82 protein-coding genes are annotated in these 105,485 nt (G+C 75.2%); 21 read left to right on the forward strand and 61 right to left on the reverse strand.

The window, feature by feature from the left end; all coding sequences use genetic code 11:
- The first annotated feature begins 267 nt into the window (after positions 1–267).
- Positions 268–1,401 (forward strand): heme A synthase, encoded by a 1,134-nt coding sequence (locus ACIRPH_RS27520; RefSeq protein WP_402919415.1) that lies wholly within the window; start codon positions 268–270, stop codon positions 1,399–1,401.
- On the opposite strand, the gene ACIRPH_RS27525 is transcribed toward ACIRPH_RS27520, so the two are convergent.
- Positions 1,328–2,623 carry a PrsW family intramembrane metalloprotease gene (locus ACIRPH_RS27525; protein ID WP_402919417.1) on the reverse strand — a complete coding sequence of 432 codons (1,296 nt, stop codon included), beginning with the start codon at positions 2,621–2,623 and terminating at the stop codon, positions 1,328–1,330. The genes ACIRPH_RS27520 and ACIRPH_RS27525 overlap by 74 nt on opposite strands.
- Before the next feature lie 228 nt (positions 2,624–2,851).
- Between ACIRPH_RS27525 and ACIRPH_RS27530 the strand changes: the two genes are divergently transcribed.
- On the forward strand, positions 2,852–3,253 hold the full coding sequence (locus ACIRPH_RS27530) for a hypothetical protein (RefSeq protein ID WP_402919419.1): 402 nt from the start codon (positions 2,852–2,854) through the stop codon (positions 3,251–3,253).
- A gap of 272 nt (positions 3,254–3,525) precedes the next feature.
- Here ACIRPH_RS27530 and ACIRPH_RS27535 read toward each other — a convergent pair whose 3' ends face one another.
- From ACIRPH_RS27535 to ACIRPH_RS27560, 6 genes are all read right to left on the reverse strand, one after another.
- Positions 3,526–5,478 (reverse strand): hypothetical protein, encoded by a 1,953-nt coding sequence (locus ACIRPH_RS27535; RefSeq protein ID WP_402919421.1) that lies wholly within the window; start codon positions 5,476–5,478, stop codon positions 3,526–3,528.
- Between the two features lie 280 nt (positions 5,479–5,758).
- Positions 5,759–9,631, reverse strand: a complete 3,873-nt coding sequence (locus tag ACIRPH_RS27540) for a DUF5682 family protein (RefSeq protein ID WP_402919422.1) — start codon at positions 9,629–9,631, stop codon at positions 5,759–5,761.
- Between the two features lie 5 nt (positions 9,632–9,636).
- Positions 9,637–10,779 (reverse strand): AAA family ATPase, encoded by a 1,143-nt coding sequence (locus ACIRPH_RS27545; protein ID WP_402919424.1) that lies wholly within the window; start codon positions 10,777–10,779, stop codon positions 9,637–9,639.
- 178 nt (positions 10,780–10,957) lie between these two features.
- Positions 10,958–15,814 carry a hypothetical protein gene (locus tag ACIRPH_RS27550; protein ID WP_402919426.1) on the reverse strand — a complete coding sequence of 1,619 codons (4,857 nt, stop codon included), beginning with the start codon at positions 15,812–15,814 and terminating at the stop codon, positions 10,958–10,960.
- The gene (locus ACIRPH_RS27555) at positions 15,811–16,704 is read right to left on the reverse strand and encodes a DUF4132 domain-containing protein (RefSeq protein ID WP_402919428.1); all 894 of its coding nucleotides are present in this window, start codon (positions 16,702–16,704) and stop codon (positions 15,811–15,813) included. The genes ACIRPH_RS27550 and ACIRPH_RS27555 overlap by 4 nt, the downstream gene beginning before the upstream one ends.
- Positions 16,705–17,043: 339 nt before the next feature.
- Positions 17,044–18,009, reverse strand: coding sequence for a heme o synthase (locus ACIRPH_RS27560; protein ID WP_402919430.1), 966 nt, complete (start codon positions 18,007–18,009; stop codon positions 17,044–17,046).
- 670 nt (positions 18,010–18,679) lie between these two features.
- Here ACIRPH_RS27560 and tkt point away from each other — a divergent pair.
- The 5 genes from tkt (at position 18,680) to pgl (ending at position 25,368) form a co-directional block, all read left to right on the forward strand.
- Positions 18,680–20,773 carry a transketolase gene (tkt, locus tag ACIRPH_RS27565; protein ID WP_402919432.1) on the forward strand — a complete coding sequence of 698 codons (2,094 nt, stop codon included), beginning with the start codon at positions 18,680–18,682 and terminating at the stop codon, positions 20,771–20,773.
- An 84-nt stretch (positions 20,774–20,857) separates the two neighbouring features.
- The gene (gene tal / locus ACIRPH_RS27570) at positions 20,858–21,964 is read left to right on the forward strand and encodes a transaldolase (RefSeq protein ID WP_402919434.1); all 1,107 of its coding nucleotides are present in this window, start codon (positions 20,858–20,860) and stop codon (positions 21,962–21,964) included.
- A 143-nt stretch (positions 21,965–22,107) separates the two neighbouring features.
- The gene (gene zwf, locus ACIRPH_RS27575) at positions 22,108–23,670 is read left to right on the forward strand and encodes a glucose-6-phosphate dehydrogenase (protein ID WP_402919575.1); all 1,563 of its coding nucleotides are present in this window, start codon (positions 22,108–22,110) and stop codon (positions 23,668–23,670) included.
- 28 nt (positions 23,671–23,698) lie between these two features.
- The gene (locus ACIRPH_RS27580; RefSeq protein WP_355013468.1) at positions 23,699–24,625 is read left to right on the forward strand and encodes a glucose-6-phosphate dehydrogenase assembly protein OpcA; all 927 of its coding nucleotides are present in this window, start codon (positions 23,699–23,701) and stop codon (positions 24,623–24,625) included.
- On the forward strand, positions 24,622–25,368 hold the full coding sequence (gene pgl / locus ACIRPH_RS27585; protein WP_402919436.1) for a 6-phosphogluconolactonase: 747 nt from the start codon (positions 24,622–24,624) through the stop codon (positions 25,366–25,368). Before ACIRPH_RS27580 ends, pgl begins: the two co-directional genes overlap by 4 nt.
- Before the next feature lie 133 nt (positions 25,369–25,501).
- Here pgl and ACIRPH_RS27590 read toward each other — a convergent pair whose 3' ends face one another.
- The 6 genes from ACIRPH_RS27590 to ACIRPH_RS27615 all read right to left on the reverse strand — a co-directional run bounded on the left by ACIRPH_RS27590 (position 25,502) and on the right by ACIRPH_RS27615 (position 35,109).
- Entirely contained in the window at positions 25,502–26,362 is an 861-nt protein-coding gene (locus ACIRPH_RS27590) for a MerR family transcriptional regulator (RefSeq protein WP_402919438.1), read from the reverse strand.
- 204 nt (positions 26,363–26,566) lie between these two features.
- Complete coding sequence (locus ACIRPH_RS27595) at positions 26,567–28,561, reverse strand: multicopper oxidase family protein (RefSeq protein ID WP_402919440.1); 1,995 nt, start codon at positions 28,559–28,561, stop codon at positions 26,567–26,569.
- Between the two features lie 213 nt (positions 28,562–28,774).
- Complete coding sequence (locus tag ACIRPH_RS27600; protein WP_402919442.1) at positions 28,775–30,385, reverse strand: alpha/beta hydrolase; 1,611 nt, start codon at positions 30,383–30,385, stop codon at positions 28,775–28,777.
- A 142-nt stretch (positions 30,386–30,527) separates the two neighbouring features.
- Positions 30,528–32,102: an alpha/beta hydrolase gene (locus ACIRPH_RS27605; protein ID WP_402919577.1), complete on the reverse strand. Its 1,575-nt coding sequence runs from the start codon at positions 32,100–32,102 to the stop codon at positions 30,528–30,530.
- Between the two features lie 306 nt (positions 32,103–32,408).
- Positions 32,409–34,568: a CRISPR-associated protein gene (locus ACIRPH_RS27610; protein WP_402919444.1), complete on the reverse strand. Its 2,160-nt coding sequence runs from the start codon at positions 34,566–34,568 to the stop codon at positions 32,409–32,411.
- A 166-nt stretch (positions 34,569–34,734) separates the two neighbouring features.
- Positions 34,735–35,109, reverse strand: a complete 375-nt coding sequence (locus ACIRPH_RS27615; RefSeq protein ID WP_402919445.1) for a hypothetical protein — start codon at positions 35,107–35,109, stop codon at positions 34,735–34,737.
- Positions 35,110–35,483: 374 nt separating this feature from the next.
- Between ACIRPH_RS27615 and ACIRPH_RS27620 the strand changes: the two genes are divergently transcribed.
- Positions 35,484–36,635: a hypothetical protein gene (locus ACIRPH_RS27620; RefSeq protein WP_402919447.1), complete on the forward strand. Its 1,152-nt coding sequence runs from the start codon at positions 35,484–35,486 to the stop codon at positions 36,633–36,635.
- 152 nt (positions 36,636–36,787) lie between these two features.
- Here the strand turns inward: ACIRPH_RS27620 and ACIRPH_RS27625 are convergent, their stop codons facing one another.
- The 6 genes from ACIRPH_RS27625 to ACIRPH_RS27650 form a co-directional block, all read right to left on the reverse strand.
- Complete coding sequence (locus ACIRPH_RS27625) at positions 36,788–39,061, reverse strand: TIGR03986 family CRISPR-associated RAMP protein (RefSeq protein ID WP_402919449.1); 2,274 nt, start codon at positions 39,059–39,061, stop codon at positions 36,788–36,790.
- Positions 39,055–39,816: a hypothetical protein gene (locus ACIRPH_RS27630; RefSeq protein WP_402919451.1), complete on the reverse strand. Its 762-nt coding sequence runs from the start codon at positions 39,814–39,816 to the stop codon at positions 39,055–39,057. Before ACIRPH_RS27630 ends, ACIRPH_RS27625 begins: the two co-directional genes overlap by 7 nt.
- A 58-nt stretch (positions 39,817–39,874) precedes the next feature.
- On the reverse strand, positions 39,875–41,527 hold the full coding sequence (locus tag ACIRPH_RS27635) for an RAMP superfamily CRISPR-associated protein (protein ID WP_402919453.1): 1,653 nt from the start codon (positions 41,525–41,527) through the stop codon (positions 39,875–39,877).
- Entirely contained in the window at positions 41,524–43,446 is a 1,923-nt protein-coding gene (locus ACIRPH_RS27640; protein ID WP_402919455.1) for a hypothetical protein, read from the reverse strand. The genes ACIRPH_RS27635 and ACIRPH_RS27640 overlap by 4 nt, the downstream gene beginning before the upstream one ends.
- 82 nt (positions 43,447–43,528) lie before the next feature.
- Positions 43,529–44,212, reverse strand: a complete 684-nt coding sequence (locus ACIRPH_RS27645) for a hypothetical protein (RefSeq protein ID WP_402919457.1) — start codon at positions 44,210–44,212, stop codon at positions 43,529–43,531.
- Positions 44,209–46,089 carry a hypothetical protein gene (locus tag ACIRPH_RS27650; RefSeq protein ID WP_402919459.1) on the reverse strand — a complete coding sequence of 627 codons (1,881 nt, stop codon included), beginning with the start codon at positions 46,087–46,089 and terminating at the stop codon, positions 44,209–44,211. The genes ACIRPH_RS27645 and ACIRPH_RS27650 overlap by 4 nt, the downstream gene beginning before the upstream one ends.
- Positions 46,090–46,376: 287 nt before the next feature.
- Between ACIRPH_RS27650 and ACIRPH_RS27655 the strand changes: the two genes are divergently transcribed.
- Positions 46,377–46,556: a hypothetical protein gene (locus tag ACIRPH_RS27655; RefSeq protein WP_402919461.1), complete on the forward strand. Its 180-nt coding sequence runs from the start codon at positions 46,377–46,379 to the stop codon at positions 46,554–46,556.
- A 303-nt stretch (positions 46,557–46,859) separates the two neighbouring features.
- Here the strand turns inward: ACIRPH_RS27655 and ACIRPH_RS27660 are convergent, their stop codons facing one another.
- Positions 46,860–47,819 carry a hypothetical protein gene (locus tag ACIRPH_RS27660; RefSeq protein ID WP_402919463.1) on the reverse strand — a complete coding sequence of 320 codons (960 nt, stop codon included), beginning with the start codon at positions 47,817–47,819 and terminating at the stop codon, positions 46,860–46,862.
- Positions 47,779–48,438 carry a DUF1697 domain-containing protein gene (locus ACIRPH_RS27665; RefSeq protein WP_402919465.1) on the reverse strand — a complete coding sequence of 220 codons (660 nt, stop codon included), beginning with the start codon at positions 48,436–48,438 and terminating at the stop codon, positions 47,779–47,781. The genes ACIRPH_RS27660 and ACIRPH_RS27665 overlap by 41 nt, the downstream gene beginning before the upstream one ends.
- Positions 48,439–48,633: 195 nt before the next feature.
- Here ACIRPH_RS27665 and ACIRPH_RS27670 point away from each other — a divergent pair, with 195 nt between their 5' ends.
- The gene (locus ACIRPH_RS27670) at positions 48,634–49,659 is read left to right on the forward strand and encodes a hypothetical protein (RefSeq protein WP_402919467.1); all 1,026 of its coding nucleotides are present in this window, start codon (positions 48,634–48,636) and stop codon (positions 49,657–49,659) included.
- Positions 49,660–49,671: 12 nt separating this feature from the next.
- Here ACIRPH_RS27670 and ACIRPH_RS27675 read toward each other — a convergent pair whose 3' ends face one another.
- Together ACIRPH_RS27675 and ACIRPH_RS27680 are read right to left on the reverse strand one after the other, a co-directional pair.
- Positions 49,672–51,471, reverse strand: a complete 1,800-nt coding sequence (locus tag ACIRPH_RS27675) for a cation acetate symporter (RefSeq protein ID WP_402919468.1) — start codon at positions 51,469–51,471, stop codon at positions 49,672–49,674.
- Positions 51,471–51,902 (reverse strand): DUF485 domain-containing protein, encoded by a 432-nt coding sequence (locus ACIRPH_RS27680; RefSeq protein WP_402919470.1) that lies wholly within the window; start codon positions 51,900–51,902, stop codon positions 51,471–51,473. Before ACIRPH_RS27680 ends, ACIRPH_RS27675 begins: the two co-directional genes overlap by 1 nt.
- Before the next feature lie 528 nt (positions 51,903–52,430).
- Here ACIRPH_RS27680 and ACIRPH_RS27685 point away from each other — a divergent pair.
- The gene (locus ACIRPH_RS27685) at positions 52,431–52,706 is read left to right on the forward strand and encodes a hypothetical protein (RefSeq protein WP_402919472.1); all 276 of its coding nucleotides are present in this window, start codon (positions 52,431–52,433) and stop codon (positions 52,704–52,706) included.
- A 221-nt stretch (positions 52,707–52,927) separates the two neighbouring features.
- On the opposite strand, the gene ACIRPH_RS27690 is transcribed toward ACIRPH_RS27685, so the two are convergent.
- The 7 genes from ACIRPH_RS27690 to ACIRPH_RS27720 all read right to left on the reverse strand — a co-directional run bounded on the left by ACIRPH_RS27690 (position 52,928) and on the right by ACIRPH_RS27720 (position 62,255).
- Positions 52,928–54,025 carry a GNAT family N-acetyltransferase gene (locus ACIRPH_RS27690; RefSeq protein WP_402919474.1) on the reverse strand — a complete coding sequence of 366 codons (1,098 nt, stop codon included), beginning with the start codon at positions 54,023–54,025 and terminating at the stop codon, positions 52,928–52,930.
- A gap of 190 nt (positions 54,026–54,215) precedes the next feature.
- Complete coding sequence (gene hutI / locus ACIRPH_RS27695; RefSeq protein WP_402919476.1) at positions 54,216–55,421, reverse strand: imidazolonepropionase; 1,206 nt, start codon at positions 55,419–55,421, stop codon at positions 54,216–54,218.
- Positions 55,421–56,758, reverse strand: a complete 1,338-nt coding sequence (locus ACIRPH_RS27700) for a formimidoylglutamate deiminase (protein ID WP_402919478.1) — start codon at positions 56,756–56,758, stop codon at positions 55,421–55,423. Before ACIRPH_RS27700 ends, hutI begins: the two co-directional genes overlap by 1 nt.
- 110 nt (positions 56,759–56,868) lie before the next feature.
- Positions 56,869–58,110: an allantoate amidohydrolase gene (locus ACIRPH_RS27705; RefSeq protein WP_402919480.1), complete on the reverse strand. Its 1,242-nt coding sequence runs from the start codon at positions 58,108–58,110 to the stop codon at positions 56,869–56,871.
- A complete protein-coding gene (hutU, locus tag ACIRPH_RS27710) occupies positions 58,107–59,765 on the reverse strand; it encodes a urocanate hydratase (protein WP_402919482.1) in 1,659 nt (552 codons plus the stop codon). Before hutU ends, ACIRPH_RS27705 begins: the two co-directional genes overlap by 4 nt.
- A gap of 55 nt (positions 59,766–59,820) precedes the next feature.
- The gene (gene hutH, locus ACIRPH_RS27715; RefSeq protein WP_402919484.1) at positions 59,821–61,368 is read right to left on the reverse strand and encodes a histidine ammonia-lyase; all 1,548 of its coding nucleotides are present in this window, start codon (positions 61,366–61,368) and stop codon (positions 59,821–59,823) included.
- 131 nt (positions 61,369–61,499) lie between these two features.
- Positions 61,500–62,255, reverse strand: coding sequence for a MerR family DNA-binding transcriptional regulator (locus ACIRPH_RS27720; protein WP_402919486.1), 756 nt, complete (start codon positions 62,253–62,255; stop codon positions 61,500–61,502).
- Between the two features lie 305 nt (positions 62,256–62,560).
- On the opposite strand from ACIRPH_RS27720, the gene ACIRPH_RS27725 reads away from it, so the two are divergent.
- Positions 62,561–63,322: an IclR family transcriptional regulator gene (locus ACIRPH_RS27725; protein WP_402919488.1), complete on the forward strand. Its 762-nt coding sequence runs from the start codon at positions 62,561–62,563 to the stop codon at positions 63,320–63,322.
- Here the strand turns inward: ACIRPH_RS27725 and ACIRPH_RS27730 are convergent.
- Complete coding sequence (locus tag ACIRPH_RS27730) at positions 63,314–63,994, reverse strand: hypothetical protein (RefSeq protein ID WP_402919490.1); 681 nt, start codon at positions 63,992–63,994, stop codon at positions 63,314–63,316. The genes ACIRPH_RS27725 and ACIRPH_RS27730 overlap by 9 nt on opposite strands.
- Before the next feature lie 133 nt (positions 63,995–64,127).
- Between ACIRPH_RS27730 and ACIRPH_RS27735 the strand changes: the two genes are divergently transcribed.
- Complete coding sequence (locus ACIRPH_RS27735) at positions 64,128–64,385, forward strand: hypothetical protein (protein ID WP_330157184.1); 258 nt, start codon at positions 64,128–64,130, stop codon at positions 64,383–64,385.
- Between the two features lie 372 nt (positions 64,386–64,757).
- On the opposite strand, the gene ACIRPH_RS27740 is transcribed toward ACIRPH_RS27735, so the two are convergent.
- The 10 genes from ACIRPH_RS27740 to uvrC form a co-directional block, all read right to left on the reverse strand.
- Positions 64,758–65,132, reverse strand: a complete 375-nt coding sequence (locus ACIRPH_RS27740) for an RNA polymerase-binding protein RbpA (protein WP_267948989.1) — start codon at positions 65,130–65,132, stop codon at positions 64,758–64,760.
- Positions 65,133–65,213: 81 nt separating this feature from the next.
- Positions 65,214–65,450 carry a preprotein translocase subunit SecG gene (secG, locus tag ACIRPH_RS27745; RefSeq protein WP_267948988.1) on the reverse strand — a complete coding sequence of 79 codons (237 nt, stop codon included), beginning with the start codon at positions 65,448–65,450 and terminating at the stop codon, positions 65,214–65,216.
- A 279-nt stretch (positions 65,451–65,729) separates the two neighbouring features.
- A complete protein-coding gene (tpiA, locus tag ACIRPH_RS27750; protein ID WP_402919494.1) occupies positions 65,730–66,506 on the reverse strand; it encodes a triose-phosphate isomerase in 777 nt (258 codons plus the stop codon).
- A gap of 73 nt (positions 66,507–66,579) precedes the next feature.
- Positions 66,580–67,764 carry a phosphoglycerate kinase gene (locus ACIRPH_RS27755; RefSeq protein WP_402919496.1) on the reverse strand — a complete coding sequence of 395 codons (1,185 nt, stop codon included), beginning with the start codon at positions 67,762–67,764 and terminating at the stop codon, positions 66,580–66,582.
- Positions 67,765–67,900: 136 nt separating this feature from the next.
- On the reverse strand, positions 67,901–68,905 hold the full coding sequence (gene gap, locus ACIRPH_RS27760) for a type I glyceraldehyde-3-phosphate dehydrogenase (RefSeq protein WP_402919498.1): 1,005 nt from the start codon (positions 68,903–68,905) through the stop codon (positions 67,901–67,903).
- Positions 68,906–69,236: 331 nt separating this feature from the next.
- Positions 69,237–70,217: a DNA-binding protein WhiA gene (gene whiA / locus ACIRPH_RS27765; protein WP_267948984.1), complete on the reverse strand. Its 981-nt coding sequence runs from the start codon at positions 70,215–70,217 to the stop codon at positions 69,237–69,239.
- A 202-nt stretch (positions 70,218–70,419) separates the two neighbouring features.
- The gene (locus ACIRPH_RS27770) at positions 70,420–70,812 is read right to left on the reverse strand and encodes a DUF488 domain-containing protein (protein WP_402919500.1); all 393 of its coding nucleotides are present in this window, start codon (positions 70,810–70,812) and stop codon (positions 70,420–70,422) included.
- A gap of 38 nt (positions 70,813–70,850) precedes the next feature.
- A complete protein-coding gene (gene yvcK / locus ACIRPH_RS27775) occupies positions 70,851–71,828 on the reverse strand; it encodes a uridine diphosphate-N-acetylglucosamine-binding protein YvcK (RefSeq protein ID WP_402919502.1) in 978 nt (325 codons plus the stop codon).
- A 276-nt stretch (positions 71,829–72,104) separates the two neighbouring features.
- The gene (rapZ, locus tag ACIRPH_RS27780; protein WP_402919504.1) at positions 72,105–72,989 is read right to left on the reverse strand and encodes an RNase adapter RapZ; all 885 of its coding nucleotides are present in this window, start codon (positions 72,987–72,989) and stop codon (positions 72,105–72,107) included.
- A complete protein-coding gene (uvrC, locus tag ACIRPH_RS27785; RefSeq protein WP_402919506.1) occupies positions 72,986–75,013 on the reverse strand; it encodes an excinuclease ABC subunit UvrC in 2,028 nt (675 codons plus the stop codon). The genes rapZ and uvrC overlap by 4 nt, the downstream gene beginning before the upstream one ends.
- A 242-nt stretch (positions 75,014–75,255) precedes the next feature.
- On the opposite strand from uvrC, the gene ACIRPH_RS27790 reads away from it, so the two are divergent.
- On the forward strand, positions 75,256–76,389 hold the full coding sequence (locus tag ACIRPH_RS27790) for a mechanosensitive ion channel family protein (RefSeq protein WP_402919508.1): 1,134 nt from the start codon (positions 75,256–75,258) through the stop codon (positions 76,387–76,389).
- A 105-nt stretch (positions 76,390–76,494) separates the two neighbouring features.
- Here ACIRPH_RS27790 and ACIRPH_RS27795 read toward each other — a convergent pair whose 3' ends face one another.
- A complete protein-coding gene (locus tag ACIRPH_RS27795; RefSeq protein ID WP_402919579.1) occupies positions 76,495–76,881 on the reverse strand; it encodes a Rieske (2Fe-2S) protein in 387 nt (128 codons plus the stop codon).
- 223 nt (positions 76,882–77,104) lie between these two features.
- On the opposite strand from ACIRPH_RS27795, the gene ACIRPH_RS27800 reads away from it, so the two are divergent.
- Entirely contained in the window at positions 77,105–77,716 is a 612-nt protein-coding gene (locus ACIRPH_RS27800) for a tyrosine-type recombinase/integrase (RefSeq protein WP_402919510.1), read from the forward strand.
- On the opposite strand, the gene ACIRPH_RS27805 is transcribed toward ACIRPH_RS27800, so the two are convergent.
- A complete protein-coding gene (locus ACIRPH_RS27805) occupies positions 77,685–78,125 on the reverse strand; it encodes an ATP-binding protein (RefSeq protein WP_402919512.1) in 441 nt (146 codons plus the stop codon). The two genes, ACIRPH_RS27800 and ACIRPH_RS27805, sit on opposite strands and share 32 nt — an antisense overlap.
- 172 nt (positions 78,126–78,297) lie before the next feature.
- On the opposite strand from ACIRPH_RS27805, the gene ACIRPH_RS27810 reads away from it, so the two are divergent.
- Entirely contained in the window at positions 78,298–78,633 is a 336-nt protein-coding gene (locus ACIRPH_RS27810; protein WP_402919514.1) for a helix-turn-helix domain-containing protein, read from the forward strand.
- 370 nt (positions 78,634–79,003) lie between these two features.
- On the opposite strand, the gene ACIRPH_RS27815 is transcribed toward ACIRPH_RS27810, so the two are convergent.
- The 14 genes from ACIRPH_RS27815 to ACIRPH_RS27880 form a co-directional block, all read right to left on the reverse strand.
- Positions 79,004–79,537 carry a hypothetical protein gene (locus tag ACIRPH_RS27815; RefSeq protein ID WP_402919516.1) on the reverse strand — a complete coding sequence of 178 codons (534 nt, stop codon included), beginning with the start codon at positions 79,535–79,537 and terminating at the stop codon, positions 79,004–79,006.
- Between the two features lie 327 nt (positions 79,538–79,864).
- Positions 79,865–80,566, reverse strand: coding sequence for an RDD family protein (locus tag ACIRPH_RS27820; RefSeq protein WP_402919518.1), 702 nt, complete (start codon positions 80,564–80,566; stop codon positions 79,865–79,867).
- A gap of 209 nt (positions 80,567–80,775) precedes the next feature.
- On the reverse strand, positions 80,776–83,610 hold the full coding sequence (uvrA, locus tag ACIRPH_RS27825; protein ID WP_402919519.1) for an excinuclease ABC subunit UvrA: 2,835 nt from the start codon (positions 83,608–83,610) through the stop codon (positions 80,776–80,778).
- Between the two features lie 333 nt (positions 83,611–83,943).
- Complete coding sequence (locus ACIRPH_RS27830) at positions 83,944–84,963, reverse strand: TerC family protein (RefSeq protein WP_402919521.1); 1,020 nt, start codon at positions 84,961–84,963, stop codon at positions 83,944–83,946.
- Positions 84,964–85,340: 377 nt separating this feature from the next.
- Entirely contained in the window at positions 85,341–86,423 is a 1,083-nt protein-coding gene (locus ACIRPH_RS27835; RefSeq protein ID WP_402919523.1) for a glycosyltransferase family 4 protein, read from the reverse strand.
- Entirely contained in the window at positions 86,420–88,042 is a 1,623-nt protein-coding gene (gene murJ, locus ACIRPH_RS27840; RefSeq protein WP_402919581.1) for a murein biosynthesis integral membrane protein MurJ, read from the reverse strand. Before murJ ends, ACIRPH_RS27835 begins: the two co-directional genes overlap by 4 nt.
- Positions 88,043–88,052: 10 nt before the next feature.
- Positions 88,053–89,081: a hypothetical protein gene (locus ACIRPH_RS27845; protein ID WP_402919583.1), complete on the reverse strand. Its 1,029-nt coding sequence runs from the start codon at positions 89,079–89,081 to the stop codon at positions 88,053–88,055.
- A gap of 38 nt (positions 89,082–89,119) precedes the next feature.
- A complete protein-coding gene (locus tag ACIRPH_RS27850; protein ID WP_402919525.1) occupies positions 89,120–90,217 on the reverse strand; it encodes a copper transporter in 1,098 nt (365 codons plus the stop codon).
- Positions 90,214–91,386, reverse strand: a complete 1,173-nt coding sequence (gene steA, locus ACIRPH_RS27855; protein ID WP_402919585.1) for a putative cytokinetic ring protein SteA — start codon at positions 91,384–91,386, stop codon at positions 90,214–90,216. Before steA ends, ACIRPH_RS27850 begins: the two co-directional genes overlap by 4 nt.
- Positions 91,387–91,593: 207 nt before the next feature.
- Positions 91,594–93,303 (reverse strand): DNA repair protein RecN, encoded by a 1,710-nt coding sequence (gene recN, locus ACIRPH_RS27860; protein WP_402919527.1) that lies wholly within the window; start codon positions 93,301–93,303, stop codon positions 91,594–91,596.
- A gap of 75 nt (positions 93,304–93,378) precedes the next feature.
- A complete protein-coding gene (locus tag ACIRPH_RS27865) occupies positions 93,379–94,305 on the reverse strand; it encodes an NAD kinase (RefSeq protein ID WP_402919529.1) in 927 nt (308 codons plus the stop codon).
- A 112-nt stretch (positions 94,306–94,417) separates the two neighbouring features.
- Positions 94,418–95,218 carry a TlyA family RNA methyltransferase gene (locus tag ACIRPH_RS27870; protein ID WP_402919531.1) on the reverse strand — a complete coding sequence of 267 codons (801 nt, stop codon included), beginning with the start codon at positions 95,216–95,218 and terminating at the stop codon, positions 94,418–94,420.
- Between the two features lie 21 nt (positions 95,219–95,239).
- Complete coding sequence (locus ACIRPH_RS27875) at positions 95,240–95,419, reverse strand: hypothetical protein (protein ID WP_402919533.1); 180 nt, start codon at positions 95,417–95,419, stop codon at positions 95,240–95,242.
- Between the two features lie 31 nt (positions 95,420–95,450).
- A complete protein-coding gene (locus ACIRPH_RS27880; protein ID WP_402919535.1) occupies positions 95,451–96,179 on the reverse strand; it encodes a membrane fusogenic activity family protein in 729 nt (242 codons plus the stop codon).
- 195 nt (positions 96,180–96,374) lie between these two features.
- Between ACIRPH_RS27880 and ACIRPH_RS27885 the strand changes: the two genes are divergently transcribed.
- Both ACIRPH_RS27885 and ACIRPH_RS27890 read left to right on the forward strand, forming a co-directional pair.
- Positions 96,375–96,725, forward strand: coding sequence for an SCP2 sterol-binding domain-containing protein (locus ACIRPH_RS27885; protein ID WP_402919537.1), 351 nt, complete (start codon positions 96,375–96,377; stop codon positions 96,723–96,725).
- 52 nt (positions 96,726–96,777) lie between these two features.
- On the forward strand, positions 96,778–98,067 hold the full coding sequence (locus tag ACIRPH_RS27890; protein WP_402919539.1) for a DUF1015 domain-containing protein: 1,290 nt from the start codon (positions 96,778–96,780) through the stop codon (positions 98,065–98,067).
- Here the strand turns inward: ACIRPH_RS27890 and ACIRPH_RS27895 are convergent.
- A complete protein-coding gene (locus ACIRPH_RS27895) occupies positions 98,048–99,547 on the reverse strand; it encodes a serine hydrolase domain-containing protein (RefSeq protein ID WP_402919541.1) in 1,500 nt (499 codons plus the stop codon). The two genes, ACIRPH_RS27890 and ACIRPH_RS27895, sit on opposite strands and share 20 nt — an antisense overlap.
- A gap of 342 nt (positions 99,548–99,889) precedes the next feature.
- On the opposite strand from ACIRPH_RS27895, the gene ACIRPH_RS27900 reads away from it, so the two are divergent.
- Complete coding sequence (locus tag ACIRPH_RS27900; RefSeq protein WP_402919543.1) at positions 99,890–100,897, forward strand: HAD-IIA family hydrolase; 1,008 nt, start codon at positions 99,890–99,892, stop codon at positions 100,895–100,897.
- A 17-nt stretch (positions 100,898–100,914) separates the two neighbouring features.
- On the opposite strand, the gene ACIRPH_RS27905 is transcribed toward ACIRPH_RS27900, so the two are convergent.
- Positions 100,915–101,433: a single-stranded DNA-binding protein gene (locus ACIRPH_RS27905; RefSeq protein WP_402919545.1), complete on the reverse strand. Its 519-nt coding sequence runs from the start codon at positions 101,431–101,433 to the stop codon at positions 100,915–100,917.
- A 340-nt stretch (positions 101,434–101,773) separates the two neighbouring features.
- Here ACIRPH_RS27905 and ACIRPH_RS27910 point away from each other — a divergent pair, with 340 nt between their 5' ends.
- Positions 101,774–102,772, forward strand: a complete 999-nt coding sequence (locus tag ACIRPH_RS27910; protein WP_402919587.1) for an MBL fold metallo-hydrolase — start codon at positions 101,774–101,776, stop codon at positions 102,770–102,772.
- 340 nt (positions 102,773–103,112) lie between these two features.
- Here ACIRPH_RS27910 and ACIRPH_RS27915 read toward each other — a convergent pair whose 3' ends face one another.
- Both ACIRPH_RS27915 and ACIRPH_RS27920 read right to left on the reverse strand, forming a co-directional pair.
- Positions 103,113–103,541, reverse strand: a complete 429-nt coding sequence (locus ACIRPH_RS27915) for an NUDIX domain-containing protein (RefSeq protein WP_402919547.1) — start codon at positions 103,539–103,541, stop codon at positions 103,113–103,115.
- Between the two features lie 65 nt (positions 103,542–103,606).
- On the reverse strand, positions 103,607–104,335 hold the full coding sequence (locus ACIRPH_RS27920) for a tetratricopeptide repeat protein (protein ID WP_402919549.1): 729 nt from the start codon (positions 104,333–104,335) through the stop codon (positions 103,607–103,609).
- Between the two features lie 15 nt (positions 104,336–104,350).
- Between ACIRPH_RS27920 and ACIRPH_RS27925 the strand changes: the two genes are divergently transcribed.
- Positions 104,351–105,217 (forward strand): hypothetical protein, encoded by an 867-nt coding sequence (locus tag ACIRPH_RS27925; RefSeq protein WP_402919551.1) that lies wholly within the window; start codon positions 104,351–104,353, stop codon positions 105,215–105,217.
- The last annotated feature ends 268 nt before the right edge of the window (positions 105,218–105,485 follow it).

The raw sequence follows: 105,485 nt of genomic DNA on the forward strand, positions 1-105,485 counted from the left end.
GGCCGGCGCGGCCCGCCCGCGTCGGCCCGCCCCCGGGCGGTGCGCCGGAGGCGGGGGGGGGGGGGGGGGGGGGCGGGCCGCCCCCCCCCCCCCCCCCCCCCCCCCCCCCCCCCCCACGGCCGTGATCGGGGCCGCCGCAGCGGCGCCCGCCGGACGGCCCCCGGGCGGAACGCGACCACAGCCTCCCCCCATGACCCCCGTCACCTCGCATTTCACTGGAGGCACCCCGGTGCCACAGTGGTCGAAGGAAGTACTACGCTCTGTCGTATGTCTGATCTCCCGGCCGCCGCGACGCTGGCCCCGAACACGCTCCCCCCGCTCGCGGCGGAGGACATCATCCTTCTCGGCGCCCCCCTGTGGGCCTGGCAGGTCGCCGTGGCCGTCGCCGGGGTGCTCGCCCTGGTCCTCCTGGCCCGGACCATCTGGAACCCGACCCCGAGGTCCCTGCGCGCCTGGACCCTCGGCAACATCGCGGTCAACGCCGGGATCGCCGTGACGGGCGCCACCGTCCGCGTCACCGAGTCCGGGCTCGGCTGCTCGGAGTGGCCCAAGTGCACCCCCGAGAGCTTCGTGCCCATCGACACGGGACACGCCGCCTTCAACGCCGCCGTCGAGTTCGGCAACCGGACGCTCACCTTCGTCGTGCTGGCCGTGGCCGTCATCACATTCATCGCCGTCATGCGGATGTCGCCGCGCCGCCTCGACCTGGTCCGGATGGCCGCCATCATCCCGTTCGGCGTCCTCGGCCAGGGCGTCGTCGGCGGCATCACCGTGTGGACCGACCTGCACCCCGCCTCGGTCGCCACGCACTTCCTGCTGTCCATGGTGATGACCTTCATCACGGTCGCCCTGTACGTGCGCTGCCGGGAGCCCGAGGGCAAGCCGCAGGTCTCCGTCGGCCCCATGCTGCACGCCATCAGCGTCGGCCTGGTCGTGATCGGCTTCCTCCTGCTGGTCGCCGGCACGGTCGTGACCGGCTCCGGCCCCCACGGCGGCGACGCGGCGGCCCCGCGCTTCGGGTTCGACATCCCGGTCGTCACGCGCATCCACTCGGCGCTGGCCTGGCTCACCCTGGTCGGGGCCCTGGCCGCCACCGTCATCGCCTTCCGGAGCGGCGCCCGCCGCCCCGTCCGGATCAGCAGCGCCGCCCTCGTGGCGATCGTGCTCCTCCAGGGGGTCCTGGGCTACACCCAGTACGCCCTCGGGCTCCCCGAGGCGCTGGTCGTCCTGCACGTGCTCGGCTCCGCCCTGACCTGGGTGGCCGTCTCCCGGCTGTACTTCTCCACCAGCCGCCTGGTGCCCGTGGGGGAGGTCGTCGACGACGGCCTCAACCGAGGCCCGGAGGGGCCTGCTGGCCGTGACGGGGGACGTACTCCTGCTGGCTCCTCGCCTGCGCTATGACGTGGGCGAAGTCGGCCCGGCGCAGGAACCCCGAGTCGGTCGGCTTCTCCGCCCAGCCCGGGGTGACCGGCTGGGGCACCCGCCCCAGGAAGGTGTCCCGGGCCACGTGCATCAGCGCCAGGAAGGAGTCCCTGCGGACCTTCCAGTCCTGGCGGGCCGACCCGGCGTCCAGCCTCTGGTGCAGCAGCGCCAGCTCGGTCGCGGCCAGCTGGTACTCCTTCATCGCCGTCCGCCCCCGCCGGCCGGCGTTGCGCCCCGCCCACTCACGGGCCCGGCGGCGCCCCTGCATGGAGCTGAGCATGGTGATGTCCGCCGGTGTGACCAGCCCGGTGGAGATGTAGGGCGGCAGGTACCGGTCGATGGCGCCGATCTGCCCCCGCCGGTCGCGCGCCGCCAGCGCCAGGACGCCCATCAGCACCGCGAACAGCACGACGTAGGCGACGGCCAGGCCGGTCCAGCCGAAACGGGTGGACGCGTTCCACATGCCGTGCAGCAGGACGGCCAGCGCCCAGCCCCCGACCGGCGCCAGCAGGCGCAGGCGGCCGGTGCGCATGGCCGCGTAGGCGACGCCGATGCCGATCATGGCGGTGTAGACCGGGTGGCCGAAGGGGGCGATGACCCCGCGGATGGCGAAGGTCGCGACGAGGGTCCCGTCGAAGAACGCGCTGAGGAAGTACAGGATGTTCTCGGTGAAGGCGAAGCCGGTGGCGACCATCCCCGCGTAGACCACACCGTCGGTGAACGTGTCGATCTCGTGCCGTCTGCGCCACAGCAGGATCAGCAGCACCACGCCCTTGGCGCTCTCCTCCACCAGGGGCGCCACCACGGACGTCCCCAGGAAGCCGCCCAGCTCCTGCCCGAACAGCGGCACGGTGACGTGGGCCAGCCCCCAGCCGTTGAGCAGCAGCGACGCCACCACCGCCACGCCCGCACCCCAGGCGAAGGCGAAGAACAGCACCCAGCCGGGCTCGGGCTCGATCCGGTCGAGCATGAGGATGAGCGGCACGAGGATGCCGACCGGGATGACGGCGGCGACCAGGCTGACCCCGAACCCCACGGCGCCGTCGATGCCCGCCGCGGCCCCGCCCGCCATGGCGAGCAGCCACAGGTAGACGAGCATGCCCACCATGCACACCACGCTGACGGTGATGCCCAGGATGAGGGTGGTCGAGTAACGGGAGCGTCGGCCCTGGAGGATGGCCTTGCTGTCGAGTCGGGGCATGGGCACCGATCGTAGCGGGAACCGCGGCGACCACGTGTTTCGCCCCCGGCGGGAGGGGCGCGGCCCCGGGCGGGCTGCGCGAGACTGCGCGCGCTCCCGGGCGGCGCGGCCCCGGGCGGGCAAGGGGGGCGACACGCTCCGGCGGCGGCGCGCGGGGACGGAACGCCCCGTATGGGGCAGGATCGGAGTCCGCGAGTCGCGAGCGCACGAGAACGGAAGGGCCCCGCCATGGAACCGACCACCATGCCGTCCACCACCGCACCACCGCTCCTGTGGGCGATACGGGTGACGGCGCTCCTCCAGCTGGCCGCCGTCCTCTGGGAGGGCGCGACCGCCGGGCAGCTGGTGACGTTCAACACCGCCGCCCTGCCCCTGCACTACTACGGCGCGTTCGGGGTGCACGTGGCGGCGGGCCTGCTCGTGGTCGCGGCGGGCCTGTACTGGTACCGCTCCGGGGGCGGCCCCGGCCGCCCCCGCGCGATCCTCCTGACCGGCCTGGCGGCGTTCCTGCTCGGCTTCCCGCAGGCCGCGCTGGGGACCTACGGGCCGCTCCAGGCGCACGTCCCGCTCGCCCTGGTCCTGACCGGGGCCGCGGTGTGGGCGGCCGTGCTGGCCTGGCGCAGGCCCTGATCCGCGCGGGGCGGGCGCGTCACCGCCGCTTTCGTCGGGGCGCCCTCCCGGGAACGCGGGGCCCCCCCCCCCCGGGGGGGGGCCCCCCGGGCCGGGGGGGGCCCGGCCCGGGCCCGGGCCCCCCGGGCCCCGGGGGGGCCCCCGCCCGGGGGGGGCCGCCCCCCGCCGGGGGGGGGGGGCCCCCCCCCGGCCCCGCGGCCCCCCCCCCCGGGGGGGGGGGCCCCCGCGTTCCCGGGAGGGCCCGGACCGGGCACGGGCCCGCCGGGCCCCGGTCAGGCCGCCGGCCGGGGCGGACCGCCGACCCGTTCGGCCCACGCCAGGACACGCAGGTGCCGGTGTGCGGCCCCCAGGTAGGTCGTCGCGGCCAGCCACGCGCGGGCCAGGCGGTCCGGCGGGGGGACCACCGACTCGCCCGTGGCGGTGCGCCGACGCTCACGGGCCGCCCCGACCACCTCGCCGAGGACGTCGGCGGCGGTGGGCAGGTGGTGGCCCCGCAGCCGGGCGGGCAGCGCCGAGCCGTCCGGGGCGGCCTCCCGTCCCGCCTCGGCGATCCGGGCGAGGACCCTGGTCAGGGCGCCCAGGCCGGGGTCCGCTCCGGGCGGCTCCGTCGGCCGGGAGCGGGTCGGGTCCGCCGATCCGGCCGAGGGCAGGGTGTCCAGGGACAGGTTGACCCGCCCCTTCCAGGCGGCGGGCAGGGGCAGCCCCGGAGCGTGCACCGCCACCGGCACGAGGAACCCGGGCCGCTCGGGGACCGGCCGCGCCACCGCGCGCAGCGCGAGTCCGGGTTCGGCGGCCAGCCGGAGGAGGTTGCGCGCCCGGAGGAGGTCCTGGGCGCCGTCGGGCCCCAGGACCAGGGGGGCGCCGGTGGCCGCCTCCACGACCGCGGTCCCGCCCTCCGCCTCACCCGTGACGGTGAGGTCGGCGAAGACCAGGTCGTCGCCGGTGCGGTGGACGGGGGCCGCCTGCGCGGCGACGGCCGCGGCGACCTGATCGGCGAGGGGCCGCCCCCACAGCACCGCCAGGGGCTCCTCGTCCCAGGCGCATCCGGCGGAGACCGCCGCCGTCGTCGCGGACCCCCCGCTCAGACGGCCGTCGGCGCTGGCCGCGACCCGCTGGGCGACCATGCCCGAGCGGCCGAGGTCGCGGTGGCTCAGCGCGGACCCTCCGAAGGCGATCCCCGCGCCGTAGACGGCGGCGGCCCTGTCGGGGCCGCCGGGGGCGACGTCGCCGATCCTCCACAGGCGCGTCCCGCCGGCGAGGGACACGGCGTGGGTGACGACGCCCGCGTACCCGGACGCGGTGACGACGCGTTCGCAGCCCAGCCCGTACAGCCGCAGGGAGCCGACCTCGGTGTAGGAGCGGCGGCCGATGCCCACGTCCGCGAGGGTCGGCTCGGGACGGGGGCCCTCCGGTCCGCCGCCGAGCCGCCAGGACGTGTCGAGGAGCCCGGCGAGGGCCGCGGTGTACTCGGCCAGGGCGAAGGCCGGCGTGGCGTGGTCGCGCGGACCGGCGGCCACGGCGGTGCAGGCGGCGGCCAGGCGGGGCAGGCGGGCGGCGCGGGCCGTGGCCGCGGCCCGCAGGAGTTCGGAGCGCTGGGAGGAACCCGCCGCGCGGACCCCCGCCGCCAGGGTCCGGGCCCCGGCCGCCCAGGCGAGCGCGGCCGCGGCGCGGGCGTCGCCGTCCACGCCGGCCGGGGCCGTGAGGGGATCCGCGACGGGGTCCCCGGAGGCGCGGGCGGTCTCCGCGGCGCCGCTCCGGCCCGCGGACGCGGGGACGGCCGCACCGTCCGTCCCCTCCGGCCGCCCGCCCCGGCCGGACGGCGCGGGCGGCCCCGGTTCCCCGCCCTGCGGGGGGACGGCTCCGGCGGTCCGGTCCCCGGCGGGTTCCCCGGGCGGCACGGGGCGATGCGGCTCCGCGCCGGGCCCCGGTCCGTCCTCGCCGTCCTCGCCCGTGGGCGCCAGCAGGCCGACGACCGAGAGCAGGTGCAGGCAGCGGGGGCTGAGCAGGCAGGTGCAGACCGCCTGGGAGGACTCGGTGATCCTCGGGCCGGTCAGGGTCACGGTCTCGTTCCCCGCCCCGACCGTCCACACGGGGCCGTCCAGGCTCCAGTCCCACCCCTCGGCCGCGCGGGGGGCGGCGTCCAGCTTGCGGCGGACCCGGCCGGGGGCGGCCTCGAGCAGCTCGGCGAGCAGGCCCGGTTCGATGCGGGGGCGTTCGGCGGTCACCTGGGGTCCTCCTCGGACTGCGTGTGCGTACGGGACCGGACGGCCCGGCGGCCCCCGGTGGTCGGTCGGGCACGGTGGTCACGGCACGGCGGTCGGGGTCCGCCGGCGGGCCGGGGCGTGCGGGGTCCCCTCCGCGGCCCCGCCCGGCCGCGGGGCGCGGCGCCCCGGGGGCTCCCCTCCGGCACAGGTCCGGCGGGCGCGTCCCGCGGAGGGGTCCGGGGGGCGCCCGGCCCGCGCGGCACCGTCGTCGGGGCCCCGGCGGCGTGCCCGTCCCGGGCGCTCACCCCCGCACCTTCTCACCGATCCACGACGCCAGCTCCTGCGGGCTCAGCGACGCGACCGGCATGCCCGCGGCGACGAACTGCGCGGCGAGCGCCTGGTTGCAGACCGGCGCCCCCGTGTCGTCGAGGGCGGCGAGCCCGAGCAGGTGGGCCCCGGAGGCGGCGAGCGCGCGCACCTCGGCCAGGGTGCGGGACAGGTTCCCGCCCTCCTCGAAGTCGGTGACGAGAGCGACGATGGTCCTGCTGGGGACCCTGACCTTCGCCCGGGTGTGCGCCAGCCCCGCGCCGATGTCGGTGCCCCCGCCCACGGACACCTCCAACAGGAGGGACAGCGGGTCCGGCACCCGGTCGGTGAGGTCCACGACCTCCGTGGAGAAGGTCGTGAACGACACGCTCAGCGCGGGCAGGCCGTGCAGGACCGCCGCGACCAGGGCCGCGTAGACCGTGGAGCGCTCCATCGACCCCGACACGTCCACGACGATGTGGACGTGCCAGTCCGCGCTCCGCCGCGCCCTGGTCCGGAAGACCGGCTCCTCGGGGATCAGCAGCGGACCGTCCGGGCCGGGGCGGACCGTGCGCAGGTTGGCGCGGACGGTGCGGCCGAGGTCGAGCGGTCCGCCGCGCCGGCTGGTGGGGCGCGGCACGGACAGGCCCGACAGGGCGGGGCTCATGCGGCGCGCGAGCCGGCGCACCAGCTGCTCCGTGATCGCCGCGACGAGGGGGCGCAGCTTGGCCAGGCGCGCCTCGGGCAGCGCCCCGGCCAGCGAGAGCACCTGTTCGAGCAGGTCGACGGAGGCCGTGACCCGGCCGGGGTCGAGGTGGTCGAGGGCGTCGGCCCGGCCGCGCGCGGCGGCCCGGCCCAGCACCTCCTCGCGGACGGTGCCGCCGAAGAGGTCCTGGAGTTCCTCGTCCCACCGGCGCGCGGCGGGTTCCGGGCTCCCGTCGCCGCCCCTCGCACCGGGGCGGTTGGCGGTCTCCTGGGAGCCCTCACCGTGGCCGCGGCCGTACAGCTCGTCGAGTGCCGCCGACGCCCTGCGGGCCAGGGTCCCGCCGCCCCGGGGCCTGCGCCCGAGGACGAGCCGCCACCGGTCCGCGGCCCCGATGGCGTGCGGGGCGCCCCCGTCCGGGGCCGGCCCCGGGGGAAGCTGCCCGGCGGGGTCCGGGACGCCGGGGGGCGCCGCCGCGCGGGCCGTCCCGGGGCGCTCCGCCCCGTCCGCGTGGGGGACCGCTCCTGCGGGGGCGGACGGGCCGGCGCCGTCCCCCGTCCCGGCGGGAAGCGGACCGGAGGGGACGCCGGGTGCGGGCGTGCCCGGGCCGGGGGCGCCCGCGGCCCGGTGGCCGGCGGCCGGAGCGGCCGTCCCCGACCCCGCGGGGGCCGCGTCCGCACCGTGGAGGAGCCCCGGCACCAGGGACTCCAGGGCCGCTCGTGCGGCGGCGTCCGCGCCGGCCAGCGCGAGGGCCAGCGCCGGCGGCACCTCCAGGCGGGCGTCCACCTCGCCGATCCTCTCGGTGACCGCGTCCAGGAAGCGCGAGCGCGCCGCCGCCGACAGCGCCTCGAACCCCTCGCGCAGGGCGGGCAGCCGCGTGAGGAAGCCGGGGTCGGACCAGGCCTCCACACGTGCCGTGAGCGCGTCCAGGACGCCGGCGTCGGCCTCGACCACGGGGGCGGCCACGGTCAGGGCCCCCGCCAGGCGCAGGGCGAGCGGCCCTCCCCCGGCGGCCGCCTCCACCCAGCCGGCCAGGCGTGCGGCCATGTCCCCGGGCGGGAGGGCGCCCAGGACCATCAGCGCGGCGGAGGCGGCTCCCTGGGCGAGCGGCCCGCCGCTCTCGGCGAGCAGCCCCAGGTGCCACAGGAGTCGCTGGGACCCCATCGCACCGGGAAGCGGCGCCTGGTCCTGGACCAGGCGCACGACCCGCAGCAGCGCGGCGGCGTCCGCCGGGTCGGTGCTGCCGGAGACGCCCGGGACGGAGGCGACCGCCGCCTCGGCCAGCCGCACGCGCAGCAGGTGCAGGGGCTCGGGGGCCCGCGGCATGCCCGGCACCTGGCCGGAGACGACGCGTTGGACCCGGTCGTGGAGCTCCACGGCGTCGGACAGGCCCGCCCTCGGCAGCACCTCCTCCCGGACGCGGTCGCCCAGCTCGGCGGCCAGGTCGGTCAGGGCGCACTCGGCGGCCTGGGTGAGGAGGGCGCCGGCGGCCTCCGGCGTCAGGGAGCCCTCCCCGCCGTCCCCGGCGTCGCGGAGGCGTGCGGCGACGCGGCCGCGCGCGGCCTGTTCGAGGGTGGGCCCGTAGCAGGACGCGAGTTCGAGGGTGGCGCCGGTGGCCGGTGTCCAGCGCGCGGTCCACAGGCGGCCCAGGGTCTCCCCGTCGGCGGTGCGGCCGCCCTCCCGGGGTTCGGCGTAGGAGACGCCCGCCGCGTACAGGCGGTGGAGGACGATGTGGCGTTCGCGGTCGCGGCCGCCGCGCAGGGGGTCCAGTCTCATGTCCCGGCCCTCCTCCCCCGGGCCGGGCAGGCCGAGCCGGCGGAGGAGGGAGGCGGCGTCGGCGACCAGGCCGGAGACCGGGGCCCCGGGGGCGGGGGCGCCGCGCCGGGATCCGACCAGCTCGTGCTGGGCGGCACGGGCCAGGGCGCGGGCCCGGCCCAGGGGCTCGCCCTGGGCGAGTGCGCCGGAGAGGCCCTCCACCAGCTCGCGTCGGCCCGGGGCGGGCAGACCGCGCAGGGCCGCGAGGTCGCGGGCCATCCGGTAGGCGGCGGTCGTGTCGGGCACCCCGCACACGTGTCCGTCCGCGCGCAGGCGTCCGCCGATGGCGGCCAGGCGCCGGACGGCCGCGCGTTCGATCCCCTCGGGGTCTCCCCCGGCGGCGTGGACGTCCTGCTGCCACTCGGGGTCCCGGATACCGGCCGGATAGCCCGAACGCGAGTCCAGGAGGGCGAAGGTGTAGGGGATGAGGGCGGTGGAGAGCCCTTCGCCGGGCCGCTCCCCGGGCGCGGGGACGGTGATCCCGCCGGTGGGCGGGAGTCCTTCCGGCTCGGGCCCCCTCAGGAACGCCGCCGCGGCGGTGTCCGGCGCGCCGCCCGGGGCGCCCTCACCCGCCGGCCGGACCACCGCAGGCAGGGCGTGCGGGGGAAGGAGCGCGGCGGCGTGGAACGCGCCCACGACCGCCACCGGCCTTGCCGCGCCGATCTCGCCGACGCGGCGCCGCATCCAGGTCTCGCGGGCGCGGTCCCGGGCTCCGATCCCGCCCGCGCGGAGGGCGGCGGCGCGGTGCGCCCACCCCAGGGCGAGGGCCGCCCTGCGGACCCTCTCGGGGGCGGCGCCGTACGAGCGCGCCTCCACCAGCCGGTCCCACAGCTCCTCCCCGTCCTCGACGCCGGCGGCGCGCAGCAGCGCGCGGTCGGGCGCCGGGCCCTCGGCCGGACCGGCGTGGGCCTCGTCGACGGCCAGGGAGGCGGGCAGGTCCACGGCGTGCACGGGCACGCCCCGGGCACGCGCCCAGCGGACCGCCGCGAGCTCGGGCGAGAAGTCGGCGAAGGGGTAGTAGGAGTGGTCCCCCCTCCCCGCGTCGCCGAGCACGAGGGCGACCGGGGCCACCGTGTCCGGGTGGCCCAGCCACTCCAGCCACGGCCCGGCCTCCAGCGGGAGTTCGACGAGCACGGCGTCGGGGTCCGCCGCGTCCAGGAGCGCGGGGACCGCCGCGGCGAGCACGGGCGAGTGGTGGCGCACCCCGATGAGGAGGGGTTCCGTGCACGCCGCCAGGGCCTCGGGGACGGCTGCGGCGCCCGCCGGCCCGCAGAGGGCCTCTGCGGCGTCCGGCGCCGGGGCCCCGCCTGCGGCGGGCGAGGGACCCCGGTGGTCCGGTTCGTGGGACACGCGGATCACTCCCCCACGACGTGGCGCAGCTCGTACAGGCGCTTCCACAGCCGGGCCCCGTTCTCCGCCCGGTGGCGGATCGCGGAGTCCCAGTAGGCGAGCAGGCGCCCCTGGTCGTCGGGGTCGTCCTTGCGGACCGCTCCCAGCAGGTAGCCCGGGACGAGGGCGAGGGGGTCGGCCGCCCCCAGGTAGGCGGTCTGCAGCCCGAGGGAGGTGGTGACGCCGACGGCCTCGGCGGTGCTCATGACGGTGGTGGGCCGCTCCACGGGCCAGCCCTCGACGGAGGCTCCGGAGCGCAGGTCGCGGAAGGCGGTGACCAGCGCTTCGAGCACGGCGTCGTCCACGGGGAGCTCGTGGCCGTGACGGGCCAGCGCCGTGCCGGCCTGGCGGCGCACGAGGTCCACCTCGGCCTCCAGGTCGGCGATGGGCGGGACCACCTCGAAGTTGAAGCGGCGCTTGAGCGCGGCGCTCATCTCGGACACGCCCCGGTCGCGCAGGTTGGCGGTGGCGATGACGTTGAAGCCGGGCCGCGCCAGGAACTGGCCGTCGTCGGTGAGCTCGGGGACGGCCATCCGCCGGTCGGAGAGCAGCGAGACCAGGGAGTCCTGGACCTCGGGCAGGCAGCGGGTGACCTCCTCGACCCGGACGACGCGGCCCGTCCGCAGCGCCGTGAGCACCGGCGAGGGCGCGAGGGCGTCGACGGTGGGGCCCTTGGCGAGCAGGAGCGCGTAGTTCCAGCCGTAGCGCAGGTGTTCCTCGGTGGTCCCCGCGGTCCCCTGCACGGTGAGCGAGCCGGTTCCGCTGACGGCGGCGGCGAGGAGTTCGGACAGGAGCGACTTGGCGGTGCCCGGTTCGCCGACGAGCAGCAGGCCGCGTTCGCCCGCGAGGGTGACGACGCAGCGCTCGACGAGCCCCCGCTCACCGACGAACTTGGCGGGGATCTCCATGCTCGACGGGAGCCCGTCGACGGGGGCGGGCAGCCGCAGCGCGGCGCCGCCGCTGCCGACGACGAACGTCACGACGGCGCGGGGGGTGAGCCGCCAGCCGGGCGGGCGCGGCCCGGGGTCGTGGGCGGCGAGGAAGGCGAGTTCTCCGGCGTACCGGAGTTCGGCGGGCTCGATCTGGACGTCGGACGCGGTTTCTGGCACCGCTTCTCCTCGGGGTGGGTTCTGGTCGGGTCTGGCGGGGACGGGCGGGGCCGGTCCGCGCGGCACACGGTTCGGGGACGCCCGCGGCGTCCGGAGGGGCGCCCCGGCCTGCGGCGCGGGGGCGGCGGGGGGCGCGGTCCGCGGCCGTGCCCGGGAGGCGCGGCCGCGGACCGGCGGGCTACCGGCCGGGCCGGTCCCCGTCGCGGAAGCGTCCCCACGCCTCGGCGAAGAGGTCCGGCAGGGGGCGGGTGGCGTGGAACCTCACCAGCCGGCCCGAGGGCAGGCGGTTCCTCCCGGCGCCCAGGTCGTACAGCGGCAGCTTCCACGCCTCGTACGGCAGGTTGGGCGCCTTGGCGTCGGTCCAGGGACCGGGGACGAACACCGAGCGCCCCGACCTGGAGCGCTTGGCGGTCAGCACGAGGTCCGTCGCCGCCAGCTCCGCCTGGACCTTCTTGTGGCGTGCGGGGGTCCACCCGTTGACCGCGCGGATCCTGCGGTCGGTGGGTTCGAGCAGGGTCAGCAGCTGGAGGTACAGGCGGGCGGCGTCCGGCGAGAGCCCGAGCTCGGCGCGGGCCTCCTCCAGGACCCCGGGCGCCGAGGCGGCCGGGTCGTGCTCCTTGGCGCCCTCGGGCAGCTCCCCGGAGGAGACCCGCTCGGCCAGGGCGGCGAAGCCCTCGCTCAGCAGGAGCTCCACCTCCGCGAGGACCCCCTGCCCGCCGTAGCCCGAGCCGTCGGCCACCACGCTCCGCAGCACCCGCGAACGGACGTCCTGGCCCAGCCCGGACGGGCGGAACCACACCTGCACCACGCCGCGGCCGACGGACGTCAGCACGGCCACGCCGTTGTCGGCGCTCTCCGCGAACGGGGCGCCGCCCGCGGAGTCCCGGTAGGGTTCGCCCCCCGCCTCCTCCAGGCGCCGCCGGACGTCGGTGACCCACATCGCCCCGGCGCCGAGCAGCAGCCCGGGGGCGCTCAGGCGCTCCCGGACCGCGGCCAGGGTGGCGGGGACGCCCTCGCGCACCGGGTCCCCCGCGGGGAGTTCGGCGCAGGCCCACGGGATGAGGTGGGCGAGGTCGACGAGGACGGCGGACAGCCGCCCCGCCTCCACCGGTGTGTGGAGGAGCTCCGTGGAGTCGTGGTGGCGGCCCCGGGACAGCCGGAGCTCCGAGACGGCGTCGCGGGTCAGGGCCGCCTCCCCCGTGTGGTCGGCGAGGAGGCGCAGCCGCTGGAGGCAGACCCGGTCCAGCCCCGACGCCCCGAACGCCGTCAGGGTGGACTCCGGCAGGGCGGACCGGCGTCCGAAGCGGGCGTTCCACGCCCGGGCGACGCGTTCGGCGACCCCGGACACGCCTCCCGGCCCCCAGAGGGCGGCGATGCCCTCCGGGGTTTCGGGCAGGGCCTCGCTGTACAGGTCGAGCACGTCCTGCGCGGTGACGCCGGCGAACTCCTCCGCGGCGAACCGGGCGCCGACCGCCGACAGCCCCAGCTCGCGGCGGGCCAGGTCGGGGACCGCGCCCGCGCCGACCCTCCACGGGGCGCGCAGCAGCAGTTCCGCGGCCTCCGGGACCAGCCCGGTGTCCTCGGCGAGGGCCTCGGCGGCGCCGGGGTCCCAGGGGACCGGTCCGTGCTCGGCGACGGCGGCGGTGAACGCGGTGAGCTGGGCGGCGTCGCCCCAGGCCAGGTCGGCCCGGCGGCGCTCGTACCCGGCCTCGGGGGACTCCGCGGGCGGGGCCGCGCCCGTGCCCGCCTCCACGAAGGTGTGCAGGGTGCTGTGCTTGCCGAAGCGGGCCTCAGGGCCGGGGACCCTGGAGCGGAACCCCATGTCGGCCCGGCGGACCCCCTCCCCCGCCAGGGTCGTGAACTCCTCCCCGCCGACGACCCTCCCCGTCTCCACGGTCGCGCCGCGGTCGGCGAAGAGGGTCCCCGACCACCTCCGCAGGAAGTCCAGCAGGGCGGCCCGCTCGTCCTCGGCGACGCCGGGCAGGGCGGCCTGCCAGGCCAGGGCGCCGATCCGGCCGAGGAGGACGCTCCAGTCCGCGCTGGTGCGGGGACGGTCCGCGAGTTCCCCCGCGTCGGCCTCGCCCCGCAGGAACCGGGAGGTGGCCTCCAGGTGGGCCCTGGCGTCGTGGTCGCCCCTGCCCAGGTCGGGGAGGAAGCGGTGCAGGCCGCGGGCCAGGGGCTCCGACTCGGGCCTCCTCGGCGCGCGCTCCACGGTCCGGCGGGTCCCGGTGAGGTACTCGCCCAGCTCTGCCCGGATCCCGGCGGCCGAGTGCGCGAGCCCGGTGACGTTCCACACCAGGCTCGTGTCGGGGGCGGCCCCGTCCTCGGAGAGCAGTGCCCCGGCCGACTTCCGCGTGAGCTCGGTGCCCGGCGTCCTGCTCGCGCGCCGCTCCGACTCGGCCGCGTCCAGCAGCGGGCCCAGGTCGGCGGCGGACACGCGGCGCAGGAGGGCGGACGAGCGGGGGTCCCTCGCCGTCATGAAGTGCCAGAACACGGGTTCGGGGAGGTAGGGGACGCCCCACTTGGCGTTGCACTCGCAGGCGGTGCCCGTGTGGCAGCTCCAGATCTGCCCGGAGCCGTCGGCCGCCAGGAGGGTGGCGCCCCCGGCGCCGCTGAGCGCGTGGGTGGCGCCGCCCGGGGCGGTGAACAGGGCGGCCGGGGTGCTGGCGGCGTAGAGGTGGCGTCCCCTCCCGGCCGGGACGCGTACCTCGGCGGAGCGCCCGTCGGGGGCGGTGATCCGGAACGCGGCGCCCCCCGCGCCGCGGCCGAGTCCGACGACCGCGAACCCGGCGACCCCGTCGGCCGCTCCGAGGGGGGAGCCCTCCGTGGGCTCGTCCAGGGGGCCCAGCGTGCAGGCGTGTTCGAGCAGCAGCTCCCCCTCCGCGAGGGGCTGGTCCTCCAGGAAGGCGGGCAGGCTCCTGCGGCCCCGGTCCCCGGTGGCGGGGTCCGCCTCGTGCAGTCGGCCGCGGTCCAGCACCCAGTGGGTGCGGCCGTCGCCGAGCACGTGGCGGTCGGCCTTGCCGGGGTCGTCGCCGGCCCGGACGGCGCGGTGGCCGCCCATGCGGGCGCCGTCCGCGGTGAGCTGGGCGATGCCCGGGCTCCCGCCTCGCGACCCCCAGGAGTGCACGGCGGAGCCGTAGCCGGGGAACGTGAGCACGGTGTCGGGGTCGGTGGTCCAGTAGCCGCGGTTCTCGTAGTCGACCCGGTAGACGACGAGGAGGGCCCCGTCGGCGTACACGGCCCGGACGTCCTTGGCTCCGGCCGGCAGGCGGGGGGTGTGCTCGGCGACCCTGCCGCGCGGCCCGACCGCGATCACCTTGGCGACGGAGGCCAGGGTGAGGACGGGCCAGCTGGCGGTGCCGCTGATCCCGGGCCCCTTGCCGGTACCGGTCGCGCCGAGCTCCCTGGCGGCCTCCTCCAGCGCCTCCCAGGCGTACTCGCCGACGATGCCGGCGCGCAGGGTCGCGGCGAGCGCCGCGGCGACGTCGACGGACTCCAGCTGGGCGAGGCGGTCGGGGAAGGCCCGGAAGGCGTCGCCCCCGACCTCGGACCTGAGCTGCTCCAGGTGGATGCCGAGCTGGGCCAGGGCCGTCCCGCCCATGGCGCCGACCAGCTCTCCGAGCCGCCGGTCCACATAGGGGTGCAGGTACTCGTAGGGCAGCAGCTCGTCCAGGACCCGGCTGTGATGCCGGCCGTACCCGGCGGCGGAGGCGGCGAGCACGGGCTCCCACACGGGGTCGGCCCGCACGTGGGCGAGGTCGCGCCGGGGGGCTCCGCCCCGGTCGACCACCCAGGACTCCAGGTCCAGGGCCGCCTCCTCCGGCGGGAGCACGGGCACGCCCAGTTCGAGGCACATGTCGAGCAGCACCGGGGAGACCTCGCCGCGGAACCGGCTGCCGCGCCCTCCGAGGCCGACCGGGTCGCCGTCGGCGCGGAGGCGGTCGGCGAGGCGCGGCACCAGTTCCAGGAGGCGGCCCGGAACGCTCCGCCGCCAGCCCCGGCAGTGGGAGACCATCCGGGAGAACCAGGCCGCGGCGCCTCCGGGGACCGGCCGGGCCGGGTCGGCGAGGAGGTCGACGGCCCCGGCGTCGTCGAGCATCTCCAGCCACCACTGCTGGAACGCGGACCCGCCGGAGACGAAGAGGCCGAGCAGGGCGCGGGCGGCGTCCCCGTCGGAGCGGCCCAGGGCGACCAGGCCCGGCCGCGCCGCCCTCCAGAAGCCCTCCGGGGCCGAGGACGTGGCGGGCACGGTCAGGAGCTCCCGCAGGACGGCGGACTCCTCCTCGGCCGGGTCGAGTCCAGCGGCCCCGGCGAGGGAGCGGATCTGCTTGGGCAAGCCGGTCCAGGGCGGCAGCCCGCCCAGGGTCCGGCGGACGCTGAGCTCGCGGAACTCCGCGTAGGCGCGGGCGGGCTCGTAGCGCGCGGCGAGTTCGGCGGCGTGCCCGGCCAGGGCCTTGACCGTGAGGGCGCCGGCGAAGGCGAACTCCAGGAAGGCCTCCCGGCGGGTGGCCTCGTCCACGGGCAGGCTGTAGACGCGTTCGGCCTCGCGGGCGCGGCCGAACATGACGGCGGCGGTGCGTGCGTTGCCGGCCGCGACGAACGCGCGGCCCGCCTGCTCCCAGTAGGAGGGCAGGTGGTGCAGGGGCACGCCCTCGGCGATGCGCGCGAACTCGTCGGAGGCCGGTCCGGGACGGTTCGCGGCCAGGCGGGCCGCGCGTTCCATGGGGCGGACCAGGGCGAGCGCCTCGGCGCGGCGCTCCGGGTCGTTGACCAGCGCCCACTCGGGGTAGCCGAGGCCGCGCGGGCGGGCCAGCGCCAGGGGCTCGGAGGCGTCCTCCACGGTGAAGCCGAGGAAGTCCAGGGCCGCGTCCTCGGCGGGGGCGAGGGTGTCGGGGACGAGTCGCACGACGGTGCGGCCGCCCAGCATCGGGTGGGTGTAGGCGCGGGCGCGGACGGCGTCGGTGGCGCCGTCGGCCGTGGCGTCCAGGGGGGCGAGGCCCGCTTCGAGGAGGCCGGTGCCGGGGGTGGTGGTCACGACTGCGTCGTCTCCTCTTCGGTGTTCCTGCGACCCGCGTGGATCAGCTCGGCCATGCGGATGCCCTCGGACCAGGCGATGGGGCCGACGTCGCCGAGCCGGAGGGGGCGCTCGGCGTCGTCGACCCACAGGAGCCGGCCGGTCTCGGTCTCGTAGTCGGGCGCCTCGGAGCCGATCCAGTAGCGGGCCTGGACCTGGCGCCCCCGCTCCGTGACGCGGCAGACGGCGTAGCCCCCGCGGACCGTGAACCCGTACCGCTGGGCGCGCCCGGTGGCGTGGCGCAGCTGGTCGAACTCCCCGCCGGAGTAGTCCTCGACGGCGGTGGCGCCGGCCTCGACGGCGTCGGGCTTGCGGTGGATCGCGCGGGTGAGCTGCGGCAGGCGCTGGGTGATGCCGAGTTCGAGGGCGAACTCGCGGACGTCGTCCAGGTCCTCGAGGAGGACGGGGTGGGCCGGGACGACCCGGTCGGCGTCGAGCCAGACGCTCTCGGCGTCCAGGTCCAGGACGCCGATCCGGCCGCGGTCGTCCACGCCCCGCAGGAAGCCGCCGTCGCCGCCCCCGGCCGGGACGACGAAGAGGTCGGTGAGCAGTTCCCGCCATGCGGGGTCGGCCCACACGCGGGCGATCACGGAGGCGGGCACGGGGAGGGAGCCCAGGAGCCAGGACTCGACGCGTTCGACGCACTCGCGCTCGTGGCGTTCGAGCCGGAGCAGGAGGCCGCGGAGGTGTTCGGCCTCGGCGGACTCGCGCACCTTCTTGGGGACGGTCTTGAGCCTGCGGCCCTTGGCGTTGCGGCACACGAGGGAGGAGCCGTCGAGGGCGAGCGCGTAGCCGTCCGGGCCGTCTGTCCAGACCAGGTCGGCGGCAGGGGGTGGGGAAGTCGTTGCCATGGTGAGGTTATAGCGGTGACCGGTGACAACGCGGGACACAGCACCCGTAGGCGCCCCCTTCGCCACGAAGGGTGGCGTGTCCGTGCACCGTGTGTCATCCCCCGCGCGGCCGGGTCCCCCGGGACCGGCCCCGCCCCCGTGCCCGCCGCCGTGCGCCGGTCCCGCGCGTGCGCGCCGACGGGAAGGGCCGAGGAGGGGGCCGCCCGGGACAGGCGCCGGTCCCGCGCGTGCGCGCCGGCGGGGGCCGGGCGGCCGACGCCCCGCACGGCCGGGGCCGCGGACAGCACGGTGGCGCCGCCCCCGGGGGGGGGGGACGGCGCCACGTGTGCGTCGGCGGGGTCAGCCCAACGCGTTCGCGATCAGCGGGTCGACGGTGACCGCCACGAACAGCAGCGCCAGGTAGGCGTTGGACAGGTGGAAGAAGCCCATCGTCTTGAGCTGGGCGCCGGTGACCCCCGCGCGGGAGCGGCTGAGCAGGCGGTGCGCCTGGAACACCAGCAGCGCGCCGAGGGCGACGGCGACCGCGCCGTAGAACCAGGTGGTGCCCGCCACGGGCCAGAAGACGACCGACACGACGGCGGTGGCCCAGCTGTAGAGCACGCACTCCAGCAGGACCCGGCGGTCGCTGGCGACCACGGGCAGCATCGGCACCTTGGCCTGCGCGTAGTCCTCCCGGTAGCGCATGGCCAGCGTCCACGTGTGCGGCGGCGTCCAGAAGAACACGACCAGGAACAGGACGAACGGCGCCCAGTCGAGGCTGTCGGTGACGGCCGCCCAGCCGATCAGCACGGGCATGCACCCGGCGATCCCGCCCCAGACGACGTTCTGGGCCGTGCGCCGCTTGAGGAGCAGCGTGTAGACGAAGATGTAGAACAGGATCGCGAAGACCGACAGCGCGGCCGACAGCAGGTTCACGAGGAGCGCGAACCCGACCGTGGAGCCGACCGCGAGCACCAGCCCGTAGGTGAGGGCGCCCCGGGGGGTCACCAGGTCCATCGCGCCGGGGCGCTGCCTGGTGCGACGCATCTCACGGTCGATGTCGCGGTCGATGTAGCAGTTCATCGCGTTCGCGCTGGCCGCCGACATCGTGCCGAAGAGGAGGGTGGCGACCGCGGTCCACAGCGGCGGCACGCCTCCGGCGGCGACGAACATCACCGGGATGGTGGTGATGAGGAGGAGTTCGATGACGCGGGGCTTGGAGAGCGCCACGTAGGCCTTGACGTACTCGCCCGTGGTGGCCCTGCGGGGGGCCCCGGGTTCGCGTCCGTCGGGGGTGGTGCCCGGTACGCGGTTCGTGAGCGCCATCAGTGCCGCGTCCTCACGGCCGGACGGCTCGCTCGCGTCCCCACGGGGGGTACCGGCTCGGTTTCAGACACGCGGATACCTCGACAACTCTCGGGATTTCGACACTGCTCGCCACGCGGGGCCGAGCGGACCGACAAAGCGTCAGGAACGGCGAAAACCCCGTCAACGACATACTGTAGTACTTCCTCGCGGGGACCGTGGACCAGCCCCCTCACAACGAAAGGCCCTGGTCCCGGCTGCGCGGATCGCACACGGGCCGCCGGGTGTACAGAAGGGTCGCACACGCCCCGTCGCTCATCCAGCCTGCCACGCGCCGGGACCCCCGGGCACGGGCCTCCCCCGGCGCACGGCCCGCGCACCGCCGGACCAGCGGTGCTACCACTCGGTAATGAGAGGTGTCGGGCAACGACATCCCGGGGCGCGGACGATAGGCTCGAACACGGCCGAACCCGTCGTGGTCTCCCGGCCGCGGCGGCCGTCGCCGGGGGCACCACCGATGACGCGTCCGCGCCTTGACAACCGCAGCGCGGCCCGCCCTCCCGCACCCCTCACGGCCCGTCCCTCCGTCGGGCCCTCCCGGGGTGCCCGGCGCCGCCGACGACCAACGCAACCGACGCACCCAGCCCGCAGACCGGGCGCCAGGGGTGCCCGAGAAGGAGAACGAAAGTCCGTGAACGCCCACACCCCGCAATCCCTGGAGTGGTCGGACCTCGACCTCCGCGCCGTCGACACGGTCAGGGCGCTGGCGATGGACGCGGTAGAGAAGTCGGGTAACGGACACCCCGGCACCGCGATGAGCCTGGCTCCCGCCGCGTACCTGCTGTTCCAGAAGGTCATGCGCCACGACCCCGCCGCGCCCGACTGGGTCGGCCGGGACCGGTTCGTCCTGTCGATCGGCCACTCCAGCCTCACCCTGTACATCCAGCTCTACCTCGCCGGATACGGGCTGGAGCTGGACGACCTCAAGTCCCTGCGCCAGTGGGACAGCCTGACCCCGGGCCACCCCGAGGTCGGCCACACCGCGGGCGTGGAGACCACCACCGGCCCGCTGGGCCAGGGCGTGGGCAACGCCGTCGGCATGGCGATGGCGGCCCGCCGCGAGCGCGGCCTGTTCAACCCGGACGCCGGCCCGGGCGCGAGCCCGTTCGACCACCACGTCTACGCGTTCTGCTCCGACGGCGACGTCCAGGAGGGCGTGAGCCACGAGGCGAGCGCCCTGGCCGCCACCCAGAACCTGGGCAACCTCATCATGATCTGGGACGACAACCAGATCTCCATCGAGGACGACACCCGCATCGCCCACTCCGAGGACGTGGCCGCGCGCTACCGCGCCTACGGGTGGCACGTGGAGGAGGTCGACTGGACCTCCACCGGCTCGTACGTGGAGGACGTCGACGCCCTCTACCAGGCGATCCTGCGCGGCAAGGCCGAGACCGAGCGTCCCACCTTCATCAAGCTGCGCACCGTCATCGGCTGGCCCGCGCCCAACGCGCAGAACACCGGCGCGGTCCACGGCGCCGCCATGGGCGCCGACGAGATCTCCGCCACCAAGCGCATCCTCGGTCTGCCGGACGAGCCGTTCGGGGTCCAGGACGACGTCATCGAGCACACCCGCAAGGCCCTGGAGCGGGGCGGCGAGGCCCGCGCCGAGTGGCAGACCGCCTTCGACGCGTGGCACCAGGGCGCGGGCGAGCGCGCCGAGCTGTTCGACCGCCTCGCCGCGGGCAAGCTCCCCGACGGCTGGGAGGAGGCCCTGCCCACGTACGAGCCCAGCGAGAAGGGCGTCGCCACCCGCAAGGCCAGCGGTGACGTGCTCTCGGCCCTGGCCCCGGTGCTCCCGGAGCTGTGGGGCGGCTCGGCCGACCTGGCCGGGTCCAACAACACCACGCCCAAGGGCGAGCCGTCCTTCCTGCCGTTCGAGCGGGCCAGCAGCAAGTTCCCCGGCAACCCGTACGGGCGCGTGCTGCACTTCGGCATCCGCGAGCACGGCATGGGCTCGATCCTCAACGGCATGGCGCTGCACGGCCCGACCCGCCCCTACGGCGGCACCTTCCTGGTGTTCAGCGACTACATGCGCCCGGCCGTCCGCCTCGCCGCGCTGATGAAGCTGTCGGTCACCTACGTGTGGACGCACGACTCCATCGGCCTGGGCGAGGACGGCCCCACCCACCAGCCGGTCGAGCACCTGTGGGCGCTGCGCGCCATCCCCGGCCTCGACGTGATCCGCCCGGCCGACGCCAACGAGACGGCCGTCGTGTGGCGCGCGGTCATGGAGAACTCCGGCCGCCCGGCCGCGCTCGCCCTGACCCGGCAGAACGTGCCCGTCCTGGACCGGTCCGAGTACGCCCCGGCCGAGGAGGCCGTCAAGGGCGGCTACGTGCTGGCCGAGGCGACCGGCGGCTCCCCGGAGGTCATCCTGCTGGCGACCGGCAGCGAGGTGCAGATCGCCGTGGAGGCCCGCAAGGTCCTGGAGGAGGCCGGAACGCCCACCCGCGTCGTGTCCATGACGTGCGTGGAGTGGTTCGAGGACCAGAGCGAGGAGTACCGCGAGAGCGTGCTGCCGTCGTCGGTGCGCGCCCGCGTGTCCGTCGAGGCCGGCATCGCCATGGGCTGGCGCTCCTACGTCGGCGACGCCGGCGAGTCGGTGAGCCTGGAGCACTTCGGCGCCTCCGCCCCGTACCAGACCCTGTACGAGAAGTTCGGCTTCACCACCGAGGCGGTCGTGGAGGCCGCTCGCAAGAGCGCCGCCAGGGCCGGACGCTGACAGCGCGGGTCCCGCCGCCGCCCGGCGGGACCCGCTCCCCTTGTGCGAGAGGGCGGCAACGCCCGTGAGGAAGGCGCGAACACCATGAGCAACCCACTCCAGGACCTGTCCGAGGCAGGCGTGTCCGTCTGGCTGGACGACATCAGCCGCACGCGGCTGCGGACGGGCAACCTGGCAGAGCTGATGTCGACCCACAAGGTCGTCGGCGTCACGTCCAACCCGAGCATCTTCGACAAGGCGCTGTCCGAGGGCGACGCCTACGACGAGCAGGTGAGCGAGCTCGCCGCGCGCGGCGTCACGGTCGAGGAGGCCGTGCGCCTGCTCACCGCCTACGACATCCGCTGGGCGGCGGACACCCTCCGCCCGGTGTACGACGCCACCGACCGCGTCGACGGCCGGGTCTCCCTGGAGGTGGACCCGCGCATGGCCATGGAGACCGAGCGCACGGTCGCCGAGGCCAAGGCCCTGTGGTGGCTGGTCGACCGCCCCAACCTGATGATCAAGATCCCCGCGACCGCGGAGGGCCTGCCCGCCATCACCCGCGTGCTGGGGATGGGCATCAGCGTCAACGTCACGCTGATCTTCTCCCTGGAGCGCTACCGCCAGGTGATGGACGCGTTCCTGGAGGGCATGGAGCTGGCCCGCGCCAACGGCCACGACCTCTCCCGGATCCAGTCCGTGGCCTCGTTCTTCGTCAGCCGCGTGGACACCGAGGTGGACAAGCGGCTGCGGGCGATCGGCACCGAGGAGGCCACGGCGCTCCTCGGCCGCGCCGCGCTCGCCAACGCCCGCCTGGCCTACCAGGCCTACGAGCAGGTGTTCGACGGCAAGGAGTGGAAGGCCCTGGAAGCGCTCGGCGCCAAGCCCCAGCGCCCGCTGTGGGCCTCCACCGGCGTGAAGGACCCCGCCTACGAGGACACCCTCTACGTCACCGGGCTGGTCGCGCGCGACACCGTCAACACGATGCCGCAGGCCACCCTGGACGCCGCCGGCGACCACGCGGTGGTCACGGGCAACACCGTGCTCGGCAGCTACGCGCAGGCCCACGCCGACTTCGCCGCCCTGGAGGCGGCGGGCGTGAACCTCACCGAGGTGTTCGGCCACCTGGAGACGGACGGCGTCGCCAAGTTCGTCGCCTCGTGGGAGAGCCTGCTCGAGGGCCTCTCCGAGAAGCTGGCCGCCTCGGCCTGAGGCGTCCCCCCGGCCCGCGGCCCGGGCGGGACCGCCCCGGCCCCGTCGCCGCCCGCGCCCGCGCCCCCGAGGCGTGGGCGCGGGCGGCGGGCCACCGCCCACCGGCCGCTCTCAGAAGGAAGAGACCTGTGAAAGAACCGGTGATGCCCGGAGCGGTACCCAACCCGCTCCGCAACGCCCTGGACCGCAGACTGCCCCGCATCGCCGGCCCCAGCGTGCTGGTGCTGTTCGGTGTCACGGGCGACCTGGCCAGGAAGAAGCTCCTGCCCGCGATCTACGACCTCGCCAACCGGGGGATGCTGCCGCCGGGCTTCGGCCTGGTGGGGTTCGCCCGCCGCGACTGGGAGGACCAGGACTTCGCCGAGCAGGCGCACGAGGCCGTGCGCAAGTACGCGCGCACGCCGTTCCGCGAGGACGTGTGGCGCCAGCTCAGCGAGGGCGTCCGGTTCGTGCAGGGCGACCTGGACGACGACGACGCGTTCGACCGCCTGGCGGAGACCGTGCGCGAGCTCGACACGGTGCGCGGCACGGGCGGGAACTACGCGTTCTACCTCTCGCTGCCGCCCAAGCTGTTCCCGACGGTGGTCAAGCAGCTCAAGCGGTCCGGCCTGGCCGAGCCCGGCGAGGACGACGGGCCCGCGGGCGGGGGCCTGAAGGTCACCCCCTGGCGCCGGGTGGTGATCGAGAAGCCGTTCGGCCACGACCTGGAGAGCGCACAGGAGCTCAACGCGGTGGTGGACGACGTGTTCCCGCCGTCGTCGGTGTTCCGCATCGACCACTACCTGGGCAAGGAGACGGTCCAGAACATCCTGGCGCTGCGCTTCGCCAACACCCTGTTCGAGCCCCTGTGGAACCGCAGCTACGTGGACCACGTGCAGATCACCATGGCCGAGGACATCGGCGTGGGCGGGCGCGCGGGCTACTACGACGGGATCGGCGCGGCCCGCGACGTCATCCAGAACCACCTCCTGCAGCTCCTGGCCCTCGTCGCCATGGAGGAGCCGATCTCCTACAGCGCGGACGCGATCCGCGCCGAGAAGGAGAAGGTCCTGGCCTCGGTGTCGCTGCCGGAGGACCTGGGGACCGGGACCGCCCGCGGCCAGTACGCCGCGGGGTGGCAGGGCGGCGCGGCGGTGCGCGGCTACCTGGAGGAGGAGGGCATCCCCTCCGACTCCGTGACCGAGACCTACGCGGCGCTGAAGCTGGCGGTGGACACCCGCCGCTGGTCGGGGGTGCCGTTCTACCTGCGCACCGGCAAGCGGCTGGGCCGGCGGGTGACGGAGGTGGCCCTGGTGTTCCAGGCCGCCCCGCAGCAGATGTTCCCGCGCACCGACGTCAGCGAACTGGGCCAGAACGCCCTGGTGCTGCGCATCCAGCCGGACGAGGGCGTCACGCTGCGGTTCGGCTCCAAGGTGCCGGGCGCGAGCATGGAGGTCCGCGACGTGAGCATGGACTTCACGTACGGGCAGTCCTTCACCGAGGCCAGCCCCGAGGCGTACGAGCGGCTCATCCTGGACGTGCTCATCGGCGACCCGCCCCTCTTCCCGCGGCAGGAGGAGGTCGAGCTCTCCTGGCGCATCCTCGACCCGGTCGAGGAGTACTGGGCCGAGTCGGGCCGGCCCGAGCAGTACGGCTCGGGCACCTGGGGCCCGGAGTCCGCCGAGAACCTGCTCGCCAGGGACGGCCGCCAGTGGCGGCGCCCGTGAGCAGCCACGACCACGCGGGGAGGAACCCATGACGCTCTACCTGCCGCGCACCACGACGTCGCAGATCACCGAGGCGCTCATGTCCGAGCGGCTCAGCGTCGGCGGCGGCGCCATGAACATGGTGCTGACCCTGGTCATCGTCACCGACGAGGCCGACCACTACGACGCCGTGCGCGCCGCCACCGAGGCGGGCCGCGAGCACCCCTCGCGCGTGGTGGCCCTGATCCGGCGCGACCCCGACGCCGAACCGGCCATCGACGCCGAGATCCGCAGACCCGGCACCTCCGGGCCGGGCGAGGCCGTGCTGCTCCGGCTGTACGGTCCGCTCGGCGAGCACGCGGACTCGGTGGTCACCCCGCTGCTGGTCCCCGACGCCCCCGTGGTGGCGTGGTGGCCGGGAGCGGGCCCCCTCAACCCGGCCGCCGACCCCGTGGGCCGTCTGGCCCAGCGCCGCATCACCGACGCGCTGCGCGCCCCCGACCCGTTGCGGGACCTCGTGGAACGGGTGGCCCACTACCGTCCGGGCGACACGGACCTGACCTGGACCCGGCTGACGCCGTGGCGCTCGCTCCTGGCCAGCGCCATGGACCAGCCGTGCGGGTGGGTGAACTCGGCGAGGGTGACGGCCGAGGCGCACTACCCGAGCGCCGAACTGCTGGCGGCGTGGCTGTCGGACCGGCTGGAGGCGCCCGTGGAACGGGCCGTCTCCCACGGCCCCGGGCTGACCGAGGTCAGGCTGACCACCTCGGAGGGGGACATCGCGGTCTCCCGGGTGGACGGCAGGGTGGCCACGCTGTCGCGGTTCGGACAGCCCGACCAGACGGTGGCGCTGGCACGGCGCGGCGCCGCACTGGCGCTCGCCGAGGAGCTGCGCCGCCTGGACGCCGACGAGACCTACGAGAGCGCGGCCCGCCACCTGGGGCCGCTGCTCGCGGAGAGCGGAGCACGAGGATGAGCGAACCGGAGATCGTCCGCCACGCGGACGCCGCAGGACTGGCCGACAGCGTCGCGTTGAAGCTGGTCAACATGATCGTCCAGGCCGAGGCCGACAAGCGTGACTTCCACCTCGTCCTGACCGGGGGCGGGATCGGCATCCGCGCCCTGGAGGCGGTGCGCGACCACGCCAACGAGGCCGGGATCAGCTGGGACCACGTCCACCTGTGGTGGGGGGACGAGCGCTACCTGCCGGACAAGGACCCCGAGCGCAACGAGACCCAGGCGTGCGCGGCCCTGATCGACTCGATCTCCGTCCCGAGCCACCAGGTTCACCCGATCCCCGCCTCCGACGGGCTCGACGGGGGCCAGGTGGAGCACGCGGCGACCCGCTACGGCCGGGAGCTGGCGGTGGCGGCGCGCGGGGAGGGGCCCGTGCCCGCGTTCGACGTGTGCCTGCTGGGGGTCGGCCCCGACGCCCACGTGGCCTCGCTGTTCCCGGGGCTGTCGGGGGTGCGCGAGGACGAGGCGTCCGTCGCCGCGGTGCACGACTCGCCCAAGCCGCCGGCGGAGCGGGTGACGCTGACGCTGCCGTCCATCCGCGCGGCCCGCCAGGTGTGGGTGCTGGCCTCGGGCGAGGGCAAGGCCGAGGCGGTGCGCCTGGGTCTGGCCGGGGGCAGCGTGGACGAGGCCCCGGTGGCCGGCGCCCGCGGCGCGGAGAAGACCGTGTTCTGGGTGGACGAGGCCGCGGCCTCCCAGCTGTAGCGCGCGACGGCGCGTACGGGCGCCCCGGCCGGGACCGGCCGGGGCGCCCGCGTGTCCGGCCCCGGAACGGGGCGCGGGGGCGCGGCCGGGGCCGGGCGGTACGGCCCCCTTCCCCGCGCCCCGGACGCGCGGCTCAGGTGAGGTCGCCGGCCTCGCCGAGCGGGCGCAGGCGCACGGCGGTCTCCGTCCCGTCCCCGTGCAGGATGTGGCGCATGCCGGAGTGGTCGGGGAAGTGCCCCTCCGGGGTGTGCGCCAACAGCCGGAGGTGGGCCATGGCGTACTTGGGCGTCGAGTTCCGGCCCGGGAGGTGGATCGACAGCTCCTCACGGGCCTCGAAGTCCTGCACCTCGACCTCCTCCGCCAGGGCCGCCCGCGCCTCGGCCGCCGCGGTGACCGGGACCTTGGCCACCCAGTGCGGGCCCTCCGGGGTGAGCGCCCTCGCCCTCTGCTCGGCGGTCTCCCCGGCCCACGCGAACCAGGGGGCGCCCGTGACGGCGGCGCCGTGTTCCACGGCCAGGGCGCCGAGCTCCGCCGCCGTGGCCGTGACGGCTCCGGTGACCGCGTCCCAGTCGTACTGGTCGGGTCGGCCCCCTCGCCGCTCCACGGCGACCGGGGGAACGGTCCTCGACAGGACCGCCGTCCCCGGGACCTCCCGGCGCCGGACCCCGGGCGGGGCGGTGAGGAGTGCGCGGGCGGTGGCGATCGCCTCGTCCTCGGCCCCGCGCCGGCGGTGCAGAACCCCGGTGTGCTCCTCGAGCAGTGCGGCCGCGGTGTCGGGGGCATCCAGGGCGCGGCGGACGTCCTTGACGCTCATGCCGGCGCCGCGCAGAGCCGTGACCAGCACGGCGGTCGCGACCTGCTCGATGGAGTAGTAGCGGTACCCGGTTCCCCCGTCGACCTCGGCGGGGACCAGCAGCCCCTCGGAGTGGTAGAAGCGCAGCGTCTGCGGGGACAGTTCGCTCATCTCGCTGAATTCCTTGATGGACAGGCTCATGCCGCCAGTCTCGGGGTTGCGGTAACCGCAAGGTCAAGTCCGCGTCCGCGGGTCCTCCCTCCGCCCGGGCCCCGCACCGTGTGGGGGGCGGTGGCCTCACGCCGGCCGCCGAGGGGCGCTGCCCCGCCGCGCGCCGCGGCGTCCTCGGCGGCCGGACGCGGGACGGTCGCGGCCCCGTCGCCGCGTTCCCGGGGCCGCCCTCCCTCACGCCCCCGGGTGCGCCGCGTCCCGGGCGATCCGGACCGCCGTCGCCGCGGCGCCGTGGCCCATGGTGTGGCCGAACCGGGCGATCTCCGGGGGCGCCACGTTGAACGGGCGCATCATGCCCATGTCCTCGTGTTCGAGCAGGTGGCAGTGGTACATGTACCGGCCCGTCCCTCCCGTGAACCGGCCCATCACGCTCACCATCGTCCCCGGCCCGACCCGGATCACGTCCTTCCACCCCTCCTCGTCCGGGTTGACCACGCCCGCTCCCGCGAAGGCGAGGGGGTGCCGGGTGGTCTCGTCCACCCGGTCGAAGCCCGAGACGTCGTAGGTGTCGCGGCGCAGCGCCTGGAACCTGGTGAGGTGGATGTGCATCGGGTGCATGGGGCCGCCGAGGTTGAGGAAGCTCCACATCTCCCACCCGTCGAGCGGGACCACGAAGTTGATCGTGTCCATGAAGGTCGAGGCGGCCTTGCGGTAAGTGCGCAGGCGTCCCGAGTGGTCGCGGATCCGGATGCGGCCCCCCTCGGGGTGCGCCGCGTGGCCGTCGTCCGCGTGCGCCGTGTGCGGCCCCGCCGCGTGCGGGGAGTGGTCACCGGGCTCCGCCACGTGCTCCAGCTCCAGGAACTTGGGGTGCGCGAACGCGTCCGGCTGCGTGATCAGCACCATCCGGTGGCCGTGGTGGGGGTGGTCCTCGTGCCTCACCCTCACGTACCCGGCCTTGAGCGCGGGGTTGGCCGGAGGCGTGAAGGAGTCCGTGACCCCGGTCGCCGAGACCCGGAACTGCATGACGCCGGGGAAGAGTTCGCCGCGGCTCGGGTTCCCCTGGTCGTCGACCATCACCAGCCGCAGCCGGGACGCCTTCCCCGCCTCCGTCCCGAACTTCTTGAAGTCCACGAGGAGGTCGGCCCGTTCGGCCGGGGAGATGGTCAGCCGCCCCTGGAGGTCGATGGGCCTGCCCAGCCTCCCGCTGTCCGTGCCGACCTGGAGCACCGCCCCGCGGACCTCCTCGGGCGTCGGCGCGGTCAGGCCGCCGCCGTCGTCCTCCTTGAACAGGCGCAGCGTGTAGGTGCGGGCGTTGGCCCCGTTGAGGACCCGGAAGCGGTACCAGCGCCGCTCCACCTCCAGGTACGGCCAGATCCTCCCGTTGACCGTCTGGTAGGGCCCGGTGAAGGGGAGCGTGGACGGCCAGGTGGTGGGATCCTCCGGATCCACGCCGTCGCTGCCCGTACCGGTCGCCGGGCCGTCCGCCAGGGCGACCACCTTGTGCAGGAGCTGCGCGGTGGGCGGGCTCCCCGGCCTGCCGTCCGTGGTCTCCAAGTTGCGGTCGCCGAGAATGAGCGGGACCTCGTGGGCCGTGCCGCCGTCCGCGCCGCTGGTGGGGGTGAGCGCCTCGTCGTCCCCGTCCCGCAGGATGTAGGCCCCGTACAGCCCGGCGAAGACGTTCCACCGGGTGATCCCCATCGCGTGGTCGTGGTACCAGAGCAGGGTGCCCGGCTGGTCGTTGGCGTACTCCGAGAGCTGGGCGCGGCCCGTGTAGACGGCGTCGTCCGTCCACCCGTCGCTCCCCCCGTCGGTGTAGCCGCCGTGCTGGTGGGTGACGCTCCACGGACGGATCGCCTCGACGGCGGTCGCGGTCGCGGCGCCCTCGCTGCCCGGCCGGGAGGGGGTGCCGGGCGGTCTCGGCGGCACCCAGACGTGGCGCACGGGGTACTTCTCGCCGGCCGTGATCGCGTTCTCCCAGATCACACGGATGCGCGTGCCCCTGGCCACGTCGAAGGTCGGCCCGGGGACCGTCCCGTCGTAGGCGAACACCTCGGTGGCGGGTTCGCCCCGCACGTCCAGCTCCGAGTGCAGGCTCACCTTCGTCCGCTTCAGCCTCACCGTCACCTGGGCCACCCCGTCGGGGCCCTTCTCGGACAGGTCGGCCGCGGCCGGGACGGGCAGGGCGTCCTTGAAGGGGGTCAGTCCGAGTTCCTTGGGCAGGTCGGCCATGGTCATCCTCCGTGTGGTCGGAACGGCTCGCGCGGGCGGTCGCCTCCCGCGCCGGCGTCGGGCGCCGGGCCCGGGGCCCGGGGCCCGGCCGCCGGCGGTCCGTCCGGGGACGGGCCGCCGACCGGGTCCCGGTCGCCGGACGAGGTCGGGGGAGGGCGGCGCCGCGGTCCGCCCGGGGCGGGGGCGGGCGGCGAGCGCGGGTGCGGGTGCGGCCTAGGCGAGGACCTGGGGGCAGGTCAGACCGTGTTCGGGCACCTTCCCGCTGATCAGGTACTCGTCCAGGGGCTGGTCCACGCAGGAGCTCTTGCCCCTGCCGTACACGGTGTGGCCGCCGCCCTCGTAGGTGACCAGGACGGAGCTCGTCAGCCGTGCGTGCATGCGCTGCGCCCACAGGTAGGGGGTCGCGGGGTCCCCCACGTTGCCGACGAGCACGATCGGCGGGGCCGCGGACGCCGTGAACTCCTGGGCCCCGGTCTCCGCGAGGGGCCACCGCGCGCACGGGGCCGTCGCCCACACGGGCCCGCCTCCGAACAGCGGGGCGCGCAGCTCGGCCGCCTCCACGGCGTCCCGGTAGGCGCTCAGGTCCTCCGGGTCGTCCCGGTCCGCGCACATGACGGCCGTGTAGGCGTCCGTGCCCCCGTCCGCCTCCTCGCCGAAGGCGCGGTCGTACATGTACTCCAGGTACCGCCGGTAGGTCTCGGACCCGGTGTCCCCCTCGGCCAGGTCCGTGAAGAACCCGGCCAGGTAGTCCCAGGTCCACTCGTCGTAGAGCTGCGCGGCGACCATCTCCGCCAGCATCTCGCCGGTGACGGTCCGCCCCCGCACGGTCGGCCGGTCCCGGTCGAAACGCTCCAGGAGGGCCGGCGCCTCCTTCACCGCGGCCCGGCCCGACGTGAAGGGGCAGCCCTCCACGGTCCGGGCGCAGTGCTCGGCGACCATCTCCCAGGAGTCCTGGAACGCCTCCTGGACCTCCACCGCGAGCCGGGCGTTGGAGGGCGCCGTGTCCACGACCCCGTCCAGGACCAGCGCCCTGGTCCGGTCGGGGAACATGTCGGCGTACAGGGCCCCGATGTGGGTGCCGTACGAGTAGCCGACGTACGTCAGCCCCTCGTCCCCGAGGGCGTCGCGGAGGACGTCGAGGTCGCGCACCACGTTGACGGTGCCCATGCGCGACAGGAACTCCCCGCCGACGGCCTCGGCGCAGCTGCGCCCGTAGGCCTCGGCGGCCTCGCCCAGCCCGCGCAGGTCGGCGGCGGTCTTCTCCGCGGGGTCCCCGGGGGCGACGCGCTCCAGCTCCCGCTCCCACGCCTCCGACCCGTCGCAGTCCAGGCCCCCGCTCCGCCCGACCCCGCGGGGGTCGAACCCCACCAGGTCGAAGGAGGACTGCACCCGCTCCCCCAGGAAGGGGTTGCGCATGCCGTCCACCGTCGAGACCCCCGGCCCTCCGAAGTCGACCACCAGGGACCCCCTGCGCTCGGCCTCCGGGCCGTGCGCGGGCCTCCGGGCCAGCGCGATCGCGACCGTCTCCCCGTCGGGGCTGCCGTAGTCGACCGGGACCGTGAGGGTGCCGCACTCCAGCTGCGCCATCCACTGCGGGGTGCCCCCGCCCGCGTCGGCGTCGACGGCGTCCAGCTCCTCCTGCGTGAAGCACGGGCTCCACGCGATGTCCTGGCCGTAGAACGGGAGGGGCACGTAGGCGTCGGCGGGCGGCCGCGCGGAACCCGTGGTCACCGCGAGCACGACCGCCAGTCCCCCGGCCCCGAGGACGGCGCCCGCTCCGCCGAACCGCCCGAGGGCACCCGTACACCAGCGCCTTGTCCGCACCTTGGCTCCGTTCCCGTCAGCGCCGCCCGGCCGCTGCCGGGGCCTTTCGCACCATTTCAGCGGAGAACAAACCGATCACGGACGGTAACATCCCGTTCGGGAGGTAAACAGTCGGTCTTGTCTGCGGGCGTCCGTCCGCGGGTCAGGCGCGCGGACAGGTGAGACCGGGACGCGGCGCCTCCCCCGTCAGCAGGTAGGCGTCCACGGGACGGTCCACGCAGGGGCTGCGCTCCTTGCCGTACAGGGTGTGCCCCGCCCCCTCGTAGGTGACCAGGACGCCCGTCTCCAGCTGGTCCGCGAGTTCCTCGGCCCACGCGTAGGGGGTGGCGGGGTCCCCGACGGTCCCGATGACGACGATCGGCGGGGCGTCCGGGGCGGTGATCCCCGTGGGCGCCTCCTCGCTCTCCGGCCAGTACGCGCACGGCAGCTGCTCCCACACCAGGCCGGGGCCGAACAGCGGGGACAGCCCGGCCGCGCGGTCGGCCGCGTCCCGGTAGGCCGCCACGTCCTCGGGGTCGGCGCGGTCCGCGCAGTTGACGGCGGTGAACACCGCATTGGCGTCCTGGTGCTCCATGCGGGGGTCGACGTCCTCCGGGTCGACGTCCTCGTACTTGCCGAACGTGTTGTCGTACAGCTCACCGAGGTGGCGCGCGGTCCCCTCCTCGTCGTCCGCGTCGAGGGCGGCGAGGAGGGCCGCCAGGTAGTCCCAGCTCTCCTCGTGGTACAGCTCCGTGCCGATCATCTGGAGCAGGGTCTCGCCGTCGACGGGGATGCCCTCGACCTCGGCGGGTTCGCGGTCGAGCCCCGCGAGGAGCTCCAGCATCCGCGCGTCGGAGCGGCCCCCCTCGGGGGCCGCTCCGGCGAACGGGCACCCGTCGGCCTCCGCCGCGCAGTGGGCGGCGAACATGTCCCAGGTGTTCTGCTGGGCGGCCACCTGGTCCAGGGCGATCCCCGCGTTGGACAGCTCGGTCTCCACGGCGCCGTCCAGGACCAGCGCCCGCGTGTTCGCGGGGAACATCTCGGCGTAGAGGGCGCCGATGTGCGTGCCGTACGAGTAGCCCACGAAGCTCAACCGCTCGTCGCCCAGCGCGTCGCGGACGATGTCCAGGTCGCGGACGACGTTCACCGTGCCCAGGTGGGCGAGGAACTCCTCCCCCACCGCCTCGGTGCACGCCTCGGCGTAGCGGCGGGCGGCGTCCTCCAGCGGCTGGAGCTCCACGTCGGTCAGGTCTTCGGGGTCGGTGTCCGCGACGCGCCGGAACGCGTCGTCCAGGACGTACCGGTCCCCGCACGCGAAGCCCCCGCTCTCCCCCACGCCGCGGGGGTCGAAGGAGACCAGGTCGAAGGCCGCGCGGACCTCGTCGCCGAAGTACGGGAAGTCCAGCATCTCGATGCCCGACACGCCGGGGCCGCCGGGGTTGAGCACCAGGGACCCCAGGCGCTCACCCTCCGGGCCGGTGGCGGGGGCCCTGATCAGCGCGATCTCCAGCACCGTCCCGTCGGGTCGGTCGTGGTCCAGGGGGACGGCCACGGTTCCGCACTCCAGGGTCTCCAGCCAGGCCGCGTCCGCCCCCCACCCGGCGAGTTCGCCGACCTGCCGCTCGTCGTAGCAGGCGCGCCAGTCCACCGTCTGCCCGGCGAAGGGCCCCTCCTCCCCGGGGGGAGCGGACGAGCACCCCGCGAGCAGCAGCACCGCGGCCGCGGCCCCCGCCGGCACCGCCCTCGGGGCCGCCCCCGTCCCCGCCCCTCCCCCGACGACCGCTGCTCCCCTGCCCACGCGCGGCTCCGTTCCTCTCCCCGCGCCCCCGCGCGGCGGCCGTGTCACACCGGGACCGGCTCGTCCCCCACCACGAGAGGGTGCCGTACGGACCCCGGGCGATCCACCCGCCGGTCCGGCGCCGCCCCGGAAAACAGAAGTGGCGCCCCCGGCGGGCGCGCCTCCGGCCGGGGACGCGCCCGCCGGACGGCGGACGGCGGGAGGAGGCGGGGACCGCGTCCCGGCCCCCGGGAGCCCGGCCGGGGCTCAGAGCAGGGTGACGTCGGTGTCGAACAGGTCCGGGAGGTCCTCCGGGGACGCCACCGCCACCAGCGGGCGCAGGGGCTCGCCGAAGCCGATCCGCGCGTGGCGCCCCCGCCCTTCCCCCTCGGTCTGGGCGATCCAGTCGACCAGTTCGACGGCGCGGCTGACGTCCCCGCCGGGCCGGGTCAGGGCGACCACGGTCCCCGCCACGTCACAGCCGGTGTTGAGGAGCAGGGTCGCGGAGAACACGCTCTGCGCCCACGCGCCCCGGCCCACCGGGTGCGTGCCGCCTCCGGGGGTGCGGCGCCGGGACCAGCCGGGCGCGGCCAGCCCCACGGCCCGGTCGCCGAAGGTGAGCACGAGGCTGGGCCGCTCCTGCGCGGACAGGCACTCCACCGGGTGGCCGAGCGAGGCGTCCGCCCACACCCCGACGGGTCCCCCGGCCGCCCGGACCAGGGCGGCGCGTGCCGCGTCGAGCAGGTCGGCGTCGACCTGGTCGCGGGCCTCCTCGCACACCCACCCCGCCAGGGGTCCGGTCAGGGGCGAGTACCCCGGAAGGAGCAGCGGCCAGTCCACGGCGGCGCGCCCCCTCAGGGGCACGGAGCCGTGGGTCATGCAGACCACGGTGCGCCTGCGCCCGAGCTGGTAGGTGACGCAGGCGCCCGACCGGCGCGCGGCCAGGGCCAGGCCGAGGCTCATCGCCTTGGTCCCGGTGGTGATGTCGACGACCACCGGGGCCGCCGCCCCGCCGGACCGCCGCTCGGCGATCCACCGCCGGGCGACCCCGGTGACCGCCTCCGTGTCGGACCCGTCCACCGGCTCCGGGGTGAAGCGCACCCGGTCGCGGTAGCCGCCCTCCTTCAGCTCGGCGGCCTCCGGCCGGGCCGCGCCGGGGTTCTCGGCCGCGTGCAGCGTGCGTGCGGCGGCCTCGCGCACGCCGCTCAGGACGCTCTGCCGGGAGGGCAGGACGAGCGTGTCGGCGGGGCGGTGGGCGTGCACGGCGGTGAGGGTCCCCATGCGGCTGCCGCCCAGGGAGGTGACCAGCAGGGGGCCGTCCTCCGGCCCGGGGTGGCGTTCGGGCGGCCGCGCACCGTCCGGACGCGGCTCCGGCGGCACGGGCGGTCGCGCGTCGCCGCGACGCGGCGGGGCCCCCAGGCCAGGGAAGAACGCCTTGCGGACCTCCTCGAACGAGGTGAGCCGGGCGAGCAGGTCGTCCAGGCTCCACACGTGGACGCTGCGCGCGCTCAGCGCGGGGTTGTACGCGGTGACCCGGTCCCGCAGCCCCGGGACCGCGGGGCCGGAGTGGACGAACAGCACCTGGACCGCTCCGCCGAAGACCCGGCGGGCCTTGGTCACGGTCCATCCGGCGCGGGCCACGACGTCGTCGGGCCGGGACTTGGCCTCGACGCACAGCACGCGGTGGCGGTAGCGGAGGACCGCGTCGAAGTCGGCGACGGCCCCGCCGGGGTGGAGCGGGTCGGCGACCTGCCGGGGGCCGAGCACCTCGGCGTCCCGGTGGCGGCGCGTGTGCCGCAGCAGGTGGGAGAGGACCCGGCCCTCGGCGACGACGCCCCGGCGCACCGCCGGGGACATGTCGGGGAACCGCGCCAGGAGGGCCTGCTTGCCGCCCTGGACGAAGAGGCGGACGGGTTCGGGGTCGCGGTCGTCGAGCCAGCGGGCGCCGTGGATCCCGGCGAGGGTGCGCAGGTCGACGCCGTCGCCGGCCACGGGGCGTCCCGGATGGGAGCCGTCCGCGGTGCGCAGGACGTCGCGCTGGGCGTCGAGGTAGTGGCGCCAGCGGGGGGCCCGGGGGTGTCTGCCCGGGGGCAGCGCCCGTTCGTGGAAGAGGGCGGCAGCCACGCTCATCACCTTGGTCCCGCCGGTGTAGTCGAGGAACCAGGGTTCTCCCCCGTTGTCCCGGTGGAACGCGGCGAGGGTGTCGGTGACCGGCCCGAAGTCGTGCGGGTCGGGTCCCACGCTGGCCACCCGCACCGACGCCCGGCCGGCGAGCCGCTCCACCGCGCGGGCGACCCGGTGCGCGACGGGGAGGGTCCCGTCGCTGGCGACGAGGACCAGGTGGTCGGCGGGGAGGGTGAGCGAGGACAGCAGGGCCGGGGTGGGGTTCTGCCCGACGAGCACGACGGCGGTTCGGGGACTGTCCACATCGTCCTCAGCACAGGGTACGGGGGCGGTTTCGGTACGCACACGCTACTGCCGGAATCCGCCCTTTCTCCAGGGCGTGCGGCGCCGGTTCGCCGCCGGGCGGGGAGGTCCCGGGAAGGGCGGCGCGGAAGCGGCCGCCCCCGCGTCCGGCGGGGAGGCCGGGCGCTCAGGCCCCGACCCTCTCCTCAGCGGCGGCGGTCCTCCCGCGCACCGGCGAACCGCTGATCACGAAGGAGCGGCAGGCGGTCACCACGCCCCTGCCGTCGCGCACGAGGTCGGAGGGGACCAGGAGGTCGCGGCGCTCGGGATGGGCGGAGCCGACGACGGAGGACACGATGAACCACACCCCGTCCTGCGGCTCGGGCAGGTTGGCCCTGGTGCGCTCCTCGGCCATCAGCGGCACCCCGGCCACCTCCAGTCCGACGGGCACGCGCACCGCCTCGACCCTGGCCGGCGCGTCGGACCCCGGCCAGCGGCGGATGACGCGGAAGCTCTCGTCCACGACCGTCACCGCATGCGGCGTCAGGTTGACCACCGGCATCCGGCACCCCCGTTCGTCTCGGTCCGCGGCGGCCGGCCGGCGTGCCGGGTCCGGCCGCGCCGCGCACCGGTCCAAGGCCTTCACCGCAGTCTCTCGGACACACGCACGGGGGCCTTCGGACGTGCGCGGCGGACCGACCCCGGGAAAGAAGTGGGGCCCTTGTTTCGGATGTCCATTTCATCAGCATGAGGGCTGCTTTATGCAACCTGTTCATCCAGCCCAACAATTGACATTTCCCTATGTGTGGGCCTATTTTGCTATACGACCTCCCGTTCACGCGGGGGTGTCACCTGAGGTCTCACGTCTCTTCCACATGTGCTTTCCCGGAGGGCTGGGAAAGCAACCGGCCCCGGAACACCCGGGGAGAAGAGTTCGTGAGCACGCACCACTGCTCCGCCTGGGAGCTGTTCGGCTCCGCCGCCTTCCTTCGCGTCTTCACGCGCGTCCTGGGATGCGGGCCGTGCTCCGCGGACGGAACCGCGCAGGGCTGCTCGGGCCACTCCGAACAGTTCTGCGACTACGTCGACCTGTGCGCCGAGCACTGCCCGTGCCCGGTGCACGGGGCCGATCCCGACGGCGTCGTCGCCGTGCGCATGCGCCGTGCCGCGCCCGGCGCCACGGGGGTGGACCGCACCGCCGCGCACCGGCTGCGGGACGCCCTGGACGACGTGCGCCGGGACCGCTCCTACAAGAACCTGCGCCGCGTCTACCCGCAGAGCGCGCCCGACGGCCGGATCCGCTGCGCGTTCTCCGAGCGCCCGCGCCGCTGGGCGCAGCGCCGCGACGTCGCCCTGGTCGCCACGGACGTGGTCGACCAGGAGGCGCTCGCCATGCTCGTGCTCACCGCGGGCTGGGGCAACCCCGCCGCCGACCTGCCCGAGGACATCCACCCGGGCGAGACGGTCTCCTTCACGGAGGACGGCAGCGCCGTGCCGGTCGCCGACCTGCACGGCCGCGCGCTCACCGCCGTCAAGGAGCCGCCCATGGTCTCGACCGCCACGGGCGACTACCTGCTGCGCAAGCTGGCAGAGCTGGCCGCCGGGCGCGACGCCGACCCGGGCCGCACCCCCGACCAGCGGCGGCGCCTCGTGCTCCGCGGCCTCCTGCCCGGGCTGAACGGCGAGGACGTCGCCCGCCGGCTGACCGGTGTGCTGGGTCGGATGGCCACGACCATGCCCCGCCACTTCGCACTGGTGCAGCAGGCGCGCGGCCGGGCCCGCAGCGCCCCCTACTCCCCCGTTCCCGACCCCGATCCGGCGGACCCCGCGGAGGACCCCTCCCGGCGGCGCGAGGTGCTGAACGAGGCGGAGCGCTCCTGGCTGCGCCGTACCGGCCTCGCGCTGACGACGCGGGCCCAGGAGTCGCGGTCGGCCTTCGACGCCGACCCGCAGGGCGCCCTGGAGTCCCTGCTGTGCCGGCTGCTCGACGAGGGGACCGACGTCCCCGCCCTGTGGGCGGGGGCCCAGGACGACCCCGATCTGCGCGCGGACCTCGTGGAGGCGCTGGCGGAGGCCATCGACAGGTAGGCCCCCGGGGCCCGGCGGGCGCGCCGGCCCGGACCGCCGCCGGTGCCCAGGGGGCTCGCCCGACGGCCCCGGCCCCCGCGGCGGGTCCGGGCGCCGAACCGCGACCCGGGCCGGGGCCCTCCCCCCGGCGCGCCGGAAGGACCCCGTGCCGCTCAGCCCCCCTGTCCCCGTCCGCCGGAGGAGAAGCGCCTGGCCAGCGGGGGCAGGACGGGGAACTCGGCGAACTCGCGCAAGGACATCACCGCCGTCTCCTCCAGGGGCAGGCGTCCACGCCACCGGCCGGCCAGGCACACGTCGCGCGCCTGCTCCACCTCGCGCCACCGCGCCGGGCCGGGCCCGCCGGGCAGCCGCCGCGCCGCCAGCGCGCCGTCGAAGGCGTCGAGGAACCCCCTGACCTGGGCGCCGGTGGCCCGGGCGACCCCGGCGGAGGGGTCCAGGTCCAGGGCGCGGGCGCGCCGGTCCACCAGGTACAGCTCCGGCGCCAGGTGCACGCTCCCCATGCCCAGCGACTTGCCCATCCCGATCTTGTGCGCGTACTCGGGGTCGGCGGGGCCCCCGCCGCCGACCGGGTTGTCGAGCAGCAGGGCCCGCAGCAGGGCGCCGAGTTCTCCGTCGGTGAGGTTGGTGAAGGTGATTCGCGAGTGGAAGGTGAGGCCGTCCCGGAGGGGGACCACGTCGCGCTCGGTGTCCCGGGGCGGCTTCGCCCGGTGGCCGGGGTCCAGCACGGTCAGGTCCAGTTCCTCCTGGGCGCGCGCGTCGTAGCGGAAGGGGCGGGCGCCGCCCCCGGGGTGGCGGTGCAGGTACACCTTGTACCCGCCCAGGCGCACGTGCCCCTCGTGCGACCAGGTGACGATGTCCGGCCGGTCCCCCGCCCCGGCGTCGGGCCCCTGCACCAGGTAGTTGGCGAAGCAGCCGCGCTGGGGCGAGAGCAGGCGCACCCGCAGGGCCGCCCCGTCGGGGTAGTCCGGGTCGGGGTCGAAGGAGAGCGCGCTGCCGAAGGAGACGCGCCCCTTGGACGCCCCGGACTCGCCGGCGAAGGTGTCGGTGTCGCCGAACAGCGCGCGGCACACGTCCACCGGGCGGCCGGCGCGGTCGGCGCGGTCGGGGTCGCCGTGCTGGGGCCCGAGCACGGGTCCGGGGACGGCCCGGCGGACGGGGTTGTCCTCGCTGACCGCGATGCGGTAGCCGCCCGAGCGGCCGAAGGACACCACCGCCCCGGACAGGTCGACGTCGAACCACACGGGTTCGAGGCTGCGGCGCGGCAGTCCGCCGCCGCCGGTCCCGGCCACCGGCTCGCGGGCCGGTTCGGCGCCGCCGGCTCCCAGGCCGTCGGGGAAGGCCGCCCTCTGGTAGCCGGTGACCTGTTCGGCCGACTCGAACAGCTCCACCATGGGCCCGGGCACCCGTAACCGCCCCCCGCGCAGGTCGCGGGGGCGGGGAAAGAGGTAGGCGTTGCGGCGGTCCCCCGCGGCGGCCCCCGTCAGCACGACCAGCGCCTGCACGACCCCTCCCCCGTCGGGCCCTCCCTCTCCGGCGGTCAGGGCCGCGAGGTACTCCCGCGCCTGCCCGGCCGTGGGGGCGACGGCGGCGATCCGCCGCTCCCCCGGCAGGTGGACGGCGTGCACCCACCGGTGCTGGAGGCGTCCGTGCTGCTCGTGGGCGGTGGGCACGTAGGTGTTCCCGCGGGGCGGGTCGGGGAAGTCGTCGACCCCGAAGTCCCAGGTGCGCAGGCTCTCGCGCAGGACCGTGAAGGGCACCTTGAGGGCCTGCCCGGGTTCGGCCGAGACAGCGGTGCCGGGGACCTCCACGACGTACCAGCAGCCGCCCGGCGGGGAGTGGAACAGGAACCCCTGCCTGGTGCGCAGCCCCGCGCGGCGCCTGCGGTAGTCGGCGTGCTGCCGGGCCATGACCTGGCGTGCGCGGGTGGACAGGCCGCTGTCCGCGCTGCCGGGGTCGATGCGCACGGGAGCTCGGAAGAACAGCATCGGCGTGTTGACCGGGCCGGTCTCGCCGCCGGTGAGCATGCGCACGGTGTTGCGGACGAGACCCCGCAGACTCGATCCGGGCAGGGCGGGGAGGAGGCGTTCGCCGTGGGGGAACCGGAGGGAGGAGCCGACCCGGCCGGGTTCGGGGGTCTGGCCGACGAAGGTGGGGGTGAGCGTGGTGACGGCCAGGTCGATCCACCCCGAGCGGGTTCCGTCCACCGTGCGGTCGTGGCTGCGCAGCAGGTCGTCCGTCACGTGCCCGGCGTGCAGGTCGGCCGCGGGCACGGGGGTCTCGGCGAGGGCGACCAGCCCGTAGGGCGCGGTGGCGTGGAACCGCCCGCCCGCGACCGCGTCCGCCGCGGTGTCGGGCTCGGAGGGCGCCCCCGGCGGCGGGGACGGCCCGCCCCCGAAGCGGGAGGCGACGTCGCGGGGGTTCACCATGTGCGCTCCTCCCCGGCTGTCTCGTCCCCGGTGCCCACGTCGAACTCCGGTCCCGTCGGCTTGGCCCCGGACCGCATCCCCGTGAGCCGGTGGAAGGCCACCCCCACCGCCCCCGTCCCGGGGTCGGACGCCCAGTACTCCCGCACGGTCAGCCACGTGCCGGCGCTCTCCAGGGCCGCACCGCGCCCACCCGGACGCGGGCGGGCGCGGCCGGTGAAGTCGGTCCACCCCACCGGCAGGGCGGCCAGGGTGCCGGAGGGCTCCCTCGTCACCGAGAAGGGCACGTCCCCGCCGAGGGTACGGCTGTGCGCCCGGCCGTTCCACCCCTGGAGGAGGAACGAGCGGTCGCGCGGACGCAGCCACTCCGGGAGCGGGGCGGGGTCGTCCGCGCTGATCCACCCGTCCTCCGCCCCCTCCCCGAGCCTGATCTGGGCGCGGGGGCCGAACACCAGGACCTCCAGGACGCGCCACCGGTCGGTCGCGGGGCTCAGCGCGGGGGCCGACAGGTCGGCGGTGGACGGGTGGTCCGATCGGCGCCAGCGCCCTCCCGGGCACGCGCCGGTGATCCGTCCGTCGCCGAGTTCGGCGAGCAGCCACTGCGGGGCCCCCGGCGCTCCGGGGATCCCGTCGGTCCCGGTGTCCAGGAGGCGGCAGCGGGTGCCGCGCGTGAAGACGTCGGCGAGGACGTCCTCCACCTGTCCGCCGTCCAGCCTCCGGACGGCCAGTCCCTCCGGTCTGGGGGGTGTGTGGTCCACCTGTGCTCCCTTCCGTCCCGTCGTCCGTCCCCGCCCCGCGCCCCGGCCCGCGGCGGCCTCACCGCTCCCCGCCGGCCCGCGTCCCCCGTTCCCCCCGCGCCGCCCCGTCCCCCGGCGCGAGCCGGGTCCCCAGGGCGGACACCCACCCGCGTGCGGTGGCCGCCTCCGCGCTGCCGGGGTCGAAGAGCGCCGTGAGCAGGTCCACCCGGTGGGGTGGACCGCCGTCCCCGGACCAGGTGGTGAGGGCGGCGCGGGTCGCGGTCAGGCGCCCGTTCCCGCTCCCCGCCCCCGCGCCGAGGGTGTCGAAGGGGACCGTCGCCAGTTCGCGCACGACGAGCACGAGCAGGCCGCGCACGGCGTCGTCGGGGTCGCGGACGTCCAGGACCGCCTCCCCGCTGCCGCCGCAGTGCAGGTCGCTCGTGAACACCCGCCCGTCCACCGCGTCGCCGAACAGGGAGTCCACGGTCAGGCGGGTGGCGGTCAGGTGCGCCCCGCCCCTGAGAGGGGGGACGGCCCTCAGGCGCACCCGCGAGGGGCGCGGGCGCGCGCTCCCGGGGTCCGTGTCCGCCCCCCACCAGTGGGAGTGCCATTCCTGCCATCGGGCCCCCTCCGCGCCGAGGTGCTCGGCGGCGTCCCGGACCAGCCTGCCGCCGATCCTCTTGAACAGGGCGAACAGGGCGGTGTCCCCGAGCACCGGCGCGAGGCGGACGGAGGCCTTGTCCGCGTCGGACACGACCGGGCGGTGGCGGTGCGCCCGGTCCACGGTCCCGAGCCTCTCGGGAGCGGGCACGTCGCCGACCATGATCAGGCCGGGGCGGGGCCGGCGCGGCGGCGGTCCGGCGGGATCGGGCTGCTCGGCCACGGCCAGCGTCAGGCGGAGTTCGGCGCGGTGGCGCCGGTCGGGTCGGTCGGGGCGGGCCTCCGGGCGGGCGGCCGTCGCCGCCCGCCCGTGGGCGCGCAGCCGCGCGGCCAGCGCGGCGGACAGGTCGGCGGGGGCGTCCGCGAGCGCCGCGGCCCCGCGCTCCCAGCGGTCGGCCCAGGACCGGGCGTGGTAGGCGAACCAGGCGTGCTCGTCGGTGAGGTCGTACCGCTCCGCGGTCCAGTGCGTGGCGCGGACGGCGCCGTGGCCGCGTCCGGTGCGCCCCCCGACGCGGATGCCGGGGCCCTCCCCGGAGAACCCGTCGGCGGCCAGGACCAGCAGGTCGAGCAGGAGCGCCTCGTCGGCCGGGACGGGCACGCGCAGCCGCAGGTGGGCGGTGAACACGGTGCCCGCCGGCAGCACCTCCCACTGCCACATGCGCCCCGGGCGGACGGTGCCGGAGGCCGGGTCCACGCGGGTGCCGACGCGGACGGCGACCGTCGTGCCCTCGGGCAGCTCGGCGGCGGCGTCGTCGACGTCCAGCGCGCTCTCCGCGGGCGCGTCCGGCTCCCCGCCGGGCGGGGGCCCGGACCCCGCCGCCCCGAAGAGCCGGCCCACCTGGCGGGGGTCCCCGGTGCGGGCCGCGAGTTCGTGGCGCAGCAGACCCGCCAGGGTGGTCGCCCGCAGCCGGGGCACGCCCGTGCGGGGGTCGCGGTCCACGCGCAGGTCGACGTCGCCCTCCGCGGCGTGGCGGGGCACCGCCCGGGCCGCGCCGATGTGGGTGTCGGAGAGCAGGCACAGCCGGACGGCGATCTCCCAGAGCGGCCCGGGACGGGCGGGGCGGGTGCTCAACCGCCTCCCCCAGGCTCGTGTCGGCCCTCCTGGACGGCGCGCAGGACCCGTCCGGCCTCGGACAGCCAGGAGGAGGCGAGGAGCAGTGCCAGGCGGGGAGCGGCCCGGCGCTCCCACACGCGGGCGCGGGGGGAGAGGCCGCTGGGGTGGTCGCGGGGCGGCAGGCCGTCGGTGAGGGAGAGGTCGACGGCGGCGATCGCCCGGGAGTAGGCGGGGCTGTGCGGGGGCTCGGGCCTGTTGTCGCGCCACCACGCCGCGGCCGCGCCCCCGTCGGCGAGGGCTCCGAGCCAGGACTGCACGGGGACGGGACCGGGCCGGCCGGGCCGGGTCAGCCGGGCCCCGGCGAGGGCGCGGACGGCGCGGTCGTGCAGGGCCTTGTGCGTGCCCGCCCGGTCGGCCCGGCCGCGCGCACGGCCGGAGACGGTGCGGCCGAGGGCGGACAGCGCGTCCTCGGGCGTGCGGTGGGGGTGGCCCACGACCTCGCGGAGGCGTCCGAGCAGGCTGGGCGTGAGGGGGGCGAGCCCCCGGGCGGAGTCCCGGGCGAGGGAGCGCGCGTGGTCGCGGACCGGCCGCGAGGCGGCGTTCCACAGGAGTTCGTCGTAGAGCTCGTCGAGCCCGCCCTCCCCGCCCGGGACGGTTGGGACCGCAGGGGCCTTCGAGGCCGCCGGGAACGCAGGGACCTCAGGGGCCGTGGGGAACGCAGGGTCCTCAGGGACGGCTCCGGCGGGCGCCGGTCGGGGCGGGACACGCGCGGGGGGCGGGCCCGCGGACGGAGCCGCCGCGAGCGGGACCGCGGTCGGCGCGAGGGGGGCGGGCCCGCCCGGCGGGACCGGGAGGAGCGTGAACTGGCCGTGGCCGTCCACCACCCGTTCGCCCAGAGGGTGGGCCTCCAGGTCGCGGGCCTGGTCGGCGGTCAGCCCCCCGTCGAGTCGCAGGCGCACCACCGCACCCGGCACGGCCGCCCACCGCTGCGCCATCGGCCCCCGGTAGCCCCGGTGGTAGGCGCCGAGCAGCCCGGCCTCCACGTGGTGGGCGAGCACCCTGGCGCCGGAGCCGGGGAGGCGGCGGGCGAGGAGGTCGAGCACGGCGGGCACCAGCGCCCGCGGGCTGGACTGGCCTTCCTCGCCGACCAGCAGGGCCGGGGAGAGCAGCAGGAGGTCGAGGGGGGCGCCGGGGGGCCAGTGGCGCGTGTGGGGGTGGGCGACCCGGTCGGGTGACAGCAGCCGGTCCGGGTCCGCGGGGGTCACACTGACGCCGCCGTGGGCCCGGGTCCCGCCGGAGCCGAGGGTGAGGGTGCCGTCCGCCTCGTCGAGGACCTCGGCGACGCGCTCGGCGAGGTCGCGGAGGGATCCGCCGTCGGCGGCGAGCAGCTGCCAGCGGGCCTCGAAGACCTGTCCGGGGTCGACGGTGACCGCGAAGAAGGGGACCCCCTGGGACCGGTCGCCCGTGCGGGACCGGCCGAGGTACTGCTCGGCGGTGGTGCGCACGGCGGCGCGCAGGGAGCGGTCGAGGGTGACGTGGCCGCGGACGGCGCGGTAGGGGGTGGCGGGGTCGGTGCCCGCGAAGACGTCGACGGTGGTGTCGCCGTCCTTGCCCGGTGTGTAGAGGTGGGCGGGGGCCGGGTAGGCCACGAGCGCCCGCGCCGGCGCGGAGTCCGCGGGCAGGTCGGGGTCGGCCCCCGGTTCGAGGCGCGGGTAGGCGGGGGCGAAGCGGATCCGGTCGCCGCGGGCGACCCAGTCGGAGAGCTCGCGCTCGCGGCCGGCGCGCCGGAGCGCGGCGGCGAGCATGCCGCGCTGGGCGCGCCCGCCGATGGAGTGCTCCGAGTCGATCCGCAGCGGGTCGAGGGAGGTGCGCACCGCCAGGGTGTCGGTGAGCACGTAGCGCAGCGGCAGGTAACCGGTGGCGGGGAGGGGGTTCACGCGTCCACCCCCGCAGGCGGCGCGGCGCCCGCCGCGCGGGCGGGGCGCCGACCGCGGGGTGGGTCCTGGAGGGGGCCGGTGTTCACACGGGTACCCCTTCCCGGCCCGGCCCCTTCCTCACCGGAGCGGCCAGGCGGAGCGTGACCGCGTGCGGGTCGTCCCCGTCCGGCCCGGACAGGCGCACGTCCACCCGGCCCCGGCCGCGCGTGGTCCTCAGCCCGATCCGGGTGGTGGCCAGGCAGGCCCGGGCCAGCAGCCGCCAGTGCGCCTCTCCGGGGGCGGTCGCCCAGGTCAGCGTCGCGGCCAGGGTCGGTCCCGGCAGGAGCACCCGGTTCGTGCGCAGCCTCCCCGGCTCGGGGGCCCCGTCCGGTCCGACGGCGGTCCCCGACTCCAGGGAGGTGTACGCGTCCGTGACCGCCCGGCGCAGGACGGAGCGCAGGGGGTCGTCCCGGCCGGCCAGGGCGCGTGCGACCGCCGAGCGGACGTCCTCGCCCAGGACGGCGTGGCCGACCCGCAGCATCCGGTCCGCGCCGTGGGAGCGCCCCCGGCCGAACACCTCGTCGCACGCGGCGGCCAGCTCCGGGGCCGCCCCCAGCGCGTCGGCCGCCCCCGCGCGCAGCCTGGCCGCGAGGCGGTGGCGGGGCAGGTAGGGCAGGCCGTGCTCGTCGGTGACCACGTCCGTGTCCGCGCCCGTCCCGTCCGCGCTCGCGCCGACGAACAGCGCGGGGGAGGCCAGACGCACGAGGATGCGGTCCGGCGGGCTCACGTCCGCGCACCCCCCGGCGGCGCCGGGGGGCGCGGGCCGCCGGACCCCGCCCGTCCCCGCGGCCGGGGGCGGTGGGGGTCGAGCGCCGACGCCAGGCCGGGGTCCAGGTACAGGTCCATCACCTCGACCGCGTCGAGCAGCTCGCCGGGGGTCCACTCGAGGGGGAGCCCGACGGGGCCGCCGGTCACACGGGCGCGGCGGGCGAGCTCGGGACCGGGGTCGGCGCCCGACTCCAGCAGCGGCACGAGGGACGAGACCAGCCAGCTCCGCCGCCGGGCGTCCCCCTCCGCGAGGAGGCTGCCGGGGGCGGACACCGACAGGTACCGGTCGAGGAAGCGGGCGAACCCGGTCCCGGTCAACGGCAGCCCGGTGCGGGGGACGGGCGCCAGGCGGGCGCCGTCGAGGCGGCGCAGGACCCGGTCGACGCCGTCGAACCGCGTCGTCCAGGCGACGGCGTGCTCGTCCGGCGCCCCGGGGTCGGCCTCGGCGAGCGCGACCCTGTGCTGCTTGGCCCTGCGGCACATCGCCTCGCACAGGTCGTAGCCCAGGGAGAGGGGCGCGCCGACCGGCTGGACCGCGATCCCCGCCCCGACCGTGGGAACGAAGGTGGTGTGCGCGCCCCCGTCGGGCCGGCGCACGGTCCGGCCCGCGCCCGTCGGCCCGCCGTGGGCCCCGGCGAGGGCGCGGTGCAGCGCCACCCGGGGGTCGCGCGGGTCGCCGACCCGCTCCGGGTCGGCGTCGAGCCAGTCGAGCGCGTAGCGGACCAGGCTCAGGGCCAGGCGGGCGTCGCACAGGACGGTGAGGTCGTCCCCGGCGACCACGACGGGGCGCACCGGTATCCGGACGGGGCCGGGCGGGACGTGGTGGAGGGTGACGGGCCGGGCGGCGCCGGCTCCCGGGATGACGGGGGCCCGGCCGGGCTCGGCCCGCACCGTGGCGGCCACCGCGCGAACCAGGACCCGGGCCAGGCCCTCGGTGAGGCCGGCGATGTGCCCGGACAGGAGGCGCTGGGCGATCGCCCCGGAGCCGGGCACGCGGGGGTCCCCCGCGCGCTCGCGGTAGGAGCCCAGGAGGATGCCGAGCCCGTTGACGTCGATGTGGACGACCGCGATCCTGCTGACCTCGCCGTGGTCGCGGCCGAGCCTGTCGACCTCCATCGGGAGCGCGAGCGCGGGCGCACCTGTGGCGGTGGCGGCTCCGGCCAGCCAGTCCGCGCTGTGGGCGCGGTGCCAGCGGCGGCCGATCCCCCGGGCCCTGGCGACGTCGGCGGTCACCCGCTCGTGCACGTCGGGGTGGTCGTCCTGGGCCCGGCTGCTGTCCACCGTCTCGGCCGGGCCGCCGCTGACGGAGCAGACCGCGGTGATGCCGTATCCGTGGGCCGGCGTGTGCAGCGCCGACATGTGCCGCCGGGCCTCCCTCAGCCGCTCCGGGAGGACCGCCAGGGCCGCGTCGACGCCGGCGACCGGCCCGCCGGCCGTCGGCGCACCCGGGCCCTCGGCCTCCGCCGCGCCGTAGGGGACGTGCGCGACCACGGGGGTCAGGTCGCCCGCGCGGTCGCGCAGCCGCCGCGTGTAGCGGGCGGTGAACAGGCGCGCGGCCGCGGCATCCGGGAAGACCGCCGTGAGCGCCCCTCCCGCGTCGCGCAGGACCACGCAGCCGGGGGGCACCAGGTCGGCGATCCCGTGTTCGGCGTCGGAGGTGTCGGTCAGCTCGGCGACGAGCGCCGCGCGCCCCACCGCGTCCAGGATGCGGCGCCCGCTGTACACGTAGGCCTGGATGCCGCGCAGGTCGACGCCGACCACCACACCGCCGGCCGGCGGCCCCCCGGCGTCCGGGGCGGCGCCGGGCGGGCGGTGCGGTGCGGGAACGGGGGTCACCGTGTCGGGTCTCCTCGTCGGCGGGTGCGGGGGGAGGACGCGGGCCGCGCGGGGCCGCCTCCCGGGGACTCCTCTCGGACGGTGCCCGCCTTCCACCGGCCGTGAGAGACCACGGTTACCACCCGGGCCCGGGGGCCGCCCCTCCGGGGGCGGTCGACGCCGAGCCTCGGCCGCGTGGTGGTGCCGGGCCCGGGCCCGCTCCTCCGGGGGCGGTCGGCCCGCCCGGGACCGCGGCTCTGTCCGAGAGAGCTGGGTGCACCGCCCTTCCCCGGCACGGAGGTCTTCCCATGGCACCGCACACGTCCGAGACGATCGCCCTGCGCGGCCGCGACCCGCACGCCCCTCCGGCCGACGCGCCCGAGCTCGTCCCCCGCGAGCTCGTGCCGCACCTGCGGGGGCTGGCCCGTGCGCTCCGGGACCGGGACACCGGGCGGACGGCGCCGGAGGGAGGGGCCCCGCGCACCTGAGGCGGTGCGGGCCGGGCGGCGCCGTGCGACTGCCCGGCCGGGCAGCGGCCCCGGCGCCTCCGGGAGCGCCCTCCGGCGCACCCGGCGGGAGAGGGACACCGCAGGAAAGGCGCCCTCCGGCGCACCCGGCGGGGAGGGGCACGGCGGGAAAGGGACACCACGGGAAGGGCGCCCTCCGGCGCACACGACGGGGAGGGGCACCGGCTCCCACCCCCGTCCACGGGGTGGGAGCCGGTGGGACCGGAGCTGGTGGGGCACCGGTCCCCGCCCGCCGTCCTCGGGCGGGAACCGGCGGTCTGGGGGTCAGTCGAACAGCGTGCCGCCGAACTCCTCGGCCTCGGCGACGGCGCGGACGTGGGTGTCCCCCACCCGCTGGGGAGTGCGCCGGGCCACCCGGTTCGGCATCCTGCGCGCGCGGGGCGCCGACGCCTCCGCGAACGGCCGGCCGCAGGTGACCGTGTCCACGCGCACGGAGCCGAAGCCCTGGGCGGTGTACTTGCCGACGCCGGCGAGTTCGAGGAGTTCGAGGAGGGTGGCGAAGGCGTCGGCGTGGCGCCGGTCGCCGCCGGCCATCTCCAGCCTGAAGCCGCCGTGCCAGCCCAGGACGGTGCGGTTCTCGGCGTGGTGGTGCTCCGCCAGCCGCACCTCCTCCCCCGGCAGGGGCGTGCGGCGCACCTGGGCCATGCCGCCCAGGACGAGTTCGAGCCAGCTCTCGGCGAGGGCGGGCGGCGCGAACCGCGCCACGGCGCCGACGGCCCCGCTGCCCCCGACGATCCCGCCGCCGGAGCGGTGCACGGCTCCGAAGAGCCGTCGCGGGCCGGGCCAGATGTGCGGTATGCGCTCGCCCGTGGCGTCACGGGTGGTCATGACGACGGGCGTGCGGCTGCGCACCTCGGCGGCGCGCACCGCCGACGGGCCCCGCGGCTCGACGAGCATCTGGGCGTAGGTGCGCTCGTGCGTGCGCGTCACCGAGAGGGGCACCAGCAGGTGGTCGCCGATCCGCTGCGGGTCGCCGACCAGGTCCTCCGGGTCCAGGGAGGGCGGGACCTCGTCGTCGAGCCATGTCAGGGTCCAGTGGTGCAGGCGGTCGCCCAGGGGGCGCGGCCACCCGTTCATGGACCACCGCTTGGCCGCCGCGTGCTCCTCCGCGGGCTGAGGCCACCACCGGTTGAGGAGGCCGTGGCAGTCCTCGGGCCGGATCGGCCGCGCCGTGTCCGACAGGTCACGCAGGATCACGGTCCACCGTCTCGGCACGGGCACCACCCCTTCGCGTGGTCGTGGCGGCGTCCGGTGCGCGCCGTCCTCGGTTCACCGAGGACTTCTCTCGGACAGTCACGGGGCGGGCCCGACCCAGGTCCCCGACCATCTCCGCCAGGCGCAGCACGGTCCGCCAGTTGCGGCTCGTGACCGTCCCGTCGACGTGCCGGGCCACGAGGTCCGGCAGTCCGGCGAACCTGATCCCGTCCTCGTGCCAGGTGTAGACCTGGTCGCCCACCAGCGCCATCCGCTCCTTGGGGTGGCGGGAGGGGTCGATCCCGTTCAGCGCGTCCGCGTCCACCGCTCCGGCGCAGAAGAGGACGAGGAACCCGGAGGGGTCGGGGACGTCGAACGGGTTCGCCTCCACCGCGGCGCGCATCTGGGCCGCGGTCCGCACCACCGTGGGGACGTCGTGCCCGAGCACGTCCCTGATGCCGTCGCGCACCGTCCCGGCCACCTCCGCGGGGTCGGCGTCCCCTCCCCCGAAGACGGCGTTCCCGCTCTGCGCGTAGGTGGCGACGCCGGTGTACCCGAGGTCCTCCAGCAGGGCGCGCAGGTCGGCCATGGCGATGCGGCGGTGACCGCCGACGTTGATCCCGCGCAGCAGCGCGACGTACTCGGTCATGGTCTCCAGCCTGCCGCCGCCGGCGCGCCGCCGCAAGCGCGGCCCCGTCCGCCGCCCGGGGCCCGGGGAGGGCGGACCGCGCACCGTCCCGGCGGGCCGACCGGCGCCGCACGGGCCCCGTCGGGCGCTCCGGGTGCGTACGCTTGCAGGCGTACGCGACGCGCCCCGCCGACCGCCCACGACACCGGAGACGCCGTGCCCCGCCTGAGCCACACCTTCGACATCACCGCAGTGGACCGGGAGGTGGTCGGGCGGATCGTCTCCGCCCTGCACGAGGTCGCCCGGGGCTGCCGGTTCGACGGCCGGGGATGGCTGCTCCCCCCCGACCCGGAGTCGTGGGAGCGCCTGGTGGTGCGGGCGGACGAGCTGGGGCTGGTCGACCGGGAGTCGGCCGAGCAGCTGCGCGAGGAGCGGCGCGCCGCCGCCGCACGGCTGCGCGAGGACTCCCCCCGGACGCAGGCGGAGACCGACGAACTCGAGGTGGCCGCCGCGGAGCTCGCCCTCCAGCTGCAGACCGGTCGGCACCTCGCGCCCCGGAGCCACTACCTCGTGGCCGAGCTCTCCCCCGAGGGCGTGCCCGTCGAACCCGCCGACGACGAGGAGAAGGGGTGGAGCGGCACCGGGCTGACCGTCACCGCCTGGGACGAGACGGGCACCTCCTCCGTGGACTTCAGCATGCCCGACGCGGTCGGCGGAACCGAACCGCCGGTCACCTGGGGGACCGTCACCCACGACGGGCCCGCGGGCCTGCTGACCTGGGCCGCCGAGGTGAAGCTGCCGGGGAGGGGCGCCTGGCTGCGGTCCGCGTCGGGAGAGTTCCGGTTCTCCACCGGCGACTGGTACTCGGCCGTCTCCGGCCGGGGCGGCGGCCGTCCGGCCCGCCTGCGCGCCCGCCACGCCATCGCCGAGGTCGACGCCTGGCTGGCGCCGGCCGCCGGGGCGGACGGCCGCTGGTCGGTGGAGGCGGTGCTGGACGTGCGCGGCAAGGGGGTCTTCCGCCCGGTGGTGTCGGCGGCCGTGTGGGCGGCCGTCTCGTCGTTCCGGCGGGCGGAACGGCGCGCCGCCAGGCTGGGGACGGGCGAGCCGACCACCCGGCAGCGGCTCGACCGGACGGCCCTCGCCTGGGACCGGATCGCGCGCAACGCGCCCCGCCTGCCGGAGCTGCTGCACGACCTGGCCGCGGCCCTGGCAGCCGCGGGCCCCCGGGAGGGCTCCCGCTGACACGCGGGCCGCTCAGCCCTGGTCGGCGCCCCAGCCGGTCAGGGAGCGCACCCGGAGTTCGGTGAACCTGGCGGTGTTGCGCTCGGCCGAGAGCAGGCTGCCCGCGATCGCGCACGCGAAGCCGATCGGCACCGCGACCAGGGCCGGGTTCTCCATGGGGAAGACCTGGACGTCGATCCCCGCCGGCAGCACGGAGAGGTTCTCGCCGGTCACCGGGTCGGTCCTGCCGGACATGACCGGGGACAGGAGCATGAGCAGCAGTGTGGCCGACAGTCCGCCGTAGACGCCCCACTCCACGCCCCGGGTGTTAAAGCGCCGCCAGAACAGGGTGAGCACGATGACCGGGAGGTTGGCGGCGGCCGCGATCGCGAAGGCCAGCCCCACCAGGAAGGCCACGTTCTGGGCCTGCGCCTGGACGGCGAGCACGATGGCGACCCCGCCGACCAGGCAGGCGGAGAGGCGCGCCACCCCCACCTCCTGCGTCTCCCGGGGCCTGCCCCACATGAGGACGTGGCCGAACAGGTCGTGCGCGATGGAGGACGAGGAGGCGAGGGTGAGGCTCGCGATGACGGCGAGGATGGTGGCCAGCGCCACGGCGGAGATCAGGGCGAGGAGCACGGCGGCGCCGACGGGGCCCGCGGTGAGCCGCCCCACCTCCTCGGCGAGCATCGGCACGGCGGTGTTGCCGGACGGGTCGAGGGCGAGGATGCGATCGGTGCCCACGAGGGCGGCGGCGCCGAACCCCAGGGCGAGCGTCATCAGGTAGAAGACGCCGACCATGACGATGGTGCGGTGCACGGAGGCCCGGGCGGAGCGGCCGTCGGGGACGGTGTAGAAGCGGATGAGGATGTGCGGCAGCGCGACGGTCCCGAGCACCAGCGCCAGGCCGAGGCTGATCAGGTCGAGTTTGTTGAACAGGGTCCGGACCGGGTCGCCCAGCACCTCCACCCCGAGGCGCAGACCGGGTTCGAGGAACGCCTGCCCGTGCCCGCTGGCCTCGGCCGCCCCGCCGAGCAGGGCTCGCGGGTCGAAGGAGAACAGGGCGAGCACGAGGACGGTGAGCAGGCCGGTGGCGCCCAGCAGCGCGACCGCCTTGATGATCTGGAGCCAGGTGGCGGCCTTCATCCCCCCGTACATGACGTAGGCGATCATGAGCACCCCGACGAGCACGATCGACCCGGTGCGCGCCTGGCCCGCGTCCATCCCCAGGAAGGTGCCGCCGTCGTGCAGCCCGAGCAGGACGGCGACGAGCGCCCCCGCGCCGACCATCTGGGCGACGAGGTAGAACACGCACACGGTGACGGTGGAGACGGCGCAGGCCAGGCGCACCCGCATCCGGCGCATGCGGAAGGCGGGCAGGTCGGCCATGGTGAAGCGGCCGGTGTTGCGCATCAGCTGGGCCATGGGCAGCACCAGGAGCCAGGCCACCAGGAAGCCGATGGAGTACAGGAACCCGTCGTAGCCCTGGAGGGCGATCATCCCGGCGATGCCCAGGAAGGACGCGGCCGACAGGTAGTCGCCGGTCAGGGCCAGCCCGTTCTGCGTACTGGAGAACCCGCGCCCGCCCGCGTAGAAGTCGACCGCGCCCCGGGTGGTCCGCCTGGTGCGGACGGCGACGGCGAGGGTGACCAGGACGAAGAGGGCGCACAGGGCGATCGTCCACGCGTGGGCGATGCCGAACTGGCCCTCCAGCACGCCCCCCGGCACGGCCGGGGCTCCGGCGCCGTCGGCGAGGGCCTGTGCGCGGACGGCGCCGTCCCCCGTGGCGGCGCCGTCCGCGGCCCCCGCGGAGGGGGCGGTCGCGGCGGGCATCAGCGCACCGCCGCGGCGTCGGCGCGGGCCCGGTCGCGGATCTCCCGCGCCAGCGGGTCGAGGGAGCGGTCGGAGAAACGGCTGAACGCCCAGGCGAGCACGAACGTGAGAAGGAACTGTCCGATTCCCATGACCAGCGCCACGTTGACCGAATCCACGATCTCGATGCTCATGAAATCGCGCGCGTACGCGGACAGGAGCAGATAGGACAGGTAACCGAGAAGGAATGACGACACCAGCAGGACCGACTGGAGTGTGAATCCCCTTCGGAGTTTCACGAACCCCGGATCGGCCGACATGCGCTCGCACGCGTGCGCCGCCTCCGCGCGCGCACGGCGCCGGTCCGCCTCCGACCTGCCCTCACGTCCGCCGAAGACCTCCCCCGGGCCTCCGACACGCCCCCGGTACGCGCCCTCCATGTACTCGACCACGACGCTCCCCCCGTTCCTCGACCGCGCCCGCTCCCCGCGGGACCCGCCATTCACCGGTGCGCACCCCGCGTGCTCCCCCCACCGGTTTTCCGGGACGGCTCCGCCCGCTGGGCGGCCCGCTCCGGATCTGCAACACACTAGCCACGCGCACCACTCCGCGTTCACCGAATTCGCACATCCACTTCCGGAATTCCGGCGCGCCGACACGAGAAATCGGACGAAGAAGAGAGAAGTCGATCACCCGGCCCCATATCGCCCCGGCGCCATTTCCCGGCTCGCGGCGGCGGCACCCGAACCGCCCCCGGCGCCGCGCGACGGGGATCACAGCCCCTCCCGTACCGCGCGGACACGCTGGTCACCGAGGGCACTCGCGCCACACGTTGGCGCATATGTCGCCGGTCTTCGCTAGGCTTCGGGGCGACCCCGAACCCATGACGGAATCCCGGCGTTCAGCCGGATTCCGCGTTCGTACATGTGTATGATTAAGGGGTCCGCACATTCACGCGATACCGAAGGGAAATCCCCGCCGTGGTCACCGAGGTCTTCACGCGCAAGTACTGCGATCCCCACGCCGTCCGCGAGGAGAAGGTCGAGGCGAGTGAGGTCATCCAGTTCGCCTGGGACGGCGCCGTCCGCGAGGTCGACGCCTGCGGCGAGTGCTTCAAGGAGCACGAAGCCCGCCTGGAGCCCCTCGTCGACTACTCGCGTCCGGTGAAGAAGCGCCGCGTCACCAAGAAGTCCTCCCCCGCCTCCGCCGAGGACGCCGGGAACGGCGACGACGCCGCGGACAGCGACAGCGAGTAGCAGCAGGAGACCTCCGGGGAACGGTCCTCCCGTGCCCCAGGAGACACCTCATCGCGTCAACCGCGAGCGGGGGCGGCGACACCCCCGGTGGTCGCCGCCCCCGCGTCCTCGCGGCCCCGCCGCCGACACGCGTCACGGACGGGCGGCGGCCGGGTCTTCGGACCCGTCCCGCGGACGGGCGTCCCGCCGCCGGACCGCGCGGCCGGCGCCCGCCCGAGACCTCAGCCCTGTCCCATCAGCCGGGCGATCCTGCCCCCGTGCCGCGCGGCCCCGCCGGATCCCGCCTGCAGCGCCTCGGCGACCGGGACCCGGGCCTGCACGTACGGGCCGCCCTCCCCCTGGGACCGCACGGAGGCGCCCAGGCGCCGCATGATCCGCATCATCCCCGCGTTGGCCAGCGCGGTCTCCGCCCGCACCTCGGCCAGGCCCCAGTCCGCGGCGATCACGGTCAGCTCGCGGGCCAGGGCGGTGCCCACCCCGCGCCCCTGCCAGGCGTCCTCCACCAGGAAGGCGATCTCGCCGACCCCCGGGTCGAGGGTGTACATCAGGTGGCCCAGGGCCACCGGGTCCTCCGCTCCCCGGGGGCGCACCGCCAGGGTGAGCCCGCGCCCGGGGTCGCAGAACACCCTCAGCATGTACGGGCTCAGCTCCGCCATCCCCGCGAAGTAGCGGCTGCGCACGGTCTCCGCCGAGCAGCGCCGGTGGAGGTCGCTCAGCGCGGGCGCGTCGGCCTCGCGCACCTGGCGCAGGGACAGCTCCTCGCCCCCGGCGGTGCGGACGGCCCGGTCGGCGGGCACCGGCCCGGTCGAGGGCATCACCGAGCGCACGAGCGCTTCGGCCCGGCTCGACTCCGTCCAGGTGAAGGGGTGCGACCGCCGCCGGACGAGGACGCCGCGCAGCGGTCCGACGGGCACCAGCATGGCGGTGCCCTCCGGATCGGCGGCCTCCTCGACACGGGTCAGGTTGGTCCAGTGGGCCCCGTCCGCCGACAGGAGTTCGACCAGGGCGTCGGGAAGCCGGTTGGGGTGCGACCGCAGCCTCGCGGTGAGCAGCAGCGCCCGGGTGACGTCGTCCCCGACCTCGCGCCTCTGGGCGGGGACGGCCGTGACCGTTCCGGTGGGGCAGTGCTCGCCGAGCGCCCGGACGGCGCGGCCGTGGTCGCCGGGGATCTCGACGACGAACTCGTCGACCACCCCGGACACGTCCGTGTGGATGGAGAGTCCGACGATGTCGCCGCCGCATCGCGCGAGGGCGCCGACGACCCCGGCGAGCCCGCCCGGCCGGTCCTCGACAGCCGTCCTGATCCGCCAAAGGCTCACTGCGGCCCTCCCTGGGAGAAGGTGCACCCGCCGCCCCGGAACGACGCTGTTCCGCGGCGGCGGGACGCGCACCGACGTGGAACCAGGGTGGACGGCGCAGGTTTCGCGGACGTTAGCCGCCCGTTGAGTTCGGACGGCGTTTCGCGGGCGCCGGACCTCCGCGCGTCATACTCCGCCGGGCGGCCCCGGGTCAGGGCCGTCCGGCGACCAGCTCCCCGTCCTTCCAGACCGCCGCGACCTGCGGGACCCCGGGGCGGTAGGCCAGGTGGACGTGGTCGGGCGCGTCGAGCAGGGTGAGGTCGGCGCGCGCACCCGGGGCGAGGTGGCCGACGTCGGTGCGGCGCAGGGCCCGCGCGCCGCCCGCCGTCGCGGCCCACACCGCCTCGTCCGGGGTCATGCCCATGTCGCGGACCGCGACGGCGATGCAGAAGGCCAGGCTGGAGGTGAAGCAGGAGCCGGGGTTGCAGTCGCTGGCCAGGGCGACGACCGCACCGGCGTCGATGAGGGCGCGCGCGTCCGGGTAGGGCTGGCGGGTGGAGAAGTCCACGCCCGGGAGCAGGGTGGCGACCGTGGGCTCGGGGCGTCCGCCGGCCTCGGCCAGGGCCTCCACGTCGGCGGCGGACAGGTGGGTGCAGTGGTCCACGGAGGCGGCGCCGAGTTCGACGGCCAGGCGCACGCCCGGCCCCTCGCCCAACTGGTTGCCGTGCACCCGGGGCAGCAGGCCGCGCTCCGCGCCGGCGGTGAGGACGCGCCGGGACGCGTCCTCGTCGAAGGCGCCGCGCTCGCAGAAGACGTCGACCCACCTCGCGTGGGGCGCGCAGGCGTCCATCATGGGGCCGGTGACCAGGTCCAGGTAGCCCTCGGGGTCGTCGGCGTACTCGGGGGCGACCACGTGCGCGCCGAGGAAGGTCACCTCGTCGGTGACCCGGGCGGCGACGGCCAGGCAGCGCTCCTCGTCGTGCGTGGTGAGCCCGTAGCCGGACTTGACCTCCAGGGTGGTCGTGCCCTGGGCGCGGGCCTCCGCCACGAGGCGCCGCGCCCCCGCGAGCAGGTCGGCGTCGGAGGCCTCGCGGGTGGCGGCGACGGTGGTGCGGATGCCGCCCGCCGAGTACGGCTGCCCGCTCATGCGCGCGGCGAACTCGCGGCTGCGGTTCCCCGCGAACACGATGTGGGAGTGGCTGTCCACGAACCCCGGGAGGACGCAGCGCCCCGCGGCGTCGACCCGCGCGTCGGCGGCCGGCGCCTGGGAGCGCGGGCCCGCCCAGGCCACCCTGCCGCCCTGCACCACCAGGGCGGCGTCCCGGATCTCGCCCACGGCGCCGCGGCCCCGGGAGGGGTCGTTGGTGACCAGGGTGGCGATGTCGTCGATGAGGATGCTCTCGGGCACGTCGGCCATCAGTGGATCTCCTTGATCACCGTGTCGAGTTCGTGCGCGGTGTCGGGCACGAGCGTGTGGACGCCGTCGCGGACGGTCCAGCGGCCGTCGGCCATCACGTGGCGCACGTCGGCCGCGCAGGCCGCGAAGACGACGGCGTCGGCGGCGCGCGCGGGGTCGGCCCCGGCCAGCCGGACGCCGTCCAGGGGGATGTTGACCAGGTCGGCGCGGGCCCCGGCCCGCAGCGCGCCCGCGTCCTCCCAGCCGAGGGAGGCGTGCCCGTGGGCGGTGGCGGCGCGCAGGAGCGCGCCGGTTCCCAGGGTGCCTCGCCTGTGGGTGCGCAGGCGCTCGTGGAGCTCGACCGCCCGGGCCTCCTCGAACAGGTCGAGCTGGGCGTGCTGGTCCGTGCCCAGGGTGATCGGGGCGGGCAGCAGGTCGCCGGTGCGGGGCAGGCCGTCGGCCAGGTCCCGCTCGGTGGTGGGGCACAGGCACACGGTGGCGCCGGAGAGCCGGACGGCGCCGACGTCGTCGTCGGTGAGGTGGGTGGCGTGCACGAGGCTGGTGCGCGGCGTGAGCGCCCCGGCGTCGTCGAGCACCCGTGTCGGGGTGCGGCCGTAGGCGGCCAGGCAGGCCGCGTTCTCGGCCGGCTGCTCGGAGAGGTGGGCGTGCAGGGGCGTGTCGCGGTCGGCGGCGTAGGCGACGACGTCGGGCAGCTGCGCGGCGGGGACGGCCCGTACCGAGTGGACGGCGGCGCCCGCCAGCGCGTGGTCCCCGCCGGGGGCGAACCCGGCCGCCCGGTCGGCCCACCGCGCGGCGTCGCCGTCGCCGAAGCGCCGCTGGGCCCCCTCCAGCGGCCGGTGCGCCCCTCCGGGGGCCGGTCCGCCGGACAGGTAGCACACGTCCAGCAGGGTGATGCGGAGCCCGGCCTCGGCCGCCGCCCGGACCAGGGCCGCGCCCATGGCGTTGGGGTCGGCGTAGCGGGCCCCGCCGGGGGCGTGGTGGAGGTAGTGGAACTCGCCCACGCAGGTGACGCCCGCCAGGGCCATCTCCGCGTAGGCGGCCCTGGCCAGCCGCAGGTAGGTGTCCGGGTCGAGCCGGTCCGCGACGCGGTACATGGCCTCGCGCCAGGTCCAGAACGACCCGCCGCCCGTGTGGGTGCGTCCGCGCAGGGCCCGGTGGAAGGCGTGCGAGTGCGCGTTGGCCAGGCCGGGCAGGGTGAGGCCGGTGAGGGTCTCGGCGTCGGCGGGCGGGGCGGTTCGCGGGCTCACGGCGGTGATGCGGCCCCCGGCGGTCTCGACGAGCACGCCGTGCTCGGGGCTCCCGTCCTCGGCCCCGGTCCAGGCCCACTCGCACCACACGCGGCGCGGCGCGGGCCCGCCCCCGGGGGCGCGGGTCCCCCCGGTCCGTGCCCCCGGGGCTCCGGGAGCGGTTCCGGCGGCCCCCGCCCGCGGCGCCCCGGGAGCGCCGGTCACCGGGCGCCGTCCCGGCGCACGGGGCGGGCGAGGAGGTCCTGGAGGACGTCGGCGAGGGCGAGCACCCCGGCGTGGCAGTCCTCGGGGCGGGCGTACTCCTGCGGGGAGTGGGACACCCCGGTCGGGTTGCGCACGTACAGCATGGCGGTGGGCACGTGGGCGGCGAGCACGCCCGCGTCGTGTCCGGCGCCCGTGGGCAGCAGCGGAACGCGCGGGTCCGGGGCCCCCGCCCCGACCACGGCGGCCAGGCGGTCGCGGAGGCCGTGCGAGAACTCCACCAGGGGCGTGAGGGACTCGGCGGCCATCGCGTAGCCCACGCCGTGGTCGCTCGCGGCGCCCGCCGCGGCCTCGCGGACGCCGTCGACGACCGCCTCCAGGGACGCGGCGTCGGCGGCGCGGGCGTCCAGCCAGGCGCTGACCCGGGACGGGATGGCGTTGGTGCCGTTGGGGGCGATCAGGGCCCTGGCGACCGTGGCGCGGGCGCCGTGCCGCTCCGCCTGGGCCCGTGCGGCCAGGATCGCGTGCGCGAAGGGCAGCATGGGGTCGCTGCGGTCGTCGAGCCGAGTGGTCCCGGCGTGGTCGGCGCGTCCGGTGAAGTCCATCCGCCAGCGCCCGTGGGGCCAGATCGCGCCGGCCACGCCCACCGGGTGCACGGTGTCCTCCAGTGCGCGGCCCTGCTCCACGTGCAGCTCCACGAACACGTCCAGGTCGGCGAGCGCCCCTGTGTCGGCGCCCATCGCCGCCGGGTCGTGCCCGGCGGCCTCCATCGCCTGCCCCCAGGTGACCCCGGAGGCGTCGGTGAGTCCGCGCGCGCGTTCGGGGGAGACCTCTCCCGCGCTCAGCCTGCTGCCCAGGCACGGGACGCCGAACCGTCCGCCCTCCTCCTCCGCGAACACCGTGACGGCGAGCGGGCGGGCGGGTTCGACCCCGCGCCCGCGCAGCTCGTCCACGGCGGCCAGGGCGGCGGCGACGCCGAGCGGACCGTCGAAGGCCCCTCCGTCGGGCACCGAGTCCAGGTGGGATCCGGTGGCCACCGCCCCCGGACCGGGGGCGCCCCACCAGGCCCACAGGTTGCCGTTGCGGTCGGTGCGCACGTCGAGCCCGCGCGCGGTCGCGGCCTCCGTGAACCAGGCGCGGGCGTCGGTGTCGGCGCCCGCCCAGGTGTGTCGGCGGTAGCCGCCGCTCCCGGCGTGGCGCCCCACGGGCTCCAGGTCGGCCCACAGGCGGTCGAAGCTCACTCGCCCTCCTTCATGGGGACGCGGACGCCGTGCGCCTCGGCGACGCGCTCGGCCTCGGGGTACCCGGCGTCCACGTGGCGGATGACGCCCGTGGCGGGGTCGTTGGTGAGCACCCGCTCCAGCTTGGCGGCGGCCAGGTCCGTGCCGTCCGCGACGCTGACCTGCCCGGCGTGGAGGGAGCGGCCCATGCCCACGCCGCCGCCGTGGTGGACGGACACCCAGGACGCACCGGAGGAGGTGTTGACGAGCGCGTTGAGCAGCGGCCAGTCGGCGATGGCGTCGGAGCCGTCCCTCATGCCCTCGGTCTCGCGGTAGGGGGAGGCCACGGAGCCCGTGTCCAGGTGGTCGCGGCCGATGGCCAGGGGCGCGGAGATCTCGCCGGAGGCGACCAGCTCGTTGAACCTCAGCCCGGCCGCGGCGCGCTCGCCCTGGCCCAGCCAGCAGATGCGGGCGGGGAGCCCCTGGAACGCCACCCGCTCCCCCGCCAGGCGGATCCACCGGGCCAGGTGCTCGTTCTCGGGGAACAGGTCGAGGACGGCGCGGTCGGTGCGCGCGATGTCGGCGGGGTCCCCGGACAGCGCGGCCCAGCGGAACGGCCCGCGGCCCTCGCAGAAGAGCGGGCGGATGTAGGCGGGCACGAACCCGGGGAAGTCGAACGCCCGGGTGAACCCGCCCTCGCGCGCCTCGTCGCGGATGGAGTTGCCGTAGTCGAACACCTCGGCGCCCGCGTCGAGGAAGCCGACCATGGCCTCCACGTGCGCCGCCATGGACTCGCGCGCCCGGAGGGTGAACTCCTCGGGCTCGGCCCGGGCCAGGTCCTTCCAGTCCTCGACGGCGACGCCCGCGGGCAGGTAGGCGAGCGGGTCGTGGGCCGAGGTCTGGTCGGTGACGACGTCGACCGGGGCCCCGCGGCGCAGGAGTTCGGGGAACACCTCGGCGGCGTTGCCGAGGACGCCGATCGACAGGGGGCGCCGCTCGTCCCGCGCCTTCACGGCGAGGTCGAGGGCGTGGTCGAGGCCGTCGGCGCGCACGTCGAGGTAGCGGTGCTCGATGCGGCGGTCGATGCGGCTGCCGTCGCACTCGACCACGACGGCCACGCCGTCGTTCATGGTGACGGCGAGCGGCTGCGCTCCCCCCATGCCGCCGAGGCCCGCGGTGAGGGTGATCGTCCCGGCGAGGGTTCCGCCGAACCTCTTGGCGGCGACGGCGGCGAAGGTCTCGTAGGTGCCCTGGAGGATGCCCTGGGTGCCGATGTAGATCCACGACCCGGCGGTCATCTGCCCGTACATGGTGAGGCCCCGGGCCTCCAGGCGGCGGAACTCGGGCCAGTTCGCCCAGTCCCCCACGAGGTTGCTGTTGGCGATCAGCACGCGCGGAGCCCACTCGTGGGTGCGCATGATGCCGACCGGCCGGCCCGACTGGACGAGCAGCGTCTCGTCCCCCTCCAGGTCGCGCAGGGAGGCGGTGATGCGGTCGAAGCTGCGCCAGTCCCGCGCCGCCTTGCCGGTGCCGCCGTAGACCACCAGCTCCTCGGGGTGCTCGGCGACCTCGGGGTCGAGGTTGTTGTGGAACATGCGCAGGGCGGCCTCCTGCGGCCAGCCCTTGGCGGACAGGGCGGTGCCGCGCGCGGCTCGGACGGTACGCGGGGTGCTCATGCGGGCTCCTCGTTCGTGGTGGGCCGGCGCGGCCCGGTGCCGGGCCGCGCCGGGGTCAGGCGAGCGCGGTGACGGTCTCGGCCGCCCCGACCACGGAGCCGTCGGCGACCATGGCCGCGACGGCGGCGATCTCGGGGGCCAGGTGGCGGTCGGGGCCGGGACCGTCGACCCTCTCCCGGACGGCGCGCAGGACGGCGCCGGTGGCCGGGCCGGGCCGCAGCGGCGAACGCAGGTCCAGGGCCCGGGCGGCGGTGAGCAGTTCCACCGCGAGCACGCTGGTCAGGCCGTCCACGGCGCGGCGCAGCTTGCGGGCGGCCGACCAGCCCATGGACACGTGGTCCTCCTGCATGGCCGAGCTGGGGATGGAGTCGACGCTGGCGGGGACGGCGAGGCGCTTCAGTTCGGAGACGATGGCGGCCTGCGTGTACTGGGCGATCATGTGCCCGGAGTCCACGCCGGGGTCGTCGGCGAGGAAGGCGGGCAGTCCGTGGGAGCGGGACACGTCGAGCATGCGGTCGGTGCGGCGCTCCGCGATGGACGCGGTGTCGGCGACCGCGATGGCGAGGAAGTCGAGGACGTAGGCGACGGGCGCCCCGTGGAAGTTGCCGTTGGACTCGATCCGCCCGTCGTCGAGCACGACCGGGTTGTCGATGACGCTGTCGAGTTCGCGCCCGGCCACGAGGAGGGCGTGGGCGAGGGTGTCGCGCGCCGCCCCCGCGACCTGGGGGGCGCAGCGCAGGGAGTAGGCGTCCTGGACGCGGTTGCAGTCGGGGCCGCGGTGGGAGGCGACGATCGGGGAGTCGGCCAGCAGGGCGCGCAGGTTGGCGGCGGAGGCGGCCTGCCCCGGGTGCGGGCGCAGCCGCTGGAGCTCGTCGGCGAACACCCTGTCGGTGCCCAGGAGCGCCTCGACGCTCATCGCGGCGGTGATGTCGGCGACCTTGAGCAGCCGCTCCAGGTCCGCACAGGCCAGCACGAGCATGCCGAGCATGCCGTCGGTGCCGTTGATGAGGGCCAGCCCCTCCTTGGCGCCCAGTTCCACCGGGCGGATCCCCGCCTCGTGCAGGGCGGTGGAGGCGGGCTTGGCCTCACCGGCCGCGTCGCGTACGTCGCCCTCGCCCATCAGTGCGAGCGCCACGTGCGACAGCGGCGCCAGATCGCCGGAGCAGCCGAGGCTGCCGTACTCGTGGACGACCGGCGTGATCCCGGCGTTGAGCAGGGCGGCGAGGGTCTCGACGGTGGCGGCCTCGACGCCGGTGCTGCCGGAGGCCAGGGTGCGCAGGCGCAGGAGCATGAGGGCGCGGGTGACCTCGCGCTCGACCTCGGGCCCCGTGCCCGCCGCGTGCGAGCGGATGAGCGAGCGCTGGAGTCGGGCGCGCAGGTCGGGGGCGATGTGGCGGGTGGCGAGCGCGCCGAAGCCCGTGCTGACCCCGTAGGCGGGGACCTCGCCCCGGGCGAGGGCCTCGACCCGTTCCCGGCCGTGGCGGACGGCCTTGCGGGACTCCTCGGAGAGGGTGACGCGGGCGCCGTGGCGCGCGACGTCGAGGACCTGGGCCGGGGTGAGCGGGGCACCGCCGACGACGACGGGAGGAACTGCTGTGGACATGACCCCATTGGACCGCCCGGACGGCCCCCGGTGAAGCGCTGACACGGCGGTTCCGTCTGACATCTCAGACACGGGGGCGCGGGGCCCTCACCGCCGACCGCGGACGGGCGCGGTTCCCGCGCGTCCGCTCCTCAGCCGGGCGGCGCCCCCGCGGTCCGGCCCGCCCCGGCACGGCCCCGCGCGGCCGGGGGCCGCACGTCCACGACCCGGCTGAGCAGGGCGGCCGCGTGGAGCATGGCCGCGCCCCTCGCGGTCAGCCCGCCCTGCCAGTCCTCCAGGGCGCCGGCCAGTGCGTCGGCGCCCCCGGCCGCGCGGATCCGCCCGACCACCGCGGCGATGTGCCCCAGGGGGTGGCCCCCGCGCCTGAGGAGGTGGGCCAGCTCGGCGTCGCGGACGTCGTGCGGTCCGAACACGCGGTACCCGGTGGAGGGGTCCCTCCCGGGGGCGAGGATGCCGGCGGCCTCCCAGTTGCGCAGGGTCGCCGGGGTGACGCCCAGGCGGCGCGCGAGCGCGCCGACGGTGCGGGTCCCGGCGTCCGCCGGCCGCTCCGGGCCGGCATCGGCCCGCCCCGTGAGGCGGCCGAGCGCCTCCCGCACCGCGGCGAGGGTCTCCCGGTCCCGGAGCAGCTGGAGGTGGCCCCGGTCGATGACCTCCAGGGCGTCCTCGGTCCGGCCGTCGTGGAGCGCCCGCATGATCCTGCCCGCGGACGTGTACCCGTGGGCCGGGACCAGGGCGAGGTAGGCGCGGAGGGCCGCCGCGTGCGCCTCGGTGTAGACCCGGTAGCCGCTGGGGGTCCGCTCGGCCGGCGGCAGGAACCCGTCCCGCTCGTAGTTGCGTACCGCCTGGGTGGAGATACCGTGCTCGTGCGCGAGGTCGGATGGTCGCATCGTGGTCCCTGGTTCGGGGCTTCGCCGGATGTCCGTCCGGCGAGGACGACCGGGGTCTCAACAGTTTTCCAAGGATAGGGCGCAGGCCCCGGGGCCGGGCGCAGGGGGTTCCCGCCCGTGTCCCGCACCGCCGCGGGGGCCCCGGACGGCCGGCACGCCCCCGCGTCGGCCGACCGTCCGCGCCCGCCGCCCGGCGGCGCCGGGGTCCGCGGCGCCCGGGGCCCGGGAGGCGGGACGGGGCCCGGGAGGCGGGACGGGGCCGTTCGGCCCCTGCCGGGACCGGCGGGGCGTGGGACAATCGGCGCATGAGCCTCGTCCCGGCCGCGACACGGGCCCTGCGACTGCTCCGGTTCCTGGCGGCGCGCCCCGGGCCGGTGTCCGCCTCGGCCGTCGCCGCCGGGCTCGGCCTCCCGCGCTCCAGCGTCTACCAGCTGCTGGAGGCCATGGCGGAGGAGGGGTTCGTGACCCACCTCCCGGAGGAGCGCCGCTGGGGCCTCGGCGTGGCGGCGTTCGAGATCGGCTCCGCCTATCTGCGCCACGACGGCGTGGAACGGCTGGCCCGCCCCCTGCTGCACCAGCTCACCGAGAGCACCGGCGCGACCGCCCACCTGGGCGTGCTGCACGGGGCCGACACCCTGTACCTGCTCAAGGAGCAGCCGCCGCACGCCGCTCCGCTGATCACCGGGGTGGGGGTGCGCCTGCCCGCGCACCTGACCGCGTCGGGGCGGGCGATGCTGGCGCGCCTGCCCCGCGCCCAGGTGCGCGCCCTGTACCCCGACGCGGCGGCGTTCACCGACCGCACCGGGCGCGGGCCGGCCACCCCCGGGGAACTGCGGCGGCTCCTGGAGGAGGAGCGGCGTCAGGGCTGGTCCATCGAGGACGGCCAGGTCACCGAGGGGTTCGTGTCGGTGGCGGCGGCGGCCTCGGACCACAACGGCCACCCCGCCGCGGCGATCAGCCTGACGGTCCCGAGCGCGCGGCCGGTGACCCCGCGGGCGCTCGCTGGGAGGGCGCGCGACGCCGCCGCGGAGCTGACCCGGCGGCTGGACGGGCGCGCCTCACCGTAGCGGCGGGGTCCGCTCCACGACCGAGGGCAGCGGCGCGGTGCGCTCCACCATCCTCAGGATCCTCTCCTTGTGCTCCTTGGGCACCTGCACGTAGAACTGCGTGGGCGCGTCCACCGGATCCAGCCCGAGGCTCTCGGCGGTCTCCGCCCAGCTCGGCAGTTCGGTCCCGGTGCGGTGGGTGTCGAGCACGAACTCGATGAAGTACGTCAGCCGGCGCCCGCCCGTGTGCACCTCGCGGACGCGGCGGATCTCGGGCCACGCGATGAACGTCCCCTCGCCCGGGAACCACCACTTGCGCTCCTGGAGGACCGTGACGCCGTCGCTGTCGGCGCTGATGCCCTGGCGGGTGATGCGCTGGGGCAGGCCCCGCACCAGGAGGAGGTTGCTCCCCGGGCCGATGAAGAGCATGGTCAGGCCCGCCACCGCCCACAGCGAGACCGAGCCGACGGTGGACTCCTCGCCCAGCACGTGCCAGACCATGGAACCCAGGACGACCAGGAAGCCCAGGGTGAGGGCTCCGGAGAAGTACGCGGCGGTCATCCACATCCGCGTGTTGGGGCCGCGCAGACTGACGTACCGGCGCAGGTGCGAGACACCGCCGGGGGGCTGGGTCAGGTCCGAGGGGACGCCCCGCACCACAGGGGGCACGTCCGCGTTTTCGGGGGAGGCCATACCCCCATTCTTCCAACTCTTCCGGGTGCTCCGTGCGGTGGAACCCCCGTGGAGCGGGCCCGGCGGTGGCCGCGCCCGGCCAATCCCGCCAAAGTCCGGGCGGCCGGGGCGGCGGCCCACTAGAGTCCGGTCCATGAGGCCCAACGCGAACGAGTACGAGACCGAGCTGCGGCTCAACGGCGAGGTCATCGTCCTCGACGGCATGCCCTACCAGGGTCGCACCGTGCTCCCGGAGGGGCCGGAGCAGTTCGCTCCCCTGGAGCGCTGGGCCAAGGGGGTGGCCGAGACGCTGGGAGAGCCGGTGACCTGGCGTGCCATGGAGAAGGGCGAGCTCGCCGGACGCGGAACCGTGCAGCCCGGCCCCGGGGCTCAGAACCGCCGGGCGCTCTGAGCTCCGCACTTGGCGCACTGGAACTTGCGGTCGTCGCCGAGAATCCAGTCGTGGTCCCCACCGGTAGGACACGCTGACATCGACACCATCTCCTCAAGGGGATTCGGGGGTGTGCGTGGCGATCACCCTATGCCTCACCAGCCACACCAGTCCCGAGAATGAGAGAGTTGTTCCCTTCTTCATGTCTAAGGAGGGTTTTCGGTCGACCCGACCTGGATTTCGCCACTCTCCGACATGATGTACACACGCTACGTGATCGCGAGGACTTCCGGGCGGACGGGGCCGAAGCGGGCGCCGCGACGGCCGCGAACGCGGGAAGGGGCCCGTCGCGACGGCGACGGACCCCTTCCGCGAGGTCTGCGGGACCCCGGCCTAGTTCTGCGCGGCGGCCCTCATGTGGGCCTCGACCGCGGCCCGGTCGGCGCGCAGCTTGGCGAGGGCCTCGTTCAGGATGAGCTTGCCCTCCTCCTCGCTGCGGCGCTCCTTCACGTACGCCAGGTGGGTCTTGTAGGGCTCGGTGCGCGGCGGTGAGGGGGGGTTCGCCTTGTCCTTGCCCGCGGGGAAGCCGCAGCGCGGGCAGTCCCACTCGTCGGGGACCAGAGCTTCGCTCGCGAAACTGGGCACGACCTCGTGCAGGTTCGCGCAGTAGAACGGAACCCGCACGCGCGGGGCTGCCTCGCCCCGCTCCGCCTCGCCCATCGGGCCGGCTCCGACACGGCTGCCACGGATGGCACTGCCACTACCCACGAAAAACTCCTTCAGCGAACTGGCCCACCGGATGATCGGGCGAGCTTGACTGTGGACTGGGGGCGCCCCGCGGCTCGCGGGTCACATGCCCCGGTTGATCAGCAGGCCGAGAACGACGATCGAGAGGATCCACGCCACCGCGATGACGATGGTCATCCGGTCCAGGTTGCGTTCGACCACCGAGGATCCGCCGAGCGAGGACGTGACGCCACCGCCGAACATGTCGGAGAGGCCGCCGCCCTTGCCCTTGTGCATGAGCACCAGGAGGACCAACAGCACGCTGAGAAGCATCACGAAGATGGACAGACCGAGGATCACACGCTCACCCGTAGCTCGACCCCGCAGCGGGGGGATGGAAACCTCGATCCCCTATTTCCCGCCCGTACCGGCGGCGGCGCCGCGGCACCGGGCCTGCACGGAGAAGGGGAAGGAGGAGACCGGGGACAATTTCGGATTTTACCGTGCCTTGCCGGCACGGGTGGGGAAACCGCGAGGCACGGAGAACCCCACAGCGAAGTCTAGCCCGACCGCGGACCTGTCGGGCACTCCGCCCGTCACCGTTCGACATCGAAGGGTGACGGGCGGGACGGCCGGGGACTACTTCTCGCCGAAGCGGATCACCTTGACGAACTCGTCCGCCTTGAGGCACGCGCCGCCGACCAGGGCGCCGTCGACGTCGTCCTCGGCCATGATGCCGGGGGCGTTGTCGCCCTTGACCGAGCCGCCGTAGAGCACGCGCACCGCGCCCGCGACCTCGGGCGAGTAGAGCTCGGCCAGGCGGGCGCGGATCGCCGCGCACACCTCCTGGGCGTCCCCGGGGGTGGCGACCTCTCCGGTGCCGATGGCCCACACGGGCTCGTAGGCGACCACGATCCGCTCGGCCTGCTCGGCCGTGACCTCCTTGAGGGCGCCGTCCAGCTGGGCCAGGACGTGCTCGACCTGCTGTCCGGCCTTGCGGACCTCCAGCCCCTCCCCGACGCACAGGATCGGCACGATGCCGTGCCGGTAGGCCGCCTTCACCTTGGCGTTGACCAGGGCGTCGTCCTCGTTGTGGTACTCGCGGCGCTCGGAGTGGCCCACCAGCACGTAGGAGCAGTCGAGCTTGGCGAGCATGGAGCCGGAGATCTCACCGGTGTAGGCGCCCTTGTCCTGCGCGGAGATGTCCTGTGCGCCGTAGCCGATCTTGAGCTTGTCGCCGTCGACCAGCGTCTGCACGCTGCGCAGGTCGGTGAACGGCGGCAGGACGACGACCTCGGCGTTGTCGTAGTCCTTGTCGTTCAGCCCGAACGCCAGCTTCTGGACGAGCGCGATGGCCTCCAGGTGGTTGTTGTTCATCTTCCAGTTGCCCGCGATGAGCGGCAGGCGCTTGGCCATGTTCGTACTTCCTGTCTGGGAGGGATCGGGTCGGTGGCCGACCTGGTGCGTCGGCCTTCCGGGGGGCGCGGGACTACCGGAGGGCGTCGATGCCCGGCAGGTCCTTGCCCTCCAGGTACTCCAGGCTGGCGCCCCCGCCGGTGGAGATGTGGCCGAAGGCCGCCTCGTCGAATCCCAGCGCGCGCACGGCCGCGGCGGAGTCCCCGCCGCCGACCACGGTGAACGCGTCCGAGTCGACCAGGGCCCGGGCCAGGGCGCGGGTGCCGCCCGCGTACGGCTCCATCTCGAAGACGCCCATCGGGCCGTTCCAGAACACGGTCCTGGCGTCGGCCAGCTTCCCGGCGAAGAGCTCCTGGCTCCTCGGGCCGATGTCCAGGCCCATCCGGTCGGCCGGGATGGCCTCGACGTCGACCGGGGCGTGCGGTGCGTCGGCGGCGAACTTCTCGGCCGCGACGACGTCGACGGGCAGGACGATCTCCACGCCCTCGCGCTCGGCGCGCTCCAGGTAGCCGCGCACGGTGTCGAGCTGGTCGGCCTCCAGCAGGCTGGAGCCGACCTCGTAGCCCTTGGCCTTGAGGAACGTGAACACCATGCCGCCGCCGATGAGGATGCGGTCGGCGGTGCCGAGCAGGTTGTCGATGACGCCGAGCTTGTCGGAGACCTTGGAGCCGCCCAGGACCACCGCGTAGGGGCGCCGGGGGTCGGCGGTGAGCTTGCGCAGGACCTCGACCTCGGTCAGGACGAGCCCGCCGACGGCGTGCGGGAGCTTGCCGGGGAGGTCGTAGACGCTGGCGTGCTTGCGGTGCACGGCGCCGAAGGCGTCGCCGACGTACAGCTCGGCGAGCTCGGCGAAGCGGTCGGCGAGCTCTCCCCGCTCGGCGTCGTCCTTGCTGGTCTCGCCGGGCTCGAAGCGCACGTTCTCCAACAGCGCGACCTGGCCGTCCTCCAGGGAGGCGGCGGTCGCCCGGGCGGACTCGCCCGCGGTGTCGGCGGCGAAGGCCACCTCGGCGCCCAGCAGCTCGCCCAGGCGGGCGGCGACCGGCCGCAGGGAGTAGCGGGGGTCCGGGGCGCCCTTGGGGCGGCCCAGGTGGGCGGCGACGATGACGCGGGCGCCGCGCTCACGGAGCTCGGCGATGGTCGGCAGGGCCGCGCGGATGCGCCCGTCGTCGGTGATGCGCTCTCCGTCCAGGGGCACGTTCAGGTCGGCCCGGACGAACACGCGCTTGCCGGAGACGTCGAGGTCGTCGATCGTCCGCATGCTGGTCTCCTCGTTGGGGTGTGGTCTGCTCTGTCCCGGACGGTACGGCCGGGGGGTGCTCACGACGGCACCCCTCCGCGCGCACTGCGGGCGAAGGGGTGCCGTCTCACGCGCCGGTGGCCAGGGGGCCGAGGCGTTACAGGCTGGAGCCGACCAGCTTGGCCAGGTCGGCGAGGCGGTTGGAGTAGCCCCACTCGTTGTCGTACCAGCCGAGGATCTTGACCTGGTTGCCCGCGACCATCGTCATCTTCGAGTCGAAGGTGCAGGAGGGCGGGGTGCCGACGATGTCGGAGGAGACGATCTCGTCCTCGGTGTAGACCAGGACGTCCTTGAGCGGGCCCTCGGCCGCGGCCTTGAACGCGGCGTTGACCTCGTCCTTGGTGGCCGGGCGCTCCAGGGTGACGACCAGGTCGGTGGCGGAGCCGTCCGGGACGGGGACACGCATGGCCATGCCGTCCAGCTTGCCCGCGAGCTCGGGGATGACCAGGGCGGTGGCCTTGGCGGCACCGGTGGTGGTCGGGATGATGTTCTGCGCGGCCGCGCGGGCACGACGCAGGTCCGAGTGCGGGAAGTCCAGGATGACCTGGTCGTTGGTGTACGCGTGCACCGTGGTCATCAGGCCCTGGACGATGCCGAAGCTGTCCAGGAGCACCTTCGCCATGGGCGCCACGCAGTTGGTGGTGCAGGAGGCGTTGGAGATGACGTGGTGGTTCGCGGGGTCGTACTTGTCGTCGTTGACGCCCATCACGACGGTCAGGTCCTCGCCCTTGGCGGGCGCGGAGATGATGACCTTCTTGGCGCCCGCGGCGATGTGCTTCTTGGCGTCCTCGGCCTTGGTGAAGCGACCGGTGGACTCGATGACGACGTCCACGCCCAGGTCGGACCAGGGCAGCTGGGCCGGGTCGCGCTCGGCGAGGACCTTGATGTTCTTGTCGCCGACGCGGATGAAGTCGTCACCGACCTCGACGTCGCCGTCGAGGGTGCCGAGCACGGTGTCGTACTTGAGCAGGTGCGCGAGCGTCTTGGTGTCGGTGAGGTCGTTGACCGCGACGATTTCGATGTCGCTGCCGCCGGCGGCGACCGCTCGCCAGAAGTTGCGGCCGATCCGACCGAAGCCGTTGACGCCTACACGGATGGTCACGGAACCAATCTCCTCATATGTCGCACATCAGTTTCACCCGCGCGTCCGCACACTCCCGGGGAAACCGGACTGGTACAGCCCGACCCAACCGTGTTGAACAGCGTGAACGCGTAACAGGTGTTCACAAAGAGCCTAGCGGAATGTCGACGGGGAGCCGTTCCGACCCCGCGTCCAGCGACCCGCCACCCCTCGCGGGTTCGCGACCATCCTGACATCGCAAAGCTAAGAGGTCTATACCATTTTCGGAAGTTATCCGGGAGTTTTCCCAGTTAACAAAGCCGAACATCCGCATTGCGGCCCTGTTGCCGACCCTTCCCCGCCCACCCGGGGCTCAGGGGACGAGCATGTCCGGAGTGAGGTTGGCCTCGGTCCCCTCGATGCCCAGGTCGCTCGCCCGCTTGTCGGCCATCGCGAGGAGCCTGCGGATGCGGCCGGCGATGGCGTCCTTGGTCAGCGGGGGGACGGACAGCTGGCCCAGCTCCTCCAGCGACGCCTGCTTGTGCGCCAGGCGCAGCTGGCCCGCCGCGACGAGGTGCTTGGGCGCCTCGTCCCCCAGGATCTCCAGGGCCCGCTCCACGCGCGCCCCGGCCGCGACCGCCGCACGCGCGCTGCGCCGCAGGTTGGCGTCGTCGAAGTTGGCCAGGCGGTTCGCGGTCGCCCGCACCTCCCGCCGCATCCGGCGCTCCTCCCACGCCAGCACGCTCTGGTGCGCGCCCAGCAGGGTCAGGAGGGCGCCGATGGAGTCGCCGTCGCGGACCACCACGCGGTCGACGCCGCGCACCTCGCGCGCCTTGGCGTGCACCTTGAGGCGGCGGGCGGCGCCCACCAGCGCCAGCGCGGCCTCCGGCCCGGGGCAGGTGACCTCCAGGGACATCGACCTGCCCGGCTCGGTCAGGGAGCCGTGCGCGATGAACGCGCCCCGCCACGCCGACTCGGAGTCGCAGGCCCCTCCCGCCACCACGTGCCGGGGCAGGCCCCGCACCGGGCGGCCGTTGTTGTCCACCAGACCCGTCTGCCGGGCCAGGGACTCGCCGTCCTTGATCACCCGCACCACGTACCGGTTGCCCTTGCGCAGCCCGCTCGGGGAGAGCACGACCACCTCGGACTCGTGTCCGAACACCTCCGAGATGTCCTTGCGCAGACGCCGTGCGGCCGCACCGGTGTCGAGCTCGGCCTCGATCACGATCCGCCCGCCCACCAGGTGCAGTCCCCCGGTGAAACGCAGGATGGTGGACACCTCCGCCTTGCGGCAGCATGGCTTGAGAATGGCCAGACGGCTCAACTCATCCTTCACCACGCCGGTCATCGCCATCGCTGCGATCCTCCCCTTGGAACAGCCCGGACCGGCACCGCGCGCTCGGTACCGGGGATGCGTCCCCGCGGGCTGGCCGCCGGGGACTTTCTCCGAGGCAGACTACGTCACGGGACGCCCGGTGCCGACCCCCGGACGGCGTGTCGCCCCCGCGCCCGCCCCTCCCAACCGGGGCGCTGTCGGCCTTCGTGGCGGTGTGGGGTCAATTGCCCCCCGCCCCCGGTAGGAGCCCCTCCAGGTGGTCCCGCAGGACGACGGCGTGGTTGTGCTCCACGTCCTTCGCGGCGTACAGGAGGGTGACCGGCCCCCGGCGGGCGGCGTCGAGGATCGGCGACAGCGCCTCGGGGCGCGAGTCCAGCTCCGCCCGGTAGCGCTCGGCGAACTCGCGGAAGCGCTCCGGGTCGTGGCCGAACCAGGTGCGCAGCTCACTGCTCGGAGCGGCCTCCCGGACCCAGCGGACGCCCTCCATGTCGGCCTTGCCGACCCCGCGCGGCCACAGGCGGTCCACGAGGAAGCGGGCCCCGGGGGGCTCGCCGCCGCCCCGGTCCCGCACCTCGTCGTAGACGCGCTCCAGGTACACGTTCCGATCGGCCATGACCCCGGTCTTCCCCGGCCCGCGGCCGGAGGAACCCGTCAGTCGACCAGGATCCGCTCGAAGGCCGCCGCCAGCAGCTCGGCGTCGTGGCGGGGGCTGCCGTCGGAGCACGACAGGTCGCCCAGTTCCAGGCGTCCGCCCAGTTCACGCGTGACCGCCCGCAGCGGCGCCGCGTCGTCGACGGTGCCGCGGTCGGCCAGGACCACGTCCACCCCCAGCTTGGGGGCGTGCTCGCGCAGGACCTCCAGGTAGGTCTCGGGCCGGAAGTCGTCGGTCTCGCCCCTCTGCGGCGACAGGTTGAGGGTCACCAGCCGCCGCGCCCGGGTGGTGACCAGCGCGTGGGCCAGGTCGGGGACCAGCAGGTGGGGGAGCACGCTCGTGAACCAGGATCCGGGGCCGAACACGATCCAGTCGGCCTCGCGCACCGCCTTGACGGCCTGCGGGCTCGCGGGCGGTGCCTCGGGGATCAGGGAGACGGAGCGCACCCGGCCGCTGGTGCTGGCGCACGCCACCTGCCCGCGCACCGTCGTCAGCTCGTCGGGCCGCTCCGGGTCCACGCCCGAGACCTCGGCGGCGATCTCCAGAGGGACCGAGGACATCGGCAGGACCCTGCCGTGGGCGCCGAGCAGCTGCCCGACCCAGTCCAGTCCGGCGACGGAGTCGCCCAGCAGCTCCCACAGGGCCACGATGAGCAGGTTGCCGACGGCGTGGCCGTGCAGCTCGCCCTCCGAGCTGAACCGGTGCTGGAGCACCTGGCTCCAGGTGTGGCCCCACTCGTCGTCCCCGCACAGGGCGGCGAGCGCCATGCGCAGGTCACCGGGGGGGAGGACCCCCAGCTCCTGCCGGAGCCGACCGCTGGAACCACCGTCGTCGGCGACCGTGACGACCGCCGTCACGTCGGTGGTCACCCTTCGCAGGGCGGAGAGGGAGGCGTGCAGCCCGTGTCCCCCGCCCAGCGCGACCACCCGGGGCGGGCGCGGCCCGTCCCCGTCCTCCGGCCCGGTGCTTCTCGCCATGGCTGTGGCCTGCCCCCTCGTCCCGACTGCAGCGGACGCGCCGGACCGTGCCGCCGAGGACGGCGGGCAGCAGGTCGGCACACGCCCCCGGTCCGCCGGCGCCCCGTCCGCGCGGGGAACGGCACCAGCGGTGACCGGGCCAATCTAGGGGAAGACGCCCCTCTTGGCGATTCGGTTGACCCGCCCCGCCGCCCCCGGGCGCGCGACCGCCCCGGCTCCGGCCGCGTCGGCGCCCCCGCGGCGCGGGGGCCGCCGGCCGACCGCCCCCGCCCTCCCCTACTCCCGGCCCACGTCGCGGTGCACGACGTGCACGTCCACCCCCTGTCCGCGCAGCCGGTCGGCGAACTGCTCGGCCATGGCCACGCTCCGGTGCTTGCCGCCGGTACAGCCCACCGCGAGGGTCATGTAGTGCTTGCCCTCGCGCTGGTATCCGGCGATGGTCAGCCTGAGGACCTCGGCGTACGCCTCCAGCATCTCCTTCGCCCCGTCCTGGGACAGGACGTAGTCGCTCACCGGCGCGTCGCGGCCGTTCATGGGCCTGAGCTCCGGCACCCAGTGGGGGTTGGGGAGGAAACGGCAGTCGAGGACGAGGTCGGCGTCGACGGGGAGCCCGTGCTTGAAGCCGAAGGAGACCACGTTGGCGCGCGGCCGGGACTCGTCGCTCTCGCCGAAGAAGCCGATCACCCGGGCCTTGAGCTGGTGCACGTTGAGCTGCGAGGTGTCGATGACCAGGTCCGCCTCGCCGCGGACGGCGAGCAGCGTCTCGCGCTCGCGCGCGATGCCGTCGGTCAGGCGGCCGTCGCCCTGGAGCGGGTGCGGCCTGCGCACCCCCTCGAAGCGGCGGACCAGGGCGTCGTCCCCCGCCTCCAGGTAGAGCACCCGCGCGACGATGTCGCGCTTGCGCAGCTCCTCCACCGTGGACAGCAGGTCCTCGGTGAAGGCCAGCGAGCGCACGTCCACGACCACCGCGACCCGGGGGACCGCCCCGTGCGTGCGGCCGGCCAGCTCGATCATCGTGGGCAGAAGGCCCGGTGGCAGGTTGTCCACCACGAACCAGTCCAGGTCCTCCAGGGCCCTGGCCGCCGTGCTGCGGCCCGCACCGGACATCCCGGTGACGATGACCACCTCGGGCGGCAGCTCCCCGCCCAGTTCGACCGTCATGTGTCTCCTTCCCCGTCAGTGGTGTCTCCTGCTGAGGCCCCGTCACCCTCCCCGTCCCGTCCGGCGGGGCCGCCGGACAGGTGCGCGTGCACGGTCTCGGCCAGCTTGGGGCCGATGCCGGGCACGTTCGCGATCTCCTCGGCCGAGGCCGAGGCAAGTCTCTTCACCGAGCCGAACTCCTTGATCAGGGCGGACCTTCGCGCCGGGCCCAGCCCGGGGAGCTCGTCCAGGCTGCTGCCGGTCAGCGCCTTGGCCCGCTTCTGCCGGTGGTAGGCGATGGCGAAGCGGTGCGCCTCGTCGCGCAGCCGCTGGAGCAGGTACAGGCCCTCGCCGGTGCGCGGCAGGATCACCGGGTCCTCGTCGCCGGGCAGCCACACCTCCTCCAGACGCTTGGCCAGGCCGCAGACGGCCACGTCCTCGATGCCGAGTTCGTCCAGCGCGCGGCGCGCCGCCTCGGCCTGGGGCCTGGCCCCGTCCACCACCACCAGGTTAGGCGGGTAGGCGAACTTCCCGGGTGAGGGCTCGTCGTCGGTCCGGTGGCCACCCGGGTCGCCGGTCTCGCCCATCCGGGCGACCTCGCCGCTCCTGGAGCTCTCCTCCAGGTAGCGGCGGAACCGGCGCCTGACGACCTCGTACATGGCGGCGACGTCGTGCTGCTCCCGGTCGCCCTCCCCGCTGCCACGGATGGAGAAGCGGCGGTACTCCGACTTGCGCGCCAGCCCGTCCTCGAACACCACCATGGAGGCGACCACGTGCTCCCCCTGGAGGTTGGAGATGTCGTAGCACTCGATGCGCAGCGGGGCCTCGGCCAGGTCGAGGGCCTCCTGGATCTCGTTGAGGGCGCGGCTGCGCGTGCTCAGGTCCCCCGCCCGGTGGGTCTTGTGCCGGGCAAGCGCCTCCCTGGCGTTCTTCTCGACCGTCTCCATGAGGGACTTCTTGTCCCCCCTCTGCGGCACCCGCAGGTCGACGGCGGAGCCCCGGTGCCCGGAGAGCCAGGCGGCCAGCGCCTCGGGGTCGGCGGGCTCGTGCGAGACCAGGACCTCGCGCGGGACGGCGGTGCCGGTGCCCGCGGTCTCGTCCGTGCCCTCGGCCGCCCCGTAGAGCTGGCCCAGGAACGTCCGCATGAGCTCCGCGGGGCCGGCGTCGGTGACCTTGTCCACCACGTAGCCGCGCTGTCCGCGGATGCGGCCGCCGCGCACATGGAAGATCTGCGCCGCCGCCTCCAGCGGGTCGTCGGCCATGGCGATGACGTCGCAGTCGGTGGAGTCGGGCAGGACGACGGCCTGCTTCTCCAGGGCGGCGCGCAGGGCCTCGATGTCGTCGCGGATGCGCGCGGCGCGCTCGTACTCCATCTCCCCGGCGGCCTCCTTCATGCGCGCCTCCAGCTCGCGGATGAACCGCCCGGTGTCCCCGGCCAGGAAGGAGCAGAAGTCGTCGGCGAGCTCGCGGTGCTCCTCCGGGGTGGCCTTGCCCACGCACGGCGCGACGCACTTGCCGATGTAGCCGAGCAGGCACGGGCGTCCGCTGTTGCGCGCGCCGCGGAACACCCCCGCCGAGCAGGTGCGCACCGGGAAGACCCGCAGCAGCAGGTCGACCGTCTCCCGGATGGCCCAGGCGTGGGAGTAGGGGCCGAAGTAGCGCACCCCCCGGCGCTTGGCGCCGCGCATGACCTGGACCCGGGGGAACTCCTCGTTGAGGGTCACCGCCAGGTAGGGGTAGCTCTTGTCGTCGCGGTACTTGACGTTGAACCGGGGGTTGTACTGCTTGATCCAGGAGTACTCCAGCTGGAGCGCCTCCACCTCGGTCCCGACGATCGTCCAGTCGACGTCGGCCGCGGTGGAGACCATCTGCTGGGTGCGCGGGTGCAGCCCCGCGAAGTCCCGGAAGTAGGAGGAGAGCCGGGACCGGAGGCTCTTGGCCTTGCCGACGTAGATCACCTGCCCCGACGCGTCCCTGAACCGGTAGACGCCCGGAGAGGTCGGGATGGATCCGGGCGCGGGACGCAGGTGAGGAGTCACAGCCATGACCCCATTCTGGTAGGTCGGGGGGACAGACGGCCACTCGCGGCCCGCCCGGGGGCGCCGTGGCGGGGCTCACGCCGGCCGCCGGAGGCCCCGGCGCCCCTGTGGCGGCGGGGCCCCGGGCCCGGCCCGCGCGTGCGGGTGCGCCCTTGGTCATGCAAACGTCACGATTGCGCATCTGCATGGTCTAGGTTGGGCGGGTACAGACGAACTTCCGGACATGAACGACAAGGAGGACCCTCGTCGTGGACCCCTCCCAATGGATCGCGATCGGCATCGCCGTCACGCTCGCCCTGCTGCTGGTGTTCGCCATCAGATGGGTGCTCAAGAACAAGCTGGCCAAGGCCTGGCGGGTCGCGGACTACGTGGTCGCGCGCACGCGCGTCTCCGGCTACACGGCGGCCGCGGTGGTCGGCGCCAACCTGGCACTGCCCGACCGGTCGGACGTGCCCTGGAGCACGTACCAGGTCATCGAGCACGCGATGCAGATCCTCATGATCGGGTCGCTGACGGCGCTGGGCATCAGCCTGGCGCACGCCGTCACCGACATGGTCCTGGCACGGCTGTCGGTCGCCAACGGAGACGCCGACCGCAAGGCCCGGCGCCTCCAGACCCAGGTGCGGCTGCTGCGCCGGGTCATCACGTCGGTCATCGTGGTCCTGGCCATCGCGTCGATACTGTTCACGTTCGACTCCGTGCGGGCGCTCGGCGCCGGGCTGCTGGCCTCCGCGGGCATCATCGGCATCGTCGCCGGTGTCGCGGCCCAGTCGACCCTGAGCAACCTGTTCGCCGGCCTCCAGCTGGCCTTCAGCGACGCGCTGCGCATCGGCGACGTGGTCGTGGTCGAGGGCGAGTGGGGGCGCGTCGAGGAGCTGAGCCTGGTCAACGTCACCATCAAGATCTGGGACGAGCGCCGCCTGGTCGTGCCGGTCGCCAACTTCACCACGACCAGCTTCGAGAACTGGACCAAGCAGGGCACCGCGATCACCGCGAAGGTCATGCTCCCCCTGGACTGGGAGGTCCCGATCGCGGAGCTGCGCGAGGAGGCCGGCCGCCTGATCACCTCCAGCTCCAACTGGGACGGGCGCAGCTGGTCGTGCCAGGTCGTCGACGTCACCGAGACGGGCGAGGTGGTGGTGCGGGTCGTGGCGACCGCCGCCGACACCGGGGCCCAGTGGGACATCGCCTGCGAGATCCGCGAACACCTGATCGGTTGGCTGGTCGCGCACTACCCGGAGTCGCTGCCGCGCAACCGCACCGAGTTCGTCTCGGGGGACGACGACGCCTCGTACGCCACGCAGTTCCCCACCTCGGCGTTCCGCCGCCGGGAGCCGAACGGCGTCACCGGCCCTCCCGGAGGGGACCCCGGGGAGAGCTGACCCCGTGCGAACGGCGCCCGGGGCTGCGCGCTCCGGGCGCCGTCGTGTGCGCTGGGCCGGTCCGCCCCGGGGCCGGGCCACGGCTCCGGGGCGCTCCTGCGGACGTCAGTCCAGGATGATGTCCTCACCGTCGATCGTGACGGTGAACCCCTCCAGCGGCTCCTGCGCCGGACCGGTGACCACCTCGCCCGTCGAGATGTCGAACTCGCTGCCGTGGCACAGGCACCGGATGACGTCGTCGACCTCCTGGACGGTGCAGCCCCCGTGCGTGCAGGAGGCGCTGAACGCCCGGTAGTCGTCCTTCTCCGGCTGGGTCACCACCAGCTTGCTGTGGTGGAAGACCGCGCCCGCCCCCTCGGGGACCTCGGTGGTCTGGCCGATCACCTGGCCGCGCCGGACGTCCTGCGGACGGGGCGGTTCCCCGCCGCAGGCGCTCACGGCCGTGACGGCCGCCGCCGCGCCCGCCGTTCCGAGCAGGGCCCGCCTGCTCACCCCGCACCCGCACGTCCTCTTACCGGCCACGACCGAACGCTCCCTCACCTGCGCGGAAATATCACTACACAATGTAGTACAGCACAACCCCCGGTTTGATTCGGGGCTGATCATGCACCTGACCTGCGAAGACGCTCCGGCGAGGCAAATTCATCCAGTAGCACGACGGTCGTCGGCAGCACTATTGCCGAACGACGACCACCCTCGACCACCGGAGTAGTACGTGCCAGAAAAAACGTCGGCGAGCCCGCTCCTGACCCTCGGAAAGTCGTGGGAGCGGGCCCTCCGATCCGGGACCGCCACGAAGAAGCAGAAGAAGCCCGCATCGCCGTACACGATCCGCAACTACCTTAAGTCCCTGCGCCTGCTCGACGCCCACCTCGAGGAGGCCGGCCACCCCCGGACGCTGAAGAAGGTGGGCGCCGAGGAGATCACCGACTGGCTCGACGTCCTCGCCGCGGAGTCGAGCTCGGGCAACGCCTTGCACCACTACAGGAACGCGGGTGCCTTCTGGGCCTGGGCCGTGCATGAGCGGATGGTGACGGCCGGGAAGAACCCCATGCTCGACGTGCACATGCCCTCCCCCAACGACACCCCTCGCCCGCCCCTCACCCAGGACCAGGTCGCCGCGATGATCAAGACCTGCGGCGGCCGGGACCGGGGCTTCGACGACATCCGTGACGAGGCCATCCTCAGGGTGTTCGCCGACACCGGGATGCGCCTCGGCGGCCTGGTCGGCCTCCTCTACCACCCGGACTATCACGGCCTGGACAACCCGGGGCGAAGCGATGTTTTCCTCCGGCTCATGGGTTCTCCACCACCGCGCGGGCTGTGAGCGGGCCCATTGTGGTGCCCCGCCACTCCCAGTCCCAGTACACGGTCAGCTGGTCGACCAGATACAAGCCGGAGACCGGAGACGGCCGCTGCTCGCCGAGGCGCGGGTAGGGGATGGTGTCGCCCGCCCGGGGGCCGTTGTCGGTCACGCGCAGGGTGAGCAGGAAGGCGTCGACGTGGATGGCGACGCGCACGGTGCCGCCCGGGTCACCGCTGCGGGTGTGCCGGTGGGCGTTAGAGACCAGGGCGGTCGCGATCTGGTCGACGCACCGCGCCGCCGGGGCCGGGGCCACGACGTGCACCCAGTTGGTGAGGTCGGTGTAGTCGCGCTCGTGGCCCAGGACGATGCCGTGCCGGGCGGGGTCCTCGAACCGGATCCGGTGCGGGTACGGGACGGGGCCGGCGGGCACGCAGCGCGGGGAGCATCATGCGGCCCTCACCTCCAGTCGCTGACTCCGGCCTTGTTGTCGTGGCGTCGGCCCCACGGCGGCTCCCCTCCATTTATCGTGGCTACGACGCTACGGACCACGTCACCAGCGCAGAACGGACTGCTGGTACGAGTGCACCCTCTCGGAGACCCCCATGGCACAGCAGCGCCGCCCCTCAACCCTGACCACCAGTCAGGGTTCGGCCCTGCGGGCCGGCTCCGACCGCGAAGGGCGCGTCTCTGGGTACGTCCTCAAGGCGATTCGGCAGACGGTGGGCCTCACCCAGGAGCAGCTCGCCGAGCAGGCCCGGGTGGACGTGTCCACCCTCCAGGGGTGGGAGTCCGGGCGGCGCCCGCTCATGTCCGTCCCCGCCGGGTCGTACCTGCGACTCCGCCACCTGCTGCACCGGCTCGGCGCGCCCCCGCCTCCTCAGCCAGTTGGACACGGGCCTGGAAGCGGACCGGTTCATCGGGTACGTGCTGAGCTGTGAGGGCCCTATCGACCTGGACAACCACCCGCTGGCGACTTGGGTGATCACCCGCCCGTTCACGGAGCTGGTGGCGTGGCCGTTCACCGGAACCACCCCGAACGAGCTGCGCGAGGCAGCGCCCCTGCGCCGCCGCGGCCCCTCCGGGCCGGGCCCGTATCTCGGTAATCTCGCCCCGCTCGGTCGTGGACTCAGACACCGGACACCTCCGCGCGCCCCCCGTAGATGGCGGCAAGGAGGGCGGCGGAGGAGTTTCGGGTAGGGGGCGGTACGGTGTTCTTCACGCGCATCTCTGGCTCCTTGGCCTGTAGAGGTGTGCCAGCCCCGGCGTGGTGTGCAACCACCGCGCCGGGGCGTCTTCATGTGGGGTGGATCAGTCCTGGAGGGTCCACTCGCAGCCGCCGGACAGCTCCAGGGCGGCGTCGGACTCGGCGACCTCGAGTGTGCCGGGGCCCTCGATGTTGTTGTTCGTGATGATCTCGTCGAACTCCCCGCTCAGCCCCGAGAGTCGGGCGTAGTAGCACATGGGGAGCAGGTCGTCCGGGTTCGGGCCGTCGGTCGTGTAGACGCCGGGGGCGATGCCGGAGCCGACCTGGTGGATGCCGTCGCCGATGGTGGAGGTGTCCTCCTCGACAGGCTCTTCCTCCGGCTCTTCCTCGACCTCCTCCTCGGTCTCCTCGGAAGTGGCCTCGTCGACCTCTTCCTCGGTGGTCGCGGTCGCCGCGGGCGGGGAGGAGGCCTCGGGGGTGTCGGAGCCGATGACGGCGACGCAGCCCACGAAGAGGAAGAGGAGCAGGGAGACGCCGAGGCAGCCTCCGCAGCCGAGGCCGATCTTCGCGCCGGTGGACATGCCCTGCTTCGGGGGCTGGGGCGGGGGGACGGCCTGTCCGTAGGGTCCGTAGGACATGGGGGAGCTCCGAGTCTTCATGGTGCGGAGCGGCGAGCGGGAGCCGCGGAGGAACTGCCGTGCGGCGAGCGGGGGATGCGCGGCTGAAGGGCGAGCGTAGCCGGTGGCCGGTGGTGCTTGTGACCGTTTGGCCGATCCCGGACACTCTCGCACCTAGGTAGTGCGGTCTTGGATTGACCGCACTACCTGTTGCACGACGGTCGTGGTACCGTCCCCCTGACCTCGCATGATGCGTGTCGCACGACGGTTAGTGGCCCTACTACACAATGTAGTAGGCGTCGGGGGGTGCCCTGTGCCGGGTCCCTCGGGAAGCCCTTCCGGTCGGGGCTACGGGGCCGGCGGGGGCGCCTGCGGGTCGGCGACGTCGAGCACCACGGTGCCCGCGATCCTGTCGTGCAGGCCCTGCCGGTTGGGCCTGTTCCAGGCGGCCATGCCGCCGGTGAGCACCACCATGAGGGCGACCAGCAGCCACCAGAGCCAGCCGAGGGCGAAGAACAGCAGGTACACGAACAGGAAGGGCAGCGCCGGCAGTGCGGCGCGCACGACCAGGGCGGTGATGCGCACGGCGCCCAGGCTGCCGGCGCCCTCCGCCGGCGCCACCTTCAGCCCCATCCGGCGCTTGCCCAGGGTCTGGTGCCGACGGGCGAGGGCGAAGGTCTCGTAGCCGGTGCAGAACGCGAACCAGATCACCGACAGGAAGACCGGGTACCGGTCCTCGATGCCCTGCGTCGACCCGTCGGAGACCTGCTGGACCCCGACCCAGGCCAGCGTCACGACGAGTCCGACGAGCAGCGCGGGCAGGGCGACCACGACGAGGTCGACGAGCCTGGCCGCGACCCGGGTCCGCCAGCCCGCCAGCGGGTACAGCCGCTCGGGCCCGGGAGGGGCGGAGGGGGCCGCGTGCCCGGTGCCGGGCACGGTGGTCTCGGCCGGGTCCGCGGGGGCGTACCCGTGCGCCCGGTCGCGGGGCGGCTCCTGGCGGCCCTCCGGCGGCACTCCGTGTTCGGGTCCGGTCGGGGGAGCGTTCATGGCGGTGGCCGACCTCCTGGCGGTCGAGGGGCTGCGCGGGGCAGGGTGGCGCACGGACACGCCCGACTGTACCCACCCGGCGGCACTCGTCGCGAAGGAGCCGACCCGCCGGGGCCGGCCCCGCCGTCCGGGGCCGGGCGTCCCGCCCCGGGAGGGCGGGGCCCGGCCCGCCGAACCCGGTGGGAGCGGACCCGCCCGGCACCTGACTGCTAGAGCAGCTTGGCGAGGAACCGCCCGGTGTAGGACTCGGCGACCGCCGCGACCTCCTCCGGGGTGCCCTCCGCGATCACCGTGCCGCCGCCCGAACCGCCCTCGGGTCCCATGTCGATGACGTGGTCCGCGGTCTTGATGACGTCGAGGTTGTGCTCGATGACGATCACCGTGTTGCCGGTGTCCGCCAGCCGGTTGAGCACGCCCAGCAGCTTGCGGATGTCCTCGAAGTGCAGACCCGTGGTCGGCTCGTCCAGCACGTACACCGTCCGGCCGGTGGAGCGCCGCTGGAGCTCCGCCGCGAGCTTGACGCGCTGGGCCTCACCGCCCGAGAGGGTGGTGGCGGGCTGCCCGAGCCGGACGTAGCCCAGGCCGACGTCGTCCAGGGTCTGGAGGTGGCGGCGGATGGCGTTGATCGGCTCGAAGAACTCCAGCGCCTCGGAGATGGGCATGTTGAGCACCTCGGAGATGCTCTTGCCCTTGTAGTGGACCTGGAGGGTCTCCCGGTTGTACCGGGCGCCGTGGCAGACCTCGCAGGGCACGTAGACGTCGGGCAGGAACTGCATCTCGATCTTGAGCGTGCCGTCGCCGGCGCAGGCCTCGCAGCGGCCGCCCTTGACGTTGAAGGAGAACCGGCCGGGCTGGTAGCCGCGCGTCTTGGCGTCGGTGGTCTGCGCGAACAGCTTGCGGATGTGGTCGAAGACCCCGGAGTACGTGGCCGGGTTGGAGCGCGGGGTGCGCCCGATCGGGCTCTGGTCGACGTGCACGACCTTGTCGACCTTGTTCATGCCGTTGACCCGCACGTGCCGGCCGGGCACGTCGCGCGCCCCGTTGAGCTCCTTGGCCAGCGCCTTGTACAGGATCTCGTTGACCAGGGTGGACTTGCCCGAACCGGACACCCCCGTGACGGCCGTGAACACGCCCAGCGGGAACGCGACGTCGATCCCGTGGAGGTTGTTCTCACGGGCGCCCTTCACCACCAGCTCGTGCCCCTTCGTGAGGGGGCGCCGCCCCTCGGGGAGCGCGATGACGCGCCGGCCGGACAGGTACTCGCCGGTCAGCGACGTCTCGGAGGTGAGGAGTTCGTCCACGATGCCCGACACCACGACGTGCCCGCCGTGCTCTCCCGCGCCGGGGCCGATGTCCACCACCCAGTCGGCGGCGCGGATGGTGTCCTCGTCGTGCTCGACCACGATCAGCGTGTTGCCGATGTCGCGCAGCCGCTGGAGGGTCTCCAGGAGGCGGGCGTTGTCGCGCTGGTGCAGGCCGATGGACGGCTCGTCGAGCACGTACAGCACCCCCACCAGACCGGAGCCGATCTGCGTGGCCAGCCTGATCCGCTGGGCCTCGCCGCCGGAGAGCGACCCGGAGGAGCGGGCCAGGCTCAGGTAGTCGAGGCCGACGTCGAGCAGGAAGCCGAGGCGGGCGTTGATCTCCTTGAGGACCTGGGCCGCGATGACCGCGTCGCGGTCGGAGAGCTTGAGCCCGGCGAGGAAGGCCGCGCTGTCGGTGAGCGACATCTGCGCGACCTCGGCGATGGACCGGCCGCCCACCGTCACGGCCAGCACGACCGGCTTGAGGCGGGTCCCGTCGCAGGTGGGGCAGGGCACGGTGCGCATGTACCCCTCCAGCCGCTCGCGACCGTAGTCGCTCTCGGTCTCGGAGTGGCGGCGCTTCACCCAGGGGATGACGCCCTCGAACTCGGTGTAGTAGGAGCGGTTGCGCCCGTACCTGTTGCGGTAGGTGACGTGGACCTGGGTGTCGTGCCCCTCCAGGAGCGCCTTGCGCGCGCGGCGCGGCAGCCTCTCCCAGGGGGTGTCCAGGTCGAACCCGACGGCCTCGCCGACCGCGGTCAGGATGCGCTCCCAGTAGCCGCTGTTGGGCCCGCCCGACCAGGGGCCGATGGCGCCCTCGGACAGCGTCTTCTCCGGGTCCGGGACCAGCAGTTCGGCGTCGACCTCCATGCGGGTGCCCAGGCCCGAGCAGTCGGGGCAGGCGCCGTAGGGGGCGTTGAAGGAGAAGGAGCGGGGTTCGAGCTGCTCGAAGGAGAGGTCGTCGTAGGGGCAGTAGAGGTGCTCGGAGAACACCTTCTCCCGCTCGGCGTCGTCGGCGTCCAGGTCCACGAAGTCCAGGACGATGGTGCCGCCGGCGAGCTTGAGCGCGGTCTCGACGGAGTCGTTGAGCCGGCCTCGGGCGCCCTCCTTGACGGAGAGACGGTCCACGACCACGGCGATGTCGTGCTTGTCGTAGCGGCCCAGCTTGGGCGCCTCGTCCAGGCGCACCGCCTCGCCGTCCACGACCGCCCGGGTGTAGCCCTTGGACTGCAGGTCCTTGAAGAGCTCGGTGTACTCGCCCTTGCGTCCGCGCACGACCGGGGCCAGCACCTGGAAGCGGGTGCCCTCGGTCATCTCCAGGACACGGTCCACGATCTGCTGCGGCGTCTGCCGCGCGATCTCCCGACGGCACTCCGGACAGTGCGGCACGCCGATGCGGGCCCACAGCAGGCGCAGGTAGTCGTACACCTCGGTGATGGTGCCGACGGTGGAACGCGGGTTACGGCTGGTGGACTTCTGGTCGATGGACACCGCCGGGGACAGGCCCTCGATGAAGTCCACGTCCGGCTTGTCCATCTGGCCGAGGAACTGGCGCGCGTAGGCCGAGAGGGACTCGACGTAGCGCCGCTGCCCCTCGGCGAAGATCGTGTCGAAGGCCAGCGACGACTTCCCCGACCCCGACAGGCCGGTGAACACGATCATGGAGTCACGCGGCAGGTCCAGCGAGACGTCCTTGAGGTTGTGCTCTCGGGCTCCCCGGACTACCAGTTGTTCGACCATCGAGTGAGACATCCTTCGGCATAGGCGCACCGGGTCGCGGACCGCGTCCGATGACGGCGGGCGACCCGTGTGTGGCTTCGCGGCGTGGCGGGCGAACGGCCTCGGGCGACCGCCTCGGCCTCGGAATCGGGCCGGTGAGGGGATGCGGGGAGGGCTCCGGCCTTCCCCGTCCGTCAAGACTAACGATCGCCGACGTCGGTTTCTTCCACTACGGAGAAGTGGTGGCGCCCCGGCGCTCACGCGCCAGGACACCACCACTATAGACGAACAGCTGTTCGAAAAAGGCCGAATCGCAGGATGTCCGCGGGCGGCCCGCAGGCCGCCCGCCCGCAATCAGGACCTGTCGGCCGGAACGTCCTTCTCCTCCTCGACGGCGGGCTTGTTGCGCTCGTCGACCCTGGACTTGACGAGGCTTCCGACGATGGTGATCGTCATGATGCCGAGGATCACGGTCAGCGAGGTGCCGATGCCGATGTCGACGATGTGGATGCCGTTCTCGTGCAGCGCGTGGAAGATCATCTTCACGCCGATGAACAGCATGATCGCCGACAGGCCCCAGCTGATGTAGGCCAGGCGGTCCATGAGGCCGGCCAGCAGGAAGTACAGCTGGCGCAGGCCCAGCAGGGCGAAGGCGTTGGCGGTGAAGACGATGTAGGCGTCCTGGGTCAGGCCGAAGATCGCCGGGATGGAGTCGACGGCGAAGACCAGGTCGATGACGCCGATCGCGAGGATGACCAGGAGCATCGGGGTGACGTGGCGCTTGCCGTCGAGCTTCACGGTCAGCTTGGCGCCGTGGTACTCGCTGCTGACCGGCCAGAAGCGCTTGACCAGTCGGACCACGGGGGTCTGCGTGAAGTCCTTCTCCTCCTCGTCGCCCTTGATGTGGTCACGGAGGATCTTGTAACCGGTGTAGATCAGGAAGGCGCCGAAGAGGTAGAAGACCTCGCTCCAGGCGTTGATCACCTGGGCGCCGAGGACGATGAAGATGCCGCGCATGACGAGCGCGATCACGATGCCGACGAGCAGGACCTCGTGCTGGTACTTCTTGGGCACCGCGAAGGAGCCCATGAGGAGGTAGAACACGAAGAGGTTGTCGATGCTCAGGCTCTTCTCGGTGACGAAGCCCGCGAAGTACTCCGCGCCGGCCGAACCGCCGCCGAAGTACCAGACCCCGAAACCGAAGAGGATGGCGATGCCGATGTAGAAGGCCGCCCACCAGGCAGCCTGCTTGATCCCGAACTCCTGGGGACCCTTTTTCTTGCTCCAGGGGTGGTCGACGATGGCCAGGTCGATCACCAGGACGGCGATCATTCCACCGATCGTCGCAGCCCACACCCACATGGGAACGTCCACAGACGGATTCTCCTCCGGTTGGTGCGCGCGAGCAGTGTGCACGCACGTCGAACTACCGGAGGTCTCTCCCGCTCACGTCCGGAGGACGTGAACCGACGGCACCGGGAGAACGACTCTGTACTCCGTGATGACGACACCGCCGCGACAGGGATACTCCCCTCACGTGAAACCCAGGGTACCGGTCGTGCGCACGCTGTGACACACCTTCGGACCCACGGATCAGGATGGCATCCTCCGGCTCCCCCGGGAAGTCGCGGCGGCGGTGGTATCCATGGCTCCCCCGGGACACAGGGGTCAGGCCCCCGGGTAGGGGTCCCCCGGCCCGGAACCCCGGTCCGGGGGATCCCGCCGCGCCCCGCCGTCCGGCGCGCGGCGGCTCAGCGGCGGAGCACCGACTTGTACACGGAGGCGGCGGCCTCCACCGCGTCCTCCTCGGTCGGCAGCGTCCGCGCGGTCTCCCGTGAACGGGTCCGCAGGTCCGCCGCCAGCACGGGGTCGTCCAGGACCCGGCCCACCGCGGCCGCGAACGCCGCCGTGTCCCCCGGCGGCACCATCAGCACCGTCCCCGCGTACAGGTCGGGGATCCCCCCGACCCGGGTGGAGACCACGGGGAGCCCGGCCCTCAGCGCCTCCATGATCACCAGAGACGGCCCCTCCCACTGGCTGGTGAGGCAGAACACGTCCGCGGCGGCGAGGAGGTCGGCCACGTCCGAGCGGTGGCCGAGCATGCGCACGTCGGCGTCCATCTCCGCCGCCGTGTCGTGCAGGCGGCCCCACAGGGGGCCGTCCCCGGCGATCGCGATCACCGGCTCCGGGCTGCGGTCGGCGATGGAGGGCGCCGCGTCCAGGAGCATGTGCAGCCCCTTCTGCTCCGCGAGCCTGCCGATGGTCAACAGCAGGGGGCGCTCGGGCAGGACCGCCAGGTCGGCGCGCGTGGCCTCGCGCCCGTTCAGCGGCGTCCCCGTCTCCGGCGCGGCCACCACCGCGAGGCGGGCCTCCCGCGCCCCGAGGGCGCGCATCCGCCGCACCAGGTCGCCGGACACTCCCAGCACCGCGTCGGCGCGGTGGGCCACGATCCGCTCCAGGAGGGGGTAGGCCAGGGCCAGGAGGCCCCCGACCGACGGCGGCGCGTTGTGCGCGGTCACCACCAGCGGCCGTACGCCCGCCAGCGCGCAGAGCGCACCGGCGCGCATCCCGTGCGCGTGCACCACATCCGCGCCACGCGTCAGCGAGCGCAGGAGCAGCACCGCGCCGGGGTCCCCCGCAGAGGGGGCGGGGCCGATGGGCACCGGCGAGAAGCGCAGGCCCTCCGAGGTGAACCCGAACTCCTGCTCGGCCTCCGCCGGGCCGAGCACCGCCACGCGGTACCCGCGGGCGCGCAGTCCCGCGCCCAGTGAGCGGACGTGACGGCCGACGCCTCCTGTGCTGGTACCGACGACCAGCGCGATCCTGCCGTTCACCGCTTCCCCCTCCTGCGTTCGAGTACGGTCCTGGCCCGGTCGGCGACGGCCCGCACGGCGGCGCGGTCCGCCAGGGCCGCGACCGCCGCGTAGACCCCCAGCCCCGCGGCGCCCGCCGCGGCGGCGGCCCCCGCCGACTGCCACACCCCGTCGGCGGGCAGGAGCCCGGCGACCGCCCGGCCCGCCGCCCACCCGGCGCCGCCGCCGAGGGCGGCGGCCAGCACCGAGCGCGCCACGCCGGCCAGGGCGCCGCGGCCGTGCGCGCGCGCCACGCCGGCGCACAGCAGTACGGCCGCCAGGGTCAGGCCGACCGTGCTGGCAGCGCCCAGCCCGGCGATCGACCACCCGGGAGGGAGCAGCCACACGAGGAGCGCGGCGCACACCGTCACCACGAGCCATCCCACCACCTGGGCGGCGGCTGCGGAACGTCCGTGGTGGGACGCGTACAGGGCCCGGCTGAGCAGGGCGACCAGGCCGAAGCCCACCACACCCGGGGCGTAGGCCAGCAGGGCCCGTTCGAGGGTCTGCGGATCCTGCTGGGCGAAGACCCCGGCCACCGGGGCGGCGGCGGCCGCGAGCGCGGTGCCCACCCCCGCGGTGGCCACCACACAGGCACGGGCGCCTCCGGCGGCGAGCGCGGCGAACCCCTCCCGGTCGTGTTCGGCGTGGGCCACGGCGAGGGCGGTGAAGGCGCTCGTCGCGATGGGAACCGCGATCACCCCGTACGGGAGGGTGAACAGGGCCCACGCGTAGGTGTAGAGCACGGCCGCCCCCGGACCCCCGCCCCAGTTGGCCAGGGCCACCGAGAGCAGGAGGCACACCTGCATGGCCGCCAGCGGCAGCAGTGACGCCGCCGCCAGGGAGCGCACCCGCTCCCCCACCCCGGCGGGGAACCTCAGGCGCGGCCGGGGCCCCACCCTCAGCCGCGCGGCGGGGCCGAGCACCGTCAGGAACAGGGCCGCCGCCCCCGCCGTGGTGCCGAGCGACAGGGTGAGCTCCGCCGCGGCGGGCAGGCCCGCGACGTCCTGGCGGTGGCCGCCGCCCAGCGGCACGAAGGCCAGGCAGGCGGCGATCACCACGAGGCTGGACAGCAGAGGGGCCAGCGCGGGAGCCAGGAACCTGCGGTGGGCCTGGAGGACGCCGTACAGGACCGAGGCCAGCCCGTAGAAGACGATCTGGGGTGCGAAGACCACGAGCATGCGGGAGGACAGGGCGAGCAGCGCCTCCCCGTCGCAGCCGGCCCCGGCACCGAGCATCAGCGCCGTCACCGGGGGCGCCGCGAGGGCGAGCAGGGCGGACAGCGGGACGGACAGGAGCAGCACCCAGGTGATGAGCGCGGACGCGGTGCGGCGCACCTGGTCGTGGTCGCCGCGGGCGGCGGCCGAGGCCATGACGGGGACGACCACGGCCGTGAGCGCCCCGCCGATGACGATCTCGAACAGGACGGCGGGGATCTGGTTCGCGGTGACGTACGCGGTGCCCAGACAGGTGTCGCCGACGGTCTGCGAGAAGACCACCGTGCGGCCGAACCCGGCCAGGCGCGCCCCCACGGTGGCCACCGCGATGAGCGCCGCCGCCGCGCCGACACCGCTCGTCACGCCGTGGACGGCGCGGGCCACCGCGGACACCTCACGCGCACCTTCCCACCGGGCGCCCTTCGCCCGGAGCACCCGTGCGTCCGCCGTCCTCCGCCCCTCCGGCGGCCGTCCTCAGGACGGGGCGCCTGCCCCACTGGTCGAGGCGGCGCAGGGCCGGGACGCGGTCGATGACACGGGAGAAACTGGTCACCTCGCTGGCCAGGGTCAGGGCGGCCACCGCGCCGAACAGCGCCAGGCGCACCGGGCGCGGCGCCTGCGCGACGGCCGCGGCCCCGAGGGCCGCGCCCAGGGCGTTGGCCCCCGCGTCGCCCAGCATGGAGCGCTCGGCCAGTTCGTCGGGGAGCAGCGCGGAACAGGCGCCCACCACCGGGCCGAGCAGGGGCGCCGCGGGCGAGGCCAGGGCCGGCGCCGCGGCGAGGAGGGCGAACTTGGCGGCGCGCCCGGGGCGCAGGTCGAACAGGTTGACCAGGTTGGCGCCGGCCGCGATGAGCGCACCGTCCACCAGGGTGTCCACCGGCCCGCGGCGCAGCAGGGAGGCGGCGGCGACCCCGGTGGCGCCGATGCCGACCATCTTGACCAGGCCGGTGGTGACCTCTCCGCGAGCGAGCGCGGACAGGTGTCCGCGCAGGCCACGGGCATGGCCGTTGCCCGAGAGGTCGTCGTAGGCCCCGAACGCGGCGGCCCCCGCCGCGGCGAGGGCGGACGCGGCGCGCACACGCGGCGCCGGCCCGGGGACGAGGAGGCTGGCGGCGCACACCCCCGAGGCCAGGGCCGGGCCCTCCTGGAGGGTGACGACGCGGCCCCGGAAGTTGCGGCGCAGCCAGGCGGAGGGGGCGTCCGCACCGGGTCCCCCCGCGGGGTCCTCCGCTCCGGGGTCGCCGGGCGCCGTGCCGGTCGCACCGCCCGCCCCCGGCCCGGCGGGGGCGCAGGCGCGTTCGGGCAGGGTGAGCACGGCGTAGGCGGCCCGGGCGGCGGCCGCGCCGACCACGGCGCCCGCCAGGCCCTGCGCGAGGGAGCGGACGGGAGACGGGGCGGGACGGCGCCCGCCGCAGGCGGGCACGGGCGCGGACCGGCGCACGGAGTGGGGGCGCACGGGCGTCACTCCCCGCCCCTGACGGTGCGGCGGGACTCGTCGGCGCCGCCCCTCCCGCCGGTCGCCGCCTCCTCCGCGGCGCCGGACGCCGCGTCCTCCGCCTCGCGGGCGGCGGGCAGCGGGTCGGGCAGGAACCCCCGCACCCCCTCACCGATCCCGTACGCCCCGGCGCCCCCCTCCAGGTTCTCGGCCAGGGCCAGAACGGCGATGATGTCGCCCATGGGGCGCCCGGTCACGTCCGCGGTGGCGAACTCCGGCTCGGCCGCGCGGGCCTGCGCGAGCATCCCGTCGCCCCGGGAGGACGGCACGTCCCCGGCGAGGACGGCGGCGCCGACCTCCCGGTGCAGGGCGGTGGTGACGGTGGTGAGCACCGCGTTGACGGCCTCCCGGTCGGCCCCGTCGGCGGCCCCCGCCGCCGGCGCGAGGACGACCAGGGCGTCGGCGGACACGGCCGGGTCGCCCTCGACCTGGACCAGGCCGCCCTCGGAGAAGGCGTCCAGGACGGCCTCGGCGTCGTGGGCGCCGCCCCCTCCGGGGGACTCCTCCGCGTCCCGCGGGTCCTCCGTCTCCCGTCCGGCGCCCTCCTCGTCCCCGTCCCCGGCCTCCCCGGCGGCCGCCAGGGCGCGCCCGAGCTCCGTGCCCGCCTTCTCGTAGGGTCCTCCGGTCAGGCCGTCGGGGTCCTGGGAGACCTGGATCGACAGCTCGTCGACGAAGGTGGCGTTGCCCGCGTCCACGAGGGCGTCGGTGACGGCGACCCGGCCGACGACCTCGCCGCCCGCCTCCTCGACCCGCTCGGCGAGCCCGTCGGCCACCTCGGGGTTGGCCCCCGGGGCCGTCACCACGACCACGCCCAGGCCGGTGAGGCGGCCGTCGAGCATGTCCGAGGACACGGCCTCGGCCATCTCGTCGGCTCCGGCGTTGACCTTGTCCGCGACGTCGCGCTCGGAGCGCAGGTCCTCGCTCTGGCCGCGCAGGTCCGCGGTCTCGGACTGGAGGGTGTTCAGCAGCGGGTCCTGGAGCATGGTGGTCCCCAGGACCAGCCCCACGGTGAGCGCGAGGAACACCGCGACTATGGACACCAGGTGGTAGCGGAAATCGATCACGTCAGCAGTCCCGTCAGCCAGTAGGAGAACACGTCCCAGCGCGCCGCGAGAAAGGTGAGGTAGACCTGTCCCGCCGGTGAGCTGTAGGCGGCGACCACGATGGTGAGCAGACAGGCGGCGACCAGCCCGAGCAGCGCCCAGGGCGAGATCCGCGAGCGGTACAGGCGGCTGACGCCCTTGGCGTCGACGAGCTTCCCGCCCACCCTGAGCCTGGTCAGGAAGGTGCTGGCCATGCCCGAGCGGCCCTTGTCGAGGAACTCCTCCAGGGTGGCGTGCGTGCCCACCGCCACGATGAGGGCGGCGCCCGAGCCGTCGGCCAGCATCATCGCCACGTCCTCGCTGGTGCCCGTCGCCGGGAAGACCACCGCGTCGTAGCCGAGGTCGGTGAGCCGGGGGAGGCCGGGGGCCCGGCCGTCCCGGTAGGCGTGCACGACGAGTTCGGCGCCGCTCGCCAGGGCCTGGTCCGACACCGAGTCGAAGTCGCCGACGATGATGTCGGGCCGGTAGCCGCCCTCCATGACCGCGTCCGCGCCGCCGTCCACGGCGATGATGACGGGGCGGAACTCGCGGATGTAGGGGCGCAGGGCGGCGATGTCCTCGCGGTAGTGGTAGCCGCGGACCACGATGAGGACGTGGCGCCCCTCCATGTCGGTCTCGATGTCGGGGATCCCGATGCCGTCCAGGAGCAGGTCCCGCTCGTGCTGGAGGTAGGCCATGGTGTTGGCCGCGAACGCCTCCAGCTGTGTGGCGAGCCCGGCCCGGGCCTCGGCCATCGCGGCGCTGACGGTCCCCGCGTCCTGGAGGTTCCCGCGGGCGACCGCCTCGTCGCCGCGGTACAGGGTGGCGCCCTCCAACCGGAGCCGCTCACCGTCGCGGACCCGGGTGAAAACCTCGGGGTCGACGTCGTCGACGAGGGGGATGCCCGCCGCGACGATCATCTCCGGCCCCTGGTTGGGGTAGCGGCCGCTGATGCTCTTGGCGACGTTGAGCACCGCCGAGACCCCGCAGCCGACCAGCGCCTCGGCGCTGACCCGGTCCAGGTCGACGTGGTCGATGACGGCGATGTCGCCGGGGCGGAGGCGTTTGGTCAGGTTCTTGGTGCGGCGGTCCGAGCGGACGGGCGCGACCAGCCCTGTGGGAGCGTCCGCCCGGGAGCGGCGGAACCGCATGACTGTGGCGCTGAGCGCATCCGTTACCTTCATCGCTGGCATACTGTCAGAACGCGACTACGGTAAGTCATAACACCTGGGAGATCGGCGTGTTCGGGCAGGGCCGCCGCCATCACCCCGACGGGGCGCCGACGGCGGCCTGCCACCGCCCTACCCGGGAACGGGCCCGTCTCACACATCCGCCCCGCGGGCCCCGGGGCTCCCCGCTCAGGCGGCGGGGTAGGCGCGCTCCGGGTCGGCGTTGGTGAGCAGCTCCTCGGCATGGGCGCGGCCCAGCTCGGAGTCCTCCAAGCCGGCGAGCATCCGCGACAGCTCGCGGACCCTGCCGGCGCGGTCCAACCGCACCACGCCGCTCTCCGTGACCAGGCCCTCGGTCGACTTCTCCACCACCAGGTGCGCGTCCGCGAACGCCGCGACCTGCGGGAGGTGGGTGACGACGATGACCTGGGAGCGCTGCGCGAGCTTGGCCAGGCGGCGGCCGATCTCCACCGCGGCCTTGCCGCCCACCCCCGCGTCGACCTCGTCGAAGACGAACGTCGGCACCGGGTCGGCCCCCGCGAACACCACCTCGATGGCCAGCATCACCCGGGAGAGCTCGCCGCCGGAGGCGCCCTTGTTGAGCGCCAGCGGCGGTGAACTGGGGTGCGGGGCCAGCAGGACCTCGACCTCGTCGCGTCCGTACGGGCCGAACTCCTCGCCCGTGGTGATCCGCACGCTCACGCGGGCGTGCGGCATGGCCAGGGCGGTCAGCTCCTCGGTGACGGCCGCGCCGAAGCGGTCGGCCGCCTCGGTGCGGACGCGCGTCAGCTCCGCGGCGCACCGGTCCAGCCCCTCGTGCAGCTCGGCGGCCTCGGCGCGCAGGGCCTCGATGCGCTCGTCGTCGTTGTCCAGGTCCGCCAGCCGCTTGGCCGCCTCCGAGGCCCAGCCGAGCACCTCGTCCGTGGTCTCGCCGTACTTGCGGGACAGGGAGGTCAGGAGCGCGCGGCGCTCCTGCACCTGGGCCAGGCGGCCGGGGTCGGCGTCCACGGACTCGGCGTAGGACGCCAGTTCGGTGGCCGCGTCGGTGAGGATGTAGGACGCCTCGTCCAGCCGGTCGCCGATGGCGGCCAGCTCCGCGTCGTGCTCGCGGACGGAGGCCACCGCCTGGCGGGCCGCGGAGAGCAGCGCGGCCACGTCGACCTCCACGTCGGAGGCGGGGTCCCCCGCCAGGGCCTCGTGGGCGGTGGTCGCCGCCACGCGCAGGCCGTCGGCGTGCGCCAGCCGCGTCTCCTCGGCCAGGAGTTCGGCGTCCTCGCCCGGCAGGGGCTCGGCCGCGGAGATCTCCTCCACCCCGAAGCGGAGCATGTCGGCCTCCTGGGCGCGCTCGCGCGCCCGCTCGACCAGCTCCTCGAGCTCCGCGGCCACCTCCCGGTGGCGGCGGTAGGCCAGGGTGTACTGCTTGGCGGCCTTCGCCAGCTGCTCGCCGGCGAAGCGGTCCAGCGAGGAGCGCTGCCGGTCGGCGCGCAGGAGCCTCTGCTGGTCCGACTGCCCGTGGACCGCCACCAGGTCGTCGGCGAGGTAGGCGAGCAGGCTGACGGGGGCCGAGCGCCCGCCCATCGTGGCGCGCGACCGGCCCTCGGCGGACACCGCCCGGGTGAGGATGAGGACGTCGTCGTCGATGTCGCCCCCCGCCTCCAGCACGCGGTCGGCCACACGGCCGCCGGCGGGAACGGTCAGCCGCCCCTCCACCACCGCCCGGTCGGCGCCGGGCCGTACGCGCTGGGGGTCGGCCCGCCCGCCGAAGAGCAGCCCGAGCCCGGTGACGACCATGGTCTTTCCCGCGCCGGTCTCGCCCGTGACGACGGTCAGCCCCGGTGACAACTCCAAAACGGCGTCGTCAATGACCCCGAGTCCCTGGATACGGACTTCTTCGAGCACCGATCCCTCTCCTGTGGTTGGCTCCGCTTCATTGCGCGCGCTCGCCCGAACGCCGCGCCGGAACGCACTCCGCGTTCAGTGACCGTGCTCGACACGCCCGCGCCAACCCGCGACCGGAAGGCCGAACTTGGCCACCAGGCGGTCGGTGAACGGCGCCCGGTGCAACCGGGCCAGCCGGACCGGCGTATCGGCACGGGTGATCTCGATTCGTGCCCCCGCGGGCAATTCGACCATACGCCGTCCGTCACACCAGAGCACCCCCGGCGCCGTGTCCGGGAGCACCTCGAAGGCGATGGTGGCGTTCGGCCCCACGACCAGGGGCCGCGCGAACAGGGCGTGCGCGCTGAGCGGCACGACCAGCAGGGCCTCCACGTCGGGCCACACCACCGGTCCCCCCGCCGAGAACGCGTGCGCCGTGGACCCCGTCGGGGTGGCGCACACCACCCCGTCGCAGGCCCAGCGGGAGAGCGGACGGCCGTCGATCTCCAGGACGGCCTCCAGGATGCGCCGGGACTCGCCCTTCTCCAGCGTGGCGTCGTTGAGCGCCCAGGAGCGCACCGACGGGGCCCCGTTGTTGCGCCCCCCGTTGAAGACCGCGACCTCCAGGGTCATGCGCTCCTCGACGTCGTAGTCGCGGTTGACGACGCTGCGCACGGTGGCGCCCAGGTCCTCGCGCTCGGCCTCGGCGAGGAAGCCCACGTGGCCCAGGTTCACCCCGAGGAGCGGCGCCCCGGCGGGCCGGGCCATCTCGGCGGCCCGCAGCAGGGTGCCGTCGCCGCCGAGGACCATGACCAGCTCCACCCCCTCCGCCGCGTCCGCGGACCCGACGGCCTCGATCGGGGAGAGCACGCAGCCCACCGCGGCCAGTTCCTCGACCTCGGCCTTGAGCATGCGCACGGTCAGGCCGGCGCGGCTGAGGCTCTCGTGGACCAGTTGCGCGCTGCGCACCGCCGCGGGCCGGCCGGTGTGGGCCAGCAGGAGAACACTGCGTCCGCTGGTCATCGCCGTCCCCTTACGTTCGCTCCCCGACGGGGAAGCCCGAGTACTGGCCGGGAGCCTTCGCTGACCCGGCCGGGTCACGTTACCGGACACCTGAGACACGGTGCCACGCCCGTCAGCTCGGCCCCTCCTCGACGGCCCGGGCCAGGTCGGCCGGGTCCAGGGCCGGGGCGCCCGCGCGCAGCCACAGGAAGTACTCGACGTTTCCGGAGGGCCCGGGGAGCGGGCTCGCGGTCACGCCGACGGTGCCCAGTCCCAGGGAGAGGGCGTGGGCGGCGACGTCGGAGACCGCCTCGGCGCGCAGCGCGGGCTCGCGGACCACTCCCCCCGCGCCGACCTTGTCCCTGCCGACCTCGAACTGCGGCTTGACCATGAGCACGAAGTCGGCGCCGGCCGCCACACAGTCCCTCAGCGGCCCCAGGACCAGCTTCAGGGAGATGAAGGACAGGTCGCCGACGACCAGGTCCGGGCGCGGGTCGCCGATCTGCTCCGGGGTGAGCTCGCGGACGTTGACCCGCTCCATCACCCGCACCCGGTCGTTGCTGCGCAGCGCCCAGGCGAGCTGCCCGTAGCCGACGTCGACCGCGGTGACGTGGGCCGCCATCCGGCGGAGCAGCACGTCGGTGAAGCCGCCGGTGGAGGCGCCGGCGTCCAGCGCGCGGCGGCCGGTGACGTCCAGGGCGAAGGCGTCGAGGGCCCCGATGAGCTTGTGGGCGCCCCGGGAGACGTACGGGGGTTCGTCGGAGGGGGCCCTGACCACGATGGGCTGGTCCTGGCCCACCTGGGTCGCGGCCTTGGAGGCCACGACCCCGGCCACCTTGACGAACCCGCCGTCGATGATCTCGGCGGCGTGACCCCGGGAGCGTGCGTGCCCGCGGCGGACCAGTTCCGCGTCGAGCCGAGTACGTTTTGCCATGGTCACCTACGATACCGAGAGTTATCGGGGGGTGTTCGCGTTCTGGTCGAGCGCCCCGAGCACACCGGACAGCTCCCGGTGCAGGGCGTCGAAGACCTCGACGTGCTCGGACGTGGGTCGGGAGCCCAGTGATTCCAGGCGCTCCCGGGTGCCGCTGAGGGTCTGCTCGGCCACGGCCTCGGCCTGTTCCTTGGGGTCCATGGTTCTCCCGGTGATCGCGTTCGACGGAACTCTACTTCTTCGCGGCGCCCTTGCCCTTGGGGGTGCGCTTGGCGGTGGAGCGCGCCCGCGCGGTCTTGGCCGGGGCCCGCGTTCTGGACTTGGTCCCGGCCGCTCCGGCCTCCCCGGCCTCCCCGGCCTCCCCGTCGGCGTCCCCGGCACCGTCCCGGCCGTCGGCCGCGGCGTCGGAGGAGCCCTCGGGACCCTCGCCCCCGGGGGCCTCCGCGACCTCGGGGGCCCCGCCCGCGGCGGCCCCTTCGGTCTCCGGCGGGACGGCGGGTCCGCGGGCGGCGTCCGCGTCCTCCCCGGCGGGACCGGCGGCCGGAACCGCCGGGGAGGCCGGGGAGGACGCCCCCGCCGCCTCGGGGGCCAGGGCCCTCTCCACCGCGTGGCGGGCGGCCAGCCGCCGCTCCAGCTCGGCGACCCGGCGCACCAGCCGCTCGTGCTCACCGCGCGGGACCACGTCCATCCGCTCCAGCTGGCGCCCGACCTCCGCGCGGACCAGGTCGGCGATGGCCGACCTGTTCGCCTGGCTGGTCTCGATGAGCTCGCCCGCCAGGGCCTGGATGCTCTGCCCCACCCGCGGAGGCGGGGTGTCGCCCTCTCCCGCCCCGGGGAGGGCGGGGCCTCCGGCGCCGTTCGCCCGCAGCAGGGTCTTGGCAGCGGCGACGGCCTGCTTGCGCGAGAGTTCGGTGAGGCCATTGGCGGCATCGAGATAGGTGCGTACCGCGTCGACGACCATGATTCAGGTGCTCCTTGATGGGACCGCGGGAGAATGGGGAAGGGCCCGGGAAGCAGGGGCCACTGCGCAGCGGGGGGCGCTTCCCACGCTACCCCTGCGGGGCCGCCGTTGACACGCGTTCGCGGCAGGCCATCCCATTCGTCACGGTGGACCCAGAAGGATTCCCGGCACCGCGCGGTAGGGCATGATGTCGCCATGAGCAGCATCGACGCCTGTCTCGTGGGAATCGAGAAGATCAACCGGCGCATCCTCTCCCAGCCGGAGGAGAGGCGGCGCAAGCACATCCGCGAGCGCTCCGTCAGCGTGGTGGTCCCGGACCTGGCGACCGCCTTCGACATGCGCCTGACGGTCGAGGGCCTGACCGGTCTCACCCACCGGCCCGCCGACCGCGCGGCCCCCGAACCGCAGGTGCGGGTCACCGTCGACAGCGACGACCTCGTAGCCCTGGCCGAGGACCGCCTGGACGCCGCCCGCGCCCTCCTGGGCCGCAGGGTCAGGGTGGACGCGAGCGTCGGCGACCTCCTGCGCCTGCGGCGCCTCCTCTGAACCGGCGCGCGGGCGGACACGACGGACCCCGCACGGCGGGTACGTTGCTGGGATGCCACGCCACGCTCTCGAACTGGCCCCCTTCCGCGGTCTGCGCTACGCGGACCCGGACGTGGACCGGTTCATCGACGGGGACTTCGACCTCGCACGACTCCTGACGCCGCCCTACGACATCCCCGACGCCGAAGAGGCGCGGAAGCTCCAGCGGTCCGACCCCCACAACGCGGCCCGCGTCACCCTGCCCTACGAACTGGGCAGGCAGGACCCGGACAGCGCCGTGCCGCACCGCTACCGCGCCGCCGCCGACCTCCTGCACAGCTGGATCGGCGACGGGGTCCTCGCACTGGACGCCGAACCCGCCCTGTACGTGTACGAACAGGTCACGGCGGACGGCCGGCGCCAACGCGGGCTGGTGGGCAACCTGCGGCTGCCCGAGGACGGCGCCGGGTCGGCGGTGCGCCCGCACGAGGACGTGGCCGACCCGCCGGTGCGCGACCGGTTCGCCCTGATGGGCCTGGCCCGGGCCAACCTCGAACCGATCTTCCTGGTCTACCGGGGCGGCGGCGGGGCCGCGACCGCCGCGACCGAGGCCGCGGCGGCGCTGGCCCCGCTGGTGTCCGCACGCACCCGCGACGGCTCCGAGCACCGCCTGTGGGCCCTCACCGACCCCGGTGAGCTGCGGCGTGTCGCGGCCGACCTGGCCGGCCGCTCCGCGCTGATCGCCGACGGGCACCACCGCTACGCCGCCTACCGCCGCCTCCACCGGGAGTACCCGGACCCGGGGTGGGGCTACGGGCTGGCCCTGCTGGTCGACAGCGACGCCCACCCGCCCCGGCTGGGCGCCATCCACCGGGTCCTGCCCGGCCTGGACACCGACACGGCGGTCCGGGAGGCCCGGAAGGCGGCCACCGTGGAACCGCTCGGCACGGCCTCGCCGGAGGTCCTGGCCGGGGTGGCGGCCCGGGCCGGGTCGGAGTCCCCCGTCCTTCTGCTGGTGTCTCCCGACGGGGACGCCCACCTGGCGCACGGCTTCGACGAAGGTGTGCTGGAGCGGGCCATGCCGGAGCGGTCCCCCGCATGGCGCCGCCTTCCCACCGCGGTCCTGCACGAGGTGCTCATGCCGCTGTGGGAGTTCCCGGAGGACCTGGTGCGGATGGTGCACGACGACCCCGCCGAGGCGGTCGCCGCCGCCCACCACGAGAAGGGGACCGCCGTCGTCGTGCCCGCGCTGGGCGTGGGCCAGGTGTACGCGGTGGCCGACCGCGGCGAGCTGACCCCGCGCAAGTCCACCTCGTTCGGCCCCAAGCCGCGCACCGGGCTGGTCATGCGGGTTCTGGACTGAGCGTCCGGCGCGGGCGGGCCAGCGCGACCGCCCGCGCCGCGTACACCGCGGCGAAGGCCAGCGCGGCGGTCACCAGGAGCGTCACCGCCGTGGGCGCGGTGTAGAGGCTCTGGAGCCATGTGAGGTCACGGCCCTGGGCGAGCAGGGCCACCAGCCGGTGCGGGACCACCGCGGCACAGACCACCGCGAGACCCGGTAGCAGCCGGAGCGCGGTGCGCCACCGGGCCCGTCCCCGCGCCGCGGCGGCCCACCTCCCGGCTCCGCGCACGCCCCGGACGGCCAGGAGGCACGCCGACACGGCCAGGCCCGCCAGGACCGCGTCCACCGCCAGCAGGACAGGTCCGGCGGGGGGCGCCGGCTCGTCCCCCTCGGCCAGGGCGACCAGTCCGTGGAGCAGCGCCGAGGCGTCGGCGCCGCCCAGCCCGGTGTTGGCCATCACCGCGATCCCGTGGCCGCTCTCCGGCAGGAGTGCCTGGTGGGCGGTGTAGGTGAACTGGATGCCGCCGTGCGAGAGCATCGGCGCCCCGGCGGGGGTCTCCCCGACGTCCCAGCCCAGCCCCTTGCGCTCCCCTCCGCCGCCTCCGCCCAGCGGGGCGTGGGTGGCGGCGACGCCCTCCTCCGAGAGGATGCGCGCACCGTCCGCGCCCCGGCCTCCGCCGTTCTGCGCGACGAGCCACCGGGCCATGTCCGCGGCGGTGGTGACCATGCCCCCCGCGCCGTTGACGTAGCTCGCGGGTTCGACGGCGGGAACGGCGTTCCCCAGGACACCGACGTGGCCCCTGGCCACACCGGCCCCGAAGACCTCCCCGACGGTGTCGACGGTGACCGTGTCGTCCATGCCCAGGGGCGCGAACGTGCGCTGCTCCAGGAACTCGCCGAAGGGCAGGCCGCCGACGACCTCCACCAGGCGTGCCGCCACGTGGTAGTTGGGGTTGTGGTAGTTCACCTCCGTGCCCGGCTCCGCGGCCAGGCCTGCGCCCGCCAGCCGGGCGACCGCGCCGGAGAGGTCGTCGGGGGCGGGTTCGCTCTTCTCGCGGAAGGAGGTGTCGGACATCCCGGAGGTGTGGGTGAGCAGCTGGCGGACCGTGATCTCCGCGCCGCGCGGGTCGGCGAGGGCGAACCCGGGCAGCCGGTCGGCCACCCGGTCGTCGAGTCCGATCTCCCCCTCCTCCACGAGCTGCATGACCGCCAGGGCGGTGAACGCCTTGCTGACGGAGGCCACTCCCATCGGGGTGTCGGCGGTGACCGGCCGGCCCCCGGAGTCGGTGCCGTACCCCGCGACGTGCACCACCTCGGCGCCCCGGGTGACGGCGACCGCGGCGCCGGGCAGCGGCGAGGACGCCAGGTAGTCCTCCAGGTAGTCGTCCACGGCGCCGGGGGTCAGCGCTCCTCCCCCGGGGCCCGCCGTGTCCGCGGCGGCGGGGCTCCCGGAGAGGAGGAGGACGGAGGCGGCGAGCAGCGCCGCGGGAAGTCTGGGCATGGGTCCATCGTGTTCGCCGGCGTGCCTCCGGCGCCACGGAGCCGACCGCAGTACCGGGCTGGGGTTCTCCTCACCCTCCCGGTGGGGTCGGCACCACGCGGCGGCGGGGTCGGCACCACGCGGCGCACGGCCACCCGCCCCGTGCTGGCCCCCGCCGCTGCCCCGGAAGGGTCAGGGCCCCGCTCCGGCCACGACCCCGGGGCGGGGTCCGGCCCCGTCCCGGGCGCCCCACCCCGTGCGACGCAGGGCACACCCGTCGCGGGGGTGCGCGGTCACGCGGGCCGGAGGTCAGGCCATAGCCTGAACACCGACCACGCCACCGCACGGAACAGGTTCCCCGACATGTCCCTGCTCGCCGCAGACCGTCCCCTGAACACGCTCTACGACGCGATGCTCCTGGACCTCGACGGGGTCGTGTACATCGGCCCGCACGCGGTGCCCGCGGCCCCGGAGGCGGTGGGCAAGGCGCGAGCCGCCGGCGCCAAGGTGGCGTTCGTGACCAACAACGCCGGCCGCACCCCCGCCCGGATCGCCGAACACCTCACGCAGTTGGGGGTGGCCGCGGCACCCGACGACGTGGTGACTTCTGCCGAGGCGGCCGCCAGGCTCGTGAGCGAGCGCCACCCGGCGGGTTCGGACGTCCTCGTCGTGGGCGACACCGGTCTGCGGCAGGCGGTCCGGAAGATGGGCCTGCGCCCGGTGACGGTGGCCTCGGACTCGGTCGTGGCCGTGGTCCAGGGGTACTCGCGGAGCATGAGCCGGGACCTGCTCGACCAGGGGGCGCTCGCCGTGGCGCGCGGCGCGCTGTACGTGGCCAGCAACGCCGACGCCACCGCGCCCAGCGAGTGGGGCGCCACCCCGGCCAACGGGTCGTTCGTCCGGGTGATCGCGCACGCCACCGGGGTCGAGCCCGTCGTCGCCGGCAAGCCGATGCTCCCCCTGCACGAGGAGGGTATCCGCCGCACCGGCGCCCGCAACCCGCTCATCGTCGGGGACCGCCTCGACACCGACATCGAGGGGGCCACCGCGCACGGCGCGGCGGGCCTGCTGGTGCTGTCCGGGGTGACCGGCCCCGCGGACCTCCTCGCGGCCCCCGCGCACCAGCGGCCCGCCTACCTGGCGTGGGACGTGTCGGGCATGAACGACCCGCACCCGGAGGTGGCGCGCACCGGCCACGGGGCCAGCTGCGGCGGGTGGACGGTGACCGTCACCGGGGGCGCTCCGGCGATCGAGGGGACGGGCGACCGGTTGGACGGCCTCCGTGCCCTGTGCGCGGCCGTGTGGGCGGACGCCACGGTGGACCCTGGCGGCCCGGCCGCGCACGGCGTTCTGGCCCGCCTGGGCTGGTGAGCACCCGAGCCGCGGCCTCACCGCCCCGGCTCCTTGCGCCCGTCGTGGCCCGGTGCGGCCGCGCGGACCAGCGTCGCGGTCCTCGCCTCCACCTCGCAGACACTGCGAACCCCCTCCCGCCCGCGCCAGGTACGACGGCGCAGCTCCCCGCTCATCTGGACCACGTCGCCCAGCCTCCAGGCCCGGATCCCCTCGTGCAGGTCCTGGTCGAAGCTGGCGCAGGTGATCGAGTCGACCCCCCGGCCGGCGTACCGGGTGTCGGTCGGCCTCGCCACGCAGACCCGCCAGGTGGCGACACGGTCCCCGCTGGGGAGCTCGCGCACGAGGGGCTCCGCGGTGACACGCCCGGCGACCACGATCTCGTTGCGGTGGCCCGGCTCGCGACGGGCGCCGGCCCCGTCGGAGGGGTCCGGCTCCCCACGGCGATCGACCGCGCGGGCCCCGGGCCCGGGAGGGTGATCCGTGGCGGTGCCGGGCTGTTCGGTCGGTGGACGGGCCGCGGCACGCCGCCGGGCGACCGCCGTCTCCTGTCGCATACGTCCTCCTGGGGTGGTGGGCGGGGAAAGGGGCGCGACGCGGCGGAGGGCTCGGAGGTCGCCGGGGTCCGGCGCTCCGCGACCGACGGGGGCGTCTGCGCTGATCTCCAGGATCGCCCCGGCCGCCCCCGCGGGAAAGGCCCGGCCGGAATCTGTGGACAACCCGCACCGGCCCGCACGCCGGGGGTCCCGCCCCGGACGCCCGTCGGGCCCCGCCGGCCCGGCCCCTCTACTCCGCCCCCGGTCCGACCTGTCATGACACCCTTGTCCTAGAGTCGGATTCGGTTCGGGACAGGTCCTTCCCGTACCGCACGCAACCGAGGGAACAGGGGTGCTTGCCGTGCACGACGACGTGGACGTGAGCGGTCCGCCCGAGGGGATCACCCCCCTGGGCGACGACATCTTCGCCATCGACACGATGCTCGCCGGATACCCGGGGGTCGTGTCGAGCTACCTCATCCGGTCCGAACGCCCCTGCGTCGTCGAGGTCGGCACCGCCACCTCGGCCCGCGTCCTGCACGGCGCCGTCACGAGCCTGGGGCTCGCCCCCGAGGACCTGGCCACCATCGTCGTCACCCACATCCACCTGGACCACGCGGGCGGCACCGGCGACATGGCCGCCCTGTTCCCCAACGCCGAGATCGTGGTGCACGAGCGCGGCGCCCGCCACCTGGCCGACCCGAGCCGGCTGATGGCCAGCGCCGCCATGGTGTGGGGTGACCGGCTGGAGACCCTGTTCGGGCACATGAGCCCCACCGACGCCGCGCGGATCCGCGCCGTGGGCGAGACCGGTGAGATCGACCTCGGCGGCGGCCGGAAACTCGTCTCCCACTACGCGCCCGGACACGCCAAGCACCACATGGGCCTGGTGGACTCCCTCACCGGCGACCTCTACGTCGGCGACGCCCTGGGCGTGTACAGGCCGCTCACCGGGGACGTCAGCCCCGCCACACCGCCGCCGGACTTCGACCTGGACGCGTGCCTGCGCACCCTCCGGCTCTTCGGGGACATCGGCGCCCAACGGCTGATGTTCTCCCACTTCGGTGCGGTCACGGCGGTGCCGGAGACCCTCGACAAGGCCGAGAGCGAGCTCCGCCTGTGGGTGGAGACGGTGCGCGAGTCCCACGGGACCACCGGGGACCTCGACCACGCCATCGCCATGGTCCGGGACAAGGTGGTCTCCAGGTACAGCCCTCTCCCCGCCGACGCGCCGCCGGAGTCCGCCGCGGTCCTCGACATCCTCGCCGGGCCGGAGACCAACGTGGCCGGCATCGTGCACTGGCTGGACCGGCTGGCGCAGGAACAGGCCGGGCGAAAGGCGGACGGGGAGCGCTCCTGAGGCCCGGGCGCCGGCACGGCGGAAAAAGGGGTGCGGCCCCCGCCGGGCTCGCCGCGTGACGGTCGAGATCCGCCCGGCCCGGCGGGCCGACACACCCGGTCTCCTCTCCCCCTCCACCGGGCGGACCCGTGTCGCGTGCTGACGGAGGAGGTCGTCCTGTGGCGGCCGGACCGCCCTTCGGCCGAGTTCGAGGAGACCGTCCCGTCGCCGTGGAGGAGGACGGGAGCGTGGTCGGCCACATACGCGCCGCACTCCGGCGCGCCGGCGACCACGGGGACGACGCGCCGATGCCGGCCGTCGACCGGCGGCTCGGCTACCGACCGGTCGCAGCCGCGACCGTCTACTCCGGGGCTGTCGGGGGCCGAGGGGCCGGCGCCCCGGGCAGCCCCAGCTCCCGGAGGAGGTACGCGTAGACGCCGTCCGGCCAGGACAGCTCCCGGTCGGCGGGCAGGACGTCGAAGGAGCGCACCCCCACGGTCTCGAAATGCCCGCTCAGGGGCTCCAACCGGGTCACCCGGGCGTGGGTGACGACGGTGACGTGCCCGCTCGCGAGAACGTAGTGGCCCACGACCCCGACCTCGCCCAGGGTGGCGCCCGCCTCTTCGCGCGCCTCCCTCCGGGCGGTGTCCTCGACCGTCTCGCCGGGTTCGGCATGGCCTCCCGGGAACTCCCAGCCCCGGTCCCTGTGGCGGACGAGCAGGGGGCGGTCGCCGTCGTAGGTCAGGCAGACCACCGAGTCGTGGGCGCCGGGGAGCGCCCCCAGGCGCACGACGGCACCGCCGAGCGGCTGTTCACCGCCCGGCGGCGCGGTGCCGTCGGTGTCCCTGAAAGGGCTCAGTACCTGTCCCGCGGTGCCCGGCCGCCGTCGCGGTCGTCGCGACGCTCACGACCGCCGTCGGCGGGGGCCTCGTCGGCCTCCGGGAGTTCCTGCTCCTCGGCGTCGGTCCAGACGATCCCGTCCTCGGTGTCGACGTCGACCAGCTCGACGCCCTCGATCGCGGCCAGCCTCTCGTCGGCGTCGGTCACACCGTCGCTGTCCACGGCCGAGGCCCGCGAGAAGTACTCACGCGCGTCGTCCTCGCGGCCCAGCTCCTCCAGGACGTCGGCGTAGGCGTAGAACAGGCGGGCGACCCACGGACGGGCCCGGCGCTCCTTCAGCTCCGGAACCTGGAGTTCCGCCAGGGCGGCCTTGGCGTCACCCATGTCGCGACGCGCGCCCGCGGCGACGATCCGCAGCTCGATGCGGTCGGCGGTGTCCAGGGAGGCCGCAGCGGGGTCGTCGGTGATCTCCAGCGCCCGCTCGGGCCGGCCCAGACCGCGCTCGCAGTCGGCCATGATGGCGAGGAAGCTGTCCCGTCCGCTCATCCGGCGTGCGGCCCGCAGGTCCGACAGGGCCTCCTGCCACTTGCCGACGGTGTAGGCGGCCACACCGGAGGCCTCGCGCACGCCGGGGACACGCGACGCCTTGCGGCGGGCGTAGGCGGCGTGGGCATAGGCCCGCTCGGGGTCCTCGTCCAGGAGCATGCCCGCGGCGACGATGTGCTTGCCGATGAGCTCGGCCAAGGACTTGGGCAGCGAGTGGAGTTCACGCCGGGTCTCCGGGTCGAGCTGGGAGAAGGTGGCCTCCTCCGGAAGCTGCGGCGGGATGTCGGCGGGGTCGCGGTCCTCGCGGGGAGGGCGACGGTCGTCGCGCCGGTCGTCCCGACCCCGGAAGCCGCCTCCGCCGCGCCGGTCGTCCCGGCGGTCCCCGCCCCGGAAACCTCCGCCGCGGTCGTCCCGCCCACGGTAGCCTCCGCGGTCGCCCTGCGGAGCGCGGTCGTCCCTGCGGAAGCCCCCGCCGCCACGACGCTCACCCTGCGGGGCACGGTCGTCGCGACGGAAACCACCGCGGTCACCCTGGGGGCCACGGTCGTCACGTCCGCGGTAGCCACCACGATCGTCCCGCGGGGCACGGTCGTCCCTACGGTAGCCTCCGCGGTCGCCCTGCGGAGCGCGGTCGTCCCTGCGGAAGCCCCCGCCGCCACGACGCTCACCCTGCGGGGCACGGTCGTCACGACGGAAACCACCGCGGTCACCCTGGGGACCGCGGTCGTCACGTCCGCGGTAGCCACCACGATCGTCCCGCGGGGCACGGTCGTCCCGGCGGTCTCCTCCGCGGTAACCGCCGCCCCGACTGTCGTCACGGCCCCGGGCGCCACCGCGGTCATCCCGCCGGTAGCCGCCGCCACGGCGGTCGTCGCCTCTGTTGTCCCGGGAGCCGCTGTAGCCGGATCGGGAGCGGGGTCCTTCACCACGTCCCCGACCGCCAGGCTCGCCGGAGCGGTCACCACCATGCTCGTTTGCTCCGGAGTCCTCGCGGTCTCCCGATCGGCTGTCCTCAGTCATCCAACCCGTCCGTCAACACTCAAAAGCGCTGCCACCTTGAGCAGTAGCAGCGCGTCATAGTACTCGTGCTCTCCAGCTTACGACATGACATCGCCGTCCACCGCCACAGCGCCGGCCACCCGGCTCCGCCGACCAGTGGGAACTCTCTCCACAGGCGTTCCTTCGCCACTCTTTTCACAAACGCACAAACAAACACAAAAAAGAAGGGGGCCGCCCAACAAGGCGACCCCCTCCCCACAAAAAACCGTGGCAGCGACCTACTCTCCCACCCCACCACAGGGCAGTACCATCAGCGCAAGGAGACTTAACGACCGGGTTCGGAAAGAGA

Source organism: Nocardiopsis sp. NPDC101807 (assembly GCF_044766605.1).
In the GTDB taxonomy this organism is placed as follows: domain Bacteria; phylum Actinomycetota; class Actinomycetes; order Streptosporangiales; family Streptosporangiaceae; genus Nocardiopsis; species Nocardiopsis tropica.

Coding starts and splice junctions, on each gene's coding strand:
- ACIRPH_RS27555 (WP_402919428.1), bottom strand. CDS start 16,704: ATGGCAACGACTTCCCCACCCCCTGCCGCCGACCTGGTCTGGACAGAC.
- ACIRPH_RS27625 (WP_402919449.1), bottom strand. CDS start 39,061: ATGGTGAACCCCCGCGACGTCGCCTCCCGCTTCGGGGGCGGGCCGTCC.
- ACIRPH_RS27520 (WP_402919415.1), top strand. CDS start 268: ATGTCTGATCTCCCGGCCGCCGCGACGCTGGCCCCGAACACGCTCCCC.
- tpiA (WP_402919494.1), bottom strand. CDS start 66,506: ATGGCCAAGCGCCTGCCGCTCATCGCGGGCAACTGGAAGATGAACAAC.
- ACIRPH_RS27525 (WP_402919417.1), bottom strand. CDS start 2,623: ATGCCCCGACTCGACAGCAAGGCCATCCTCCAGGGCCGACGCTCCCGT.
- ACIRPH_RS27885 (WP_402919537.1), top strand. CDS start 96,375: ATGAGCAGCATCGACGCCTGTCTCGTGGGAATCGAGAAGATCAACCGG.
- uvrC (WP_402919506.1), bottom strand. CDS start 75,013: ATGGCTGTGACTCCTCACCTGCGTCCCGCGCCCGGATCCATCCCGACC.
- ACIRPH_RS27530 (WP_402919419.1), top strand. CDS start 2,852: ATGGAACCGACCACCATGCCGTCCACCACCGCACCACCGCTCCTGTGG.
- ACIRPH_RS27870 (WP_402919531.1), bottom strand. CDS start 95,218: ATGGCAAAACGTACTCGGCTCGACGCGGAACTGGTCCGCCGCGGGCAC.
- ACIRPH_RS27665 (WP_402919465.1), bottom strand. CDS start 48,438: ATGACCGAGTACGTCGCGCTGCTGCGCGGGATCAACGTCGGCGGTCAC.
- ACIRPH_RS27895 (WP_402919541.1), bottom strand. CDS start 99,547: ATGCCCAGACTTCCCGCGGCGCTGCTCGCCGCCTCCGTCCTCCTCCTC.
- ACIRPH_RS27590 (WP_402919438.1), bottom strand. CDS start 26,362: ATGAGCCTGTCCATCAAGGAATTCAGCGAGATGAGCGAACTGTCCCCG.
- zwf (WP_402919575.1), top strand. CDS start 22,108: ATGCCCGGAGCGGTACCCAACCCGCTCCGCAACGCCCTGGACCGCAGA.
- ACIRPH_RS27900 (WP_402919543.1), top strand. CDS start 99,890: ATGTCCCTGCTCGCCGCAGACCGTCCCCTGAACACGCTCTACGACGCG.
- hutI (WP_402919476.1), bottom strand. CDS start 55,421: ATGGCCGACGTGCCCGAGAGCATCCTCATCGACGACATCGCCACCCTG.
- ACIRPH_RS27595 (WP_402919440.1), bottom strand. CDS start 28,561: ATGGCCGACCTGCCCAAGGAACTCGGACTGACCCCCTTCAAGGACGCC.
- ACIRPH_RS27820 (WP_402919518.1), bottom strand. CDS start 80,566: ATGAACGCTCCCCCGACCGGACCCGAACACGGAGTGCCGCCGGAGGGC.
- ACIRPH_RS27720 (WP_402919486.1), bottom strand. CDS start 62,255: ATGCGACCATCCGACCTCGCGCACGAGCACGGTATCTCCACCCAGGCG.
- pgl (WP_402919436.1), top strand. CDS start 24,622: ATGAGCGAACCGGAGATCGTCCGCCACGCGGACGCCGCAGGACTGGCC.
- ACIRPH_RS27580 (WP_355013468.1), top strand. CDS start 23,699: ATGACGCTCTACCTGCCGCGCACCACGACGTCGCAGATCACCGAGGCG.
- yvcK (WP_402919502.1), bottom strand. CDS start 71,828: ATGGCGAGAAGCACCGGGCCGGAGGACGGGGACGGGCCGCGCCCGCCC.
- ACIRPH_RS27810 (WP_402919514.1), top strand. CDS start 78,298: ATGGCACAGCAGCGCCGCCCCTCAACCCTGACCACCAGTCAGGGTTCG.
- uvrA (WP_402919519.1), bottom strand. CDS start 83,610: ATGGTCGAACAACTGGTAGTCCGGGGAGCCCGAGAGCACAACCTCAAG.
- ACIRPH_RS27905 (WP_402919545.1), bottom strand. CDS start 101,433: ATGCGACAGGAGACGGCGGTCGCCCGGCGGCGTGCCGCGGCCCGTCCA.
- hutH (WP_402919484.1), bottom strand. CDS start 61,368: ATGTCCACAGCAGTTCCTCCCGTCGTCGTCGGCGGTGCCCCGCTCACC.
- ACIRPH_RS27675 (WP_402919468.1), bottom strand. CDS start 51,471: ATGCCCGCCGCGACCGCCCCCTCCGCGGGGGCCGCGGACGGCGCCGCC.
- ACIRPH_RS27890 (WP_402919539.1), top strand. CDS start 96,778: ATGCCACGCCACGCTCTCGAACTGGCCCCCTTCCGCGGTCTGCGCTAC.
- rapZ (WP_402919504.1), bottom strand. CDS start 72,989: ATGACGGTCGAACTGGGCGGGGAGCTGCCGCCCGAGGTGGTCATCGTC.
- ACIRPH_RS27615 (WP_402919445.1), bottom strand. CDS start 35,109: ATGCCGGTGGTCAACCTGACGCCGCATGCGGTGACGGTCGTGGACGAG.
- hutU (WP_402919482.1), bottom strand. CDS start 59,765: ATGAGCACCCCGCGTACCGTCCGAGCCGCGCGCGGCACCGCCCTGTCC.
- ACIRPH_RS27560 (WP_402919430.1), bottom strand. CDS start 18,009: ATGGCGCTCACGAACCGCGTACCGGGCACCACCCCCGACGGACGCGAA.
- ACIRPH_RS27770 (WP_402919500.1), bottom strand. CDS start 70,812: ATGGCCGATCGGAACGTGTACCTGGAGCGCGTCTACGACGAGGTGCGG.
- ACIRPH_RS27730 (WP_402919490.1), bottom strand. CDS start 63,994: ATGGCCTCCCCCGAAAACGCGGACGTGCCCCCTGTGGTGCGGGGCGTC.
- ACIRPH_RS27735 (WP_330157184.1), top strand. CDS start 64,128: ATGAGGCCCAACGCGAACGAGTACGAGACCGAGCTGCGGCTCAACGGC.
- ACIRPH_RS27725 (WP_402919488.1), top strand. CDS start 62,561: ATGAGCCTCGTCCCGGCCGCGACACGGGCCCTGCGACTGCTCCGGTTC.
- ACIRPH_RS27865 (WP_402919529.1), bottom strand. CDS start 94,305: ATGACCAGCGGACGCAGTGTTCTCCTGCTGGCCCACACCGGCCGGCCC.
- ACIRPH_RS27875 (WP_402919533.1), bottom strand. CDS start 95,419: ATGGACCCCAAGGAACAGGCCGAGGCCGTGGCCGAGCAGACCCTCAGC.
- ACIRPH_RS27655 (WP_402919461.1), top strand. CDS start 46,377: ATGGCACCGCACACGTCCGAGACGATCGCCCTGCGCGGCCGCGACCCG.
- ACIRPH_RS27815 (WP_402919516.1), bottom strand. CDS start 79,537: ATGTCCTACGGACCCTACGGACAGGCCGTCCCCCCGCCCCAGCCCCCG.
- tal (WP_402919434.1), top strand. CDS start 20,858: ATGAGCAACCCACTCCAGGACCTGTCCGAGGCAGGCGTGTCCGTCTGG.
- whiA (WP_267948984.1), bottom strand. CDS start 70,217: ATGGCGATGACCGGCGTGGTGAAGGATGAGTTGAGCCGTCTGGCCATT.
- steA (WP_402919585.1), bottom strand. CDS start 91,386: ATGCGGTTCCGCCGCTCCCGGGCGGACGCTCCCACAGGGCTGGTCGCG.
- ACIRPH_RS27880 (WP_402919535.1), bottom strand. CDS start 96,179: ATGGTCGTCGACGCGGTACGCACCTATCTCGATGCCGCCAATGGCCTC.
- ACIRPH_RS27755 (WP_402919496.1), bottom strand. CDS start 67,764: ATGCGGACGATCGACGACCTCGACGTCTCCGGCAAGCGCGTGTTCGTC.